Raw genomic sequence first — 115,343 nt, forward strand, 5'->3', positions numbered from 1 at the left:
TTTGGGGCTTTTTGTTTGACGAATCGTCAATATTATATATCTACGACCACATCCATTTTGAAGTCGTCATCTTTTAGATGGACAATTTCCGTGGCTTTTTCGTAGTTAGTTGATTTCTTGGAGAAGAAGTCATGTTGTGTCGTTTCAGTATTCAAACCATTCAATACGATTGGGTTGACTTGTTTTACTTCGAAGATCGGATCAAAGCCTAAATTCATCAATGCTTTGTTGGCATTGTAACGAACATATTCTTTTACCTCTGCAGTTAAGCCAACTTCAGTATAGATCTCTTCTGTATATTTCAGCTCATTTTCATACAAATTGTAAAGCAAGGCCAAGAAACGAGCTTTTACCTGATCTTGATTTTTTAATTTTTTGAATTGATCTTGGGCTATTAATCCAACGAATACACCGTGAATGGATTCGTCTGCGATAATTTTCTTAATGATATCGGCAGAAGCAACCATTTCACCTTGTCCACATAACCATAATGGCAAGAAGAATCCAGAATAAAATAAGAATGACTCCAATAATACAGATGCAGCCATCGCCATATAAATCTCCTCGTCCGAAGCATCTTCTTTATCGATTGCGCGGTAGTAACCATCAATCGTTTCTGCTTTGTATTGAAGATATTTATTTTGTTGAACCCATTCGAAAATGTCGTTTATTTCGGCGGTTGTAGAAACTGTCGTGAAAATAGTGGAATACGATTTTGCGTGGATAGCTTCCATCATACACATATAGGACAACACAGCTTTATTCTGTAATGTATCGATATGATCGATGATTTTAGGCATACCTGTGTGGCTTTGAAGAGTATCCAACAAGGTTAATCCACCTAAAGCTTTTTTATACGCATCTTTCATTTCTGGGCTGATACGTTTCCAGCTATCGATATCTTTTGAAGGAATGTATTCCGTATCGATCCAGAATTGACGGATATTTTGTTCCCAGAACATCAATACATAATCGTTCTCAGGGGTATTCCAGTTGACAGCTTTATATGTTTTACTCATTTTTAGTTTAAAGTATTAGGCATTTATTATCACGTATTTGGATTGTTGATTTTAGATAAGCCAAAAGCCGCCAATGGCGTAGGCAACTTTTGACTTTCTCCCATTATATATCCAAATACTAAAATCTCAAAATTAAGCTGAACAAGAGACACATTCGTCGATGGTCGATTTTCTTGTCCGTGTATAATAAAGGGATTTCAACCCCAATTTATGTGCATAGATATAATATCTAGACAAATCTCTTGTCGAATCCTTTGAGTTTGTATGCAAAATTGTAGATACACCCTGATCAATATGGCGTTGGATAACCGAGATCAATTTTAAGACCTTGAATTGATCCATATCATACGCCGATTTGAAATAGAAATAATTATCGTTTGTCAAGTATGGCATTGGATAGTAAGTTGTACTATCTCCATATTCACGTACTTCAATGATATCGACGATTGGCATAACTGATGCAGTTGCATTCATGATATACGAAGTCGATTGATTTGGAGCAATAGCCAAGCGGTAAGCATGATAAATACCATGTTCTTTGATTTTCGCTTTTAATTCCAACCAATCTTCTACTGTTGGAATATGTATTCCTTCAAATAACTCCGTTACCTTAGCTGTTTTAGGTATGTAATCGCGGTTTATGTAATTGTTGAAATACGTGCCATCGGCATAGGCTGATTTTTCAAATCCAACAAATGTTTTACCACGTTCTTTGGCAATTTCCATCGATGCTTCCAATGAATAATAGTTCATCATCATAAAGAAGGTATTGGCAAAATCCAGCGCCTCGTTAGATTCATACATGATGAAACTTTTTGCAAGGTAACCATGGAGGTTCATTGCACCTAGCCCTACAGAATGCAACTCGCGGTTTGCTTTTGCAATAGATGGAACCATATCGATATTGGTCACGTCTGTAACGACAGTCAAAGCGCGCATAGCCGTTTTTACGGTCTCTTTGATACGTTTGTTGTCCATTACAGTCGCGATATTTAAGGAGCCTAAGTTACAGGAGATACCATAACGGATCGTGTCCTGTTTGCCATAGATCTCAATATCGGATACTTGAGATACTTGCATGATTTCAGTACACAAGTTCGAGAATTTCACTTGACCGATTTCATTCAATGCATGGACACGGTTGGTGTTCTCTTTGAAGAAAATATAAGGATATCCTGATTCTTTTTGTGTCTGAGCAATTTTAACTAAAAGGTGACGAGCATTGATTTTTTTCTTTTTCACGTTTGGATTCGTGATCAATTCGTCGTACATCTTGTCCATATCCATCTCATCCAAGAATTGTCCATACTCTTGCATCACCGTATGTGGGTAGATCAAATAGCATGGTTCATCTTTTTCTGCCAATTCCATGAATTTATCAGGAACGATGATACCGATAGACAATGATTTGATACGTACTTTCTCGTCAACGTTGATTTTTTTACAATCTAAAAATTCTTCGATGTCGGAGTGGAAAATATTGAGGTATACTGCACCAGCGCCCGGACGTTGTCCCAACTGGTTAGCATATGAGAATGTATCTTCCATAATCTTCATGATTGGAAGTACACCGCCGGCACGGCCTTCAACACCTTTAATCGCTTCTCCGCGAGCACGGATTTTAGAGATATTGAAGGATACACCACCACCGATAGAAGACAGCTTCATTGCGGAATCAACAGCATAACCGATACCATTCAAGTTGTCGCCGATTTCATCCAAGAAACAAGATACCAATTCACCCGAGCGTTTCTTTCCTGCATTTAAGAATGTAGGGGTCGCTGGCTGATATTCTTGATTGATCATGATTTCTGCGTACTCAATTGCTTTTTGAACACCCTCTTCTCTTGCTAAGAACAAGGAAACAGCAACTACACGGTCTTCATAACGCTCTAAAAACTTCTCGCCAGAGTCATCACGTAAAGCGTAGCTCTGGAAGAATTTGAATGCCGCCATAAAAGATTCGAAACGGAATTTCTTCGCATAGACATAGTTGAATACCGTTTCCATCTCTTCAAATGTAAACCATTGGTAAAAGTCAATATAATAGTTGTTTTCTACCAAATAGTCTATTTTTTCTTTTAATGTATAAAAGAACACGGTGTTCTTATTTACATATTCCAAGAAATATGCACGAACCGCTTCCTTATCTTTATGTAAGCTGAATTCGTCATCATGCTTAATCATGATTTCATTATTAAGCAATATCCAGTTTTTTGCTACTTCGTTTGCTACCATCGCAAAAGTTCTTTAAGATGTCAATAAATTGATTAATATCTTCCATTGTTCCGGACAGTTCAAATTTGAACGCCAGTGGAATGTCGAAATCCTGTGAAATGCGATCAGCTGCTAGACCAAAATTCGGTCCCCAGTTGCGGTTGCCACTGGAAGTAACAGAATAGATATTTTTAGCTTCGCGTTTCATGAATTCTTTTGTGTTTTCGGGCACCTGTCCAAAATTTGTGGTGAAAGTGACCAAATGACCAGGGTCTTTTACCGTTAAATCGGCGGTAATCTTATGGATTTGCCAACCCGTTATCTGCGCTACTTTATCCATAAAACGTTGTACGTTGCCCGTTCTAGAATCATAATAAATGTGTATCATGTCACTGTTTCATTTTAATGATACGCTGAATTTATTAAAGTGCAATGGCAGCCAATTCCTCTGGTTTAAAGCCAATGATACGGTGTTGAATTTCTTCATTTTCCAACACAATTACCGTAGGAACTGTGCGGATTTTGAATCTTGCGGCCAAGTCTGGTTCATCAAAAGGATTAACCGTTTCATATTGGATACCTTTTTGATCCAAATAAGCCGATACTTGTGCACAAGGAGCACAATCGTTTTTCTCAAATTTGATAATTCTTGCCATGTTTACTTGTTTATTTTTTTATTCCAATCTTTATAGAAAAACTCGGTACGGAGTTAATGGTATCAATTTTAATCGGGGAGACCAGATTTAAGGTGCATCTGGCCATTTAAAATAGACAATCCATCAAAAAGAAAAGTCTGTGTTTCGATACTTAAAAACTTCGTTGAGTTGCCAATTCTTTCATTAGCTTAACAAATATCTTATATTTTCTTTCGATGCGGTAGTTTGACTTTTCCACATTTTGGGTAAAAGTTTGTCAGAGAATGCGTTTGCTGCAAATTAGTGTTTGTAAGTTGTTGATTATCTTACATTTGTAAATGTGGATAACTTTAAATTCGTAAATTTTACCCCTATTTTACAAATGATTTAAGTTTAATTTTACTGTCATAAAAAAGCTACAAAGCTTGCTTTTTTATGAAAATTTTATTATCTTATTTTGCCCTAATTTGAAAAATAAATTTATGAAGAAACTATTCTATGGTCTCTTGCTTCTAGCGTCGCTACAGACGCAAGCGCAGGAAAACATTACCTTTCAAAAACCCTCTACTGAAATTTTGGCCTTAGCCGATTATGTACGCCCCCCTCAGATAAAGATTTCAAGCGATAGAAATTGGATGTTATTTACATTCCGGCCTACATATAAAAGCCTGGCAGACTTAGGCCAAGAAGAAATGAAACTGGCTGGATTGCGGATTAATCCGAAGACGAACATGGAAAGTTCGACAATCTTTTTCGATAAGATTGCCTTGAAAAAAATAGGACAAAATATGGAATTTTCCGACTTCGCGGGGATGCCCGAAAAAGCGGCGATGGCCAATTTTGTGTTCTCTCCAGACAATAAGCGTTTGGCATTTAGCAATACAAATGAAAGTGGAACGGCCTTATTTGTCATTGATCTTGCAACGCGAAATGTCAAACAGTTGACAGCTTACAATTTGAATGGAACATTGACAGCACCATTTCAGTGGCTGAGAAATTCTTCCGGTTTAATAATAACAAGCCTGCCAAAGGATAGGGCTGCGCTGTTGGACCCCTCAAAAGATTTGCCGACAGGACCTATTGTCTCAACAAGTGATGGGAAGGTGTCCCAATTGAGGACATACCAAGACCTGCTTAAAAATCCGCAGGATGAAGTGAATTTTGAAACATTGGTGCAATCCAACCTTGAACTTGTAGATCTGGACGGCAAGATTTCTTCCTTTAAAGATAAAGCCATTTATACAGGGATCAGTTTCTCGCCGGATGGTGAGTATGTGATGATCACGACGATCACAAAACCTTATTCCTACGTAGTTCCGGTCTCGTCTTTTCCACAGCAGGTTCGAATTTATGACCGATTGGGCAAGGAAATAGCGCTTGTGAATGAGACAGCCTTGACAGAGGTAATGCCGAAAGGTTTTTCGTCGACACGATCGGGAAAACGTGCCTGGCATTGGCGGAGTGATCAGCCAGCTACGTTGGCTTATGTAGAAGCCTTGGATGGCGGGGATGCGAACAAACCTGCGGAGTTTCGTGATGCCTTATATACTTTATCGTACCCTTACGATGGTGCGGGAAAGCTTATTTTTAAAATCAAAGACCGTTATGCTGGTGTAACATGGGGGAATGATAAATATGCATTGATCAATTCGCAATGGTATGATACGAGAAACGCAAAAACTTTTGTGGTGAATCCTTCTTCGGGAGAATCCAAACTATTGCACGAGCGGAACAGTCAGAACGTCTATAATGATCCGGGAGATGTGTATATGGAAAAAAATAGTTTAGGCACTTATTCGATGTATATAGATAAGGATAAGGTGTTGTTTGTAGGTAAGGGTTTTACTAAAAATGGCGAGTTTCCTTTTGTGGATGAGCTTGATCTGCATTCATTGAAGAAAAAACGCATCTACACTGCTCCAGTATCTGAAATGCAAGAACGTATCGCCCAACTAGTGAACCCTAAAACTGGTGATCTGTTGATTTCGCTTCAGTCAGCATCCATTTATCCGAATTATTTCATGAAAAATATGAAATCGGGGAAACAGGTGACGCTCACCACGTTGGAAAACCCGTTTAAATCGTTGGAAAAAGTTCATAAAGAGATTTTAAAATACAAGCGCAAGGATGGAGTCGAACTTTCCGGAACATTATATTTACCAGCCGGTTATGATTTTACGAAGAAAGAGAAGTTGCCTCTGCTAATGTGGGCTTATCCACGGGAATATAAGGACAAGAATACAGCCGGACAAAGCACGGCCAATCCGAAGGAGTTTACCTTCCCAAGTTATGGCTCTTTTATCTACTGGGTATCGAAGGGCTATGCTGTATTGGATAATGCGGCCTTCCCTATTGTTGGAGAGGGAACAAAAGAACCGAATGATACCTTTATTGAGCAACTTGTGGCAAATGCCGAAGCTGCAATTGATGCGGTAGATCATTTGGGTTATATCGATCGGAAAAAAGTTGCTGTGGGTGGGCATTCCTATGGTGCGTTTATGACAGCACACCTGTTGTCCAATTCAAAATTGTTTGCCGCAGGAATAGCGCGTTCTGGAGCATACAATCGGACCTTAACACCATTTGGTTTTCAGAGTGAACAACGTAACTTCTGGGATGATCCAGCCTTGTATATGACCATGTCTCCATTTGTGAGTGCTGATCGGATGAAAACCCCACTTTTGTTGGTTCATGGCGGAGCCGATAATAATCCCGGAACATTCACCCTGCAGACGGAACGCTATTTCCAGGCCCTGAAAAATTTGGGAGCTCCCGTGCGTATGGTCATTTTACCACGCGAAGCTCATGGATATGTCGCCAAAGAAAATATCTTCCATTTACTTTGGGAGCAGGATCAATTTTTGGAAAAATACCTTAAAAAATAACCGGTCGATTAACCAGAAGCAATAGTGTTAAGGTGTACAAGGATTCAATGTAAAAGAAGGTGTCTAAAAAGTAAAAACAAACCCTCTGAGAATTGAATATTTGAAAAGTACCTGTATAGGGATTCGGTAAAAATTCAATATAAAAGGGGCTATCCAACCTGGACTGCCCCCAAAAGATTGGACAAATTTAGTTAATTAGATTTGTAATAATGAGCTCGATATTCTGTCGGGCTCATTCCATTTAAATTTAGTTTTATCCGTTGATTATTGTAATAGGATATATAATCTTCTATTTCGCTTTTTAACTTCTCTGTTGATTCATATTGTTTTAGATAGAACAGCTCTGATTTTAAAGTTCCAAAGAAATTTTCAATTACAGCATTATCAAGGCAATTTCCTTTTCTGGACATGCTTTGAGTGATTCCGTTTTCTTTGAGCCACTGTTGATACTTCTGCATTTGATATTGCCATCCCTGATCTGAATGTAAAATCAACTGTGAGGATACTTTTGCAAAAGGAAGTGATTTTTTCAACATGTCCATTACCGCCTTGAACACCGGTCTGTCAGTAAGCTCATAACTGATAATTTCCTGATTGAACAGATCAATGATCGGGGTAAGGTAGAGCTTTCTTCCCCTGACTTTGAACTCTGTAACATCAGTAGCCCATTTTTGGGCTGGGCTGTCAGCCTTGAATTCCCTGTTAAGGATATTGGGAGCTATCTTGCCCAGGTCACCCCGGTAGGACCGGTATTTTTTCACCCTGATCAGGCTCTTCAGCTTCATTTCTCCCATCAGCCTAAGCACGGTCTTATGGTTGATACCCTCTCCATGTCGTCTGAGCATCAGTACGATACGGCGATAGCCAAAGCGCCCCTTATGGTCATGGTATATCCTGCTGATCAGGTTCCTTACCCGTTCATACCTGTCCGGTTGTCCTGATTTCCCGGAGTAATAATAAAAAGTACTCCTTGCCATTTTAACACAGCTCAACATGGTATCCAGGTCGAATTGATGCCTTAGCTCCATTATGGCTTGCGCTTGTTTTCTTCTTGAGCTAAGGCTTGGAGCTTTTTTAGCAAAGCATTTTCCGCCCGTAAATACTCGTTCTCCTGCAAAAGTTCCTCTTCACGCGTGAGTGGTTTATTCGTTTTCCTGACCTTTCGCTTGATCTGTTGGTTTGATTTCTTAGTCATAGGTTGTCTTCCTTTAGCCCGCGGCTCCAATCCTGCCGGACCAAACTCATCCAGTCTTTTCTGCCAGTTGATAATGTGGTCATCCGAGGAAAGGTCGAAGCGCACGCGAGCCTCTTTCAAAGATAAACTTTCTTCACGGATTGCGTTAAGGACTGACAACTTAAAAGACGGGCTAAAGATCCTTTTCCCTTTTCTGGGAAGAAGTCCTGCAGATCCATGATACTTATATATCCTATACCAGGTATCAAGTAACGAATAGGCGATTCCTAATTCTCTGCCAAGAGATTTTGCAGAGCGATAATGCTCATCCATCTGTTTAACACAGCTCAGCTTAAATTCAAAGCTGTGCTTCTTTTTCTTATTCATAAAAAATGCCCCCAGAAAGTGTCTAACTTTTTGGGGGCACTGCAAACCTTGGACTGCCCCTTTTATATTGAATGAAGTATTTGTTTTATTGATTTGTGTTTTTTTACTAAAGTATCAATAGAATCAATCGTTTGGTTTATCGCGAAATGCAACGAGTTCATTGGTCTGAATAAACCTTGCGCTTCCATTTATACAATGGTAGACTTGCGTAATCATAAATAAGTTTTTTTGCTATTTACTCACTTTAACCGTAAATGGAACGACATACTGTCCCCACTCCAAAGAAATAGTTCCTTGCGGAGTAGCGTTGATCTTAAATTGTTCCTGTGAGGTACTTGCAGTAGCGTTGCTTACGGAAACGCGGAGGGCATCTTCGTTGGCATCATATTTTGTTCCCCACTGATTCCACACTTTATTGAACATAATCGTTGTTTCGTGTTCTCCAGGGATACTGTAAAGACCATATTTTCCAGCGGCTAATTTCTTGCCTTCAACCAATACATCTTTATTAAATTCGATGGTGGTCGCTTCATTCGCTCCAGTACGCCATACAATGCCGATAGGGGCGATATCAACACCAAGCTGACGGCCTTTCAATGAAGGGCGGCTATAATTAATGTCGATCGTGACACCATCGGTGGTGGTTACTTTGGTGTTGTCTGGAGGACTCGGGCGTTTACTTTTGTCTGTCTGAGCAAAGGTAAGTTGACCTATTAAGGTCAGGATTGTTAAAATTAGTACTCTCATTTTGCGTATATTATTGATTAAACAATTAAACTTAGATAAATTACTTTTTATATGCAATATGCCTTCGGTCAAATAAAAATAATTTATCGATCTATCCTCAGCTACTAAATAGCTTTTAATAAAGGAAATATAAGATTTTTCAAGTTATGGAATTGTTAGTTTTTTTTGAAGACTTCGGGCGAGGTCTTTTGGTTATATAAACGAGAAAAGCCAGGATACGAATCACTGGCTTTTTTCATTTATACCTATTATTTAAACAAGATATTCAAATAGTGTCTGGTCTTTGTTGATTTCAATGACATCAAACTTATATTCTTTCATGCGTTCAATCAATGTTTCGTAATCCTCAGGCTTGTTGAGCTCAATGCCGACTAGCGCTGGACCTCTTTCGCGTTCTGTTTTTTTGATAAACTCAAAACGGGTAATATCATCCTTAGGTCCCAATACTTCAGAAACGAAGAGTTTTAATGCACCTGGGCGTTGTGGGAAACGAACGATAAAATAATGTTTGTAGCCTTCGTAAAGTAGAGACAATTCTTTGATTTCACTCATGCGGTCGATATCGTTGTTTCCACCGGATATGATGCAGACGACCTTCTTGCCTTTAATTTCATCTTTGTGAAATTCAAGAGCAGCTACCGATAAAGCACCCGCGGGCTCAACGACAATTGCATCCTTATTATACAGCTCTAGGATACAGGTACAGATCTTTCCTTCAGGAATAGAGCGTGTATCATCCAACAATTGTTTGGCAATTTCAAATGTCGTTGCACCGATCTTTTTAACGGCGGCCCCATCAACAAATTTGTTGATATGCTCGAGCTCGATCGGTGCGCCATGTGTCAAAGCCGCTTGCATAGAAGGAGCTCCTTCGGGTTCAACACCATAACATTTGATCGCTTTGTTTTTACTCTTCAGGTAATAGCTCACTCCCGCGGCAAGTCCACCGCCACCAATTGGGATAAATATGGCATCCATATCGGGAAGATCTTGTAGAGCTTCAACGGCCACAGTACCCTGTCCTTCCACAACTTTGAGATCATCAAATGGCGGGATGAAAGTCATGCCATGCTCTGCTGTGTAAGCCAACGCCGCTTTTTGACAGTCATCAAAAGTGTCTCCGGTCAAGATAATCTCTACATTACCGTTACCCCACATTTCCGTTTGTGAGATCTTTTGGCGTGGTGTCGGTCCCGGCATAAATATCACACCTTTGATGTCGAGTTTATTGCAGGAGAAAGCAACGCCTTGGGCGTGGTTACCTGCACTCGCACATACAACGCCGCGTTGTCGCTCTTCCGCTGTTAAGGAGATAATTTTATTGTAGGCACCGCGTAATTTATAGGAACGTACGACTTGTAAATCCTCCCGTTTGAGATAGACTTCGGCACCGTATTTTTCGGACAGATGCCGATTATATTGAAGCGGTGTTCTGTTGACCACAGACTTGATGCGGTCAAGTGTAGCTTCTGAATTGATGTTTAAGGTTGATAGATTCATTGTTAGATGATTGCCTAGTTAAGGTAGCAAATAAAACGCAGATATTCGCTGTTATATGAGAGATTCTACCTATACAGTGTTTAAATTTAGTTGATTTTGAATGGAAGACCGTCTGAACACAGGCTAAAATAATAATCAGCTATGCGTCATATGGATCCTTTTAAAAAATGTACTTATGATAAAAAAAGGCTGCATCTGCAGCCTTCCTTTTTTTATATTTTTTCCTGGATGAGGCTTTTTAGGTCATCATCACAAATATTTTTCTTTTCGTCGGCTAAAACCAAGAAACGTTGATAGCAATCTGCTAAATCATCTTTTTCAAGATGGAAGCCTAAACGCTCCAAATGGTGTTTAAGGGCATGTCTTCCTGAACGTGCAGTTAAAATAATATCAGCTTCAATCAAACCAACATCTTCTGGTCTGATGATCTCATAGTTTTCGCGGTGTTTTAGGAAACCATCTTGGTGGATACCCGAGCTATGCGCGAAGGCATTACGGCCAACGATCGCTTTATTCGGTTGGACAGGCATGTTCATCATTTCACTTACCTTGCGCGATAAGTACGTAAACATGCGGCTATCGATGTTTGATGTTAAGCTTCCAAACGACTGGTTGTGTACTTTAAGGATCATAGCTACTTCTTCAAGCGACGTGTTTCCGGCACGTTCACCGATACCGTTGATCGTACATTCTACCTGGCGGGCTCCATTTTGAATGGCAGCGATAGAATTTGCTGTTGCAAGTCCTAGGTCATTGTGACAATGTGCGGAAATAATTGCCTGATCGATATTGCGTACATTCTCCTTTAGGTAGTTGATTTTTGAACCATATTGGTCTGGTAAACAATAACCGTTTGTATCAGGTATGTTGACCACCGTAGCACCAGCCGCAATCACCGACTCAACCATTTTAGCTAGAAATTCCAAGTCTGCGCGACCAGCATCTTCTGCATAAAACTCGACATCTTCCACATAGGATTTGGCATGTTTTACAGCCGCAACAGCACGTTCTAAAATTTCTTCTCTTGTGCTGTTGAATTTATATTTGATATGCATGTCCGAAGAACCAATACCGGTATGGATACGTGGGCGTTTGGCATATTTTAATGCCTCGGCAGCTACGTCAATATCGTTTTGATTGGCACGGGTCAATGCACATATAATAACATCGTTCACCGCTTTAGATAATTCTACCACCGATTGAAAATCACCAGGGCTAGACACTGGGAAACCGGCTTCGATAATATCTACCCCTAGTTTTTCCAAGTCTTTAGCAATCTCAATTTTCTCTGGAGTAGTTAATTGGCAGCCTGGTACCTGTTCGCCATCACGTAAGGTGGTGTCGAAAATGTAAAGATGATTAGGATCGTGTAACATAATTTCTTAATTCAAAAGATTTACAAATTAAAAAGGGTATACTATTTAATAAACTCCAATACTTTTTCACCCATTTCCTGAGTACCTAAGATTTTTGAAGATTCAGTGCTGCTGTTGGCAATATCACCGGTTCTCCAACCAGCTTTTAATGTTTCAGCAACAGCATTGGTAACAGCTTTAGCTTCGTCCTGTAGACCAAAGCTAATATCAAGCATCAAGGCTGCAGATAAAATTGAAGCAAGTGGATTTGCTTTATTTTGACCAGCGATATCGTGTGCTGAGCCGTGGATAGGTTCGAAGAAGCCTGTGCCATCACCTACGGAAGCAGAAGCCAACATACCCATTGAGCCTGCGATCTGTGACGCTTCGTCTGTCAAGATATCACCAAAAAGATTGGCCGTCAATACCACATCGAATTTCTTCGGATTTTTAACCAATTGCATGGCTGCATTATCGATAAACATGTGCTCAGTTTCAACATCCGGATATTCTTTTGCGATCTCCTGTACCACTTCTCTCCATAGGCGGGATGTTTCCAATACATTGGCTTTATCAACAGAGCATAATCTTTTGTTACGTGTGCGTGCTGCATCATAAGCTTTACGTGCGATACGTTCAACCTCGTAACGGTGGTAGTTCATCAGATCTGACGCAAAGGTGTTGTCCTCATTACGGTTTTTTTCACCAAAATACACATCACCTGTCAATTCACGGAAGAAAAGGATATCTGTACCTTGAAGAATTTCAGGTTTTAAACTCGAAGCATCCAATAACTCGTCGAATAAAAGGATTGGACGAAGATTTGCATAAAGACCTAGTTCTTTACGGATTTTCAACAAGCCTTGTTCAGGTCTTACTTTAGCAGAAGGATCATTATCATACTTGATATGGCCAATGGCGCCGAAAAGGATCGCATCAGAAGCTTTTGCTTTCGCTAATGTTTCATCAGGAAGAGGGTTGCCCGTAGCTTCAATTGCAGTATGGCCCATGATAGCTTCATCAAAGCTGAATTCATGACCATAATTTTCACCGATTTTTTCTAAAACTTTTTTACCCCAAGTTGTTACTTCTTGGCCGATGCCATCTCCAGGTATGATTAAAATATTTTTCTTCATTGTATTTTTAGTATTGAGCTATCAGCGATATGTATATTGAAACTTTGGAAGATAGGCCTAAGCCCTATTGTATTGTCTTTATTTTTGACTTTTGATTTCCAGTGTTTAGCCGATAGCTTGATTCTCTTTTTATTTTTTTGTTCTTGTTTTCGAATTAATTGAAGTTATCCACATTTTTCATGTGGATAAAGCTTCTTTTTTGTGGATAACTTCGGATACAGCCTTTACTTCTCCTTTTTCCAACACGATTTTATTGTCAATGCAGGTTGGTAGTTGTGTTTGGAAGTGCCCTACATAAATGAGCGTCTGGCCACTTTTACTGAGGTCATCAATGACATCGTTGAAATACTGAGTCTGCTCTTTATCTAAGCCCTGACATGGTTCGTCCAAAATCAGCAATTCTGGATGCTTCACGATCGTGCGAGCCAATAGGACCAAACGTTGTTGGCCTAATGGTAACGACCCCAAGGTTTTGTGTTTAACCTCTTTAAGGTCAAAAAAATGGAGAATTTGCTCGAGCTTTTGCTGTTGTTCAAATCCTAATCGCTGGTATAGGCTCATGGAATCAAAAAATCCAGAAGCAATAGTCTGCCCAACGTTGGCATTCATATCATAGTACCAATGCAATTCTGGCGATATAATACCCAAATGTTCTTTGATATCCCAAATGCTTTCTCCAGATCCTCTTTTTTTGCCAAAAAGATGGATGTCGTTGGCATAGGCCTGTGGATGATCGCCGTTGATTAAACTGAGCAACGTGGATTTTCCTGAACCATTATGCCCTTGTAGCAACCATTTTTCGCCGGCTTTTACTTCCCAGTCAATATTCTTTAAGACTTGTTTTTCGCCATAGGAGATATTGATCTTGTTCATTTTTACCATGATCGGAGAAGTTACTTCAGGGGCTCGTTGCAGAAAATAGGGGAGTGCCTTTCTTGTGCGGGGCAATCCTCTGGATAACGCATTGCTATTTTGGCGAATAACAATCTTACCATGCTGGATCTCCGCAAAACGATTGATACATTCCGGTTGTTCGTCATCATTACTTATCAACAACAAGGTAACTCCTTTATCCGCAAGCTGATCGAAAATCTGATTGAGATCTTCCCGAGACTGTGCATCTAGTCCTGTATAAGGCTGGTCGATAATGAGCACCTGAGGTTGAAGCCACAAGGCCTTGATCAATTGCAGTCTTTTGTGTTCGCCACTCGAAAGTTCAATCAACTGCTGGTCTTTGAAATTTTCGAATCCAAAAATGTTCAGGTAAGAACGTACGTTTTCAAAAGAAAGCTGTTCTTCTTGCGCAAAATGTTTCAACTCAGCAAAAACCGTTAATGTATCGTTTTTTGCAAATTTGTTGTAGCGCTGTTGGTAATAGAAATTGCGATCGCCTTCAAGATTGGTAAATTGAAACCAATTGGAAACGTAGTGAATTTTTGCCGGCAGTGGGCTTGTTGGATTAAGGTGGAATGTGATCTCGCCTTCATACTTCAATTGCCCGGCAATCGCTTTTGCAAGTGTGGTTTTTCCTGTACCGCTAGGACCGCCTAAGATCCATTGTTGGCCAGGAAAAATTTGCCAATTTAAGTCTTGCAGTACGGTATCTTTACCGTACTGAATGGTTAAATTGGCAATATGGACGACAGGATCTACCATTGTCTGTTTGCTTCAAATGCTTCGATTGAATCTTTCTGGTTAAGGATAAAATCAATGTCATCATATCCATTGATCAAACATGATTTTTTGTATGGATTGATTTCAAACTCAAATTGATCACCTGTCTCTGTCAACATGACTGTTTGTTTTTCAAGATCAACGATAATCGCTGTTGTCGGATTTTGGTGCACCAATTCGAAGATTTTTGCCAAAAACTCTTCGGGTACCTGAATCGGTAATACACCATTGTTAAGGGCATTTCCTTTGAATATATCGGCAAAGAATGAGCTGATGACCACATCAAAACCATAGTCTTGAATAGCCCATGCAGCATGCTCGCGGCTTGAACCACAACCAAAGTTTTTACCGGCAACCAATATTTTTCCTGTATAGGTTGGGTTGTTCAATACAAAGTCAGTTTTAGGCTGATTGTCTGTATCAAAACGCCAGTCGCGGAATAAATTATCACCAAAACCTTCGCGCGTAGTTGCTTTTAGAAAGCGTGCGGGTATAATTTGATCGGTATCAATATTTTCGATAGGTAGAGGGACTACCTGTGACGTTAAAGTTTCAAATTTTTTCATTTTTTTCTGCTTAGATCAACTCTCTTACATCTGTTACTTTACCTGTTACTGCCGCAGCTGCTGCTGTCAAAGGAGATACCAGCATGGTGCGGGCATTCGGTCCCTGACGCCCTTCGAAATTTCTATTTGAAGTCGAAACACAATATTTACCAGCAGGGATTTTATCTTCGTTCATACCTAAACATGCCGAGCATCCTGGTTCACGTAACTGGAATCCTGCCGCTTCAAATATTTTATCCAAGCCTTCTTCTTTAGCTTGTTTTTCTACTTGTTTTGAGCCCGGTACAATCCATACTTCAACGTCTTGTGCTTTTTGCTTGCCTTTAACGAATGAAGCTACTTCACGTAAATCTTCAATACGGGAATTGGTACAACTTCCGATGAACACATAATCAACACGGTTGCCTAAGACTGTTGAGTCATCTTTGAAGCCCATGTAATCCAATGCTTTTTGGTACGATGGTCTTTCTGATTCCGCTTGTGCGCTAGTTGCTGGAATATGCTCCGCAATACCCATACCCATGCCTGGATTGGTACCATAAGTAATCATTGGCGCAATGTCTGCAGCATCAAAAGTCAACACTTTATCAAAGATGGCATCTTCGTCAGAATACAATGTTTTCCAGTACGCTAGGGCTTTATCCCATTCTTCACCTTTCGGTGCGAATTCACGACCTTCTACATAGTCGAAAGTGATCTGATCCGGAGCAATTAAGCCTCCACGTGCACCCATTTCGATACTCATGTTACAAATGGTCATACGTGCTTCCATGCTTAATGAACGGATTGCTGATCCAGCATATTCAATAAAGTAACCTGTACCGCCCGCAGCAGAGATTTTGGAGATGATATATAGGATGATATCTTTTGCCCCAACTCCTTTTTGAAGGGTACCGTTGACTTCAATTTTCATTGTTTTTGGCTTCGACTGCAATAAACATTGCGTTGCGAAGACCTGTTCAACTTGAGAGGTTCCAATACCAAAAGCAATAGCTCCAAAAGCACCATGTGTTGAGGTATGACTATCGCCACAGACCATCGTTTTACCTGGTAGGGTAATACCCAGCTCCGGACCAATAACGTGTACAATCCCTTGGTATGGATGCCCCAAACCATATAATTCAATACCAAATTCAGCGCAATTTTTGGTGAGCATATCAACTTGATAACGGGATAGCTCTTCTTTGATCGGTAAATGTTGATTGAGTGTCGGTACGTTGTGGTCGGCAGTAGCTACCGTTTGCTTTGGACGAAAAACTGGGATTCCTCTTTTACGCAAACCATCGAAAGCTTGAGGTGAAGTAACTTCATGAATCAAGTGGGTGTCGATATAAATAATATCCGGAAACCCTTCTTCACGCTTGACGACGTGAGCATCCCAAATCTTTTCTACTAATGTTTTTGACATTTTTTAATCTCTCTTATGTTATTTTTATATGAATCAAGGTGATATTGTAAATGTCTCAATATCACCTTGATTTCAATATACTAAATTACGAAATATTCATGATTTTTGGAGCATGTATAATTTCGTATGGACTTTTAAACAGTTTTGATCGCTTTCATTGCAGTCATCGCTTTACGCAATTTGCGACCAACGATTTCTACAGGGTGATCACGCAAAATTTCATTGATGACAACCAATTGTGCGTTATCAACTGCAGCATCTTTGTTGTCGTTAAAGTTTTTACCGACTAAATCCGTATCAACAGTTTTCATGAAGTCTGCCAACAAAGGTTTACAAGCTTGGTCGAATAGGTAACAACCGTATTCTGCTGTATCAGAGATAACACGGTTCATTTCGAACAACTTCTTGCGAGCGATTGTGTTAGCGATCAATGGTGTTTCGTGCAATGATTCGTAGTATGCTGATTCTGGTTTGATACCTGCTTCAACCATTGTTTCGAATGCCAATTCAACACCTGCACGGATGAAAGCAACCATTAGCGTATAGTTGTCGAAGTATTCTTGTTCGTTGATTTTAACATCACCAGCAGGTGTTTTTTCGAATGCAGTTTCACCTGTTTCGGCTCTCCATTTCAATAAATTTGCATCACCATTTGCCCAATCTTCCATCATGGTCTTGCTAAAGTGACCTGACATGATATCATCTTGGTGTTTTTGGAATAAAGGACGCATGATATCCTTCAATTCTTCTGAGATCTCAAATGCTTTTACTTTTGCAGGGTTGCTCAAACGGTCCATCATTCCGCTTACACCACCATGTTTCAAGGCTTCCGTAATCACTTCTACACCGTATTGTACCAATTTCGATGCGTAACCAGCTTCGATACCTTTCTCGATCATTTTGTCGAAAGACAAGATCGATCCTGTTTGCAACAATCCACAAAGAATTGTTTGCTCACCCATCAAATCTGATTTTACCTCAGCTACGAATGAAGATTTCAATACACCAGCCTTGTGTCCACCTGTCCCTACACAGTACGCTTTTGCTTCAGCCCAGCCTTTTCCTTGTGGATCATTTTCCGGGTGAACAGCGATTAAAGTAGGAACACCAAAACCACGAAGGTACTCTGCACGAACCTCAGAACCTGGACATTTTGGAGCAACCATGATGACAGTAATATCTTTACGGATTTGCATACCTTCTTCAACGATGTTGAAACCGTGTGAATACGATAACGTGGCGCCTTCTTTCATCAAGGGCATTACAGCGTTGATTACTGAAGTATGTTGTTTATCTGGAGTCAAGTTGATAACTAAATCCGCAGATGGGATCAATTCTTCGTAAGTGCCTACGTTAAAGTTGTTGTCCGTAGCGTTTTTCCAAGAATCTCTTTTTTGTTCAATAGCTTCTTTACGCAAAGCATAAGAAACGTCCAGTCCGCTATCTCTTAAGTTTAAACCTTGGTTCAAGCCTTGCGCACCACATCCTACGATTACGATTTTTTTACCTTTTAAAGCGTTTACACCATCCGTGAATTCGGTGTTGTCCATGAATTCAGCGTGACTTAATTGTTCTAACTGCTCTCTAAGCGGTAAGGTGTTGAAATAATTTGCCATTGTTTTACTTTCTTTCTGTTATGGGTTGTTGATTATTTATTTTAATTATTGTACTAATCTGCGTTGAGCCATTGCGTAACCGAAATGAACGTTATCGTGTCCTGATGTCAGGGCTATAACTTCTTCAATGGTATCCATTGGATAGCCATAGGTTGCTGTTGAAAAAGAGGTGATTTCTCCGAAAACACCGTTTTCATAGTCAGCAGCAATTTGCTCAATACTGCGGATTGCGATTTCTTTCAATTCATCAACCTCTGCTTGTTCAACAAAGCGGGTTGGCTTGGTGTCTTTTTTATAATCTTCGTTATAGTTCACCCAAGTCGTATCGGCCTTGATTCCTGTACGGACATAAACCAAAGTCTGTGTGCTGACGACAATGTGGGCAAAATTCCAGATGATATTGTTGTTAAATCCCGCGGGAATTTTGTTAAGCTGTTCAATGGAAAGACCGTCAAGTAATTCAATGAATTTTTGACGTGACTTTAAGATAAATTTAAATGTCTCTTGCATAATACTATTAAAGCTTACATCGTAAATACGTCATCTCTTTTGTCGAGATACTCGTTTTCTACAATTTCTATCGATGGTTCCTTGGCTTCAAACTGAACCAATTTGGAATGGAAACCTGCACTATCTTTAATGATGGCGATACGTGCGCCACGGACAAATTCGATCAAACCATATTTGGTCAGTTCTTCTGTCAACTTATCGATCTCCTCGCGGTGACCTGCAGTTTCAAAGACGATGTAGTCGTTGCGGATCACAACAACATTGGCACCATATTGACGTAATAAACGTTCTACATATACTTTTTCATTGACAACATCGGCAGGTACTTTATACAACGCCTGTTCTTGCCAGATCACTTCATCATTGGTGTTGTAATAGGCCTTGAGGATATCAATCTGTTTTTCCAGTTGACGACAAAGCTTACGCAGAACATCTTCAGCCTCCGTAATTACGATGGTAAAACGATGTATTCCTTCTACTTCAGAAGGAGAAGTATTCAAGCTTTCAATATTGATTTTTCTTCTTGAAAAAATTGTTGAGATCCGACCGATAAGACCGATTGAATTCTCTGTATATAGGGTGATGGTATATTCTTGTTTTTCCATGTTAAATTCTACTTTAAACGTATCTCAGATACCGATGTTCCTTGTGCAACCATTGGAAATACATTGTTTTCCTTACCTACCATCACTTCCAATAGATATGCTCCGTCGTGATCAATCATGGTTTTCAGGGCATTACGTAGGTCTTTACGTTCCGAAATCTTCTGACCGTCGATGTAATAGCCTTTCGCTACAGCAACAAAGTCAGGACTCGTGATATTCACGAATGAATAACGTCTGTCGTGGAACAATTGCTGCCACTGACGTACCATGCCCAAGAATTCATTATTGAGGATCATGATTTTGACTTTTGCGCCAAATTGCATAATCGTTCCTAGCTCCTGGATCGTCATTTGTATACCACCATCACCGATGATTGCTACGACAGTTTTCTCTGGAGCGCCGTACCAGGCACCGATGGCTGCCGGAAGACCAAAGCCCATCGTTCCTAAGCCTCCTGAGGTTACATTCGATTTGCTGTTGTTGAATTTAGCATAGCGACAAGTTACCATTTGGTGTTGACCGACGTCCGTTGTAATGATCGCATCACCGCCTGTCAATTCATTCAACACATTGATGACCTCACCCATGGTCATAATATCTGTTTGTGGGTGAAGTTCATTTTGGATGACTTCTTTGATTTCTTCTTTTTCAAGTTCACGGAATTGTGCAAGCCAGGCGGAATGATCTGTAGCGTTTACCAATTCCGTCAGCATTGGAAGTGACTCTTTACAGTCGCCCCATACAGGTACGGTTGTCTGTACGTTTTTGTCAATCTCTGCTGGGTCTATATCCAAATGGATTACTTTTGCTTGTTTGGCATATTTGTCCAAACGACCTGTTACACGGTCATCGAAACGCATACCAATGGCTATTAAAACATCACATTCATTGGTCATGACATTTGGCGCATAGTTACCATGCATACCCAACATCCCTACGTGAAGTTTATGATCCGTTGGAAGTGCACTTAAGCCCATGACAGTCGATGCCGATGGAATTCCTGTCTTCTCGATAAAAGCTTTGAACTCTTCCTCTGCTTTTCCAAGAATGATGCCTTGTCCAAAAAGAACAAATGGTTTTTTTGCTTTGTTGATTAACTCGGCTGCCTGCTCAACATATTCTTTACGAACTTGTGGTGCAGGTCTATAGCTACGTACGTGGTTGCATTTTTCGTAACCGAAGTAATCGAACAATTGTAGCTGTGCATTTTTAGTGATATCGATCAATACCGGTCCTGGACGACCTGTGCTGGCAATATAAAATGCTTTTGCGAGTGCAGCTGGAATTTCAGTTGCGTCGGTGACTTGGTAGTTCCATTTTGTGACTGGTGCCGTGATATTGATGACATCTGTTTCCTGAAAAGCATCTGTTCCCAAGAGTGAAGCAAAGACCTGACCTGTGACACAGACGATAGGGTTACTATCGATCATGGCATCAGCCAGTCCAGTAACTAGGTTTGTTGCTCCAGGACCACTTGTCGCAAAGACGACGCCTGTACGACCTGAAGTTCTTGCATAACCTTGCGCCGCGTGGATTCCACCTTGTTCATGGCGCACTAAAATATGCTTCAGACGATCCGTATAATCATAAAGGGCATCATAGATCGGCATAATTGCGCCTCCAGGATAACCAAATACGGTATCAACTCCTTCGCTCAATAAGGCCTCCAATACAGCTTTCGATCCCGAAATTTGTGTCGGAGTTTGCTGCGCTGTAGCGGCCTTATTTTCTGTTATTTCCAGTGTACTCATTACGTTGATTTTTTTATTGTTGATTATTCAGTCTTTTTAGTATTTAGATATAAGATCTGAGACATTAAGCATCGATTGTTTAGGTCTCTATTTGCTTAATGTCTCTGTTTTTATTTTCTACTGATCCGTTACACAGCCTTCTGAGGCATCGGCAACAGTTTTAGCGTATTTGTATAAAACTCCTTTGTTAACTTTTAACGCTGGTTGTACCCAAGCGGCACGGCGTTGCGCGATCTCTTCATCGGAAAGTAGCACATTGATGCTATTATTTACTGCATCGATCTCGATAATGTCATCATCATGTACAAGACCGATTAATCCGCCTTTGTAAGATTCCGGTGTGATATGCCCTACGACAAAACCATGTGTTCCACCTGAGAAACGTCCATCGGTAATTAAAGCAACAGATTTACCAAGACCGGCACCAATAATCAAGGAGGTTGGTTTAAGCATTTCAGGCATGCCTGGTGCTCCAACAGGACCTTCATTTTTGATCACGACAACATCTCCTGGTTTGATTCTACCAGATGCAATACCGGCCACTAGATCATGCTCTCCATCGAATACGCGTGCAGGACCAGTGAATTTTTCACCTTCTTTACCGGAGATCTTGGCAACAGAACCTTTCTCTGCTAAGTTCCCATAAAGAATCTGTAAGTGTCCTGTAGCCTTGATTGGATCGCTCAATGGTTTGATAATCGGTTGGTCATATTCCATGATTGATTTAACATCAGCCAAGTTCTCAGCGACCGTTTTTCCTGTTACCGTAATACAGTCGCCATGAAGTAAACCTTCATTTAAAAGATATTTCATGACAGCAGGAGTTCCACCAAATTGCTGAAGATCTTGCATCAAGTATTTACCGGATGGTTTGAAGTCAGCTAATACAGGGGTTTCGTCACTCATGCGTTGGAAGTCATCTTGCGTGATGTCTACGCCTACGGCTTTGCCTATTGCAATAAAGTGAAGTACAGCATTGGTACTACCACCCAAGATAACAATGGTACGTAGTGCGTTCTCAAATGCTTTACGTGTCATGATATCAGAGGGCTTGATATCTTTCTCAAGCAGCGTGCGGATATGTTGACCTGCCTCTAAACATTCATTTTTCTTTTCTTCCGAGATCGCTGGATTGGAAGATGAGTATGGTAAGCTCATTCCCAAGGCTTCAATTGCCGAAGCCATGGTATTTGCTGTATACATTCCGCCACAAGCACCAGCACCAGGGCAGGTATGTTTGATAATGCCTTCATAGTCTTCATCCGAAAGATTTCCGCAGATGCGTTGTCCCAATGCTTCAAATGCAGACACAATGTTTAATTCTTCACCTTTATAGTGGCCTGGAGCGATAGTACCGCCATACACCATTAAAGAAGGACGGTCCAAACGGGCCATTGCCATAATTGCACCGGGCATGTTTTTGTCACAGCCAGGAATAGAGATCAAGCCATCATAATACTGTCCACCACAGATCGTTTCGATACTATCAGCGATCACATCACGACTTACCAACGAATAACGCATCCCATCGGTACCATTGCTCATACCGTCACTGACGCCAATGGTTCCAAAGGTCAAACCTACTAAATCATTGTTCCAAACGCCCTTCTTGACAATTTGTGCCAAATCATTTAAGTGCATATTACACGTATTACCATCATATCCCATGCTGGCAATACCGACCTGTGCTTTGTCCATGTCGGCATCCGTAAGACCGATACCATAAAGCATTGCTTTTGCAGCAGGTTGCGTTTCGTCTTGTGTAAATGTACGGCTGTATTTGTTCATTGCGTTTTCGCCGTTAGATGATGACTTCATAATTTTCGTTCTCTAATACTAAATTTTTATATCTTCTTTGGATTGATGCACCTATGCTGTGTTCCCAGGCTTCTTTGTAGATGACATCATCGACTTGTTTGATTCCGATAATTTCTGCCGCAGTCCCGCATAAAAAAGCGCTGTCAGCAGTGTAAATATCTTCTACCGTCAATTGCTTTTCAATGACTTCAAAGTTTAATTTTTTACAGATGTTTTTTACAGTCTGACGTGTAATGCCCGGGAAAATATTCTTCACTGGCGGCGTATAGATTTTGAAATCCTTTTCGATGAAAATATTTTCACTGGATGCTTGGGCGACGTAGCCTTCGTGGTCGAGCATTAACGCTTCGTCGTAACCCTTCCTGATGGCTTCTGTTGTCGCAAGGATGGAGTTTACATATTGCCCAGAGATCTTCGAGTCAATTTTAAACGACTTTGGATTAGGTCTTTTGATATCAGAGATACATACCTTTAATAGGTTTTGACCAAGATATGGCCCCCATTCCCATGCTGCCATCATGATGGTTGCTTCGGTTGATGAGGTTAGGTGCATATTTGAACCGGTCAATACCAATGGACGTATATAAGCTTCTCTTAGGTTGTTGTTGGCCAAGAGCTCATAACAGATGTCGATCAGCTCTCGGTTGCTCCAACGATAGGGAATATTAACGGCTTCACACGATCTCTTTAAGCGATCGAAATGCATGTCAGCTTTAAAGATACGTGGCCCATTGTGGGTATTATACGCACGTAAACCATCGAACACCGCATACCCATAATGCAGTGACTGTGCAAAGGGATCCAATGCAGCTTCGGAAGCTTTTACAAAAGCTCCATCTAAATAGATCAACGTGTTTTTATCGTAATATTTCATAACCCAAAATTTACCTAAGTATAATAGTTCCCCTTGTTGTAATATTGGTGGTAAATCATGCTATCTCAAGCTTCTATAAAAACTTTCGATTTTCATTTCCTCAAGGTAGCAGGAATTACAATAATTGGCAATAGGCAAAGTGCTAATTTTGTATTTAGAATAAAATTTTATTAAATATGTTTTTGTAAAATTTTATTTTTCAATAATTCATTTTATTCGGTTTTATATTTTGTTAGTCGTATACCATATTTAAAATTGGTCTACAGGTGTAAAAAATTATTTTTTGTTACAATGGCCAATTTTCTTCCTAAAATGAAGAAAATGTCAAAAAAACTTTAAAAAAAAAGCTTCCGATATTTCTATCGGAAGCTTTTTAGATTTTATAAAATCGAGTTGATTTAATCTCCGATAATTCCTTCAGCAAGCACGGTAATGACATTGTCTTTTGCTTCCACAACACCACCTTTAATGAACACTTCTTGTCCACCGTTACCTTGTTGAATAATTACTTTTCCATCTTCCAAAGTAGAAACGATGGCAGCGTGGTCTTTCAAAATTTGAAAAGAACCCGCAGTGCCCGGTACAGTAACGGATGTTACTTCGCCTTCGAATGCTAATTTGTCTGGAGTGATAATTGTTAATTTCATTATTCTTAGATATAATCTAGATTAAACTGCTTCTGCTAATAATTTTTTACCTTTTTCGATAGCATCATCGATGTTACCTACTAAGTTGAAGGCAGCTTCAGGGTACTCATCTACTTCACCGTCAATGATCATATTGAAACCTTTGATCGTATCTTTGATGTCTACCAATACACCTTTTAAACCTGTAAATTGTTCTGCAACGTGGAAAGGTTGTGATAAGAAACGTTGAACACGACGTGCGCGGTGTACTGTCAATTTATCTTCTTCAGATAATTCGTCCATACCTAAGATGGCGATGATATCTTGCAATTCTTTATAACGTTGAAGAATTTCTTTTACACGTTGTGCAGTATTATAGTGTTCGTTACCTAAAACGGCAGGAGAAAGGATACGTGATGTAGAATCCAAAGGATCCACAGCAGGGTAGATACCTAGCTCAGCGATTTTACGAGACAATACTGTAGTTGCGTCCAAGTGAGCGAAAGTTGTCGCTGGCGCAGGGTCAGTTAAGTCATCGGCAGGTACATAGACTGCTTGTACTGAAGTGATAGAACCGTTTTTAGTTGATGTAATACGCTCTTGCATTAAACCCATCTCAGTTGCCAATGTTGGTTGGTAACCTACGGCTGAAGGCATACGACCCAAAAGGGCAGATACTTCAGAACCTGCTTGTGTAAAACGGAAGATATTATCGATGAAGAATAATACGTCACGGCCTTGACCTTCGCCATCACCGTCACGGAAGTATTCCGCAATTGTCAAACCTGATAAAGCAACACGCGCACGTGCACCAGGAGGCTCGTTCATTTGACCGAATACGAAAGTACATTTAGAATCTTTCATCAACTCGTGGTCAACAGTATCCAAAGGCCATTCGCCTTTTTCCATGCCTTCCATAAAGTGCTCACCATATTTGATGATACCAGACTCCAACATCTCGCGCAATAAGTCATTACCTTCACGTGTACGTTCACCTACACCGGCAAATACAGAAAGACCACCGTGGCCTTTTGCGATATTGTTGATTAATTCTTGGATTAATACAGTTTTACCTACACCGGCACCACCGAATAAACCAATTTTACCACCTTTAGCATATGGCTCTAAAAGGTCAATAACTTTGATACCAGTAAAAAGTACTTCGGATTCAGTTGACAAATCTTCGAATTTAGGAGGTACGTTGTGGATAGGACGACCATTCTCTTTATTCAAATTTTGGATCCCGTCTATGGCATCACCAACTACATTGAATACACGACCTTTGATTTCTTCACCAACAGGCATTTTGATAGGAGCACCAGTATCGACAACTTCCATTCCGCGAACTAAACCTTCAGTTGCGTCCATGGCAATTGTACGTACACGATCCTGACCTAAGTGTTGTTGAACTTCTAATACAACACGTTGTCCATTTTCTTTTTGAATGTACAATGCATCGTAAATTTTAGGTAGATTTTCACTGTCGGCGAAGTTGACGTCAACAACTGGGCCGATAATCTGCGCTATTTTACCAATCTTGGGCATATTATAGGGACTAAATATTTATTAATCAATTTTATATAAGAGACATAAAAGGCCTCTTTTTTGGTCAGCAAAAATAAGGTTATTCGTTTTTAAAAACAAATAGAATTTGCAATTAAATTACAATTTTATTAATGTAGGTCAAAATGTTATCGATTGTAATTCTGTATGTTTCGATTTCTATACCTGCAAATATAGTTTTTCTCTTTTATCCGGCTAGGTATTTTTGAAGTTTACAGCTTTACTTCACTGAATCTTTTGTTCGTATTTAGGAGTGAAACCTGATTAAATAAAACCGACCTGTAACGGAGTGTCTCTAGGATTCGTTACAGGTCGGTCACAATAAAGCTGCTATTTTATGAAAAGCAGGACTAGATTTTTTTGTTTAGTTCGTCCTGCAACTGGCGCTTGAGCAGTTGTTCCTTTTCCATCGATTTTTTGCGGAAAGTAGCGAATTCCTCTTGCGATTGCTCGGCTGTTTTTTGGAATTCCACAGTGTCCACTTTCGCTTTCCGGTAAGAAAATAAAAAGATAAATGCTGCTACTGCCAATACCGCAATGATCGTCCAAACAACAGTATTGTAAAAAGTTTTGGATGTATTGATTCCCAAGAAAGAGAAACTTTCTGTTTTTTCCTTCTCCTGTGCCAACTGATCCTTTAAAACCTGAATTGAATCTTGTAAAGTTTTGGTATTGGACGTATAGTTGCTTGAAGATGATTTTAAAGAGCTGATTTCCTTGTGGAGTTTTGCTACGGTATCAATTACATTGCGTTTCACAATATCAAGGTTGGTTTTTCGTACCATCTTGAAATCATAGTTGTTTTTCGAAATATAATTCAGGTGGTCAAATTGATTCGCCAAACTTCCTTTTTTTAATCCATCCGGACTGTACTTGAAGGCATTATCCTGTTGTGCTGCTGTAGTGGCGGGAGCCGCAGCAGGAGTTTGTGCCTTCAATAGCGTATGTGATGAAATAAATAAAATCGTAAAGAATATAAATGCTAATCTCAATTTGCTCATGTTGTTTATTTTATAAAATGCGTTAATCTAGCTTATCCTAATTGTAAAACTAGGATATACCTTTGATAAATATAAGGAATTATTGAAAAAACGAAAATGTTAAGTGGAATATATTCCAATTCCCATTGGTCATTTCCCGTTACTTTATCATGATTCGATAGACCAACTTGGCAAATACCGTAAAAAGGACATGATCTTTTCCTTATAAATTGCCGTATTTAGTTTGAAATAGTATGCTCCTTTTTTTGAGTTTTCCTTATCCTTTTCCTCCAGTTTGATTATAAGGTCTGAGGAAAGCAGTTTTCGGCTGAAATTGCGCTTATCCAATTCGATATTATAAACACCCTCATAGAGTGCTGCAATCTGGGGAATCGTGAATTTCTCAGGCAGCAGTTCAAATAATATCGGATACAAAGCTGCTTTCATGCGTAGACGGTGCTGTGCAGAAGCGATCATCTGATCATGATCGAAGATCAGTGTTGGGTGCTCCTGTAATGGAAACCATTGGGCTTCGTAATCGTCACTGAGGATATGTTGATATTGCTGCGTATCAATCAGCGCAAAATAACAGATACTGACAACCCGGTCGCTAGGTTCACGCTTAGGTTCACCGAATACACTACATTGCTCCATGTATACATTTTCAAGCCCTGTTAACTGTTTGAGCACCCGGCTCGCCGCCTCTTCCGGACTTTCGTCAGATTGAACGAAACCACCCATCAGACTCCATTTATTTCGTTCGGGTTCGAAATCACGTTTAATTAAAAGTACTTCAAGGGATTCCCCGTTAAATCCAAATATGATACAGTCTACTGCCAAAAGGATCCCTGAATCTTTTTTATAATATTCCATCGTCTATCGTTTTATCTTTTTTTATCTGACATCACCCCATTTATTCCACGAGCAAAACTATGTAAAAAAGTAAATAGCTAAAAATAAGTATAATAATTGTCTGATACATCCCTTTAAAAGGCTTTTATACGCCTATGTCAGGAATTCGGGTTAACCATAATTTGCTGCCATGAAGTTAGCTCTATTTTTTAAATATGAAAATTTTCTTTCATATTTAAAAAAATAAATGTTTATTTGACACTAATTATTTTTTCAAGGCGAACTTTAGAAAGGGGGGGATTGAAAAATAAGGCGTTAGAGACAATTATAAGTTATAAACCAAATTCAGCAAAAATGAATAAATCGTATGTCATTGGGGTGGACTATGGAAGTGATTCGGTCCGTTCGGTATTGGTTGATGCTAACAATGGCGAGGAGATAGCTTCTTCTGTATTTTACTACCCGCGTTGGAAAAGAGGGGAGTATTGTGATGCTGCTTTAAGTCAGTTTAGGCAGCACCCGTTGGATTATATCGAAGGCTTGGAAGCAACAATAAAAGATTGTTTGCTCAAATCGGAAATCGACAATATTGGCGCAGCTGTAAAAGCAATTTCCGTGGATACAACGGGATCTACTCCAGTTGCCGTAAACGCAGCCGGGGTTCCATTGGCGTTGTTGGACGAGTTTAAAGACAACCCCAATGCCATGTTTGTTTTATGGAAAGATCATACAGCTGTTGGAGAGGCCAAAGAAATTAACCTGCACAATCAAAATAGTTCGGTGGATTATTTGAAGTATGTGGGTGGAGTATACTCTTCGGAATGGTTCTGGGCCAAATTGCTTCATGTTTTTAGGGCTGATGAAAAGGTCCGTGCCGCCACATATAGCTGGGTTGAGCATTGCGATTATATTCCTTTTCTATTGACCGGGGGAACACAGGTGTCTGCGATGAAGCGTGGAGTTTGTTCAGCGGGGCATAAATCGCTTTGGGCCGAAGAATTTGATGGCCTACCTCCAAATTCTTTCTTTTCAACACTTGATCCATTGCTGGATGGTTTGGTTGATCGTTTGTTTTCCGAAACATACACTGCTGATCAATCTGCTGGTCAGCTTTCGGAAGAATGGGCGCAACAATTAGGTCTTACAACATCAGTCGTAGTTGGTGTAGGTGCATTTGACTGTCATATGGGGGCTGTCGGAGGACAAATTGAGCCATATTATCTGAGTAAGGTAATGGGGACATCGACCTGCGATATGCTAGTTGCCCCGAAGGAGGAGGTTCAGCATACGTTGGTCAGGGGAATCTGTGGTCAGGTAGACGGTTCAATTATACCGGGAATGATCGGTATGGAAGCTGGGCAATCGGCATTTGGAGATGCTTACGCTTGGCTGAAACAGGTGTTACTGTGGCCAACGAAAAATTTGATACAAGATGTTGAAGAGATCGAAGCGCATACGCGTGAACAGTTGATAGCAACCCTGGAAGAGAAACTCTTGTTCAGTCTAAGTGAGCAGGCTGCGTTACTTCCCGTAACGACAACATCTGAATTAGCTTTGGACTGGCTCAATGGTCGTCGAACTCCGGATGCGGATCAATCCTTGAAAGGAGCGATTACAGGTTTGCACCTCGGAACAGATGCCCCTCGGATCTTCAGAGCAATTGTCGAAGCAACTTGTTTTGGCGCAAAGGCTATTGTTGACCGTTTTGTGGAGCAGGGTATTCCGGTAAAAGGCTTGATCGGTTTAGGCGGAGTTGCAAAGAAATCACCCTTTATTATGCAAATGATGGCCAATGTGATGAATATGCCTATTCGTATTCATAAAAGTGAACAAACTTGTGCCATTGGCGCAGCAATGTTCGCCGCAACAGCGGCTGGTTTATATAACCGGGTCGAGGATGCCATGAAGGCAATGGGGCAAGGTTTTGAACGAACTTACATACCTGAGGAAAAATGGGTAACCATCTACGCCGAACGCTATGAGCATTACAAGGCTTTGGGAGCTTTCATCGAAGGAAAGGAATCGCTCGCCATTACTGTTTAACCTTTCAAATTTTAATCATGTATAATTCAATTAAAGAAGAAGCCTACCATTGCAATATGCAATTGCCCCAGCTGGGATTGGTGCTTTTTACATTTGGAAATGTGAGTGTTGTCGATCGCCGTAAGGAAGTTTTTGCGATTAAACCAAGTGGGGTTCCATATGAAGAGCTTTCACCGGAACATATGGTGATTGTAGACTTCGATGGTCAGGTGGTTGAGGGAAATCTTCGGCCATCATCAGATACGAAAACTCATGCGCTATTGTATAAACATTGGAAGGAAATCGGTGGGATCACCCACACGCACTCCACCTATGCGACAGCATGGGCACAGGCGCAACGGGATATTCCCATTTTCGGAACGACACATGCCGATCATTTGACGGTCGATATTCCCTGTGCTCCACCAATGCACGATGAGATGATCGCCGGAAACTACGAGCATGAAACGGGGTTTCAGATTATCAATCACTTTGCCGAAAATAAGCTGGATTATAAAGAGGTGGAAATGATTCTGGTTGGTAACCACGCGCCGTTTGCCTGGGGTAAAACTGGAACAAAGTCTGTTTATAACAGTGCAGTATTGGAACAGGTTGCTAAAATGGCTTGGTTGACAGAACAGATCAATCCGAATGCACCTCGATTAAAGCCTGCACTTATCAAAAAGCATTACGAACGGAAGCATGGGGCCAACGCCTATTATGGTCAATAATTTTTAGTAATAAAAAATCTATAGCAAAAACTACAATTTAACATGAATATCAATTTAAAAGAGCTTGAGGTCTGGTTTGTCGTGGGAAGCCAAGACCTATATGGTGAAGAAACTTTGCGACAAGTTGCCCTACATGCTGAGGAAATAGCCAATTATTTACATACCCAGACAGCAATTCCAGTAGCAGTAAAATATAAACCAATCGTAAAAAATACGGACGAGATTTATGCAACATTGGCAGCCGCCAACAATGAAAAAAACTGTATTGGGGTTATTACCTGGATGCATACATTTTCACCTGCAAAGATGTGGATCAGAGGATTAAAAGCCCTGCAAAAGCCATTGTTGCATCTGCATACACAGTATAACCAGGATATCCCATGGAATAGTATCGATATGGATTTTATGAATCTCAACCAAAGTGCGCATGGGGATCGCGAATTTGGACATATCGTTAGCCGCTTAAAAATAGGTCGTAAAGTCGTAACAGGGCATTGGCAAGATGCGGAAGTGCTGGAACGGATTAATGTTTGGGCGCGTGCAGCTGCGGGATGGCACGACTGGCAAGGTGCTAAATTTGCACGATTTGGCGATAACATGCGTTATGTGGCTGTTACGGACGGCGATAAAGTAGAGGCAGAGTCGCAATTTGGTTTCGCTGTAAACACCTATGCTATTGGTGATCTTGTATCGGTTATCAATGCGAGCACGGAAGCGGAAATTGCGGCATTATTAGCGGAGTACGAAGCGACTTATGAACTTGCCGAAAATGTGAAAGCTGGCGGTGAATATCATACTAACCTCATCGAAGCTGCTAAAATAGAAATTGGCCTACGGAAATTTTTGGAACAAGGAAACTTTAAAGGCTTTACGGATACTTTTGAGGATCTGCATGGGATGGTACAACTTCCGGGCTTGGCGGTACAGCGTTTAATGGCTGAGGGTTACGGTTTTGCCGGTGAAGGGGATTGGAAGACTCCGGCTTTGGTGCGCGCTTGCAAAGTAATGGGTGCAGGATTAGCTGGAACAACCGCATTTATGGAGGACTACACTTACCATTTTGATCCGCAGAATCCCATGGTACTTGGCTCACACATGTTAGAAGTAGATCCCGCTTTAGCAACTGGAAAACCACGTATAGAAGTACATCCGCTAGGAATTGGCGGCAAGGCGGATCCTGCCCGTTTGGTTTTCAATGGCCAGAGCGGAGATGCATTGAATGCCTCTTTGGTCGATATGGGAACGCGTTTTCGTTTGATCGTGAATAAAGTACAAGGTGTTGCTGTGGAAGAAGAGCTACCTAAGCTTCCTGTTGCGCGTGTGTTATGGAAACCGCTGCCAGATATGAAAACAGGCTGTAGTGCCTGGATTGTGGCAGGGGGGGCGCACCATACAGCCTACAGCTTGAGCTTAACACCCGAATACCTGGAAGATTTTGCACGTATTGCCGGACTGGAATATGTATTGATTGACGAGGATACTACGGTAGCGAAACTCGAAGATCAATTGAAATGGAATGAACTATATTATTTACTGAGTAAATAATAACCTAAGCCATTTATACCTGCTCTTCGGGTATAGATGGCTTATTGATAATAACCAATTTGGGAAATATGGAAAAATTTGCAACGGTAGATTACATCATCTTCGTAATTTACTTCTTTATTGTAGCCGGTTATGGCTACTGGATTTATCGTAAAAAGACGAATAGTTTAAGCAGCAGCAAGGACTACTTTCTGGCAGAAGGATCACTGACCTGGTGGGCCATAGGCTCTTCGTTGATCGCATCGAATATTTCTGCTGAGCAGTTTATTGGTATGAGCGGTAATGGATTTGAGGTCGGTATTGCTGTAGCCGCTTATGAGCTCATTGCTGCGGTAGCGCTAATTATTGTTGCGGTTTGGTTTATTCCGGTCTATCTGAAAAACAAGATTTTCACGATGCCTCAGTTTTTGAACAACCGATACAATGAAACGACGAGTCTTATTATGGCAATCTTCTGGTTGTTTTTGTACGTTTTTGTCAATCTGACATCTATCCTGTATCTCGGGGCAATCGCTATTTCGAGTATGGCCGGAGGTGGCGACAGTTTCCACACCATTACAGTTGCTTTAGCTGTATTTGCCGTTATCATTACGCTGGGTGGAATGCGTGTTATTGGTTTTACAGATGTTATTCAGGTTGTTGTATTAATTATTGGTGGTATAGCGACAACCTATGTGGCATTGACTTTGGTCAGTGAACATTTTGGTTTGGGGCAAGATGCCTTAGCGGGATTCAATAAACTAATGGAAGATTCGCCGGAGCATTTCAACCTATTTGTCGATAAACCTGGACCGGGTGCCAGTCAGGAAGATATCAATAAATATCTGATGCTGCCTGGAATAGGGATGTACCTTGCCGGGATCTGGATTGTCAACCTAAATTACTGGGGCTGTAACCAATACATCACACAACGCGCTTTGGGAGCAGATTTAAAGACGGCACGTACAGGGATTCTTTTTGCGGGGTTTCTAAAATTGTTTATGCCGATTATCGTCATGCTTCCAGGAATAGCTGCTTATGTGCTTTATAAAAATGGCGCGTTACAGCACGAAATGGCTCCTGGAGGGGTGTTTCATGCCGATAATGCCTACTCGGCAATACTGGGCTATCTGCCAAATGGAATGAAAGGACTTGCGCTTGCGGCGCTTACAGCAGCTATTGTGGCCGGATTGGCCGGAAAGGCGAATAGTATCGCAACGATCTTTACACTGGATATCTTTAAAAAATACATCAATAAAGATGCGAGCGAAGCAAAAATGGTCTGGGTTGGAAAGATAACAATTGTGATCTCTATCCTACTTTCTGTTTTATTTACCTGGAATGATGCGCTGGGCATCGGTGGTGCCGGAGGATTTACTTTTATCCAAAAATATACAGGCTTTATCAGTCCGGGTGTTTTTGCGATGTTTTTGCTCGGTATGTTCTGGAAAAGGACTACGGGTGCAGCTGCCATTACAGGCCTGGTTACGGGATTTGCATTGTCGGTATTTTTCAACGAGTTTGCAACAAAAGTTTTCGGGCCAGAAACATGGATCTATACGGCATATCTTAACAAGGCGGGTGTTTATGAAATTCCATTTCAGATATGTATGGGGCTAGCATTTGTGTTTACGATGATCGCTATGATTGCTGTCAGCTTATTTGGACCAAAAGTTAATCCAAAAGCTTTTGTATTGGATCGATCAATGTTTAAAGTGGAACCGTCCGTATTGGCATTAATTGTTGTGACTTTATTGTTGGTGACTGCTATCTATGTGCGTTTTTGGTAGAAATGTTGCCATTTGAATAATTAACTAATTATGAACCATTCCTAATTAAAATTAGGAAGCCTCCATCAGATCGATGGGGTAAAACTTAATTGCAGATGAATAAGAAAATTATTATTGGTTTGTTGACTTGTGCTTCATTGGCTTATGGCTGCCAGTCTTCATCAACTCAAAGTAAGCAAGCAGCGACCTTGGCTGACTCTACCTCCAACCAAGCTTTTGATAGCCAGATTGATGGTAAAGAAGTTAAACTATTCCAGCTCAAGAATGACAAACTCGCTATTACATTGACAAATTATGGCGCACGCCTGGTAAGTTTAAAAGTGCCAGATAAAGACGGTAAATTGACTGATGTGATTTTGGGCTATGATTCGGCCAAAGAATACAAGGATAACTATAATAATTTTTACGGCGCAATTGTAGGGCGTTACGGGAATCGGATTGGCAAAGCATCATTTAAACTGAATGGAGAGGTTTATTCTTTAGAAAAGAATGATGGCGAGAATTCACTTCATGGCGGTACCAATGGCGTTTACAATAAAGTGTGGGATGTAGTCAGTAGCACTTCGACATCAATCACATTAGCCTATACCTCACCTGATAAAGAAGCGGGTTACCCGGGAACGGTCAAGATGGAAGTTACCTATACCCTGGAGGACAACGGCACTTTGGCCATCGCCTATCAGGCGACAACAGATAAAGAGACGGTCTTAAATCTGACCAACCATGCTTATTTTAACCTCAATGGGGCAGGAGATTCTTCTATTCTGGATCATGAACTTCAGATTGATGCAAAGGCAATTACCGAAGTTGACAATACCTTGATTCCAACTGGAAAGAGTTTGCCTGTAGCGGGCACAGCATTCGATTTTACAAAACCTACACGTATTGGTGCTCGTATTGAAGATGAAAATGCACAGCTGAAGATCGGAAAAGGCTATGACCATAATTTTGAACTAAACAAGAAGGATGGTTTCCAGAAGGTCGCACAGGTGTATGCCGCGAAAACGGGTATTGAAATGGACATCTACACAACCGAACCTGGTTTACAGTTTTACAGTGGTAATTTTATGAAAGATTCTGACCCTAAAGGGAAAGAGGGAAAAGTGTATCCATTCCGTTCTGCTTTCTGTTTGGAGACACAACATTTTCCAGATGCACCAAATCACCCCAATTTTGCATCAACGGTGTTAAAACCTGGAGAAAAATATAGTTCAAAAACAACCTACCAGTTCAGTGTGAAATAATAAAATCTATATGATGAAGCTAAGATTAAAATTAGGCGTTGTTTGTACGCTGGCCACTGGATTACTGTATGGACAGAGTAGTGTAAAATTAGAAACGCCGCAGCAGGAGCAGATTATAAGTCGACATATCTATGGACATTTCGCCGAGCACTTGGGACGCTGTATTTATGATGGATTTTATGTCGGTGAGAAAAATGACTCAATTCCGCATGCTGATGGCGTCCGGAAAGATGTTATCGAAGCCCTTAAGAATTTGAACATTCCGAATTTACGTTGGCCGGGTGGATGTTTTGCCGATACCTATCATTGGAAGGACGGAGTTGGGCCCAAAGCGCAACGGCCTGCTATCGTAAACAACTGGTGGGGTGGCGTGACAGAGGATAATTCTTTTGGCACACACGATTTTCTCAATATGTGTGAATTGCTTGGTGCGGAACCTTATCTGGCGGGTAATGTGGGTAGCGGCGAGGTACAGGAGCTTGCCGACTGGGTCCAATATGTGAATTTTAAAGGAGAAAGCCCCATGTCGGATTGGCGACGAAAAAATGGTCGGCAGGAACCTTGGAAGGTAAAATTCTGGGGCGTAGGAAATGAAGCCTGGGGATGTGGTGGAAATATGACCGCGGATTACTATACCGATATTTATCGCAAATACGCCACTTTTATGTCGGATTGGACAAATGGAAGTGGTTTGTATCGGATAGCATCAGGAGCTAATAGTGCAGATTATAATTGGACGGAGACACTCATGAAGAAAATTCCGAGTGGTTTGATGAAAGGTATGGGACTTCATCACTATGCAGTGATCAACTGGGATAACAAAGGCTCAGCAACTCAATATTCGGAAGAGGAATATTTTAGAACCATGAAATCAGCTTGGTTTATGAATGAGCTGGTGGAGAAGAATATCGCCATTATGGACAAATACGATCCGAAAGGACTTGTGGATCTGATTGTAGACGAATGGGGTGGCTGGTATGCTGTAGAACCTGGTACGAACCCTGGTTTTCTCTACCAACAAAATACCATGCGTGATGCCATGATTGCAGGAATGACGCTCAATATCTTTAACAATCATGCTCGTCGGGTGAAGATGGCCAATCTAGCGCAGGCTGTGAATGTATTGCAGGCGGTTATTCTTACAGAAGGAAAGAATATGATTTTGACGCCGACTTATCATGTGATGGAAATGTATAAGGTACATCAGGATGCTAAGTTAATTCCTATTTCCCTTCAATCAACGGATTTTGAATTTAACCAGGAAAAAATTCCGGCCGTTTCGGTTTCAGCGTCACAAGACAAGCAGGGCCGTACTCATATCTCCTTGGTAAATATTGATCCGAAAAAGAATAATAAGGTACGTGTGGATCTCGGTTCAGTGAAAGCTGCAAAAATTTCAGGCCGAATCCTTACCGCGGAGAATCTACGCGATTATAATTCCTTCAAGAAACCCACAACAATTAAACCTGTTGTGTACAATAAGGCAAAGGCAGTGAATGGTACCATTGAAGTGGACATTCCGGCATTTTCAGTTATTGTATTGGAATTAATATAACAGCCAATTTTGATAGGGTTGTCATGTCGTGCTACCCTATTTATGCTGTTAGAGTTGGTGTAAAAACCTGAAATAATAAATTATTGATGAACAAATACATATAGGGATGAAAAGAGTAGTGTCAATACTGTTACTGTTAGCGAGCTTGAGCTCTTCAGCAATGGCACAGTCACCGATAACATTAAATATAGCGTTGGATAAACCTACAGGCAAAATATCGCCACATATGTGGGGTGTCTTTTTTGAAGATATCAATCTTGGTGCCGATGGGGGAATTTACGCTGAATTAGTAAAGAATAGATCATTTGAGTTTGATCAGCCTTGGATGGGCTGGAAAAAGCTCGAAAATGGTCCTGAGGGAACCTACCTGCTGCTAAACGATAGCAAACGTAAAGGGAACAAACGTTATTTAAGGATAAACAATGCGGCTAATCTGAAATTAGGACTACAAAATGAAGGCTTTAGAGGAATGGGGGTGAAAGCGGGGGCAGCATATGAGTTCTCTGTACAATACCAAAGTGCAGCTAAGGGGATGAAAATCCATGTTGAGCTGCTCGATCAACAGAATAAAGTTATTGGCGCAGCTGAGCTTCCTCTTGAACCCGTCGGATCATGGTCTGAAGCTGCAGTCAAATTTCCTGTCAACCAAACGACAGATAAAGCCAAATTAAATGTTTGGTTTACAGGGGCGGGTACGTTAGACGTGGATATGCTTTCGTTATTTCCAGTAGACACCTGGAAAGGAAGACCGAAGGGTTTACGTAAAGATATGGTTCAGATGCTTGCCGATATGAAACCCGGCTTTATCCGTTTTCCTGGAGGCTGTATTGTTGAAGGGAAAGATTTGGCTAATCGCTTTCAATGGAAAAAAACTGTTGGACCAATAACGGAAAGGGAATTGATTATCAACCGGTGGAATACCGAATTCAGCCATCGGCTTACACCTGATTATTTTCAGACCTTTGGTTTAGGATTTTATGAATACTTTTTACTGGCAGAAGATATTGGAGCCTCCCCAGTTCCCATTCTCAATTGCGGTATGGCCTGCCAATTTAATACCGGAGAACTTGTCCCATTGGACGAACTTGATACCTATGTGCAAGACGCTTTGGATCTGATTGAATTTGCTAATGGTACAACAGATACAAAATGGGGGAAATTACGGGCGGATATGGGGCACCCTGAGCCTTTTCACCTTAAAATGATGGGGGTTGGCAATGAAAATTGGGGCCCGCAATATATCGAACGGTTGGCCGTCTTCAAGAAAGCATTAAACGAAAAGCATCCAGAGATCAAAATTATTGCCAGTTCGGGCACTGATCCCGAAGGAGATCGTTTTGACTTCTTAAATGATCAACTGCGGGCGATGAATATCAATATCATTGATGAACATTATTACCGTCCACCATCCTGGTTTCTTTCGAGCGCCAATCGCTATGATAATTACGCTAGAAATGGGGTGAAAATTTTCGCTGGGGAATACGCTTCGCATACGACCCGACCAAATGGTCCAGGGAAAAGTACCTGGGAGGCGGCCCTCTCGGAAGCCGCTTTCATGACAGGCCTCGAACGAAATGGCGATGTGGTGGAGATGGCATCTTATGCGCCATTATTCGGCCATGTCGATGGATGGCAGTGGTCACCGGATTTAATTTGGGTGGATAACTTGCAGGTATATGGAACACCGAGCTACCACGTGCAAAAATTATATGCTACCAATAAAGGGACAAGCATTGTTCCGATCAAACGGGATGGTGAATTCGTTGCTGGCAAAGATAGCCTATATGCTTCTGCAGTATTTGATGCAGCTGCGCAACAGCTTATCGTGAAAGTCGTCAATTACAACAGTAAACCGATGAAAGTGAACCTTGATGTAGATTCGAAGAAAAAGCCTGCTGCGACAGCAGAGAAAATCACGTTGGCCAACGCCAATCTAAACCTGAGTAACAGTATCGAGGAACCATTGAACATCCGTCCAAAACAAAATACAGTAACTTATAAGGGAAAGACAATTGTTGAAACATTTGAACCTTATTCCTTGACCTTGATAAAATTGGCCGTGAAATAAGATGAACATCCGCACACTCCTTTTTACTATCCTGATCCTATTTGCACATAACGTGTTTGCACAGGTAAAAAAAACAGAATGGGAGCGTGACGGTCGCATTTGGGTGGGGTAACAACCGCGGTATAGTAATGTGCTATTTACAAATGAAATAACCGTTTTATGAATAAAAGAAAGTTGATATCCCTCATGGGAGTTGTTGGTTTGATGATGGCTGCCTTGTGTTCCGTATCGGCACAGGAATATAAAGCTGGACCATCGGAAAAAGATTTCGCGGGTTATCTATTTACCTATTTTAAAGGTAATGCAATTGCGGATGAGGCCGTATGTTTTGCGATTAGTACTGACGGTTATACATTCAGGGCACTGAACAATAATCAGCCCATATTGGATTCTAAACGCATCAGCAGTACAGGTGGCGTAAGGGATCCACATATTTTACGGGCCGAGGACGGCAAATCATTTTATATGGTGCTAACGGATATGACGGCATCCAAAGGATGGGATTCTAACCGAGCCATGGTTTTGTTAAAATCTACAGATTTGATCCACTGGGAGCATCATGTGATTAACATCCAACAACGTTATCAAGGGCAGAAAGACTTAAAAAGGGTTTGGGCACCCCAGACTATATTTGATCCAAGTGTCGGTAAATATATGGTTTACTGGTCCATGAAATATGGAGATCAGCCTGACGTGATTTATTATGCTTATGCTAATCGTGATTTTACGGATCTGGAGGGCGAACCTAAGGTGTTGTTTTTGCCTAAAAATGGTCAATCCTGTATAGATGGGGATATTATTGTTAAAAACGGCGTATTCCATTTGTTTTATAAAACTGAGGGGAATGGGAAAGGGATAAAACAGGCGATCACAGATTCATTGACTTCGGGGAAATGGGTTGAACAACCTGGTTATAAACAGGCAACAGCAGACGATGTGGAAGGATCTGGGATTTTTAAACGCAATCAATCCGATACTTATATCTTGATGTATGACGTTTATAAAAAGGGGAAGTACCAGTTTTGTGAATCTCAGGATCTAGATCATTTTAAAGCAATAGATCAACAGATTGATATGGATTTTCATCCTAGACATGGCACTATTTTACCGCTTTCAAGAAATGAGTTGAATAAATTGATTCAACATTGGGGAAAACCAGCTGATATCACATTGAACAATGTGAAAAATCCTATATTGGAGGGATTTTATGCGGATCCAGATGTATTGTACTCTAATAAGACAAAGAAATATTATATCTATCCAACGAGTGATGGCTTTGACGGTTGGGGGGGATATTACTTCAAAACCTTTTCTTCTACTGATTTGATAGCATGGAAAGATGAGGGAGTAATATTAGATTTAAAAAAAGATGTCCTATGGGGCAACCACCATGCCTGGGCGCCGACGATCACAGAGAAGAAAGTCAAGGGTGTGTATAAATATTATTATTATTTTACAGCAGCTCAGAAAATCGGTGTTGCAGTAGCAGACTCGCCAATCGGGCCTTTTAAGGATTCCGGTAAACCTCTGATAGACTTCAAACCAAATGGCGTAAAGGGAGGTCAAGAGATCGATCCGGCTGTTTTCACTGATCCCAAAACCAATAAGAGTTATCTTTATTGGGGAAATGGTCATCTTGCTGTAGCCGAACTTAATAAGGACATGGTGACAATCAAGGAAAATACGATCAAATTATTGACCCCCGATAGAACATTCCGTGAAGGAACTTATGTCTTTTTCCGGAAAGGGATTTATTATTTCCTATGGTCGGAAAATGATACACGTAGCGAAAATTATCGGGTTCGTTATGGAACTTCGACTTCTCCTTGGGACCCATTCAAATCCCCGAAGATAATCTTATTTTGCAGAAAGATGTTGCTCTTGGAATTTATGGCACGGGGCACAATTCGGTATTGCAGCTGTCAGGAAAAGACGAATGGTACATTGTTTATCATCGATTTAACTATCCCAAGGGAATTACGATGGGCGAAGCTGCTGGGTATAACCGGGAAGTTTGTATGGACAAATTGCTGTTTGGTACAGATGGGAAAATTCTTCCAGTCGTACCGAGTCATTAAAATGGGCCATTACCCAAAGAGGTTACTGGTGAATTTTACTTTAATCCCCAGCTGAAAGTTATTGATCGTTTTAAATATTTCCTTAATGGTTGCCTTTTCAATATTTGTCAAGCTGTCCATCGGTACATAATTGTTTGGGCTAAGTTTGGCTATCCGAATCTGATTTGCTTGATTTTTCAGGCGAATCGACATCAGATAGTAGTAAGATTGATGTAATTCTTCATATTGTTCCTGTGTGAAAATCCCCAATTCGAGTAACTGCTTGAGTCTTCCACCAGTATTTTCTTCATAAATTCGGTTTTTCAGGGCATATACACGAACCAAATCGACAATAGGTGTCATAGCTTTTTTGATGTTGAAGACTTCAGAGGATCCGATGGTTTGCGTTTTGATCGCCTTAAAAAATGTCAAGGGAGGTTCATACTGTAGAGCATTTTTTGCGATAAATGTAAAAAAACGCTCATTAGGTTTTTGTAATTCGACATTGAGGAACTCTTTAAGCTGATCTATAATATCTTGGTCGCCATATAATCGTCGGCAGTCAAAGAATGTAGAGAACTTAATTGCATTTTCGGGAATACTTTCCTCGATCCATTTTTTATAATTGTTTTTCCAATGTGATAGTGAATGTGTCCATTCAGGATTGCTGGCCATATATCCTCCTGTACAATAACTGAAACCTATTGTATTTAAATGATCAGATACACGACTTGCAAAATTCAAAAAATACGCTCGGACGAGCTCGCGTTGTTCATTGGCTTTATCTTCATAAATAATCGCATTATCCTGATCTGTCATCAGCGTTTGTTCTTTTCTTCCTTCACTACCAGTCACCATGAAGACAAACTTTGCCGGCGGTTCGCCCATCTCTTCGATTACTTTTTCGATTACTTTCAGTGCAATACTGTCCGCTACAGTTGTAATCACCTGATTGGCAATTTCGGCATTTACTCCTCTGCCGAGCAGTTGATGGATAATTTCTGGAACGTTGTTCCACTTTTCACGCAATTCGTCAAAAGTTTCTGCTAGTTTGACCGATTGAATAAATACGAGTGGCGATTGCCCTTGCTCACTCAATAATCTGTTACGGCTTAGGAATCCAACGTAATTTCCTTCTTTTTCAACGAGCAGGTATCTTGATTTCGTTCGGAACATTTTTAGTACAGCCTCATACAGGTAAGCTTGATCAGAGATACTAACAATTGGGTTGTCCATCACTTCGATAATCGCGCGGTCGACAGCGATTTGTTGCGCCACGACATTATCCCGCAAGGTCATATCAGTAGCATAGCCGATGATACCATTTTTGTCTTTGATAAACACACAACTTACCTTTTGTTTGGCCATCATCTTTGCAACCTCAAAAATGGGGGTTTCAGCGGTACAGGCAACAATATCTTTGTAAGTGATATGTTCTATCTTTCGCGAGTACAATTGATCCGCAGCAAAGTAGCTTTCCTCAAAAGAAGCTGGGGATTTTACAAAGTGTGAAAACTCCTCATCTAACATCCTTTTTCCAAAAGAATTGGTGAAAAAATGAAAGAACTCTTCATTGGCATTACAAAGCTCAATAAAATTTTTCCGCGGTAATCGATAGATGATTGTACCTTTTTTAGCGATGACAGATTTTAACGCTTTTGTTCGATTCAATAAGACTGAAATACCGCCAAAGCAATAAGGCATATGATGGATTTCGACTAATCGTTTATTATCTGAAGCATCTAAGAAAAATGTTTCGTATTCTCCTTCGAAGATTAAGTCTACTCCATCCATATCGGTAATATTCTGTCGATAGACCAAGGTGTCTTTGGAGAAACGATGTTCATAGAGTATATCGACAATACTTAGCTGAAGGGTTTCGGGCAATACCTGAAATGGTTGGGTCGATTTCAGTAAGGATAGGAGGGATTCGTTTTTTTCCATGAATACGGCATTAAAAAAGATTATCGAACTCAGTTTGTTGGTTTAGAATTTCTTGATCGGAGAGATCCTTTCGTTGGATCATTTCAAAATAACATTTCGCTGTGATCTCAGCATCTTTCTCCGCATCGTGTATATTTTCGGGAAGAGCCAGGAAAAGCGATTCATGTAATAATGAAAGCGGAAGATGGACCATATGTGGGTTTCTAACATACCTTTTGCTATGCAGCAAGGTGCAAAAGTATTTTAAGTCGCAAAATGGGAGCGGAAGATTGGAACGATAGAATTCAGCAGATAATACCTGCAAATCAAATGAAAGAAAATGCCCAACGATTTGCGGTTTATATTTTTTGATGTCATGACTCAGTTTACGCAACACCTCTTTTTTCTTTTCGCCGTGCTTCATTAAAAAAGGGGGAGTCAATCCGTGTATTTGCTCTGAAGCGGGACTGATTGGTATTAGCGGTTCATAAATATATTTATTTGTACGTTTAACTTCATTGCGTTCTTCGTCAAAAATAATCCAAGCCAATTGCAATATATGCGGCCAGTTGTCGCTGTCGGTGTACTTTTTATTCCATTTTTTCGGCAGCCCGGATGTTTCGGTATCTATGAATAACAAATATTTTTTCAAGGAAGTATTTATAATAAGTAACTAAAAGTAATCAAAATTTGCTGTAAGCATGTAGATGCCGCTTAAATAAATTATCTTGTATAGGGCAACTGTCTTGGTTATGTGGCATAACAGTGCATAACAGTTCCTCCCATCAAATCATTTAATTTAGTTTTTGTAATACCTAAAAAGATACACAATGAATGCTGTTTTCGGAGTTATATTCCATTTTATAGGCGGTTTCGCGTCTGGTAGTTTTTATGTGCCGTATAAGAAAGTGAAAGGCTGGTCCTGGGAATCCATGTGGATATTAGGGGGACTTTTTTCATGGGTGATCGTTCCGCCGATAGCGGCAATGTTGACGATCCCAAATTTTGTAGAAATTATCCAAGATACGAATAGTTCCATTGTAGGCTACACTTTTTTATTTGGATTACTCTGGGGGATTGGGGGACTGACCTATGGACTTGGTGTACGTTACCTCGGGGTATCTTTGGGAAGTAGTATCATTTTGGGACTTAGCATGGTGTTTGGATCCTTGATGCCAAGTATTTATTATTTTTTCAATAAGACTGCAGGCAAACATGGTATAGACTATTTTTTTACAACACATTCCGGTATTTGTATTCTCATAGGACTTTTGGTGTGTGTGCTTGGTGTGTTTTTATGTGGGAAGGCTGGAGTGTCAAAGGAGAAGCATTTATCTGCATTATCATCTGAAAGCAAGTCTGATTACAATTTTGGATTGGGTATCGTTGTGGCTATTATATCGGGGATATTAAGTGCTTGTTTCAATTTTGGAATAGAGGCTGGAAAGCCGATGGCTGATGTGGCTAACAACTTATGGAAGGCTACTCATCCAAATCAAGGAGAATTTCTCTATCAAAATAACGTCACCTATATTGTAATCCTTTGGGGTGGCTTTGTGACGAACTTTCTTTGGTGCCTTTACTTATTGTTTAAGAATAGAACTTTTGGGGATTATACAAAGTCCGATGTGCCAAAAGGCAAAAATTTCCTTTTATGTGCGATAGCGGGAATGACTTGGTATCTGCAGTTTTTCTTTTATGGTATGGGCGAAAGCCGTTTAGGAAATGGAGCCAGCTCCTGGATCTTGCATATGGCATTTATCATTCTCATTTCAAATGCTTGGGGTGTTGCACTCAAGGAATGGAAAGGTGTGGATCGTGCGACTTATCGTTCTATAATCGGAGGAATTGTAACCATTATCATCTCTATTTGCATTGTAGGGTTTGCAAAGACATTAGAAAATTAATATTTAAATAAATATAGAAGAAGTGAAAACGTACAAACATGTCAATTACTTATGGGACGATGAGAAAGCTCAGGCACTAAGCGGTGATGAAGTAGCTTTACTGTTATATCGTTCGAATATTTTAGGTGCAGATTTAAGGATCACAAATTATGGCGGGGGAAATACCTCGTGCAAAGTTTCTGAAAAAGATCCTTTGACAGGTGAAGAAGTGGAGGTGATGTGGATCAAAGGCTCAGGAGGTGATATCGGAACTTTGAAAAAATCCGGTTTGGCGGCTTTGTATCTCCAACGTCTACGTAATTTGGAAAATGTCTATCGTGGATTAGATCACGAAGATGAAATGGTTGAATTATTTAACCACTGTATCTATGATCTAGCATCTAAAGCTCCATCTATTGATACACCATTGCATGGATTCCTGCCATTCAAACATATAGACCACTTACATCCCGATGCGGCAATTGCCATTGCCGCGGCCAAAGATGGAAAGACAATCACGCAAGAGCTTTTTAATGGGACCATCGGCTGGGTAGACTGGCAACGACCGGGATTTGATTTAGGCCTGCAGTTAAGAGCTTGTTTGGAGGAGAATCCAGGAATCCGAGGTATTATGTTAGGCTCTCATGGTTTGTTTACCTGGGGCGATACAGCATACGAATGTTATGTTAATTCGTTGGATGTCATTGAAGCCTGTGCAGAATATCTTGAGCAGAATTATGGTAAAAAAGCACCTGTCTTTGGTGGACAAAAAGTGATTAGCTTGGGCAAGGAAGAAAGAACTGCACAAGCGGCTAAACTGGCGCCGGTTTTAAGAGGTTTCTGTTCCAGTGAGCGCCATATGATAGGGCATTTCACAGACGATGAACGCGTATTGGAATTTATCAATTCCAATGATTTAGGTCGTTTGGCTCCGCTAGGTACCAGTTGTCCGGACCACTTCTTAAGGACTAAAATCCAACCATTGGTATTGAATTTGGATAAATCCGAAGATTTAGACAACGTTGAGGAGCTCAAAGCGAAATTGACGCCATTATTTGAAGATTACCGTGACATGTATGCGCAATATTATGAAAACTGCAAACATGAAAACAGTCCAGCGGTCCGAGATAAAAACCCGGTAATTGTACTGTATCCAGGTGTAGGTATGTTCGCATTTGCGAAAGACAAACAAACGGCACGTGTGGCAGCAGAATTCTATACCAATGCGATCAATGTAATGAAAGGCGCTGAGGCTGTAAGCGAATATACCGCATTACCTCGTCAAGAGGCATTTGATATTGAGTATTGGTTGCTAGAAGAAGCAAAGCTGCAGCGCATGCCAAAACCCAAGGCACTTTCTGGAAAAATTGCTTTGGTTACTGGCAGTGGTGGTGGTATTGGAAAAGCAATCGCTAAAAAGATGGCTCAAGAAGGCGCTGTGATTGTCTTAAATGATATTAACACAGAACGGTTGGAATCGAGTAAGGCCGAATTTGTAGGCGAATTTGGAACAGACTCGGTCATCGCTACAATTCTTGATGTAACCAATGCAGATTCTATCAAAGGTGCTTTGAAAGATGCGGCTTTAGCATTCGGTGGTATTGATATCGTCGTTAATAATGCTGGATTATCGATTTCAAAAACAATCGAAGACCACACGGAGAAAGATTGGGATTTATTGTACGATGTATTGGTAAAGGGCCAGTTCTTGGTTACGCAAGGAGTGACGTCAATATTAAAAGGGCAGGCAATCGGTGGCGATATCATCAATATTGTCAGTAAAAATGCTTTGGTTAGCGGACCAAACAATACGGGGTATGGAAGCGCAAAAGGTGCCCAGTTGCATTTGAGCCGTTTATGTGCAGCAGAATTGGGTCCTGTGGGAGTGCGTGTAAACGTTGTCAATCCCGATGCGGTTATTTCAGATAGCAATATCTGGGCTGGGGGTTGGGCAGAAGGTCGTGCTAAAGCCTATGGCATTACTGTTGCGGAACTTCCTGCATACTATGCAAAGAGAACCTTGTTAAATGAGATTATCCTTCCACAAGATATTGCGAATGCATGTTTTGCTTTTGTGGGTGGATTGCTGAGCAAGTCTACTGGGAATGTGTTAAACGTTGACGGAGGCGTTGCAATGGCGTTTGTACGCTAATTTTTATATCTTTAGGTGTCGTGTTCAGAAAGGGAAAAATTAAGACGGCACCTAAAGAATTTTTAGACGATAACCAATAATATTATGATTCTTGATAAACAAATTATAGATCAGCACAATAACCAATTAGCGGAGAAACATAAAAGAGCATTTGACTATGTGTCGGCAGATATTTCAGACACAGAGGAAATCTTGGACAAACTCCAGAAATTTCAAATTGCCATCCCAAGCTGGGCATTGGGAACAGGTGGTACTCGATTTGGACGGTTTTCCGGAGCGGGTGAGCCCGGAACTTTGGAACAAAAGTTAGCGGATGTAGGCTTATTACACGCGCTCAACAAATCAAGCGGTGCTATTTCCTTACATATACCTTGGGATATTCCTTCGGATGCAGAAAAAATCAAATCATTGGCGTCTAAACTCGGTATTGCATTTGACGCAGTGAATTCCAATACATTTCAAGATCAGACTGGACAAGAATACAGCTATAAATTTGGTTCGCTTCACCATGTCAATCCTAAAGTACGTGAACAGGCTATTGCCCACAATATTGAAGTTATCAATTATGGAAAAGCTTTGGGATCTAAATCTCTTACAGTTTGGCTCGCTGATGGTTCATCTTTTCCAGGACAGTTGAGTTTTAGAGAGGCATTTCAAAATACATTGTCTAGCTTAAGTGAAATTTATAAGCACCTACCAGACGATTGGAAATTGTTTGTAGAATACAAAGCTTTTGAACCATATTTCTATTCTACAACTATTGGAGATTGGGGGCAATCCTTACTATTGGCCAATAAATTAGGCCCTAAAGCTTATACTTTGGTTGATTTGGGACACCATTTACCCAATGCTAACATTGAACAAATTGTTTCTCTATTGCTTATGGAGGGCAAGCTTGGTGGTTTTCATTTTAACGATAGTAAGTACGCTGACGACGATCTAACAGCGGGCAGCATTAAGCCATATCAGTTATTTTTGATATTCAACGAATTGGTCGATGGAATGGATTTGAATGGGATAGACCATGCGACAGGTTTGGGTTGGATGATTGACGCTTCTCATAACCTGAAAGATCCCTTGGTCGATTTGTTACAATCAGTTGAAGCGATTAAGATCGCCTATGCTCAGGCTTTGTTAGTTGATCGAAAAGCATTGAAACAGGCACAGCAGACAAATGATATCGTGAAAGCACAGGAAATCTTGCAAGATGCGTTTCGAACTGATGTCAGACCTCTTGTTGCAGAAGCAAGGTTAAGAAGTGGTGCTGCACTAAATCCAGTTCGATTATTCAACGAAGAAAATTTACGAAGTAAACTTATCGAAGAACGCGGAATAAATTCTGTAGCTACCGGTTTGTAACAAGGGAAAAGAATGAAGGGGAAACCAATACCAGTAGTTGCAATATTCGACGTCGGGAAGACGAATAAGAAATTATTTCTCTTTAATGAGCATTACCAGATTGTTTTTGAGAGGTCGGCTCGTTTTTTAGAAACTACCGATGAAGATGGTGATAGCTGTGAAAATCTAGAAAGTTTACGTTTGTCTGTTTTTGACTCCTTACATGAAGTCTTTCGGAAAGGTGAGTTTGAGATTAAGGCGATTAATTTTACTTCATATGGTGCGAGTTTTGTCTACATTGATAAAGATGGGCGGCCTTTAACACCATTATATAACTATTTAAAGGAATATCCCAAAAAACTGCTGGAGTCTTTCTATGTACAATATGGTGGAAAAGATAGATTCGCATTGGAAACTTCGTCTCCGAGTTTGGGAAGTCTTAATTCTGGGCTACAGATCTATCGTTTGTTTAAATTAAAGCCAGCGCTGTTTAAGGAAGTCAAATGGGCGTTACATCTTCCACAATATTTGAGTTATTTAATTTCAGGACAACCCTATGCCGATATGACAAGTATAGGTTGCCATACAGCATTGTGGGATTTTAAGAAAAATAATTACCATCAGTGGGTTTTTGATACAGGCATTCTGCAAAAAATGGCTCCTATCGTTCAAGGAGATCAGCTCTTCAGGGCAACGTTTCCAGGAAGTGGATATCTGGTTGGAAGTGGACTGCACGATAGTTCTTCGGCTTTGATTCCTTACCTGCTCAATTTTCATGAACCTTTTGTATTGATTTCAACGGGGACTTGGTGCATTTCATTCAATCCATTTAATACAGAATCTTTGACAAAAGATGAATTGAATCAAGATTGCTTGATGTATATGACCTATACAGGTCGGTCTGTAAAAGCATCGCGGTTATTTGCCGGTTATGAGCATGAAGAGCAAGTCAAACGTATTGCTCAATTTTTTCAAGTGTCAACTGGAAAATTCAAACAGATTGGACTCGATTGGGAAATTATTGAAAAATATCAAGTGATGGAGGTATCGGACCAATTGGATGCATTTGCTTCGATAGATTTGACACATTTCAATAATCATATTGAGGCGTATCATGTTTTGATGATGCATCTCGTAAAGGCTCAGATAAAAGCGACATCTTTGATTCTTCAAAAGAATGGTGTACAACGGATATTTGTAGATGGTGGATTTAGCCGTAATGTAATTTATATGACGTTATTAGCGCAAGCTTTTCCAAATAGTGAAGTTTTTGGTGCATCAATGGCACAAGCTACGGCACTTGGAGCAGCTCTGGTTATTCACGATCATTGGAATAAGCAGCCTATTCCAAATGACATTATTGAACTCCGTTATTTTAGGGCAGGCAGAAAAATACATTAATTTCAATAATAGGGATAAGAATTTAGTTTTTTTATTAGTTATCGTGAGAGGTCAGGCGATTTTTGCCTGGCCTATTTTTTTTGAAAGTGTCTGATGTTATTGGTTAGAAAGAACCTTCTGTTCGCTTTCATTGCTGTTGGTATCTGTGGAGTCATTTTCTAATATATTGGTAGGAGTGTATTTATATGGTTACGACCTGTGTTAAAAAATAAAAAGTTTCCAAACGGGCGTGAGGAAACCTTTTATTAAAAACCTAAAATTAAGAATAATTATACCAATTATTATATGATGATTAAAGGTGCGGAAAATTGGGCGATTAGCTGTCCTGAACTGTTGGCGAAAGGGAGGCACAGGTAAGCGCAGGGTGGTCTGACCAATTGGAAAAATTATATTTGAGTCTCCTAAATTAATAAAACTTAGAGATGAAGAGATTAATCTTAACGATCACATTTTTTATACAGGTCTGTTGCCATGTTTTATTTGCCGAACAGATTGTCAGAGAATTTCGCTTTGGTGGTACTAAGAAAAACCAGACTGTAATTTCTTTAAGGGAAGCACAAGCCTATAAGGATAAGCAAGGGTATGGTTTTGAATTTTCAACAGAACAAGATGTCAGGATGGTTTCAAAGAATAAAAGCCTTTTCAGCGAAAAGCCATTTTATTTTTCGGTAAGGGTTCCTGAAGGCAATTATAAAATTACGATTACCTATCAGGGTTTGAACGATAAGCCTTACCGCAGTACTGTACGGTCTGAATCCCGGAGGCTGCAGATTGAAAACCAAGAGGTATTACCTAATAAATCTTTCGATAGGACCTTTATTGTACATATCAAAGATCCAAAGATTGCTTCTGGCGAAACTGTAGCATTGAAGAAGCCAAGGGAGCTGCAAAAACTCGACTGGGATAATAAGTTGACTTTGGAGTTCCAGCAAACAAATTGTATTTCGACCATTCGAATCGAGTCGGTAAGCAATGTCCCGACTGTATTTTTAGCGGGGAACTCGACGGTAGTTAATCAAGAGGATGAGCCCTGGGCGTCTTGGGGACAAATGATTCCTCGATTTTTTGATGCAGGTGTGGCCATTGCTAATCATGCGGAATCTGGACTAGCACTAAGTTCGTTTTTGTCCTCAAAAAGATTGGAAAAAATTCTCTCTGTTGCCAAGCCTGGAGATTATTTATTTATTGAATTTGGGCACAATGATCAAAAGGAAAAAGGAGAAAATGCAGGTGCTTATAAGGGCTATAGTGATCGTTTACGTTATTTTGTACGTGAATTTCGGGCAAAAGGTGGCCTGCCAGTTATCTTAACCTCCACAGCACGACGAGCATTTGATGGACAAGGAAAACTGTTGCAGACATTAGGTGATTTTCCCGATGCGGCTCGGAAGGTCGCAGCAGAACTTCAGGTGCCTTTGATAGATCTTAATCAGAAAACGAGTTTGTTTTACGAGGCATTAGGAGTAGAGCAGTCTAAACAAGCATTTGTTCACTATCCAGCGCATACTTTTCCAAATCAAAAAAATGATTTGGCCGATAATACCCATTTCAATCCCTATGGTGCCTATGAGATCGCTAAAATGGTGCTCACAGGAATTAAAGAAAACAACTTGAAGATAGCAGACCATATCGTCGATTTTCAGGACTTTGATCCGCAGCAACCAGATGATTTTAAAACTTGGTATTGGCCGCCAAGTTTGATCAATAGTGTTATCAAACCAGATGGCAATTAATTTGTATTGATATAATGTTACGGTCGGGCAGTATTTGTCCGACCTTTTTTATGTTCTATTTGCTCATTTAGACAGGATAGTGCAGGTTGGTGCAAATGTCTTTTAGACATATATTTGTCACACCAATTATGAACCGCAAAAGGACAAACTTTCGCTTCATAAAACGTATTATTTGAAGTATCTCAACGAGCACTTGCCGTAATTTATTATTAACCAAATTATTGACCTAATACATTTACTATGTTATCATCCAAATTTAACCTATTTTGGATTGCACTATTGATTACGGTAGTGTCATGTAGGAAGGAAGCCTTTGACGCCTACTATGGTAGACCCGATTGGCTTGCAAGCCCAATTTACCAGCAGCTCGATTCAATGGGCGACTTTAAGAAGTACCTGAGCTGCATTGAATTGTCTGGCTATAAAAATACACTCGGGACTGCGGGTTCTTGGACGGTATTTGCACCCACTGATCAGGCCTTTGATCAATTTATGAAGGAAAATGGTATTAGTGATGTAGCAAAGATCGATGCGAAACTGGCCGAGAAGATTGTGCGTTCTTCGATGATTTATGACGGTGAGCGACTTGAAAAGCTGAACGATTATTTTTCAGCAAAAGGTTGGCAGCAAGGTTTTGCTTCTCGGCGTCGATCTGTATACTATGACTTTGTTGAAAAAGAGGATTTAGGGAATGGCAAGATTAGACGGTTTGTCTCAACAAATCGCGGCCCTAATGTAGCTTATGCAGCTACGGATAACAATAATAAACACATTAGCTATTTTTTTGATGCTTACATGAACCAGCGTGGTTTGGGTGCTATAGATTATCAGTCATTTTATCCTAACAGCAGCTATACGGGGTTGAACGTTGGATCAGCTGAAATTGATCCTGCAAGAAGCAATATCTCCGCAGAGAATGGCTATATCCATGTTGTGAATAAAGTTTTGATTGCGGAGAAGAGTATCGATCAATACCTCCGCGATAATACGAGTTACTCCACATTCAAATCAATTCTGGATTTTTTTGCCTCTTATACATATAATGCGGAGATAACACGGAAGAATGAGGTGCTTACCGGGGAAAAGGATTCTGTATTTGTTAAAGGATATGCAGGGATTGGTTTGGCGCTCAACAATGAAAATTATGCAAAGGAAGATCCCAACGATGCCCAAACCAATAATTTTTCGGTCACGGTACCTACCAATGAGGCTGTAAGTAATTACGCTAAACGTGTATTGTTGAAGTATTATCCCCAAGGCACCACGTTAAAAGATCTTTTTTATACAAATCCTGCTGTCTTAACAGAATTTGTAAATTCTCATCTGTATAATACACAGGTGTGGCCATCCCAGTTCTCCCAAGCGCAAAACTTTGTCGGTGAACTACCTAAGGTGACAAAGGCCAATATCAAAGAGACAAAATTATTGAGCAATGGTGCATTTTATGGTATAGACGCGTGTCAACAGGCCAATGTCTTCCACTCCGTCTATGGCAATGTTTTATTGGATCCTAAATATAGCTTCATGCGTCGCGCATTGGAACGCATGAGCATGAATTTGACCTTAAAGATTCCAACCATTCGTTATATGTTGATCCTTGTATCGGATCAGAAGTTATATGAAATGGGCTTTGACTATGATGCCTATAATACCTCAGACCCGATCCGTTTTAATGGCGGAAATGGCACCCCGGAAATGCGAGAGGTGCTGATGGCTCATATTATTCCATTAGGAAACGATCCCTTGCCTGATTTAACGGGAAAGGGAATATTGGAAAGCTATGCAGGTGAGTATGTAAAGTTTAACCAGATGAAAATGTCTTCTAGCGGAACTTTGGATGGACCAACGGAAACACAGCAAATCCGTATTGATTCAATCAGCATTGGAAATAACCTTTCGGGGCCATTAAATGGAGTTGCGGTCTACCTTAACGGAGGATTGACTTCATCGAATACCAATATTGGATTTTATCTTAAAAATATTGGAGCGGATCAGACCTCCTCTCCATTCAATTCATTTTATAAATATCTCATTGCAAGCACACTTTATTCGGCTACAGATGGAGTTGTCAAAGGAATAGAACTTGGATTGAATTATACTTTGTTGATTCCTAATAATGAGGCAATCGCTAATGCAGTTGCAAACGGTGATTTGCCAACCGCTACAGCTCCTACGGCGCAAGCGGATATTGATAAGGTAACACGATTTATCCAATACCATATTGCGCGCAATTCATTTGCAATCGATGGAAAGAAGACGGGGTTCTTTCAGTCGCTTTGTAAAAATGTAGACGGGGATGCCCAATCAATACAGGTTGCTGTCAACCTGGTTAATAAGTTGCAGGTGATGGATAATCTTAACCGAACCGTTGAAGCTGATGTCGTGCAGAGTAATCAACTTGGACAGCGCGTATTGATACATTCTCTCAAAGGATATTTAAAGCATGGCCTGTAATCTAACCGAAAACATGATGAAACAGATAAACTATTTGATTTTAATAGGGTGCATCGTATGGATGACTTTCTGGGGAGGAGGAGTTTACGCGCAAAATAATGCGGCTTTGCTCACTGGAAAGGTAACAGAAAAGGGAACAAAACAACCCATCGCCGGAGCAACAGTTGTCTTAAAAGATAATGACAACCGCACAATTGTCGGAACGACTACAGATGTTGAGGGGAACTATAGTCTTAGAGCTCGAATGCAAGGCTTGAAACTAGCGGTCTCCTACACGGGTTATAAATCTTCGGGTGCGATTGCTGTAGGGGATAGAAAAACAATCAATGTACAGATTGAATCGACAAATAATGTGATTGATGAGGTTGTTATCTCAAAGTCAAAACCTATCAATGACGGTACGGGTATGGGGATTTCGAAAGAACGCAATACAGCAGCGATCTCAACGATTAGCATGGATGAGCTGTCCGAAATGCAATCAGTGTCTGTCGATCAAGCGTTGCAGGGAAGGTTGCCAGGAGTTGATATCACGACGGTATCAGGCGATCCGGGGGCTGGAATGCAGATCCGGATTCGTGGTACATCGTCTCTAAATGGAGCAACTGACCCGCTTATTGTAGTTGACGGAATGCCTTATGATATTACCATTCCGGACGATTTCAACTTTGCAACTTCTGATGATAATGCGTATGGGCAGCTTTTAAATATTGCGCCATCTGATATTCAGGATATCTCGGTATTGAAAGATGCTGCTGCAACTGCTGTTTGGGGATCGCGTGGAGCAAATGGGGTGTTGGTTATCACAACGAAACGCGGAACTGTTAGTGCTCCCACGTTGGGGTACACTTTCAAAGGATCTATTTCAAAGCAACCTGAATCTATTCCACTATTGAATGGCGATCAGTACTCGACCTTGTTGTCTGAAGAATTCTATAATGCGGGTAGGGTCTTTTCAACGACAGACAATGCGCAGCAGTTCCAGTACGACCCGAATAATACCTATATATATCACAACTATAGTAACAATTCCAACTGGGTAGATGCCATTACACAGTTGGGGTATTTTCAAGATCATAATCTCCAGGTACGTGGTGGCGGTGAAAAAGCACGCTATCTGGCCTCAATAGGTTATTTTAATCAAGAAGGAACAACTATTGGAACAGGGCTAAATCGCCTATCTGCTCGTATCAATCTAGATTATGTAGTTTCTGAGCGCATCGGCTTTCAGTCGGACGTTTCATATACCCACGTCGACAATGATAATCTTTATCATGCTAATGTACGGGATATTGCTTATCGAAAGATGCCCAATCAGGCCATTTGGGAATACGATGAATATGGGAACCTAACAGGTAATCTATTTAATCCTGCTTCTTCGGCGCAAGGATTTTATCCAGGGACATATAATCCGCTCTCTATGGTTCAAAATGCGATTGGTAAACAGTTGGGTGATATTTTGGGAACCCGTTTTAATGTGGATTATAAATTGATACCCAATACCTTGCGATTTGTAAGTACACTGGCGTTAAATATTAGAAACAACAAAACCAAACTCTTTTTACCTCAGTTGGCAACAGGTCGGCCTTTTACGGAAAATACGGTGAATAAAGCATCTGATTCCGATTTGGATGAATTTTCACTGAGTACCAATACCCGGCTTTTGTTTACCCCTGCATTGGGCGACAATCATCAACTGACGGCCAATCTATCCTTTTTAACATCAGATTATCGGTATACGATCCAAGGGCTCAGTTCAACAAATACAGCGTCATCCTATCTGCAGGATCCAAGTGTTGCGTCGCGCACATTGACCGGCGACGCTAAATCTGTAACGACACAATCGCGATCAATCGGAGCCTTAATCCAGGCAAATTATATGCTCAACAAAAAGTATGTTTTTGCCGCAAGTCTGCGTGGTGATGGCAACTCAAAATTTGGTCCTGATAATCGTTATGGATTATTTCCTGCTTTCTCCGCCGCTTGGCAGATCGGAAGGGAAAATTTCTTGAAAGATATTAACGCCATAAAAGATATTAAGCTAAGAGCAAGCTGGGGACGCAGTGGTAATGCTCCCCGACGTGATTATACTTATATCAATGTATATAGCACCAATGATTATGCTTATTTGGATGAAAACGGTGTCTATTCAAAAAATATAGAGTTGTCCGACTTAAAATGGGAAACGGTGACACAGCAGAATTTGGGTATGGATGTAGAGATGTTCGACTACCGTTTGATGTTTGGTGGAGAGATTTATAAAAATAGAACAACGGATTTGATGATGGACAATATTCAGATTCCGACCTATACTGGATATAGTGGACTGGCTATGAATGTTGGTACAATGGATAATGACGGCTGGGAAGCAAATTTTACCGTGGTGCCCATTCGTAATAAAAAATGGGATGTCAGTTTTACGTTCAATATTGCACACAATCAAAATGTGATCCGCGAGATATCACCGCTTTATCCGCGCGAAAATGCTAGATCATCATTAAAGAATAAAACATTCTTTACCTATTTCCAGGAAAATAATCCGTATGGATCTTTCTATGGATTTCGCTATTTGGGCGTTTACAAAGATCAGGAAGCTACCATAGCAAAAGATGCACAGGGAAATGCCATCGTGAGCCCAGACGGCGAGACGATTTATATGCGTTTTAATTATCCTACGGTAGATTATGTATTCCAGGCGGGCGATGCGATGTATGAAGATATCAACCACGACGGTGTGATTGATCAAAAGGATATTGTGTATTTGGGCAATAGTAATCCGAAGCTTACGGGTGGGTTTGGATTTAATGTGGGATATAATAAACGTTTGAAATTAAGCGCCTTCTTTAACTACAGACAAGGATCTCAAATTATTAATGGAACCAAAATGAATACAACTGATATGCTTGGGTATAACAATCAAAGCACGGCCGTGTTGCGCAGATGGCGTAAGGATGGTGACATTACAGATATCCCGCGTGCATTGTTTGGAACCGGATATAATTCTTTGGGATCCAGCCGCTATGTCGAGGACGCTTCTTTTTTACGTTTGCGTACAGTCACCTTAAAGTATGACTTTGCGAAAGAGTTCTTGCAGCGGTTTCACATCGAGGGGCTTGGCGCTTATTTGACCGTAGAAAACATATTTACGCTGACGAAGTATACCGGTCAAGACCCTGATGTTGCCGTAAAGTTAAAGGATGCATTTACGGTGTTAATGGATAATTCAATGACACCGCCATTAAAAACAGTTACACTAGGTATTACAGCACGTTTTTAAAACAAGGTTATGAAAAGAACAATTTTATGGAGTTTAGTTGCTGCGGGAAGCATTTTACTCAATTCTTGTAATAAATGGCTGGATTTACAGCCGCAGGATGGAATAACCCGTGCAGAATTTTGGAAAACAAAGGAGGATGTCCATGCCGCCTTAATCGGTATCTATTCTTCCCTTAATTCAGGACCTGTTGAACAGCAATTGTTCACGTGGGGCGAACTTAGGGCCGATCTAGTTGGGTTGACAAGTTATGCGACAGACGACAATCGCCTGGTAAAAAATTACAATATTTTAAGCACAAATGTAATTGCGGACTGGAGTGCTATTTATACCGCGATAAATAATTGTAATCTGCTGATTGATTATGCAGGTCAGGCAAAGCAGGCCGATCCTACCTTTACAGAGGCCGAATACAATACAGATTTGGGGGAAGCTTTAGCTGTCCGCAGCTTTTTGTATTTCTATTTAGTTCGCACTTTTCGGGATATCCCTTTAAAATTAAAAGGCACCTCCAAAGACACCGATATTGTTTCTGTAGGGCAGTCCAATGGCGATGAAGTGCTCAAGCAAATCGAGAAAGATCTCTTGCAGGCTTTGGATTGGATACCCGAATACCATGTCAATACTTCGGGTTACAATGCGACAAATACCGGTCGGGTGACAAGACCCGCGGTACGGGCGATGTTGGCCGATGTATATCTATGGCTGGAACAATACGATAAAGTGGAAGAGCAGACCACAAAAATTTTAGAAACTGGACGATATAGTTTAATTGGCGCAGCACTACCCGAAATTTTTGATGGTGGCACGATGGAAACGATTTGGGAGTTGAGCCATAAAAACTCCAGTGAAAATCCGATTTATAATATTGGCGTGACTGCACGTAGACCATTCACAGCCAATGTGGATATCTTGAATAATGAGATTTTTCCCTCCAACGAAGGGACAGATATAGATTTATTCGATAGTCGTGGAGAAGGAATCCTGTATGGTATGTCGGGAGATCTGAGAAAATACGGTACGGAATCACCCGACTACTACAATTTTCAGCTCTACCGCATATCTGACGTCATGTTGATGCGTGCTGAAGCTCTGGCAGAGCTCGGGCGAGGGACGGAAGCATTGGCACTTCTGGAGGATTTGCGAACCAAGCGTAAAGCCATAAGAGCTACGGATCCGAATATTGAAGCGACAGATTTAGAAGGAATCATCCTATTCGTCTTCGCTGAGCGTGCACGTGAACTTACTTTTGAAGGTAAACGTTGGTTTGACCTTTTGCGCTTGGCAAGGAAAGATAATTATGCGAACATCAATGTGCTAGTAGATCTTGTAACGAAAGTTGTAGACGCTAATGTACGCCAATCGGCAATTAATAAAGTGCGCGATGTGGACAGCCATTATCTTCCCATTTTGGAAACGGAACTCTTCAAAGACAAACAGTTGAAGCAAAACCCATTTTACCTAAAATAGATCGTTATGAAAAGAAATTTTAGAAAACAATATTGGCTGATAGGGACATGGTTTGTCCTATCCGTTGCGCTTATATTTTCCTGTCAAAAAGAGAAATATCGAATTTCAACTTCAGATGAAATGAATATTACAGGTTATTTGGAAGCACATGAAACTGATTATTCCTTATTGACCGAAATCTTATACCGCTCGAAAACGGCGGGCTATCTAGGTGCTTATGGTACCTACACATTGTTTGCTCCCAATAATGAGAGTATTAATGCCTGGATCGAAGATAATGGAAAAACAGGATTGAATGATTTTACAGATGCGCAGCTATTGGATTTTGTCAAATATCACGTGGTGAGAGATACGGTAGGCAGCACACGTTTTACAGATGGGAAAATCAAAACAGCGAGCTTATTAGGTGAATATTTATACACAGATGTGCAAAATGGGATTTACCGAATTAATAAATCGGCAAAAATTATTAGATCCAATATTAGCTGTGGTAACGGCATTATTCACTCCATAAATAAAGTATTAGTTCCACCAGCACATAGTCTTGCTGAATTGATAGGCAATAATCCTCGTTATTCCATTTTTGCCGAGGCTTTAAAAGAGACTGGGTTTTATGATACTTTATATTATCAACGCGGTGTAGCTGTGGCGGATGCTAAACGTTTTCAGACCGCTATTGTTGAGTCAGACTCCGTTTTGCAGCTACAGGGAATCAAAAGTTATGCGGATATGAAAGCAGCCTATTCACAGACTGGTGATGTAAAAAGCCATAAGGATAGTTTGTGGTTATATATGGCCTACCATTTAAGTAACGATATCAAATTCTTGGAAGACATCGTTGCCGCAAATACGATCTATACTTTGGCTCCAAAAGAGATTATTTCAACCAAATTATTAGGTGCGCAGATCTTATTGAATGATGACGTGTTTAATGGGGTTCATGAAGCGGGTGCTGAAATCAACAGATCACAAAGCGATGTATTGGCGTCCAATGGTGTGCTGCATGAAGCGAAACAGCCATTTAAGATTAAGGTCCGCCAGCAGGTGCCCGTGTATTTTGATATAGCGACCTCTCCCGAATTAGTCAATGCACTGGGAAGCGCCTATTTTAATAGTTCCAAGGCATTGGTGGCAAATGGTGCGACCATTGCCAATTCTTTTGCCTTTAATAGTTTGACGGTTTCGACCATTGGTACGAACGGATATTACTATTATAAAGCCTTAGAAACGAAGCGCCCTTATGCAAATGGAGACCTCTTAAGTCTGTCGCTTTGCGCGAACAATAGTGCGCGGGCAAAATGGATTGAATTTAAGACGCCATATCTCGTAAAAGGACGGTATAAAGTCTGGATCTGTTATGCCCAGCATGGCGATGCCCCAGAGATTCAGGCGACGTTTAATCCTGGAAAAGGGGATGAACAAATCCTGCCCAATACGATCATATTGAATCAAAGTCTGACCGCTTCGGGCGTTAGCGACCTCGCGAATGCAAATGCGGATAATCTGATGCTGGCACAGGGTTACAAACGTTACATGGCAACAGTAGGCGATTACAATGCAAATAATATTACCGGTGGACTCAAGGCAAAATCGGGTAGTGAAGCGCCATTGAATGTTGGCCGTTTGGCCGGTATTATCAATGTCGAGACGACTGATCGACATGTCATCCGTTTTGAAGCGATCAAAGATAAGAAGTGTGGTAGCAATACCGTCTATCTGGATATGATCCAATTTATCCCCGCAGATGATCTTGAGCAGAACTACCCTAGATTTCATCAGATTTCAGGTGAACTTTTTTATAGACCAAAATAACAGGATACACAATTATGAAAGCTATAATTTATAAAATTTACCTAGTCGTATTGGGCATGTGTTTATTGTCTGCTTGTTCCAAAAATTGGGAGGATCATTTTGGAGGAGGTGATGCCGATGCTCAAAAAAACTTGTACACCATTATTTCCGAGCATGCTGAGTTTTCAACTTTTATGGACCTACTCAATAAATCGGGCTATGGTGAATCGTTGAAAGCATCGAAAAATTATACCTTGATTGTACCAACTAATGATGCCATTGCTGCTGTACAGGAACAATATAATTTTTCCGATACTGCGGTGATCAAGAGTTTTGTAGGCTACCATATTATCAATTCGGTCTATAATGTGAATTCAGGAGCTGATACCGTAAAGGCATTAAACTTTCGCAATAAATATGTGGAGTTTACGCATGGCGCATTTGACGGTGTTGAACCTCTTCAGGGGAATCTGGTGGCGAGCAATGGACTGTACCATGTGGTAGGTCGTCCCCTAAAGCCTCTTCAGAATATATTTAATCTAGTACGCACCTTTTTTGCCGACACCAAGCAAATTGAGGCTGTAAATTCCTTTGATACAGTGTCCACAGAGGGTGATATTATATATTACAGGTATAGTCCGGTATGGTATACGGAAGTACGTCGCAATATGACGACTGAAAATAAGAAACATACCTATTTCGTCGTAGACGACGAAAATTTTGAGACCGAGTATGCTAAGTTAAGACCTTTCTATGCGACAGCCTATGAGGAAGGGAATACGCTCCGTCCCGACAGTACGACTACGTTTTTTGCTAAAAAGGCTTTGTTGCGCGATTTTATTGTAGAGGGGGAATTGGCAACGGATCAACTTACAAATAATCTGATTTCAATAGCGGGAACAAAATTTAGTCTTGACCCCACAAATATTATCTCGCGGACAAAGGCCAGTAATGGAGTTGTTTATCGTGTGAAGCGACTTGAGTTTGCACTAGCGGATCAGATCAAGGAAATCAAGGTATTGGGGGCAAGGCCCATCGGTTACAAGCAAACGGATAAGCGATCAAATACCTTTTTCAGGGAAAAGCGAGATAATGAAGGAAATTTATACAATGACATTGAAGTATATGATCATAAAGTTACTTCCTTTTATGTAAAGTATCGCGCTACAGGTATGAACGTCGCTAAATATAAAGTATACGGACGAGCAATTATGGGATTGGCTGGTGATCCGCAAACAGCAGCGTTTATCCAATATGTCTACTTTTTTGATCCGAAACTTATCTCGGTGAATGAGGTGGATTTATACAAACGTTCAGTCGTCAATAACTTGGGTGCAAACGATACGCGAATGATATTTGATGTACAGCCGCTCAATCACGGAGAAGTTTATTTAGGTGAGGTGACGCAAGACCAATATGGGAATCTGCCTTTGCTTGTTATGAGCAATGGTACTGGTCCTATTATTTTAGAATATCTCCGATTCGTCCCGATTATTCAATAACTAAGCAAAACGAAATGAGTTCGATCAACATAAATTATAAATTGGGTATTATCTTGTTTATTTCCACTTTGGGAGCGCACAGCAGTTGGGCGCAACAAGATACTGTCGCCCGTAATATACAAAAACAAGGACAAGTTACTTCTGCTTATTCGGTTAAAGGTACTGTCTATGACAGCCAAACCAATAAACCCATCGCAGGTGCTCGTATAACTTACGGCAGTAACGTTGCAAAATTGACGGATAGTAAAGGAAATTTCCGCTTGGAGCTACCGGTTTCCAATGCAATTGTTGAAGTTTCTTTGGATGGATATATAGCTAAGCAGGTACCAGTACTGCTGGATAAATCAATGAAAGTGGTCCTGTACCCTGACGGGTATCGTTCTTTCTATAAAAAAACAGAGACAGTATTTGGTGATAATGGAGTTTTAAACAATACTGGCGCAGTCGATAAATTGGAACTCAATGCCTGGGAACAGAATTCTGAGACGGTCGTTAGCTATCTACAGGGCAAGCTAGCCGGAGTACAAGTAACCCGCCATTCAGGAACACCTTCTATTGGCGGAAATCTCAATATTCGCGGCTTGCAATCGCTGTATTCCAATAATCAGCCCTTATATATTGTAGACGGTATTGTGTATAATGCGGAGCATTTGAGTCCTTCTATAACGACAGGACATCTCAATAATGCATTGCAGCATATTGATGTGCGCGACATTCAAGATATTACGGTATTGAAAGATGCTGTATCTGCTAATATTTATGGAGCCAAATCCTCCAATGGAGTCGTGGTCATTAATACAAACCATTCAAAAGAGTTGGCTACACAGATCGATTTGCAGGCAACAACAGGATATAATTTCCGTCCGCAACGTATTCCCGTCATGAAGTCTTATGCTTACCGAAGTTATTTGAATGATTTGTTAGCAACGAGTACGTACAGTGGTGAGGAAATTGCGAATATGCCTTTCAATAATGATAATTCAAAATTCGAAGAATATGCGAAATATCATAATGAAACGGATTGGCAGAAAGATGTGCTTAATAATACGGTCGACCAGAATTATTTTCTTCGGGTTACAGGGGGAGATAATATAGCACGGTATGCCTTGTCGGTAGGTTATAACAATGAACAGGGGGTTTTGGATAACACGAAGCAAAATCGCTATACGGCACGTTTTAACGGCGACATGAACCTGACCAAAAAATTAACTGCTCAGACCAATATCTCCATGGGTTATGGACAGCAAAGCTTGAAGGATCAGGGCTTATCACCAAAGACCAACCCTTTGTTTCTTTCGCTGATTAAGTCTCCATTTTTAAATACGCATGATATTGCTCCAGACGGCAGCATTTCACCGAATTATGCTGAAGCTGATTATTTCGGCTATTCCAATCCGATGCAAATCACACAAAATGGGATTAATAATAAAAAGGCCTATCGGTTTTTAGGTTCTTTGGTGTTCAACTATGCATTCAATACAAATTTTAAGTTAAGTAACCTGTCTACCGTAACCTATGATAAAGCGCAAGAGGATTTCTTTATTCCTAAAAAAGGAGTCGCAAAGGACACGGTAAATAATATGGAAGTTTATAGTCGTCTCGGTACGCAGGTGGCACGTTATTATTCGATTTCAAATGATTTGCGCCTGCAATATAATCAGGATCTAGGAACTCAGGGCCGAGTGGAAGCTATTGGTGGAGTCCGGTACCACAAGCATGATTCGGAACAAGATTATGCACTAGGCTATAATTCGGCGACCGATCAGCTGGTCAGTATTGGTAACTCAACACCGGCATCTCGGGTTTATGGAGGGCATATCGGTAAATGGGCAAATATGACGGCCTATGCTATGGGTAATTTTAGCTGGAAGAATACTTATATCTTAAATGCATCCATATCGATGGATGGATCTTCCCGTTTTGGAGAAAAAGCAAAAGGAGGCTTAAAGCTTGCAGATAAGGTATATGCCGTATTCCCGGCAGTTGGAGCTGCATGGTTATTGTCCAATGAGGATTTTTTAAAAGGAAATAGTACGATCTCATTATGGAAACTTCGGGCGAGTTATGGAATTACAGGCAATGATGATATTGGAAATTATGATGCGCGGCAGAATTATATCTCCCAGAACTTCTTAGGTGTCCAGGGACTTGTGCGCGATGGTGTTGCCAATCCTTATCTAAAATGGGAGAAAGTAGAAAAAATAAACGTTGGGACAGATCTTTCGTTGTTGAATGAACGCATCAATTTAGGCGTTGATATCTATCAAAATAGGACAAGTGATATGCTGGCTTATAATTCGGGGAATACTGTTTCGGGAATTAGTTACTACCTCTATAATAATGGTTCAATGCGTACACGCGGTATTGACTTCTCCTTGTTTGGACGTATTCTGACCGGTCCGGTCAAATGGGATGCCTCATTGACACTAAGTCACTATAAAAGCACGATCACTGATCTTCCCGAAACATCCTATACACAATATGCCGGTGGAACTTTTGTGAGCGAGAAAGGTGGCGCACCCAATGCCTTTTATGGGTACCAGTTCAACGGTGTCTATCGTACCAGTGCCGAAGCCGCCACTTCTGGACTAGCAATTTTAGATGCAACAGGTCATAAAATACCTTTTCAGGCAGGAGATGGGAAGTTTACAGACCGTAACGGCGACAAGATCATTGATGATCGTGATCGAATGATCATAGGTGATCCCAATCCAGATTTAGTGGGCGGATTGAATAACAGCCTGACCTATAAAAATTGGAAATTCGGTGCATTGGTGACATTCAGCGTAGGCAATGACATTTATAACTATACACGGGCACAACTAGAGTTGGGAAGTACATTTTATAACCAGACAGAACTATTACAAAATAGATGGCGGGCGGAAGGCCAGGAAACTGATGTGCCTCGCGTTGCACTCAACGATCCAATGGGAAATAGTCGATTTTCAAATCGCTGGATAGAAGATGGTTCATATGTTCGGCTTCGTCAGCTTTCCGTTGAGTACGGTATTCCAGTAAATAAACGTATCATCAAATATGTCCGTCTATATGGTACTGCCAATAACGTGTTGACTTTTAGTAAGTATTTAGGTTATGATCCTGAATTTGCACAGTCTGCTGATGTTTTTCATCAGGGGATTGATGTGACGTTGGAACCCATTGTTCGCTCTGTGCAGCTGGGATTGAGGATCGGTTTATAAAAATTTAATATACTATGTTTATCACATACAGAAAATATTCGAAATATTCACTCTGGGCCTTATTGGCCTGTAGCCTCTCTTTTACATCTTGTAAGAAAGCGTTGGATTTCTCGCCCGAGGATAAATTGGACAGTTCAAAAATGTACAATACGCTTGCCGATGCTGATGCGGTAGTGCTTGGGATTTATGGACAAGTAGCTGGGCTAGGTGAACGTTATATTGTCCTGAACGAATTAAGGGCCGATCTCATGGACGTCACACAAAATGCAAATCCCTATTTGCAGCAAGTTTCCAATCATGAAGTAGCAGAAGATAATCCTTATGCAGATCCATCTGCTTTTTATAAAATTATCTTCAATTGTAATGATGCCTTGAAGAACTTCAAGGTGATGGAGCGGCAGGGGAAGCTGAGCAATACCGAATTCAATCAGCGTTATTCTGACCTCGCTATGCTACGTGCATGGTTGTATTTACAATTAGGGATTCACTTTGGAAATGTCCCCTATGTGAAAAATACCATTGAAAGTGTTGACGAGATTAAAAGTTTGGAGAACTATCCGAAAACAACTTTCGATAATTTGGTTGATTCTCTCATTAGTGACACAAAAGACCTGCCTTATCAGGATCCGTATGCCTACCCAACAGGTAGCACATTGGTTTTTACGACAGATGGCGCGAGCACACAGAAGGTGTTTATCAGCAAGGCTCATGTCCTGGGCGAACTTTATCTTTGGAAAGGAAATTACTATGAAGCGGCAAAGAGTTATAAGGGATTGCTGTCTGCCGAAGACAATAATAGTGATATTAATTATCTGTTCAATTTCAACCGTATTGGCTGGAGCTACTTTAATGTGAGTTTTGCAAGAGCCCAGGAGGGGTCATCTTTGGTAAATTCTTTAACAGCAGGGTGGCGAAGTATGTTTGCGCTATCGAACACGGTACGGGAATGGAATTCCGAATGGAACTGGTCTATTCCATACCATAACTCTTTTGCTCCTGGAAATCCTTTTATAGATCTATTTTCTAAGTCAGGTAACTATGCACTTAAGCCCTCTCAAAAGGTGATTGATTTATGGAATTCACAGACCAATAATGCGGGTATTCCCTGGGATCCCCGGAGTAAGCTATCTTATGAAGTTGCTGCAAATGGTGATCCTGTGATTACAAAATTTACGGATAATTCAGGGGATTTATTGAGCTTGTTAAATAAAGGCGGTCGTTGGAATATCAATCGAGCCGCAGGGGCGCATCTTCGCTTTGCAGAGGCCGCCAATCGAGATGGTCAGGGCCGTTTGGCCTATGCATTGGCAAACTGGGGGCTAATCAGTACCTTCTATTATGGCGCTTTTACGAAAGACGGTGGTATTATACCTGGCAATTTTTTTGAATTGGAATCCGAAATAACTTATGAAGGATTTGGGACGAATAGGACCACTTTTGCCGAATCCTCGCCCTATTATTTTGATGCACGCGACAATGCGAGTATCGTACGTGGGGTTTGGTATCGGAATTCGGGAATCCGTGGACGGGCTACCATGCCGCGTTGGCAATTCGCAGGCATTGAATATGGTCCGGGTACAGTAAGTGGTTACGGAAGCATGATGACCGCTTTTAATGTACCGCAAGCTGATCTGGAGGATAAGATCGTAGAAGAATCTGCTCTTGAGTTAGCCTTCGAAGGCGAACGTTGGTCAGATCTGATGCGTATAGCAAAACGCCGTCATGACCCCGCTTTCCTAGCCGATAAAGTCTATGAGAAATTGCTGAAAGCAAATAACCCGAAAGCTGGAGCAGTACGTAGCAAGTTAATGGATATGAACAATTGGTATTTACCTTTTAAATTGCGGTAAACCTGATATACGTTTGGATTATTGATTTAATGGTTAAAGGTCTGCTTTGTGCAGGCCTTTTTCTTTGATGTTGACCATGAGACAGCAGGATAGTGAATTCGAAACTCTTTAATATCATTGTGTGGAGATATTGCTCGTTAGCGGTAATCGATACTTACTGGGCTCTATCAACAGCTCATTCAAATCGTGTGTTTATCGTGAGACGAGTATGTAATCGTAACATGTCAATGACAGTGCAATCTTTTGATAATGCCATTTGCGTTTTATAAATGTAATTTTTACATTTATAGGTATTTCTGATTAATTATAACCAATGGAACGAGTTTCTTTAAAATTTAGAGTCTGCTATTTATTTCTTACAAAAGCGATTTGCTTTTTTTGTCTATCTTGGATTTTCAATACACCTGTATATGCTTATAGCTGCAGGAGCTCAGAACCGGATTCGGCTTATTTCTTTGCTTATGCAAAAGAAAAGAATGCTGGAAGGGAAGGGTTATTATATGCCTGGAGTTTGGATGGTAAGCAATGGAACTCTATAGGAACAGAACTTGCCTTTGTAAAATCAGATTATGGCCGCTGGGGGTCAGAAAAACGGATGATAAATCCTGTATTGTTTCCTCGAACTGGAGGCGGCTGGTCCTGTGCGTGGCAATTAAGTCCTGAAAGTGACGGTCCTTATGCATATACTTTTACATCCGATTTTTTCAATTGGGGCAGACAAGATTATTTTGTTGCTTTAAATGATTTGGATAAATCAGTGGTATCTTTTGTAAAAAACAGTTTATTGACTCGTGATAATATCTCCATAAATGGCGAAAGTTTACGTGGAACCAAGTTGAAAGTTTCATGGTCTGTTATCAAAGAATTAATCAAGCATTATGATCTCGCGCTGCTTAAGCAAAAACAATGGTCCGAACGAAGCGTTGACGATGACGCCCGCTTCCCTGGCCTAAAGCCATTGGATGTCAAATTAACGCCGAAGGTAGGGCAAACCAAGTCCATCAGTGATATGTTGGTGGGTGTTTTTTTTGAAGATATTAATTATGCCGCAGACGGAGGTCTTTATGCAGAATTGATTCAAAATAGAGACTTTGAATATAAATTGAGCGATAAACAAGGCCGTGATAAAAATTGGAACGCGAAAACTGCTTGGCGTATGGATGGCTCGGGACAATTTCATATTGACAGCATCAATCCAATTCATCCTAATAATAAACATTATGCGAGATTGCAGGGTGAAGGCATCCTCAGAAATATAGGCTACGATGGCATTGCCTTGAATAAGAACGAACGCTATGATCTTTCGTTTTTCGGAAGGGGCACTGTTGGTAAAGTACCTAAACTAAAGATCCGGATAAGTACAAAAGACGGAAAAATCCTCGATGAGAAATCCGTAATTGTTGACGGTAAAAACTGGAAAAAATATCAATTGGTATTGACATCTAATGCCACTTGTAAGGATGCCGTATTGGAATTTGTATTTACAGACCGACAACAATTGGATCTGGATCTGATTTCTTTATTCCCTCAGCATACATTTAAAGGACGAAAAAATGGATTACGGAAGGATCTGGCCGAGGCTATAGCTGCATTGAATCCCCGTTTTGTCCGTTTTCCGGGTGGCTGTTTAGCACATGGGGATGGAATTGAAAATATCTACAATTGGTCTAATACTGTAGGACCGTTGGAAAGCCGTATGCCACAGCGTAACATGTGGGGATATCATCAAACCGTGGGCTTGGGGTATTACGAGTATTTTCAATTTTGTGAAGACATGGGTGCCTATGCTGTTCCAGTAGTGGCGGCCGGTGTACCCTGCCAAAATTCGGGTGCTCATGATCATCCATTGGGTGGACAACAATGTGGTATCCCAATGGAAGATATGGATGACTATATCCAGGAAGTACTGAATCTGATTGAATGGGCCAATGGCGATAAAAATAGTACCTGGGGAAAGGTACGAGCTGCCGCGGGGCACCCCGAGCCATTTCATCTAAAATACATTGGTGTTGGTAACGAAGATTTAATATCGAATGTTTTTGAGGAGCGTTTTACCATGATCTATAACGCTATAAGTGCAAAATATCCCGAAATACAGGTCATTGGAACGGCAGGGCCATTTTTTGAGGGAACAGACTATGTAGAAGGTTGGAAAATTGCCGATAAATTGAATGTACCCATTATGGATGAACACTATTATCAGACACCGGGCTGGTTTATTCATAATCAAGACTTCTATGATAAATATGATCGCAGCAAATCACAGGTGTATTTGGGCGAATACGCTGCCCATATTCATGGACGGGCGAGTACCTTGGAAGTTGCATTGGCTGAAGCGGCATATCTCACGGCATTGGAAAGAAATGGTGACGTTGTTAAGATGGCTTCTTATGCGCCATTGTTAGCCAAAGATGGCTATACGCAATGGCGCCCCGATCTTATTTATTTCTCCAATACCGATATAAATTTAACACCATCCTATTATGTACAGCAATTATTTGGGCGTAATAACGGAACCGAATATATTCCAGTAGAAGCAGTTTATGCCAATGCTGACGTTGAGGTACATAGGCGTATGGCATTTTCTATTGTTAAAGATCCTAAAGATCAATCGCTCATTGTAAAACTGGTTAATATTTTGCCAGTTGCGGTCAATATACAATTGGAATTGGATCAACTCCATTTGAAGGGTGATACAGCTCTTGTCGCTCAGTTGACAGGGAAATTGGACAGTAAAACGGCAAAACCCGAAGAAAAGACCGTGTCCGTTGGCAAGCTTAAAAACCAACAATTACCGCCTTATTCGTTAACTGTGATCCGAATTCAGTCGGGTGCAAAATAGCCTCATTCAATTCATATGATATATCCAGCTTTGCAGAAGAGTTCTATTTTAGTTTTTATAAACCTCTGTTTGACAATTGGGCCCTTGTTTGCCGGCTCAGGCTTCAGTCTGATCAAAAATAATCGGGCTGCGGATGTTTATTATGGTGGAAGAAATCCTATCATTGAAACCGCTTTGGAACTTTTGGATGCAGATGCACAACAAGTTGGTCAATCTGCATTTAAACGAATCGACAATGCTGATCCTGGGGCGATTATCGTTGGAGAATTGCATGATCCAATAATTGGCAAATTGATAAAAGATTATCATATCCGTCTTCCTGAAATGGAAGGTCAATGGGAAATGTTTTGTTTGAAGGTGATTCCGATAGAAAAAGTGCCGACACTTTTAGTGATAGGATCTGATGCTAGAGGTACGGCATATGGAGTGATGGAAATTTCTAGAAAATTGGGCGTTTCTCCATGGAGTTGGTGGGCAGATGTGGTTCCTCTTAAAAAATCAACAATTTCTCTGCCCGTCGATTTTGAAGACAAGCAATTTCCTAAAGTGCAATTCCGGGGGATTTTTTTAAATGATGAGGACTGGGGATTGACACCTTGGAGCAGCAAAACCTATGAACCCGAAGCAAAGTTAGATGCAGGAATTGATCCAGCCAAAACAAAAAAAATGGCGACGATAGGGCCTAAGACCTATGCACGTATTTTTGAGCTGTTATTAAGGCTGCGGGCTAATTCAATTTGGCCAGCAATGCATGAAGTAACTGTTCCTTTCTATTTTGTCCAGGGAAATCGCGAAATGGCCGAAAAATATGGAATATATATCGGCTCATCTCATTGTGAACCCCTCGCTCGAAACAGTGCGACGGAATGGGATATCGTAGGTCGGGGGCCCTATAATTATTTGACAAATAAAAATGAGATTGTTGATTATTGGTCCAATCGACTCAAAACACTGGGGCAATCCCATAACATATTTACACTGGGTATGCGTGGGAAACACGATGGAGCAATGGAAGGCGTCAAAACAACTGCAGCTTATAAAGATGCGATCAATAAGGTCATTAAAGATCAAACGGATCTGTTGAAAAAATATGTCAATGCAGACCCCGCGCAGATTCCTCAGGTTGTTATACCTTATAAAGAGGTATTGGACGTGTATAGGGCCGGTATGGATCTTCCTGACTATACAACACTGATGTGGTGTGACGATAATTATGGTTATATCACCCACTTCCCAAATCCGATAGAAAGAAAAAGATCGGGTGGTAATGGACTGTATTATCATGTTTCCTATTGGGGACGACCACATGATTATCTTTGGTTGTCGACCATGAGTCCGGCGCTGATTTACCAGCAGCTTAATACAGCTTATCAACATGATGTTAAAAAAATGTGGATTGTCAATGTTGGGGATATTAAGCCTGCTGAATATCAGATTGAACTCCTGATGGACATGGCCTGGGATATGGACCGGGTAAAAAAAATAGGCATCTACCAGCATCTGAATCAATTTTTGCAACGGGAATTTGGACATCGTTTGGCGAAGAAGATCGTGCCGATTATGCAGGAACATTATCGGTTGGCTCATATTCGAAAACCTGAGTTTATGGGAAATACACGTACGGAAGAAAAAGATCCAGCCTATAAAATTGTGAAAGACCTACCTTGGTCCGAACAGCAGATTAAAAAGCGATTGGTGCAGTATAAACATATTCAAGATGCAGCCACCGCAATTGAGGCTTCAGTCCCGTTGGATCGCAAGGATGCATATTTTGAATTAGTGCTGTATCCGGTTGTTGCAGCGGCAAAGATGAATGAAAAGCACCTTTATGCGCAGTTGGCACGTCATGGCAAAGCTGAATGGCAAAAAAGCCACGATGCATATGATAAAATCGTTTCCTTAACTGCGCAATACAATGCCTTGAATAAAGGAAAGTGGAAGGGGATAATGGATTATAAACCCAGAAACCTTGCCGTTTTCGATAAGATTATAGAAGAGAAAGCTGTTGCTCCACTGGCCAATAATGATCAGCCCGTCAAGCGGATTCCTGGTAGAGATCTAAAAGGCTCAATAGGATATGAAGGTTTGGGGTATGAAGGGCAGGCCGGAGCTATCCCATTGGATGTAGAAGCCAGTTATCCGCTCAAAGGGCTCAAGGGCGATTCTGTTACCGTTGTCATCCACTTACTGCCTACACACCCGGTCTCTTCAGATGATTTGCGTTTTGAAGTTTCTTTGGGGCAACAGCGTTCGCCTGCCATTTCTTATAAAACAATTGGACGAAGTGAGGAGTGGAAAGAGAATGTCTTGCGCAACCAGGCCATTCGAACGATTAAATTTAAGATAGCTTCATTGCAACAGGACATATTGCGTATCAAAGCGCTTGATGAGGGCGTAGTGGTCGATGAAGTAACACTATATTTGGATTAAAGTATTCGTTTCCTGCTCTATAATGGAAACTCGTTATAGACTTATTCATAAGATTATAAAAATGAAAAAACAATTTCTAGTCACGCTCCTCGTTATTTTAACTTGCCTCGTTAAGGCACAATCTTCTGTCTACCTTTTCTCTTATTTTATAGGTAATGGTGCTGACGGACTGCATCTTGCTTATAGTTTGGATGGTCTGAAATGGGAACCCTTGAATCAGGGAAAACCTTTCTTAATACCAACGGTGGGAAAAGATAGGCTGATGCGTGATCCCAGTATTTGCCAAGGCCCTGATGGCACCTTTCACCTTGTATGGACAACGGGTTGGTGGGATAAAATTATCGGATATTCTTCTTCCAAAGATCTTGTACATTGGACCGAACAAAAAGAAATTCCAGTCATGGTAGATGAACCTGATGCGAAAAATGCATGGGCTCCAGAGCTTTTTTACGACAAGGCGACGAAGGAATATTATATCATTTGGGCCACGACGATCCCTGGTCGACATAAAGAGGTACAGACCAGCGACAGTGAGAAAGGCTTAAACCATCGGATGTATAACGTCACGACAAAGGATTTTAAACGTTTTTCAAAAACCAAGTTATATTTTGATCCCGAATTTAGTGTCATCGATGCGGCTATTATACAAAAAGGCAATAAGGAATACATGATGGTGTTGAAAAATGAAAATTCTAACCCACCTGAGAAAAATATTCGGATCACAACAACAAAGCGTTTAGCGAAAGGATTTCCGACGACTGTCTCTAAGCCGATTACAGGAAATTATTGGGCGGAGGGGCCTGCTCCGCTGCAGGTTGGGGAGTATATCTATGTATATTTTGATAAATACCGCGACCACAAATATGGAGCTGTACGAAGCAAAGACGGCATCAACTGGGAAGATGTCTCCGATCGGGTGAGCTTTCCGAAGGGAGTACGTCATGGAACTGCTTTTACGATAAATCAAACGGTTTTATCAAATCTGTTAAAAGCAAACTGATAGCCTTGTTAATTATTGACAGGCTATCGTATTATGCTATAGGGTGAAACAGTGAAGTACAGGTTGCATATCGATAAATAGATGCTTAATTTCATTGCATGAGTTCGGCACTGAATCCGAATATATGCAGACATAGATAAATATTATTTAAGGGATAGTCATGACGGTTTTTCTATGCCAAGCCGCTGATTGAACGTTCCTCTTGGTTTTAAGAATAGACAATTCAATAAAAATAGCATGAAGAAAATCCTCTTTTCCTTTATTTTGGCAGGTATTGCGTTCAGCACACAAGCTAAAGTCACATTACCACATGTTTTTGGGTCGAATATGGTCCTTCAGCAAGGAAAACCAGTGGTGGTATGGGGGCATGCGGATCCTCAAGAGAAGATTGAAGTCAGATTGAAAGGTTTGATAAGGAAAACAGTGGCCGATCAAAAAGGAGCATGGAGTGTTACCTTTACTGCTCAAAAAGCAAGTTTTGATGCATTTACTATGGAAGTAAAGGGAGATAATACCATTTTGCTGAAAAATGTTGTTGTGGGTGAAGTTTGGCTATGTTCGGGGCAGTCTAATATGGAGTATACGATGCAGTTACATAAGGGTTATAAGAAGCCTGCTGTTGGAGTTGATCGGGCTGAGGAAGAATTGCGACAACCTGGAAATCCGAAAATTCGGTTATTCCTTGTTGCCAAAAAGAAAGGGCAGCAGGACGATGTGGAAACTAAAGGGTGGGAAGTAGCGGATCCGAATTCACTCGCGCAATTTTCGGCTCCGGGTTATTTCTTTGGAAAGACCCTGCAACAACAGCTGAACGTTCCCGTGGGATTGATCAGTTCATCTTGGGGAGGTAGTAGGATAGAGCCCTGGACACCCTTGGAAGCCTATCAAAACTCCAGCACTTTTAAACAGGAAACCCGAAATGGGGAAACGAAAATTGAGCATGCTGTTGCCGGAGAAATGTATGAAGCGATGATCCGTCCACTGGCGCCTTTTGCGATGAAAGGATTTATCTGGTATCAAGGTGAAAGCAATCTGATGTTTGAGGATGCTCGTTACTATGCAAAACAAAAATTGCTGATCGATACCTGGCGTAAAAACTGGAAGGACAAAAATATGCCTTTTTACTATGTTCAGATTGCCCCTTATTATTATAGTAAAAGAAAGGATAAAACACAGCATAATGTAGAGGCGTTGCCTTGGTTTTGGGAGATTCAGACAAAATGCATGGACATTAAAAATTCGGGAATGGCTGTAGTCACTGATTTGGTCGACGACCTTTCTGACATACACCCCTCCTATAAATGGGAAGTAGGACGTCGCTTGGCATTATGGCCACTGGCATTTGACTATGGTCAAAAGAATATTGTTTTTTCAGGACCACAATATAAAAGTAAAAAGATAGTCGGAAATAACGTAATCCTGAACTTTAAGCATGTTGGCAGCGGATTGCAATGTAAAGGCGATCAATTGACCTGGTTTGAGGTTGCTGGAGCAGATGGTAAATTTGTACCTGCAGAAGCAAAAATTGAAGGTGATCATGTCGTTGTATCCGCTGCTTCGGTAAGATCACCAAAACAGGTTCGCTTTGGTTGGCATGAAACAGCGCGTCCCAATTTTTTTAATAAGGAAGGATTGCCTACTTTACCTTTTAGAACGGAGTAGTGTATTTCTGAGATCTTTCTTTCGAAATATTCACGCTTTTATAATGATCAAATTGTAATGCTGTTGCCATCTTAATAAAAGTGATTGTTATAAAAAAAGGTTTTCAAACGGGGAGAATGAAAACCTTTAAAATAACCAATTAATCCTAAATTTATGATAAAAAATATGATACTATTTTACTGGCTTTCCTTTGCTATAATAGCTTTTTTTATCTAAATCATACCAAAAGTAGGCACCGTCTAAATTGGGAAATAACCAATTTAATACAGCAAGTTTAGGTATACCGAATGAATTTGTCATCCTGTGCTGTTCTGTCTCAACAGTATCGCAGGGGGTGAATGCCAATATTGGCAACATAACCATACAGGTAAGTTCAGGATACTTAAGTGTCCTGAACTTTTTATTTTAGAGGTTTGCTAATTCAATGAATAAACCTATGCTTAAAATTCGAATTGTCTTCTTTGCTTTGATATACGTTATGATGGCACATAGTGCCTCAGCACAAACGATGAAGCAAATACACTATCTCTCAGGAACAGACAACGTTCATACGGTCAATTGGGACTTCTGGGTAACTGGGGGACGTAAGGCTGGAAAATGGGATAAGATTGCGGTTCCCAGTCATTGGGAACAACAGGGATTTGGGGCTTATAACTATGGTCGGGACTATGTGACCTATGGCAAGAATTTCATCTTTCACGATGAGAAAGGTTTGTATCGGCATCAATTTACTGTTCCAAAAAACTGGAAAGGTAAAAAAATAAGCCTTGTGTTTGAAGGTTCGATGACAGATACCGAAGTTAAGATCAACGGTAAGCTGGCTGGAGATATCCACCAAGGTGCTTTCTATCAGTTTAAGTACGATGTCACCGACAAGATCAGCTTTGACAAGGCCAATATATTGGAAGCGACTGTATCAAAAATGTCTTCTGATAAATCTGTTAACAATGCGGAGCGCCTTGCAGATTATTGGATTTTAGGCGGTATTTATAGACCTGTATACCTCGAGGCGACACCACAAGAGCATATCAGTTGGACAGCTATCGACGCCAAAGCAGATGGAACTTTTCGAAGCAACGTGCATTTAGAAAGTTTGTCTAAAGCCACAAATCTACAGGTGGAGATCAAAGATCTGAAGGGCAACCTGATCGCAAATCAGAAGTTCCCGATTATGGCGAAAGATTCGGTAAAATTGATCGAAATGAAAGTGGAAAAACCGTTATTGTGGACAGCGGAGACGCCAAACTTGTATCAGGTCACGTACACCCTATGGGATGGGAAGAATAAAGGGTATCAATCTCAAGATCGTTTTGGTTTCAGGACGATCGAAGTTCGAGAAGGAGATGGTATTTATGTCAATGGTGTAAAAGTGAAGATGAAAGGTGTCAACCGTCATGTATGGTGGCCCGAAACTGGACGATCTGTGAACGCACAATTGGATCTGAATGATGTTAAACTGATCAAAGAAATGAACATGAATGCGGTACGCTGTTCACATTATCCGCCAGATAGATCATTTTTGGCCTATTGCGATTCATTGGGCTTATATGTTTTGGATGAATTGGCCGGATGGCAGAAGGCATATAGCACCGTTGTGGGTAAAAAGCTAGTGCGAGAAATGGTTATTCGAGATGCCAATCATCCTTCCATTATACTTTGGAGCAATGGCAATGAAGGCGGGCATAATAAAGAACTTGTTGATGAGTATAAAAAATATGATCTTTCGGCAAGAACGGTAATCCATGCACATCATAGACCTGGGAACGCCATCAATGGAATCGATTGCAACCATTATGAAGACTTTTATTCAACAAAAAAAATTCTGGAAGGGCCAAACATTTACATGCCGACTGAATTTCTCCATGCACAGGACGATGGCGGCGCCGCAGCAGGATTAGCAGATATATGGGAGTTGCACTGGAATGCCAAATTAGGTGCAGGCGGATTTATTTGGGATTTTGCAGATGAAGGTATCGTGCGTACAGATTTCAACAATGTGATTGATGTCAACCGCGTAAATGCCCCCGATGGAATCCTTGGGCCACATCGCGAAAAAGAGGGAAGTTTCTATGCTATTCGGGAAATCTATTCACCTGTACATATTACGATGAAGAAATTACCTGCCGACTTCAATGGAACTATTCCGGTGGAAAATCGTTATCACTTTACCAACCTAAAAGATTGTAGGTTTGAGGGTAAATTGATTACTTATAAACAGCCCTATGCCGAAGAAGCGGGGGTGGACTCGGTGTTGAATCTAAAGATAAATAGTCCTGTATTGGCTCCGACTCAAAAAGGAAACGTGCAGTTGAATTTACCGAGCGATTGGAAACAATATGATGCACTAATATTGATGGCAACTGACTCACATGGGGAGGAAATTTATACTTGGACATGGCGTATAAAATCCAATCAGGCTCTTACAGCTGAAATTCTACCTTTAAAATCTTCTACCGATGTTGAAGCGAAAGAGGACAGTGTGAATTATATCCTCAAGGCAAACGGAATAACAACCTTTATCTCCAAAAAAACAGGATTATTGGTTGATCTGGCCAATGATTATAGCATGAAATTAGCTTTTAATAATGGCCCGGTGCTTATTGATGGACAGTCGGAGCTGAAAAGTGCTAAACGTTGGCAGGATGGAAAAAATGAAGTTGTTGAGTTTATGTTTGATGGCAATCTAAGTTTTATCCGTTGGACGATGCGGCCAGACGGCTGGTTGAAACTTGATTATGCTTACAATATGAAAAAAACGGTGCCTTATGCCGGAGTAAGCTTCAACTTTCCTGAAAACTATATTATTGGGGCCAAATGGCTCGGTAATGGGCCGTATCGCGTATGGAAGAATAGGATGCAAGGTGTCACCCTAAATACATGGGAAAAAATGTACAATGATGGAAAAGCCGGTATTGGTCCATGGGCATTTCCTGAATTTAAAGGCTACTTCTCCGATGTTAGCTGGGTACAATTCAATACAGTGCAAGGCAAGTTTTTGGTCGCAACAGATCAGGACGATTTATTTGTGCGATTGTTCGAGTTTTACGGAATTTCCGGTCCTAAAGGATATCCGCAATTGCCGTCTGGAGATATTTCCTTTTTAGATGCTATTCCCCCTATTGGAACAAAACTGGCATTGGGAATTAATGGAAATGCTGCCGTGAATGGACCCGCGGGTGAGCTTAATCAAATGGATAAAAGGATTAACCGGACACTCTATTTTTACTTTGGAACCCCAAAAGGCGAAAAAGAAAATACACAATTTGTGATGCCTAAGGTTAATGTGTTGACTGATTAAAAGAATAATGCATAAAAAAGGGCTTTTCTATGTTAATAGAAAAGCCCTTTTTTATGGTATAACCCTAATAGTATGTATTCTTTTCAATAATGCTTATTTAGGTTTCTTGAACCCAAAAAGGTTGTGCTTTATTCACTTTTATCGCTATTCGTGTAGGAAAAATCATTGACGTATTTATTTTGAATAGCAGTTGATGTTGTTTTTTTAAGATGTACATCCTTCAATTGTACGGTCTGAATTGGAAGTTCGGGATTACCATTGATCTTCGAGACAAACTGCCCTTCTTCAGCTTTAATGTGGGAAAGATAGACATTCGTTATTGGAGTCAGTTTTTTTACTTTGGTTGGTACCAGGTTGCGCCATTGATAGAGCACATCCGTATCTATTCCAAGTATACCTTCCTTTACGTTTTGGGCTTTGATATTTGAAAAATAAATGTTTTTAACGTAACCGCCCATACGTTCATTGGTTTTGATGAAAAGTAGATGCATGAGCTTCTCATTCGGCAGTACCGTGCAATTGTTTACGTAAATATTTTCAATCCCTCCCGAGAGTTCACTTCCAACGGCAAGGAGCTGGTGACCGTCACGGATCTCGCAATTACGGATCACAATATTCTTTGTTGGCGTTTTCAACCGCCAGCCTTCGGGATTTCTACCGGACTTCAAGGCAATAGCATCATCCCCCTGGTCAAATATACAATTTTCAATCAATACATTCTGACTCATTTCTGGGTCAATTCCATCATTGTTATGCCCATGGGCGTAGATGTCGATGCCACGGATAAGCGCATCTTTCGTTAGGTAGAGATGCAAGGTCCAAAAAGGACTGTTTCGGATCTTGATATCTTCGACCCTAACATGTTGGCAACGGTTAAATTGAATAAACTGAGGTCTAAGGTTAGATGTGTCGTTGACCATGATACGCTGTTCCACAGGCCTCCCTTCTTGTGCCCAATTATAGAGATTTTTGATGCTTTCCATGTGCGGCTTTGGTCTCGGAAACCATTTCTCCCAAACAGTCAGATCTGCTTTTATGGTTCCCTTACCGGTAATGGCAACATTTGTCGCTTCGTATGCATAGATCAATGGCGAATAATTATAGCACTCAAGCCCTTCCCAACTACTGTGAACAGCAGGCAAATAGTCTTTCGGGTCGCCCGAAAATAATAAGGTTGCCCCTGCACTGACATGTAAGTTGACATTGCTCTTTAAGTGGATTGCCTTTGTTGACCATTCACCTGGAGGAATAATGATATTGCCCCCCGATGTTGTCGCTAGCGCAATTGCCTTCGCGATTGCTGCGGTAGTACTTTCCTTATCACCCTGACGTGCACCAAAATCGCGGATATCGTAGTTTTTACAATGCTCGAAATTTGGGACCTTAAATACTGGGATTTCAAAAGGAGCTTTGATTTTAATATCGTCTTGGTTGATCTTGCTGATCTGCGCGACGCTCAATCGAGTAAAAGCGATCGATAGTAAAATAAGGGTGAAGATTGATTTATATTTCATGTTAATAATTATTTCATGAGCACGCAAGCTCGGTTTGTGTTTTTTAAGGCCATATGGAATATCCAGTTTATTTTTCATCAGGAGGTCCTAAGCAATTGGTTAAAAACAATAAAGACTAAAAATAAGGAACAATCAAGGGGGAACCTAATTTTACCAAGCAGGACAGTACAAGGTGGTTTGGATATATTTTCTTAAGGATAAGGTATCACCAAATCCATATCAACTCCTGACTGCAAGCGGATTGTTAAAAAGGTGAGAGCATGGTGAATCAACCTCTAAAAGGTGGACTCAACGTGGACTCACTGTGCACTCAACGTGGTTACAGTGAGGAGTTGGTCATAAGTTGGTGTGGGGTTGGAGTTGAGAATTCTATAACAAATATATTACGAATGACGTTGAATCCCTGTTTTTAACCTTATTATACATGAAAACAAGCACTTTCTGACTGTATTGTCTGGTTTGTTCAGGATACTACAGGACGGCTCTTGTTAAAAATGTTGATACTTTTAAAACTAGCTACTTATTTAAGTATCCTTAAATACGCTAATCAATTCGAAGGCATTGTCTACACTTTTTAATTAAGCTGTAGACAAGCGGGGAAACAAGACTTAATAAAACTAAATATGATGAAAAAATTCTTTCGATTTTTACTCCTGCTTACATCAATTGCGATCTTGTCCAATGCACATGCGCAAGGAAAGTTTCCGGACGGAACAGCAATCTCAAAATGGTTCGAGACTGTAAAATCGACTGAGATCGGAACGCTCGGAAAGAAATTTCTCATCACCGATTTTGGTGTGGTCGCAGATAGCACCATCGTGCAAACTGCCAAAATCCAACAAGCAATTGATAAAGCATATGAAAGTGGAGGCGGTGTTGTCGTCGTACCTAAAGGGATCTATCTGAGTGGTTCATTATTTTTTAAACCAAAGACACACTTGCACTTGGAAGAAGGGGCTGTGTTAAAAGGAAGTGATGATATCGCAGATTTTGCGCTAGCTGAGACTCGAATGGAAGGTCAGACAGTGAAATATTTTTTGGCGCTTGTCAATGCGGATCAGGTGGATGGATTTACAATTTCGGGCAAAGGTACACTCGATGGAAACGGGTTGCGCTACTGGCGATCCTTTTGGCTTCGAAGACAGTTTAATCCACAATGCACAAATATGGACGAGATGCGCCCACGCTTACTTTATGTTTCCAATAGCAAGGGCGTACAAATATCGGGCATTCGTTTGATCAATTCACCGTTTTGGACCTCACATTATTATAAATGTGAAAATCTAAAATTGATCGGTTTGCACATTTCGGCGCCCAAGGAACCTGTGAAAGCGCCTAGTTCAGATGCGATTGATTTGGATGTCTGCCGCAATGTATTGATTAAGGATTGTTACTTATCCGTTAATGATGATGCGATCGCATTAAAAGGAGGTAAAGGGCCTAAGTCCGACAAAGATCCTAATAATGGACCTAATTCAAATATTATTATTGAGAACTGTTTCTTTGGATTTTGTCATAGTGCACTGACTTGTGGTAGTGAATCTATTCATAGCTATAATGTGATTTTTAGGAACAATACCTTAGATAAAGCACGCAAGCTGTTGCAGTTAAAGATGCGGCCAGATACGCCACAAGAATATGAAAACATTTTGATCGAAAATGTAAAGGGAAATGTCAATAGCATGTTGTTTATTAAACCTTGGACCCAATTTTTTGATTTGAAGGGCGAGAAAGATATTAAAATGTCCTATGCAAGAAATATTGTCCTACGCAATATAGATCTGGATTGCGACATCGTATTCGATGTCCTCAATTCGGAACAATATGTGCTGTCGGATTTTACATTTCAAAATATGCACGTCCGTGCAGCAAAAGATCCAGCGATTCACAGGGAATATATTAAAAACTTTGTCCTAAATAATGTAACTGTTAATAATAAAAAGCAATAATAATATGTACCAGCATTTTGCTGTGGCTTAGACCTTGAATTATGAAGACAAAACTTATTCTTTTGACTGGGGCGCTGATCGGTTCCCTAGCCGTTTCAGGCCAACGTAAAATGGAGTTTTTGGATCGGGGGATGGTGGGTGTAAAAACGGCGGACAACGCTGTTTTTTTAAGCTGGCGTTTGCTTGGCACTGACGATTTTGATACGGCTTTTGCAATTTATAGAAAGGAAGGGAATGGCAAGCAGAAAAAACTAAATACTTCACCTTTGACCAAAGGGACTAATTTTTTGGACGATCATGTCGATTTGAATCAAGATGTTACTTACATTTTGGATATAGTAGCCGGAGGTAAAGAAAAAGAAGTCGCTAAATTGACCTTATCGAAAGATCAAAAAGTACAGCAATACTTAAATATTCCCTTACGTACTCCCAAAGGGTACACTCCTGGTGATATTTCTGTAGGTGATTTGGATGGAGACGGGACTTACGAACTGATTGTTCATCAGACGGGTGTTGGACATGACAATGCACACAATGGGATTACTTCGGAACCTATTTTTCAGGCATATAAACTAGATGGTACTTTTCTTTGGGAAATCAATTTGGGTAAAAATATCCGGGAAGGAGCACATTATACCCAATTTATGGTATACGACCTCGATAGTGACGGCCGTGCGGAGCTGGTCTGCAAAACGGCCGACGGTACGAAAGATGGACTGGGAAATGTCATTGGTGATGCCCAGGCCGATTGGCGTGATACTGTATTAAATTCGCGGACTGTTGGTCGCATATTGAAAGGACCTGAATATTTAACCGTATTTGATGGATTGACGGGCAAAGCCCTAAGCTCTGTAGATTATTTACCAGAACGTGGAGAGCTAAATTCATGGGGAGATTCAAATGCTAATCGCAGCGATCGATTTTTAGCTTGTGTAGCCTATTTGGATGGTGTACATCCAAGTGTTGTGATGACGCGGGGATATTATGAACGGACAGCTCTGGCAGCGTGGGACTTTAAAGATAAAAAATTAGTGAACCGCTGGGTATTTGATAGCAAAGTTCGTAAAGATCCTTATTCCGGACAGGGATATCATAATCTTACGGTCGCGGATGTTGACCAGGATGGCAAAGATGAAATTGTGTTTGGTTCGATGGTTATTGATGATAATGGCAAAGGTCTATACAGTACAGGACTGGGACATGGCGATGCGCTGCATGTCGGCGACCTAGATCCTGAAAGACCCGGCCTGGAGATCTTTGGAATCCATGAACTGAAAGGAGGGCGGAAAGGGACCGGCGTGGCTTTATTGGATGCCAAAACTGGCGCAATATTGTTTAAAAGTGCAATAGACCAAGATATTCCCCGCGGTGTTGCTGCAAATATAGATCCCGATCATAAAGGGGCGTATCTGTGGTGGCTGGGATCTAGCGATATGTACGATACCAAAGGTAATCGTGTCGGGCCGGCTCCGAGATCGACCAATTTTCTGATTTGGTGGGATGCCGATTTGAGCCGGGAACTTTTAAACAGTAACTATATTGAAAAATATAAAAATGGGAAAATAGAACGCATCTTTACGGGGATTGGAGCATCATCGATCAATGGAACTAAAAGTACACCTAACCTGAGCGCGGATATCTTTGGCGATTGGCGTGAAGAATTGATCCTACGTGCAGACGACAACCAAAGCCTACGTATCTATACAACAACGATCCCTACAACGCAAAGGGTATATACGTTGATGCATGATCCACAGTATCGCTTGAGCATAGCATGGCAGAATGTGGCTTACAATCAACCGCCACATACGGGGTATTATCTCGGTGCAGGTATGGATCGTCCAGTCAAGCCGAACATTCAGCTGGTTAAGTATGCCCATAAAAAATAGAAATTCGGAAGCGCGATTTGGATTTTTTGACTAAAAGAAATAGATAAGATAGCAAATGAAGCATACAATAAAATGGATAGGGATGGCACTGACAGCCGTTCTTTTGATATCCTTTGCAAAACAGCAAGATAGACCTACGATTTATCTTATCGGTGATTCGACCGTTAAGAACAGCAATAAGGAATATTGGGGCTGGGGTACCCTGATTCCTGAATTATTGGATACGACACGAATCCGTGTAGATAACCATGCAATGGCGGGGCGTAGTACACGAACATTTGTCAAAGAAGGAAGATGGGCAAAAGTTGATTCGTTGTTCAAGCCGGGAGATTTTTTATTGATTCAGTTTGGCCATAACGAGGGCAGTAAGCCCGATACCAGCAAACAAGGCTATCGGGGTGTGCTGCGGGGCATCGGTCAGGACTCCGTTGTGTTGGATTGGGGAAATGGAAAGAAGGAGACCGTGCACACTTACGGTGAAAACCTGCGTCGTTTTGTGATTGAAGCAAAGAAAAAGGGGGTAACACCAATTTTGTTATCCATGATTCCGCGCAACCAATGGGATAATCAAGGTAAGGTGAAACGAGCCGACAACGACTTTGGCTTGTGGGCTAGGCAGATTGCAGAAGAACAGGGCGTTCCCTTTTTGGATCTGAATAGTATTACCGCAGATAAATATGATCAGCTTGGTGCTGAACGGGTAAAATCCAATTATTTTCCAGGTGACCATACGCATACGAATAAAGCTGGAGCAAGAGAAAATGCATTGTCTGTTATCGAAGGATTTCGGAGGATTAAAAGCCAATTAGTACAATACATTAAATAAAAATGAAGATGAAATTGAAATTGTTGCCTTGGGCTGCGGTCCTTTTCGCTGTAATCAGTATGTCTTTTTTGGAAAAACAGCATAAACCGACCTTATTTATTATTGGTGATTCCACCGTAAAAAACGGACAGGGAAATGGGGCCAATGGACAGTGGGGCTGGGGAAGTTTGATCGGTCAGTATTTTAAATTAGATAAGATCAATGTCAAGAATCGTGCTTTGGGGGGAACAAGTACCCGGACATTTTATAACAATCCAAAGCTTTGGCAGAGGGTACTGGATAGCATACAGCCGGGCGATTTTGTCCTTATGCAATTTGGACATAATGATTCAAGTCCTATTGTGGATACGTTACGTGCTCGTGGAACGATAAAAGGAAATGGCGACGATTACCAAGAAGTGTATAATCCATTGCTGAAGCAACATGAAGTTGTCTATAGTTATGGTTTTTACTTACGTCGATTTGTGAAAAATATTCAAGACAAAGGAGCCACAGCAATTATTTGTTCACCTATTCCGCGCAATGCTTGGGAAGGAAACCAAGTGCGTAAATCGGATTATGCAACATGGGCAAAAGAAGCTGCACAACAGGCTAATGCGTTTTTTATCCCCTTGCAGGATCAAGTGATAGCCCAGTATGAAACATTGGGGAAAAAGAAAGTAGAAACAGAATTTTTTGATCCTAAAGATGCGACCCATACAATTAAAGCAGGTGCTTTGCTAAATGCTAAACTCGTTGCTGAACAATTGAAAGCACAAACCAAAATCGGTCTAAAGAAATTTATGTAGTATGATAAAATCTACTTTTCCGCTGGCGATCTTCTTTCTGCTCACAGTATTTACAGTCCGTGCACAGCAACGGCCCAATATTGTGTTGATTCTGGCCGATGACATGGGCTATGCCGATTTAGGTTGTTTTGGTTCCGAAATTCAGACCCCACATTTGGATAAAATGGCAAAGGAAGGTATTAAGATGACTAACTTTTATAATGCTTCGCGTTGTTGTCCATCACGTGCTTCTCTATTGACCGGATTGTATCCGCATCAGGCAGGTGTGGGCGATATGATGAACAAGCGTCCTTTTCCTGCCTATCAGGGCTATTTAAATCGAAACTCGGTCACATTGGCCGAACTATTGAAAAGCGCAGGTTATGGAACTTATATGGCTGGGAAATGGCATGTTGGACAGGAAAAAGAAAATTGGCCTCGGCAGCGTGGATTTCAGCGCTACTATGGGCTAATTGATGGAGCAAACAGCTACTTTGAAAACCGGCCTTATCGTCCCAAACAAACATTGACGATAGCTTTGGACAATGAGACGATCGTTCCGCCAAAAGATTACTATAGCTCGGATGCCTATACGGATTATGCGATGGCTTTCATTGGTGAGCATTTGGAAACGAAAAAAGAGGATCCTTTTTTTCTATACCTCGCTTTTCAGGCGCCCCACTGGCCTATACATGCCAAACCGCAGGATATTGCAAAGTATCGGGGTAAATATATGGAAGGCTGGGAGGCTATCCGTGAAAAGCGTTTTCAAAAACAGCAGCAGTTAGGGATAGTGCCACCAACGACCAAATTGTCTCCAATGGATACCACCTTGCGAAATTGGAATGATTGCAGCTGGGAAGAAAAAGTAAAATGGGATGAAAAGATGGCTGTCTACGCGGCGATGGTAGACGAATTGGATCAGAATGTTGGCCGACTGGTTGATTATCTCCAATCAAAAGGGCAATTGGACAACACTGTTTTTATTTTTCTCTCTGATAACGGGGCGAGCAATGAGACAATAACCAATGCGGGATTTACAGCAGAAATTAGAGCTGCGAATGAATTTCCTGCTAGTCATCCACGTTCTTTTACAGCTTATGGAATCGAAGGCGCTGCAGTGAGCAATACGCCTTTCAAAAAGTTCAAGCATTGGGAGTTTGAGGGTGGCAATGCAACCAGTTTTATCGCATATGGCCCCAAGTTTCTGCCTCAAGGAAAACAGTTTGATAGGCCAGCCCATTTGATCGATATCATGCCAACCTTAGCACAATGGTCGGGAGCAAACTATCCTAAAAATTATGCCGGTAATACGATTAAACCGATGGAAGGGGCCTCCTTGCTTCCGCTATGGAATGAGCAACAGAAGGATATGGATAGGGAAATTTGTTTTGAGCACGAAGGTAACAAAGCTGTGCGCAAAGGAAAATGGAAATTGGTCTCTTCCTATCCTGAAAATAGGTGGTATTTATATGATATAGAAAAAGATAGAAGTGAAACAGTAGACTTATCAGCCTCTTTTCCGAAAATATACCGAGAAATGGTTCAGATCTATGAAAACTGGGCGAAAAGGGTTGGTGTGATACCCTACGAGCAGCTCGCTCAAAAACCTTCATGATTTCGCAGACACCAACAGCAATGAAAGCAAAAGAAGGTTCTCTCTGGCCAATAAGATCAGACACTTTCAGAAAAAAAAGGAATTCCCGTTATGAATAATTATATAAAGAAAAACATGAAAATATTTAATACTTATACGACCACTTTATTGATTGCATTTTTCCTTTCAGCATGTTCATCGACGAAGAAAGTTGTCGAACAGAAGCCGGAATTATCTGCTGTAGATGTACTCCAATCGTTGCAGTTGACCAATCGTTATTTCATGAACAAATGGACAGATACAGGGAAACCGATCTACACCAACCGTTGGCGGCCGAGCAACATCTGGACCCGGGCTGTTTATTACGAAGGGCTCATGGCACTTTATCAGATTGATAAAAACAACGAATACTACAATTATGCAGTGGATTGGGGAAATAAACATGACTGGGGGATGCGCAACGGTTTAGAAACTCGAAATGCCGATGACCAGGCTTGTGGGCAAACCTACTTGGATCTCTATGAGATTGAAGCAAAGCCTGAGCGTATCCAAAAGATTAAAGCCAATATAGATTATATTATCAAATCTGGAAAAGTAGACGATTGGACTTGGATTGATGCCATACAAATGGCCATGCCAATTTATGCCAAACTGGGTGTAATGACGAAGGATCAAACTTACTTTGATTACATGTATAAAATGTATCATCATTCAAAAACACAGGAAGGTGGAGGCCTATATAATCAGACCGATAAACTTTGGTGGCGCGATAAAGATTTTGTTCCTCCCTACAAAGAACCAAATGGTGAGGACTGTTATTGGTCACGCGGTAATGGATGGGTGGTAGCAGCTTTAGTGAGGGTACTATCTTTAATTCCGGAAAACGAAGTACATCGAGCAGAATATGTAGCGGATTATAAGGCATTGATGGAAGCACTTGTTCCTATCCAAAGACCAGATGGATTTTGGAATGTCAGCCTGCATGATCCCAATAATTTTGGCGGACGGGAAACCTCAGGGACAGCATTATTTGTCTATGGTATGGCCTGGGGTATCAATAATGGTTTTCTAGATGCTAAAATATATCGCCCTGTTGTAGAAAAGGCATGGAAAGCAATGCTAGCAGAAGCGGTACACCCTTCTGGGTTTTTGGGCTATTTACAAGGAACAGGGAAAGAACCTAAGGATGGTCAGCCCGTCAGTTTTTCAAGTCAACCGGATTTTGAAGATTACGGTTTGGGTTGTTTTTTATTGGGAGGGACAGAGGTTTATAAAATGTTGTCAAGATAAGATGAAAAGGTTCCTGTTTATTTTTTGTTGCCTGCTGCTTTCATTCGGTACATATGCTCAAGCGGGGAGGAGGACTTTTAGTTTTAACGCTGACTGGCGTTACCATATTGGCGATGTTAGTGATGCTTCTGCTGAAGACTTCGATGATCGCGCATGGAAACAGGTTGCTCTGCCCCAAGCATGGAACGAAGATGAAGCTTTCACAAAAGCGATACATGACCTTTCGACAACTATTGTTTGGTATCGAAAAAAGTTTAGTATTCCCAAGGGAATTACTTCCGATAAGGTCTTTTTGGAATTTGAAGGGATTCGCTTTGGCGGAGAATTTTATCTCAATGGAAAATTTATTGGTCGTCATGAAAATGGCGTTATGGCAGCAGGACTTGATATTTCGGACCTGATTGATCGCGATCACGAAAATATCTTGGCCATACGTATAGACAATAGTTGGAGCTATCGTGAAAAGGCAACAAATAGCACGTATCAATGGAACGATAAAAACTTTAATGCAAACTATGGTGGAATTCCAAAAAATGTGTGGATCCACTTTACTTCCAAAATTTATCAGACTTTACCATTGTATTCCAATTTGAAGACTACAGGTGTTTATGTGTATGCGAAAAACATAAATATCCCTGAAAAGACAATGGATCTTTTTGTTTCTTCGGAGGTAAAGAATGAAACCCTGCAATCGCGTCTGGTCAACTTTGTTGCCGAAGTACATAATGCCGAAGGAAAATTAGTGAAAACATTTTCAAAAAAGTTCAACCTTCCTGCCAATCAAACACAACAATTGACCATGAACTCAGCCATGAATCAGGTTAATTTTTGGAGCTGGGGTTATGGCTATCTCTATACGGTTACGACAAAAATTGTACAGGACAACAAAACTATAGACGCTGTACAGACGAAAACAGGATTTCGAAAAACGGCTTTTAAAGATGGCATGGTCTATCTGAATGATCAGGTTTTGATGATGAAGGGCTATGCACAGCGTACAAGTAATGAATGGCCTGCTGTTGGTTTGTCTGTAGCACCTTGGTTAAGTGATTTTAGCAATGGACTCATGGTCAAGAGCAATGCCAATTTGGTTCGTTGGATGCACGTAACACCTTGGAAACAGGATGTTGAATCCTGCGACCGCGTGGGACTGATGCAAATGCTACCCGCAGGAGATGCCGAAAAAGATGTCCAAGGTAGACGTTGGGAACAGCGAACAGAGCTTATGCGTGATGCGATTATTTATTACCGCAATAATCCAAGTGTCTTGTTTTATGAGTGTGGAAACGAGTCTATTTCGGAAGAGCATATGGCAGAGATGAAAGCCATTCGTGATCAATACGATCCAGCTGGCGGACGGGCAATTGGCTCACGTGAAATGCTGGATAGTAAGCTAGCTGAGTATGGTGGTGAAATGTTGTATATCAATAAAAGTGCGCGTCATCCCATGATCGCAACCGAATATATGCGGGATGAGGCCTTACGTAAATATTGGGACGAATTGAGTTATCCATTTCATAAGGATGGTGAAGGGCCGCTTTATAAAGGCGTAGATGCTAGTGATTATAACAGAAACCAAGATAGTTATGTTGTTGAAGCGGTACATCGTTGGTGGGAATATTGGAAGATGCGTCCGGGCACTGGTGATCGCGTAAATTCGGGCGGTGTCAATATTATTTTCTCGGATTCCAATACCCATTTTAGGGGAAAAGAGAATTACAGAAGAAGTGGCGAAGTAGACGCCATGCGTATTCCCAAAGATGCTTACTTTGCCCACCAGGTGATGTGGGATGGCTGGATCGCTCCTGATCCAAAAGGCTTGTACCTTGTAGGACACTGGAACTATGCTCCCGGAACGAAAAAAGATGTATTGGTCGTTTCGGCCGCTGACCGGGTAGAATTAGCTGTGAACGGAAAAGTACAGAAAGAAGCGGAAAAGCTATACGACTTCCTATACCGTTTTCCAGCCATTGATTTTGAGGCCGGCGTATTGACGGCAAAATCATTCACAAAAGATGGAAAGTTGTTAAATAAGAAAGAACTAAAAACAACAGGTGAGCCTTACAAAATCCGTTTGACGGCGCAACATGGTAAAAATGGCTTATTTGCTGATGGTAACGATATGGTATTGGCAGAAGTCGAAGTGCTTGACAAAAACGGATTACGTTGCCCATTGGCTTCTAATACGATTGACTTTAAGTTGGATGGACCGATGGATTGGCGCGGGGGGATCGCCCAGGGGCCTGATAACTATATTTTAGCTACCTCACTTCCTGTGGAGGCTGGTGTAAATCGTGTATTACTTCGCACAAAGTACGATAAATCGGGGCGTGTGATGTTGAAGGCGACATCAAGTGGTCTGCTGTCAGATTCAACCGTCTGGACGGTGCAACCGCTCAAAACCATGGCGGATTATTTCGTCAAGGAATCCAACGAAAATTTGCCTTCATTTTTAGCGCGTGGACCAAGTCCTGCGAACCCCACATTGGTGCAACTGAAAAAAAGTCTCAAAATCCGTGCAGTTGCTGCTGGCGCCAATCAAGAGAAAGCATCACACTCTTACGACGACAATGAACTGTCGGATTGGGTCAATGACGGACAACTAGGTACCGCCTGGATTACATATACTTTGCAGGAAAAATCCGATATTGATGAAGTTGACCTGAAACTGAATAATTTTAGATCAAGATCTTATCCATTGCAGATTTTTGTGGACGAAAAACTTGTTTTTGATGGAAATACAGCTGTTACATTAGGCTACTGCACTCTTTCATTTCCGCGTACTAAGGGCGGAAAGGTAACCATAAAACTTAAAAACGCAGCTTTTACAGCAGAGGAAAACAATCAGGTGGAAATGGGTGGTAAGAAACTTGATGATGGGGTGGCCCGTAACGACGCCAATGCCAAAGGTACCTTGAGTATTATTGAAGCCGATATCCATCAGGTATTAGCCAATTAAGAATATGGTAATGATAAAACAGTTCAATATATAAACGAGATGGAGAAAATAGCATTTAAGATGAAACTGAAACCAGGTATGTCCGGGGAATACAAGCGCAGGCATGACACGATCTGGCCAGAATTAATCACCTTATTGCGCGAAAATGGCGTGTCTGATTATTCCATTTTTTTGGATGAGGAGACGGATACTTTATTTGCTGTTCAATATTTGGCAGGACATTCGTCGCAAGAATTGGGCAAGGAAGCCATTGTGCAGCAATGGTGGGATTATATGCATGATATCATGGACGTAAATCCGGACCGCTCCCCAGTGTCGATAAATTTAAAAAAGGTGTTTCACATGGATTAGGTGAATTTTAACATGAAAAAAATTTATATATCATTAGTGCTTGCCTGTAATCTGTTGGCTGTCGGTCGAACGATGGCGCAGGATTTATGGCCAGCAGTTACCAAAGAAATGAGACCTTGGACGCGTTGGTGGTGGCTCGGTTCGGCTGTGGACCGACCTAATCTCGAACGCGAATTAACCTTATTTGAAAAAAGTGGTTTTGGTGGAGTTGAGGTAACACCTATTTATGGCGCTAAGGGATTTGAATCCAGCTACCTGAACTTTCTTTCACCACAATGGATGAATATATTGGGGGTAACGACGGATAAAGCCAATGCCTTGGACATGGGAGTGGACATCAATTTGGGAACTGGTTGGCCATTTGGAGGACCTCAAATCAAAGAAAAGAATGCCGCTACCAAATTGATCCTAGATGAATTTGAATTGAAAAAAGGTGAAAAAGTCACGTTTCCCCTAAAACCTAAGGATCCTAAACAACATTATTTCTTTCTGCAGGCTTTACGGGCATTTAGATCCGACAATAGTGAGATTAATCTGGATGATCATATTTCGAAGACTGCTGGAACATGGGAAGCGCCTGCCGATATTCGTCTATTAGCTGTATTTTCTGGTAGAACGGGGCAGAAAGTCAAACGTGCCGCACCGGGGGGAGCAGGGTATACGCTCGATCACCTTGGGCAGCAATCTGTCGCATCTTATTTCAATAGATTTACCGAAGCTTTTAAGGATAAACCATTGCATGTGCGTGCTTTTTTTAACGATAGCTACGAAGTATACGGCGCGAATTGGACGGATGAGTTTTTGCATTCATTCGAACGGATAAAGGGATATAGGTTACAGGATCATCTCCTGGATTTTGCAGGTAAGGGCAAGAATGAAGCTAAAACAGCAGGCCTTAAATCGGATTATCGTGAAGTTGTGGATATACTACTTGCCCAGAATTTTTTGACCCCATTTACGGATTTTGCCCATCGCTTTAGTGCAGTCTCAAAAAATCAAGCCCATGGATCTCCAGGAAATCTGATTGATTTGTATGCGGATACAGATATTGCGGAGTGTGAAACCTTTGGATCCAGTAGTTTTGATATTCCCGGATTAAGACGGGATACTGCTGATATCCGTAATGTGGATCCAGACCCCATGATGGCGAAATTTGCGACGTCGGCGACAAATGTATATGGTAAAAAATATACTTCTTCGGAAACATTCACCTGGCTGACGGAACATTTTAAAACTTCTTTGTCACAAACGAAACCAGAAGTCGAACAACTATTCCTTGCTGGAGTGAATCATGTATTCTATCATGGGACAACCTATTCGCCGAAAAATGTACCTTTTCCAGGATGGTTGTTCTATGCTTCCGTTAATTTTGTTCCACAAAATTCGTTCTGGGACCACCTTACCGGTTTGAATCAATATATTACACGTGTGCAATCTATCTTGCAATCTACGCGTGCTGACAACGAACTGCTGGTATATTGGCCCATTTATGATATTTGGAATAATGCAAAGGGAATGGATAAGGCATTAAAGGTTCATGATGTTGACGAGTGGTTACATCCGACGCAATTTTATAAACAAAGTGTTCAGCTGCAGAAACGGGGCTATAGCTTTGATTTTGCAACAGATAAAATTCTGGCAGGAACTACAGTAAACGACGGGAAATTACAAACCTCAAAGGATGCGATCCCTTATCGGGCAATTTATATACCTGCCTGTCATTATTTTTCTGAAGTGACACTGCAGAAAATCCTGGAAATGGCCAACCAAGGCGCAACTGTCATCTTCCAGCAATTACCGCAAGAGATTCCTGGATATAGCCAATTAGAGGAACGCCGTACACTGTTCAATAAATTAATTGCATCGCTAGGTTTCGAAAAGGATAAAGCGAATCAGTATACAGCTTTTGGAAGAGGCAAAATCTATCTTACGACAGATGTCAATTCGGCACTCGAAACAGAAGAGATCGCACCAGAACGGATTAACCAAACAGGGTTGAAGTTTTCACGCAGAGCCGCTGGTAAGGACAGGTATTATTATTTGGTCAATCATAGTGGGCAGACCGTTGATCGTAACATTACACTAAATGTACAGGCTTCACATTATTCGCTGTTGGATCCTCAAACTGGGCAGACATATCAGTTGCCATCAGCTAACGGCAAAATACGGGTGCAGATTCCATCTGGCTATTCCTGGATAGTCCTTGCCTCAGCGCAACAGGCCGGAGAACCCTTTCGTTATCAGGACGAGTTAAACCAAGTGGCGCAATTGGATCGCAATTGGAAAGTGAGTTTTATTGCTGGTGGATCTGTTTTACCAAAGGCGAAAAAGCTCGATCAACTCTCCTCCTGGACAGATTGGGGAGACCAAGATGCTGTCAATTTTTCCGGAACAGGGGTTTATGAAACAACAATTTCGATCAATAAGGATCAATCAAAATCCTATCTACTGAAATTGGGTCGTGTTGCTGAAAGTGCAAAGGTCTATGTCAATGGAAAGGAGGCCGGTGTGTTATGGTCTATTCCGTTTCAGCTAGATATTACAACCATGTTGGTAAATGGTGAAAACAAGATTCGCATAGAGGTTGCCAATTTAATGGCAAACCGTATCAGCTATTTAGACCGTAAAAAAGTTGCCTGGCGAAATTATCATGAAATCAATTTTGTCAATATCAATTATAAAGATTTTGATGCAAGCGGCTGGAAACCCATGGAAAGCGGTCTGATTGGACCTGTTACCATTTGGAGTTATTAAAAGCAGTAAGCACTATTGAAAGCCTCGTATAAAACGAGGCTTTTTTTTGGACATTACTTTTTACAATTTTGATGGTTAAAATATACAAAACAGAGTGCGTTTTAAGTTTTTAAAATTTGCAATTGTCTGGTTATCATGTAAGTTCAGGACAGTTAATCAAATGAGTTCTTTTAAATTGATTTACCAATATAAATCAGATTAATAATTAAAAAACTCAGCCCATGAAAAACATAATGCGATATGGGGCCATTGTTGTGGCTCAAATGGCTTTTACACATGTATTGTACGCACAGGGGACACTGACGGGAAAAGTTGTTGATAATAAAAATCAGCCGATCAGTGGTGTTACAATCCAGGTAAATGGCAAAAATGAAGGGGCAAGCAGTCAAAATGGTAATTTCAGTATTCATGCAAAATCTGGTGACAATATTGTATTTCGTTCTGTGGAATACCAGCAGAAAGAAGTCCGCGTATCAACATTAGCATTTCTACGTGTTGAGTTGTTGCCGAAACAAGAAGCATTGGATGAGGTTGTCGTCATTGGCTATGGATCCCAAAAACGAACTAACCTTATAGCTCCAGTTTCAAAGTTTAATGCTGAGAATCTCGATGAGCGCCCTATTGCACGGGTTGATCAAGCCCTGATCGGACAGATGTCCGGTGTACGGGTTAAGCAATCTACAGGTGTTCCCGGAAAAGGGTTAAGTGTTCAGGTCAGGGGATCGGGCTCTATTACCGCTGGGAGTGAACCCTTGTATGTCATTGACGGTTTCCCACTGTCAACGGCCTCGCAAAACGGCTCGGGAAACTATGCCTCAGGAAATCCGCTGGATAATATGAACCCAAACGATATTGAATCTGTGGAAGTCCTAAAAGATGCATCTGCAGCTGCAATTTATGGATCCCGGGCAGCAAACGGAGTTGTTTTGATCACCACAAAACGCGGGAAGAGCGGCCAGGCTAAAGTAAGTCTCAATTCATACGTAGGCATGTCCGAGGCTTATAAAAAATTGGATATGTTAAATGGTGAAGAGTGGATAGATAGAGCGGTGGAGATGATCAATGCACAATGGGAAGCCTCAGGTACCGGAAGGCTGGCAAGCCAAAGCAATGCCGAACGACGGAAAATATTGGGACTCGCCGACGGGACATATAATACATCTTATATGTATGATGACCGTTGGTTGGAACCCGGACGTCCCGGGCTTTACCTTATCAATTGGCAAGACGAAGCGTATCGAAAAGGAGTGATCCAAAACTATCAGGTTGCGGCTTCGGGAGCGACAGAATTTGTCAATTATTATGTCTCGGGGAATTACCTCAATCAACAAGGTATTGTGAAAGGCTTGGATTATAAAAACTATACTGCCAGAGCTAACGTTGAAGTCAAACCGAATAAAAAAATCGCATTTGGTTTAAACCTAGCACCTACCTATTCTATCGGAAATGACCCCGGAGTGGAAGGAAAGGATAATATCATGCATCAGATTTATTCGATGTCACCTGTTCAGGACCATCCTGCTGGAACAGTAAACGTTTTTGACAATGAAAAATATCCCTGGAGTACTTCAACAAATGATCCCATTGCCAAATTGAATTATTATATCGGGGAAAACAAAATTTCACGTTTACTGGGGACAGTTTACGGACAGTACAATATTCTTGATAACTTCAATTTTAAGACTACAGTTAATTTGGATCAAACCGATAGCAGAAGTAATAGATTTCAGCCCTACACTGTAGGCGGAACTTTGGCTAACCGAACCAACAACCCGAATCAGGCTACCTATGGCTCCAACAGTGTGTATCGAAAGCAAACTTTTGTAAACGAGAATACGTTAAATTATCATCTCAATTTTGACAAACATGATATTACCGCTTTGCTGGGGCAAGCCTATAATTTTGATAAACTTGAAACTTCTTCCATCACCTCGCAGGGAGGTTATACCAATAGTTCTATAACAACTTTGAACGGTGCAGTTGCTACAGTTGCCTCAACAGGCGCAACACAAAGTGTCTTGCTTTCTTATTTTGGGCGTGTCCAATATGCCTATGACGGTAAGTATTTGCTTTCTGGAAGTATTCGTCGGGACGGCTCATCGCGTTTTGGATCCAATACAAAATGGGGTTGGTTCCCATCGTTGTCCATGGGCTGGCGTCTGTCACAGGAGAGTTTCATGAAACCAGTTACCTTTATCAATGAGCTGAAATTACGCGGAAGCTATGGTGAATCAGGGAATAACAATATAGGTGATTACAGTAGCATTGCCTTGTTGGGCTTTTATAATTATTCTTCAAATGGCCTTTCCGTTTCTGGACAGGCGCCAAGCAATATCATTAATCCGGATCTAAGATGGGAAAAATCGCGGACTTATGATGTGGGATTGGATTTTGGCCTTTTGGGTTCCCGCATTACAGGATCATTTGACTGGTATACCCGGAAGAGCAGTGATTTATTGCTAAATGTTCCTTCCATGCTTTCGACAGGTTTTTCTTCCTATTTGGATAATGCAGGAGAGGTGAAAAGTAAAGGCTGGGATTTAGAGATCACTTCCCATCAGGTCAGAAAAGCAGATTTTTCATGGTCTACCTCTTTTAATATTAGTCATAATTCCAATAAAGTAACAAAACTTGATGGTGAGCAAAAGGAGATTTTAATACCGTCCTCATTTGATATCCAGCATAGTCTTCTACGGATTGGCGAGCCGATGTATAGCATTTATGTCGTTAAACAAGACGGCATATTGACTCAAGCAGACATTGATGCTGGAGCTGCGTTGTATGGCAGCCAAAAGGCAGGTGATCCAAAGTATGTGGATGCCAATGGAGACGGTGTGATTGATGCGAATGACCGTGTGATTGTGGGGCATCCAAACCCGAGCTATGTATGGGGGATAACCAACAACTTTAAGTATAAAAATTTTGATTTGAGTTTTATGTTCCAAGGCCAGAATGGTGGTCATATCTATTCTTTATTAGGACGTGCCTTGGGACGCACCGGTCAAGGATCATCAGACAATGCGCTTGGATTTTATCGGGATAGATGGCGTTCAGAAGAGGATCCTGGAGAAGGTCGTGTTGGAAAAGCTTATTCAACTTTTGGACGGATTAAAAATACAGATTGGCTGTATTCGTCAGATTATTGGCGTTTACGCAACGTCACTCTTGGTTATAATATCAAAGACCTGAAATTGGGGAGTCAGTCAAAGCTTAGTTTAGTCCGTTTATTCGTGACATTGGAGAATTTTTGGGGAAAGGACAAATATGACGGGGGGGTAAATCCGGAATCTTCAAACACAAATCTAAGCGGAAGCTCTGATTATCCCGAGGCGGGTGATTATGGAGGCCTGGCAATTCCAAAGACAGTGACATTTGGTTTAAACGTAAATTTTTAGAACGATGAAAAAATTGAGTCTATTTTTTTTGATAGCAGGTCTATTGGGATCTTGCAAAATGGATCTGAACCAGCAACCAATTTCGAGTGCTACTTCAGATACCTACTTTAAGACAGCAAATGATTTTATTCAAGGATTGAACGCTATATATAACAGTACACGAGGATATCCTGATCGCCTGATGAATCTCTCGGAAACACGGTCGGATAATTTGTACGCAGTGTCGGACGGCGGAGTGCGTGATTGGGAAGGGATCAACAGTTTTCATAAAACGATTGCCAGTAACCCCTATGTGATAGAAGCTTGGCAAACAAATTTTAACGGCATCTTTCGTGTAAACAATTATTTGGAACAACTTGCTGCGAATGGTTCCACGGCTATTATCGATGAAAGCCTTCGCAATAGAATGGAAGGCGAAGCCCGGTTCTTACGTGCATTTTTTTATTTTGATTTGATTCGGTACTTTGGCAAAGTGCCACGGATAGACAAGGTGGTATCCGCCAGCCAAGCTAAAAGCATTGGTCGGAGTAACGTGGAGGAGTTGTATGCGTTGATTATTGAAGATCTGAACAAAGCAATTAATGCGCTACCTGCACCCAGTGCGTACGCTGCAGCAGATAAAGGCCGTGTCAATAAATACGCTGCAAGAATGTTGCTTGGCTTGGTCTACATGACACGATCGGGGCCCACATTGGGTGTTGAAGGTGCGGGTTTGAACAGCAACGAATGGGGGAAAGCGGTGGAGCAGTTCAACGAGGTGATCAACAGCAATGAATTTAGTTTGCTGACCAGCTATAATAGCATTTTTGATTACGGTAATGAGCGCAACAAGGAAGTGATTTTTAATATTGAATATTCAAGCGGCGCTAATCCTGTTGTTGGGGCAACATTTCCTTGGGTGCTTGTACCTGATAATTGGTTCAATTCACTCGGGCTAGCCACGCAAGGAGGCTTAACAATCAGGCCAGTATCTGATGACCTGCTTAAGCTGTATGATACTGGTGACAGCAGAAAGACGTTCAGTATTCAGCAAGGCTATATTTATGGCAATGTTGCTGAAACAAGATCATTTGTTAAGAAGTTTGTAGACCTTACCAAAGTGCCTGCAAACCGAATGGATTGGCCGATCAATTATATTGTATTTCGTTATAGCGATTTGCTGTTGTTAAAGGCGGAGTGCATATTGAATGGCACTTCTGGGAACATTCAAACGGATGTAGACGCGGTCGTCAATCAAATTAGAAAACGCGCCGGATTGACAACTGAGCTGACGAATGTCACTAAATCACAGTTGATGGATGAACGCAGAAGGGAGTTTATTGGCGAAGGGGTGCGATGGTTTGATCTTATCCGCAGTGGCAGTGTCGAATCGGTCATGAAAGCTTGGATCAGGAAAGAGGACGTCGCAAAGCAGATGTTAGATTTTCAAGTCAATTATGTCCTATATCCGGTACCACAGTCAGAACTAGACAATAGTCCCGGCTTGTATACACAGAATCCCGGATATTAATATCTTAATTTATTTAATCGCCTTTAGCATTTAAGGGCGATTTTTTTATTTTTGGCGCCAGCTAATGACAGGATTGAACAGGATGGTTATTACAAATCATCCTGTTACTTTTAACCAACATTATAAGCCTAAGGGGAAATCTGATTATTTTTTTAAGCCAGTCGTCCTATAAAGCAATAAGTAAAGATCATACAACATTTTCATTATCTCGTATAATGAAAACCGATTTTCACTACCGAAGATCAACAAGGGAAAGAATAAAATAATACCTAAATAATACTTTAATGATAAACTATTTAACAATTAGGTTTGATCATCATGTAAAGAAGTACACTTTTTTGCTATTTATGGCGATGCTGTGCACCTTGAATTTATTTGCTCAAACCACTAGGACTGGAAAAGTAAACGATGAAAAAGGTTTGCCTATCCAAGGTGTAACTGTACAGGTAAAAGGCAAAACTATGACGGCAAAGACCAATGCCGATGGGTCATTTACCATCAATGCACTGCCATCTGATGTATTGGCGTTTAGAAGCCTTGGTTTCGAATCCCAAGAAATTTCTGTGGGTAATCAAAATAACTTGAATGTAGTTCTAGCACAAAAGGTCGATGTCATGGAAGAGGTCGTGGTAGTTGGTTATGGCACGATGAAAAAGAAGGATGTGACGGGGTCAATTGCCAGTGTGGGTGAGAAAGAACTGAAGGCAATGCCTGTGAAAGATGCATTGCAGGCAATGCAGGGTAAGGTGGCTGGTGTTGATATCACTTCGAACCAACGTCCGGGAACAACAGGTAGTATAACGATAAGAGGTGTGCGATCGATCACTGCAGATCAGGGACCACTGTATGTAGTCGATGGGATGGTATTACAGGCCGGTGGCATTGACAATATTAATCCGAGTGATATAGAGACCATTGATGTCTTAAAAGATGCTTCTGCAACAGCTGTCTATGGTTCACGTGGTGCAAACGGCGTTGTTTTGGTGACGACCAAGCAGGGAAAAAAGGGACGTTTAATGTTGAATTATGCTGGTACGGCAACTTTTGAGAAAATGTATGATGTCACAGAGTACATGGATGCTGCGGAATGGTTGGATTATGCGCGTTTGGCGAAATTCGGAACGACGACACCTGATTATGCAAAGGATTTTTCTAGATGGGGATCTGTAGCTGCCTCATGGGCAAATATTGCTAAAGGTTGGACTAATAACAATACCGTATGGGATCCAAGCTTAGTCGGTAATTACGATTGGGCAGATCTTGGACGTAAAAATGCCTTATCTACCGAACATACTTTAAGCGTCTCAGGTGGAGGGGAAAACTCCAAAGGTTATGGTTCTTTTGGTTATCTCAAGCAAGATGCTACACAACCCGGTCAGAAATTTAATCGCTATACTTCAAAAGTAAGTTTTGAAGCTACACCAACAAAATGGTTTACCATGGGAGCTTCAATAAACACATTCTTCTCCGATCAAGATTATGGCTATAATTTCTCTAAATCTGTAACAGGTGCAGGTGACTATTACAGTGCTTTACGAGGTATGTTACCTTGGACAGTTCCTTATGATGACAACGGAAACTATCTGAGAAATCCTGCTGCGGGTGATATCAATATCATCAATCCAATTAATGAATTGGAATATAATACCAATCAACGTCAGACTTTTGGTGCGAATGGTAGTTTCTTTAGCCAATTGGATTTTGGGCAGATTTATGAACCATTGAAAGGTTTAAAATATCGGGTGCAATTTGGACCTGAATTTAGATATTACCGGTTGGGTTTAGCAAATGCAGCGGAGGGAATAAATGGTGATGGAAATAATGCGGTGACTTATTCAACAAACCGCAATTTAGCTTGGACTTTAGACAATTTGATCTATTACGACCGCGATTTTGGAACGGATCACCATCTTGGTATAACCTTGTTGCAGAGTTCTTCCAAGTATAATTCTGAATCAAGTAATATGAAAGCTACGGATGTGTATAGCGCAGAAGAATTATGGTATAATATAAATTCAGGAGGTTTTATCGGCAGTTGGGGAACAGGCTTATCTGAGCGACAAATGGAATCCTATATGGCTCGTGTAAATTATAGCTATAAGGACCGTTATATGTTAACTGCTTTTGTGCGTTGGGATGGATCTTCGGTATTGGCACCGGGGCATCAATGGAGCTCATTTCCTTCCGTAGCTGCATCATGGCGCATTGACCAAGAAAATTTTATGAAGGACGCTCGCTTTGTCAATACACTAAAATTGCGTTTGGGAGCTGGTATTGTTGGTAATGCCGCAATTGGACCTTATCAAACGAAAGGATTATTGACGCAAAATTTTTACAACTGGAGCGCGACGAATTCAACACCAGGATATGTTGCTTCAGATCCTTCTGCTGCTAATCCGCAAAAAATGGCCAATCCCGAATTGGGCTGGGAACGTACGACCCAATATAATTTGGGTATAGATTATGGCTTTCTAAATAACCGAATCAGCGGTGCTTTAGACATGTATAAAACGAAGACGAATGATCTGTTATTGGCCATGACGCTAAACTCTGTTTTAGGCTATGGGGCCACAATGGCAAATGTTGGTAAGACTTCAGGCTGGGGGATTGACCTTCAGATCAATACTGTCAATGTTAAGAATGATAACTTTCAGTGGAATACGACTTTAACTTGGTCCAAAGACAAGAATAAAATACTCGAATTGAATAACGGACGAAAAGAAGATTTAACCAATAACTGGATTGTTGGTCAGGAGATTCAAGTCCCTTATGATGTGGTTTACGATGGTATTTGGAAAACCTCAGAAGCAGAGGAGGCTAAAAAATATGGCGCTAAACCGGGACAGATCCGTGTGAAGGATATTAGTGGTCCAGATGGTGTGCCTGATGGCAAAGTAGATCGCAATTATGATCGACAAGTGTTGGGATCCTATCGTCCAAAATGGTCTGGCGGGATTATGAATACATTCACCTACAAAAACTTTGACTTATCTTTCTTTATTTTCTCGCGTTGGGGACAGACCATAAACGCTGGAGCTGCAACGTTGGATGGGCGTTATATGCAACGCAAATTGGACTACTTTATTCCGGGCGTTCATGAAGATGCTGAATATTATCAGCCAGGCTCAAATGGTGAAGCGGCAGATCCTTGGAACTCTTCCATGAATTACCGTGACGGATCATTTATCAAGCTAAGAAATGTAAGTTTAGGTTATAATTTTCCGAAAACAAAATTACAAAAACTTGGCATCAGTAATTTTAAGGTTTATGCACAGATTATGAACCCGGCGATGTTGTATTCAAAAGTGGATTTTCTGGATCCAGACTTAGCAAGTTATAATAATAATACAACGCAAGCCGGCTCCGCCATCACCACAAGAGGAGCAGTGATCGGCGTGAACATAGGATTTTAAGCAGCAAAAGGATTTAAAAAATTGACTCTCATGAAAAATTATAAAATATTAGTTGCTTCAATGTTAGGTGCGGCAGGATTATTAGTATTGAACGCCTGTAGTAAAGACTTTTTGAAAGAGGAGCAGATTACCATACCGGATACAGACTATTTTAAAACTCAGGCAGGGCTAGATGATTTAGCAACAGGTGTTTACTCCAAATTGAAATTTAAATATAATTATACCTGGGGGATGGCCCTGTTCAATCTAGGTGTAGATGAGTTTACAGATGCAAATAATGCTTCCCCAAGCTTTAATAGTTATAGTATGGATCTTAATCCTGCTGAATCAACTTATGGTGGTGGAAATATTCAGCCGGTGTTTGATAATATGTATAGCGGTATCGAATCGGCCAATACCCTGATTCAAAACGTACCCTTATATTATGATAAATCCAATGCCAATTATAATACACGTCTTGGCGAGGGATACTTTATGCGGGGATATTTCTACTTACAGCTGATTGTACAGTTTGGAGGTGTCCCCCTGAAATTGACCCCGACCGAAAAGGTTGAATCCTATTTTACTAGAGCTTCCGAAGATGCTTGTTTTGCACAGGCCATAGCGGATCTTGAGCAGGCTTATACGTTGTTGCCGGCTTCGGCGACAGAATTTGGGCGTGTAACAAAGTCAGCTGCAGCACACTATATTGCTAAAGCACGATTGACTCGATCGAGTGAGTTATATGCCGCTTGGAATTCAAAATATACCGCGGAAGACTTAGATGCTGTCATCAAATATGGAACGGAGGTCGCGGCGGCACATCCCCTGGTAGATGATTACGTAAAACTATGGGATTATCAAAAGGCCAATAGTGCTAACGAAAAAGTCTCGGAGGTTGTTCTGTCGGCACAGTTTTCGGACGACCAGGCAACATGGGGACGTTATGGAAATCAGATTCATCTTTACTACCCTGCTGTTTATCAAGATTTAGGAGGAACAAGCCGCGATATCTCCGGCGACCGTGAATTTTCTTATGCCCGTACCACAAATTATACGCTGGATGTATTTGACAGGGTGAATGATTCACGTTTCTGGAAATCCTTTATTACGATGTATGGCGCCAATAATACCGCTAATGCCCCTGTCTGGACTGCAGCTAATGCATCGCTTGGGCCTGAAGGAAGTGTTGTTGGAACGAAGCGATTTAAAGGTGGAGAGCTGGGTATTAAATACATTGTCAACAACGCTGGCGATACACGCTACAAAGCAGTGGCCGGTGATGCAACAGGAGTTCTTAAAAATGGCGTGATGCAGAACCCGCATACTTTTGTACGTTACTTTCAGGGAGAACCTCAAGCTTGGGTGGGTCAACATGGAAATAACGGATACTTTGGTGTTCAATCACGTTATGTGGCGCTTTCGAAGTTCAGAGATGGCTATCGGGTTAGTATAGCGTCTGCCAATGGTACGCGAGATGTTATTATGGCGCGCTCGGCGGAAGATGTCTTAATGGTAGCCGAAGCCTATATCCGTAAAGGTGAAGGTCAGTACGCGAATGCAATCCAGTGGATCAATAAATTGCGCAGTCGTGCTGGCTATAAAAACGGTGAAGACCGAGCGAAGAATGTCGACGGCGGGCAAGCCTACAAGAATAATTCCTATGCTGTTGGAAAGGGCGGCGGCTTTTCTGCGGAAGGAGCAATCTATTGGGAAGGAAATTCATACTACGAATCCAATAATGATATTGCGAAAACTACGGCCTCTTCCGAAACACAGATGCTGATCAATTCTGTCGCTGACATTTATAATTCAGCAGTTGATGCGCCAATCTACGAGAAATTGGGCGCAACAAGCAATGCACAGAAAATGATGGCATTTTTGTTGAATGAACGCACACGTGAATTGTGCGGTGAACTTTACAGATGGGAAGATTTGGCGCGCACCAAAACATTGGAAGCGAGATGGAAAGCCTTTAATGATGGTTATGTACGCGGGAATACAGTATTTAGTCCAAATACACATTACTATCGACCGATTCCGCAATCTTTCTTGGATGCAACAACCAATGAAAGTGGTGCCGCATTGACGCCTGCAGAAAAACAGGCTATGCAAAATCCAGGCTATTAATTTTTGATGGTAATAAACGTGAACCTGACCTACCTGTTCTGAATGGAATGGGTAGGTTTTTTTTTATCAAAATGTAAGCGATTGCAGGATAGCGCAGGATAGGGACTATTGCTAGTTTTGGTATCTTTCGGTTTGATTCTCATTACATTGGGAATCGGAATAAACCAAATTATAGATCAACGGAAGGGAAATGTTCACATGGATAGAAGAGTCTTCTTAAAATCAAATGCATTTTTGTGGGCGATGATGGTGTTACCTTTAGATACGACAGCTAAAAAGGGTATACTGGAGTCTCCTTATTTCAAATTGAAACCGATTGGAAGATCCTTACAATTGGTAGATTACTTTATTTGGTGCTCATCTCCGATTTGGGGCGACGATGGTAAGGTTCATCTTTTTTATTCACGTTGGCGAAAGGAAAAAGGGATGGGTGGCTGGATCAAAGGTTCCGAGATAGCGCACGCAGTTGCTGATTCTCCCTATGGAACATTCCAACATAAGGATGTTGTTATACAACCTCGAGAAGGGTTTTGGGATAGTACAACCTGTCATAATCCACTGATAAAAAAGATAGCGGATACGTATTATCTTTTTTATATGGGAAATTCCAACGGAAAGACAGATACCAAAAGGATAGGCGTAGCAACGGCGAAAAACCTGGATGGACCATGGAAACGGCAGGATAATCCAATCTTATTGCCTGGCGTGGAGGGGGCATGGGATGATCATTGTACCACAAATCCTGCATTTCTAAAAGGTAACGATGGTAAATTTTGGTTGTATTATAAATCTTGGAATACTGCTGAATATCTGCGGGATAAAGGTCCTGTCAGAGGAAATCGAAAGTATGGATTGGCCAAAGCTGAACATCCCTTGGGACCATATGTGAAAGAATCAGAGCATCCGGTCATTGATTTTTCTGATCGTCCGCATAATGCACAGCTTGAAGATGCTTTCGTATGGAAACAGGATGAACAGTATTGTTTATTAGCAAGGGATATGGGGTTTTACAATCACGAAGATGGATTGATCTTAAAATCATCAGATGGCGTTAAATGGTCTGAACCGCAAGTGGCTTATCTAGGTTTATCGACCTATATTCAGGAACCGCCCCCACCAGCCAACTTGAAGCGCTTTGGCAGGCTTGAAAGACCTATGATCCTGATGGATAAAATAACGGATAAACCGCGTTTCCTTTTTGGAGCCACCCAAGGCGGAATAGCAGAAACTTCGACAGCCTTTGTATTTGAGATCGTGTGAAGAGTCTGCGATAATCGTGTTTAATTCGAGAAAATAACTGCAAAGTTTTGCTTCTGTATGTTGAAGATCGATACAAGTGAGCCGAATTTGACAGCTGATATAAACAAGTACAACCAGAAACAATTATAAGCCAATGAAAAAGATTTTTAGTATGCTCCTCGTAATTTTTGCATGCGTAGCAAGTCAAGCGCAACAAACATCCTGGACCAGTGCAAAGCAACCCTTAAAGGAAATTGAACAGCTTAAAAAGATCATTGTTGCTCCTACATTTGAAAAGAAAGATTATTCCATCGACGATTTCGGTGCTATTGGAGATGGCAGGACAAAAAATACTGTAGCCTTTAGAAAAGCAATTGAAACGTGCAATAAGCAGGGTGGAGGGCGTGTAATAGTCCCGAAGGGAGTCTATCTGACCGGTGCAATCTATTTGAAAAGCAACGTCAACCTTCATGTCAGCGAAGGGGCAACCGTACTCTTTAGTCGTGATAGTGCTGATTATCCGATGGTATTCACGCGTTGGGAGGGCATGGAATGCATCAATTTTTCTCCTTTCATCTATGCGTACAAAGAAGAGAATATTGCCATCACAGGAAAAGGATTGCTGGATGGAAATGCCGATAATGATCATTGGTGGTATTGGTGTGGTGCCCGAAAATATGGATGGCACGAAGGACGCCCTGGAGAACAAAAGCCTGCCCGGGCAATTTTGCATCAGCAGATGGCTGAAGAGATGGACCCGTATAAAAGAGTATTTGGCGAGGGCAATTTTCTTCGCCCCAATTTTGTGCAGCCTTATTTATGCAAAAATGTCTGGATTGCTGACGTCAAGCTGATTAATTCTCCGATGTGGAATCTTAATCCTGTCCTATGTGAGAATGTATTGATTGAAGGTGTGAAAGTGGTAAGTCATGGACCTAATAATGACGGCTGCGATCCTGAAGCAAGTAAAAATGTATGGATCAGAAATTGTTATTTTGATACCGGCGATGACTGTATTGCTATTAAATCGGGAAGAGATGAAGATGGCCGTACTATTGGTCGACCTGCGGAGAATCATATCATCGAAAATTGTGAAATGAAAGATGGTCATGGCGGCGTCGTTATCGGTAGCGAAATTGCAGGCGGAGCCAGAAATATCTATGCACTCAACAATGTCATGGACAGTCCAAATTTGGATCGGGCGCTACGGATAAAAACCAGTTCCAGCCGAGGTGGGATCATTGAGAACGTTTTTTTTTATAACACGGAAGTGGGGCAATATAAGGAAGCAGCTGTACGATTTAATATGTTTTATGAAAAACCCGGAAAACATATTCCAACGATTCGCAATATCTGGGTCGAAAACCTCCATGTTAAAGGTGGCGGAAAGTATGCTGTGCTCTCCACAGCATACGAATCTTCACCTATAACCGATTTTACGATGGTCAATTGTAAAATTGATGGTGTAAAAGAAGCGTTTAAAGTTGATTACCTCAAGAATGTCTTGCTAAAAAATGTCATTGTCAATGGAAAAGAAATCAAGTCTTTCGATTAACGTAACATAACCATCGACGGAAAGTATAAACTCCAGCGACTAAGAAGTAGCTACCGGTCATTAAAAAGATTTGCACATAGCTAATTCATGAAATAATTATTGATATGATACGAAAGTATTTGATTTTTTGCGGCTTGCTAGTTGGGACTATCCTGGAGATAGCTGTTGCCCAGTCAAAACATTGGCAAGATAACGACCGTGTACTGCATTATACCGAGGATAAAGGAGATTTCTTACTGGTGAATGGAAGATATCGATTTAATCGTGCTCTTTATGGTAATAACCTGGCATCCCGTGTAGAAGTAGGCGATTTACCTGAATTTGCACTGTACATGCCGGGGATGGCAGGGAACTTACAGTTTGTTCTCAGCAATAAACAGCAGCGAAAAAAAGTGATTGATGCCGATCATATTGAGACAAGGTATCGACCCGGAGCTATGTATTATCGCATCAAAGATGCTTTACTTGGAAATGGTTATATCGATATCGTTGTGATGGCGCAGGCCGATGCCGAAGGGATGATCGTAAAATTACAGGCGGCGAATATTAAACCGGATGCACATCTTTACGCTGTCTATGGGGGAGCTAGCGGAAAAACATTCAGTAGAAATGGCGACATAGGCGCAGATCCAGAATCGGGGTTTTATCTTCTTCCTGGATATTGTGAACATAATCAATATACACTGGAAAAAAATAGTTTTGGACTTAAGTATCAAAATAAGAAAAATGAGCCCCAATTTATTCAGGGTAGTTTTTCAGGACTCTCAGCACTGCGGATGTCAGATGCTACCGTTTTGGATGATCTCTCTAATCTGACGAAAACGGAGAATAAGGGTAGTCCTATCCTTGTCGGGAAATTTATGCTGACTAAAAAATCAAGTTATATTCAAATCGCTAAAGGGAAGCGTTCTGCTGCGGAATTTTCTGAAGGCTCATTAGAAAAGATTTATGAGCTGGCGGATCAGAAAAGGGTTTCGCTGGCTAGTCGGGTTAAAATAAACACACCGGATCGATACATCAATAATTTGGGGGCAGCGCTTTCGACAGCCGCTGATGGAATTTGGGAATCGCCTACTTTCTTGCATGGAGCTGTGGCATGGCGTATGCGTTTGAATGCTTGGCGGGGAGCTTACACCGCAGATGTATTGGGATGGTATGACAGAGCGAAAGAACATTTTTCGAGTTATGCGAATTCGCAGGTTAGCGAACCCGCTGCTGGACGGGTGGTGATGGATACAACTTTGCACTTAGCTCGACATTTGGAAAAAATGGGTACTTCTATGTTTTCAAGCGGCTACATTTCTCGGAATCCAAATAATAATACGGTACCCCATCACTACGATATGAACTTGGTCTTTATCGATCAATTGTTGTCACATTTTAATTATACAGGGGATGTTGCTTATATCAAAGAGATGTGGCCAACGCTGACTCGGCATCTCAACTGGGAAAAGCGAAATTTCGATCAGGACAATGATGGCTTATACGATGCCTATTGTGCAATATGGGCAAGTGATGGTTTACAATATTCCGGTGGCGCGGTCACGCACACAACCGCCTATATGTACCGTGCCAATCAAATAATAGCCAAACTCGCAAAGGTAATAGGTGAGGATGCGACGCCCTACCAACAAGAAGCAAATAAGATTCAAAAAGCGCTAAAAGATCGACTTTGGTTGCAAAAGAAAGGTCATTTTGCCGAGTTCCAGGATGCGCTTGGCAATCAGCTTATACACGAAAATGCGGGTTTGTGGACCATTTATCATACCGCAGACGCTGCTATTCTAGATGATTTTGAAAGCTACCAAAATCTCCAATATGTAACTAATTATTTGCCAAAGATTCCTATTCATATCAAAGGACAGGAACAGCACGACCTGTATACATTGCCGACGACGACATGGCAGCCTTACACTTGGTCGGTCAATAATGTTGCTTTGGCAGAGAATCTACAGACAGCATTGGCCTATTGGCAATCTGGTCGGGCGGATGATGCCTATCAGCTCTGGAAAAGTAACCTTATGGAAAGTATGTATCATGGGATCAGTCCCGCCAACTTTCAGCAGCTTTCCCACTATGATGCATTTAGAGGCGAATTATACCGTGATTTTGCCGACCCAATTGGTGTAGCATCTCGTACATTAGTCGAAGGATTATTTGGCGTGCATCCACGTCTACTGGACAAACAATTGTTTCTTAAACCTGGTTTCCCATCGACATGGAATTTTGCACAGATTGAAATGCCGGAATGGAGTTATACGTATAAGAAAACTAAAACTGCTATTACATTTCAGATTAACACGCGTTATGCGATGCCCGTAAAACTTGCTTTGGAAGTTCCCGTAGATTTTACCCAGGTGAGTGCTGTTAAAGTCAATGGAAAAGAAGTCAAGTGGTCATTAAAATCTTCCGCTATAAATGGGGCATGTATTGTTGTTGAATCTGAAGCTGAGCGGAATTTCGACATCACGATAATGGGGGATGGTAAACTCGAAAAGATGGATACCAAAAATGTGGAGCAAGTATTCACCGATCAATGGGCTTTTCCATTACCTGCTAACACCCAATTGTTGGAAAGCTACGATCCTCAAGGAATTATCCAAAAGAAAGCCGGTCACAAATTTTCTTTTGTCCAGCATGAGCGGGTAGGAACCTTTTTCGTGAAGCTTCAGCAGGGAGTTATGGTTTGGTGGCAGGCAGTTGATATTCGGCTATTACCGCCTGTAAATTCAACTATTCTGCGTAAAGAGCGAAACTATTTTTTGACGATGGAAAACCGTTCTGCTCAGCCACAACAACTGGTAATTGATCATCAGGATTTTCAAACAGCCTTCAGCTTGAGATCAGGAGAAATAAAGAAATTGGAACTTCCCATCAATAGCTTTTCAAAGGGAACAAATAGCGTTAATCTGGTTGTGGGAACTTATCGCCAAACAGTAGATTATATCGATTGGAATATCGATGATAAACCTGATTTTTTAGCGGAAAATTTATCGAGTTATTACAACGCGCGTTTGACGGATATCTTCAAACAGAAATACCTTTCGCCAAGATCGGAAGGGCCAACCTTGCAGTTGCCTTGGCAGGGAATAGGCAATTGGTGTTATCCATTGACGACGGCAAATATTGACGACAGGGGAATCATGAAAAAAGGCAAGCAAGGGGATCTAATATACCTAGGTATTCCGTTTCAGCTAAAAAATGACTCCAAAAATGTGGTCTTTGTCAGTCAGTGGGATAATTATCCAAAAAGCGTCAAAATACCTTTAGCCGGCCAGGCCAGCAAAATGTATCTCTTGGTCGCCGGTTCAACAAATCCGATGCAATCCCAGCTTATCAACGCCAAGATTAAGGTCAATTATACTGATGGAATTTTTGATACGTTAGATCTCATCAACCCTATCAACTGGTGGCCTATCGAACAGGGTTACCTCGATGATAATCACGCTTTTGAACTCCCCGATGAACGAATTCCTTACCGAATCAGTCTGAAGTCTGGAGAGCTTTATAAGGGCGGAACCTGGAGTCATTATACCGATATCAAGGGGTATAGCAATCGTGCCATTGATGGTGGAGCAGCTTCATTATTGGACTTGCCTCTAAACAATAAAAAGAAACTTCAATCAGTAGAGCTTATCGCCGTCGCAAACGATGCGGTCATCGGTCTGATAGGTCTCACTTTAATGCGATAGATAAATTGAGAATGTACTCCGGAATTTCCGGAGGAATCTTGAACACGAATATAGTATGCATAAAAATCCAATATAGATGAAAAAGAAGTTTAGTATTATTTTCACTTTCCTTGTAAGTGTTCTAAGCCCTATGTTAGTCCTAGCTCAACAAGGAACCAAAATTAATCGGGAAAATGTCGTTAAAAGGCACAATGTCTCCAATCATACCATGGATACATTAGCTTCGCTCACAGTCGGTAATGGGACCTTTGCCTATACGGTCGATGCTACAGGAATGCAGTCTTTTCCCATTTATTATAAAAATGGGGTTTCCTTGGGAACACAGTCCGAGTGGGGATGGGATTCTTTCCCCAATACAAAGAACTATAAATTCGAAGAAACATTAAAATCCTACGACTTTAACAGCGAAGGGCGGAACGCGCAATATAGTATCCAATTGAAAGAACCGGAACGCAATGCAGAAGCTGTAAACTATTTTAGGGAAAATAAACACCGTCTGCAATTGGGTAATGTGGGCTTGGAACTTTATTTGAAAAACGGGCAACGGGCAACTGCACAACATATCCAGGCTATTCGACAGGAGCTGAACCTTTGGACGGGTATTATCACAAGTGAATTTCAAATTGAAGGAGAACCTGTCTCTGTAAAAACGACATCGTATCAAAGCAGTGACCGCGTTGCAGTACATGTCGCTTCACCATTGATTGCACAGCAAAGACTGAAAATATTTGTACACTATCCTTACCCAAGCGGAAAATTTTTGGATGAAGGTACCAACTATGATCAGGTGAATGATCATAAAACAACGATCGTAGCTCAATCTGCACATGTTGCAGTAATAAATCATCAGTTGCAGGGAGCCAGTTACTTTACACAATTGAATTACTCACAGGGAACTTTAAAAAATACGGCTTCACACTATTTTGTGTACCAACCGGCTGCTACGCTTGGAGAATTTGATTTTTCATTTGCATTTGCGCCCACAAACAATTTTGATAAAAAGAGCGTAGGATATATTGATGCGGTAGGTGAAAGTGTAAGGTCCTGGAAGCATTTTTGGGAAAGTGGTGCTGCGGTTGACTTTGCGGGTAGCACAGATCCGAGAGCCAATGAGTTGGAAAGAAGAGTTGTACTCTCTCAATATCTGACAAAAGTACAATGCGGAGGAAGTAATCCGCCTCAAGAAACAGGCCTCACTTTTAATAGTTGGTATGGAAAGCCACACACGGAAATGCATTGGTGGCATGCTGTGCATTTTGCATTATGGGGACGTCCTGAAATCATGGAAAAAACATTGGATTATTATTTTAGAACCTTTGAAAAAGCGAGAGAACTCGCAAAACGACAGGGCTATCAAGGGGTTAGATGGATCAAAATGTCCGATAACGAAGGGAATGAAAGCCCCTCATCGGTAGCTGCATTTTTAGTTTGGCAACAGCCACATATTATCTATATGACCGAATTGGCCTATCGGGACAAAAAGGATCTCGCTGTCCTAAAAAAATATAAGGATCTCGTATTTGCCACAGCTGATTTCATGGCCGACTTTGCAGATTATGATCAGGAAACGGGTCGCTATAATGTAGGCAAGGGAGTTATTCCTGCACAAGAAGTTTTCAAAGCTTCCGAGACGATGAACCCGACGTATGAGGTCGCCTATTGGGATTGGGCACTTCGTATAGCGCAACAATGGAAGGAGCGTCTGGGAGAACTAAGAGTGACCAAATGGGATCAAGTTATTGAAAAACTGGCCCCCTTACCAAGTAAGGACAACGTCTACTTGGCTACTGAAACTGCTCCCGATTCTTATACGTACGATCGTTGGATGACGGACCATCCCGCGGTACTCGGTGCATTAGGGATGGTTCCTGAATCACCGAAGCTAAATAAAACGGTGATGAAAAACACACTGGATGTCGTTTGGGAGAAATGGCATTGGGAAAAGACCTGGGGGTGGGATTTTCCCATGACGGCCATGAATGCTGCTCGTCTGAATCTTCCCAATAAAGCGCTGGATGCATTATTTATGAATGTCCAAACCAATACCTATCTCAAAAATGGACATAATTATCAAGATGGACGCCTGCGGATCTATTTACCAGGTAATGGTGGGGTGCTCGCGACCGTAGCGATGATGCTTGAAGGATGGGACGCTTCCAACAGTGATTTACCAGGGTTCCCAAAAGATGGCTCATGGGTTATAAAGAAAGAAGGATTTAAAAAAATGCCCTAATATGATGAAGAAAATAATATTACTATTGCTTTTGGGTTGTGGAACAGTATCGACGAAGGCTCAGGAGTTGCCCGTTAAGTCAACGATCGTACGTTCTTTAAGCAGTGTAACCATAACTTGTACAATCTTAAATATACACCTTCGTCCGAAACAAAAGAGGAATATTAAACTGTTCATTGAAAAACAGTAGTATGGTGTAGAATAATGAAATCGGACAGACTCTATACTATTGCAATAAATAATTTAGCTTACTACGTTGGAGAATGTATCCGTGAAAATGATGCTAAGGCGACAGGTCCTTTTATTATGGGCTGTGTAGAGGCTGGGTTTTGAAAAGCGAGTTTTAAGTATTTTTTCTAAATATTTATAAACAAATCGTTAATTTTATAATTAATAAAATCTAACAATGACCAATTCCGTAAATCAATTTTTAAAAACTTTAGAAATTAGCGATTTTTCTGCCACACCTAAGTATTTGCAATTGGCAAATACAATTATCGATGCTGTTAAAAATGAAACATTGGTCAGAGATGATATGCTCCCTTCTATTAATGAGCTCAGTGCATATCTGGAAATATCACGTGACACTGTAGAAAAAGCATACCGCTATCTTAAGAAAAATGAAATTATAGCATCTAATCCCGGAAAGGGGTATTATGTAAATAAAACGGATGTAGAATCCAAACTTAAGATAGCACTCTTTCTAAATAAACTAAGTGCCCATAAAAAGATAGTATACGATTCCTTTGCAAAAGAGCTGAGTGATTATGCCAACTTGGATCTATTTGTATACAATTCAGACCTATCGTATCTGAATACATTGTTGGGAAGCTTAACGAAAACATATGACCACTATGTTTTATTCCCCCATTTCAAAGAGGGAAGGGACAAAGCGCCGGATATCATTCGTAAGATTCCGGCAGAGAAACTAATGTTATTGGGTAAGTTTATCGAAGATGTGCCCGGAGATTTTCCTGCAGTCTACGAAAATTACGAACATGATATTTACTCCGCATTGGAGGAAGCTAATGAAGTGCTGAGTAAGTACAAAAACTTAAAACTTGTATTTCCTGACTATAGTGATTTTCCAAAAGCTATTATTAAGGGCTTTTATAAGTTTTGTCAACAATATGCTTTTGAACACGAGCTCGTATCCGACATTGATGAAGAGAAAGTAGAGAAAGGAACATGTTACATTAATATTATTGAAGATGATCTGGTGAAATTGTTGAACAAGGTTATTCAGAAAAAACTGGTTATAGGAAAAGATGTTGGTATCATTTCCTATAATGAAACTCCATTGAAAAAGTTTATCCTGAATGGTATTACAACAATATCAACTGATTTTGAAATGATGGGGCGATTGGCTGCCGAATTGATCAGAAGTAAATCAAAGGATCGTGTTGAAGTCCCATTCTATTTAAAGCTTAGGCCTTCTGTATAGACAAAAAAAACAGGCTAATCGTGCTGATTAGCCTGTTTTTTTTGATAAATATTTTCTAGCTCTTTGCGTATTATGATGCAATAATCAAAAAAGCAGCTAGTTGATTTTTATTTCTTTAACGTCTTCACAGGGAACAAATCAATAACACCTTTTGCAACCTTGCTGATGTTATTAATTGCTTTTTCTGGATTGTCAACATCGCCAGAACCACGTGCCTGCCAGATCACTGCGTTTGTTTTACGATCGATGGCTTCGATAATCAAATGGCCATAACGATAGCGTTCTTTTGCAACTGGGTAATAACCGCCGCCATAGTAATATGGTGAAAACCATGGACGGTACCAGCCCCAGGGGCCCCCCCAGCCGTAATAACCGCCGCCACCATAGACCAAACGGCTTTTATTGTTGACAATGGTAATATACCGAAATAGTAAATCAGGATTATCTTTAGAATATTGTAGGCCCTTTGCCTCCAGCGCGGTATTCGCGGCATCCAGGATATTGGCTTTGGCGATATCGTTGTCAAAATAAGACTTCGAAAGCGAGTCTACCGGAGGTAACCAGGCATAGGTCTTGAAAGGAGTAAAATCCATCTTTTCTACCCGAGTGGTATTGTATTGATAAGACGAACATGATGCGAGTGCGACGCAAAGCACCAAAAATAATAGAATCTTTTTCATCGTAGTAATTTATTTATCAACTGTGATGAATCTACCATGAGTATTTTGTCGCTGCATTGGACAACCACACTCATGATGGTTCATG

At 41.0% G+C, this 115,343-nt stretch carries 71 protein-coding genes; 45 read left to right on the top strand and 26 right to left on the bottom strand.

All coding sequences use genetic code 11. From position 1 onward, the window contains the following. Positions 1-32: 32 nt before the first annotated feature. The 4 genes from nrdF to B4N43_RS10265 form a co-directional block, all read right to left on the bottom strand. The gene (gene nrdF, locus B4N43_RS10250; RefSeq protein ID WP_070570180.1) at positions 33-1,019 is read right to left on the bottom strand and encodes a class 1b ribonucleoside-diphosphate reductase subunit beta; all 987 of its coding nucleotides are present in this window, start codon (positions 1,017-1,019) and stop codon (positions 33-35) included. A 132-nt stretch (positions 1,020-1,151) separates the two neighbouring features. Further along, a complete protein-coding gene (gene nrdE, locus B4N43_RS10255) occupies positions 1,152-3,257 on the bottom strand; it encodes a class 1b ribonucleoside-diphosphate reductase subunit alpha (protein ID WP_120335019.1) in 2,106 nt (701 codons plus the stop codon). Then, a complete protein-coding gene (gene nrdI / locus B4N43_RS10260) occupies positions 3,217-3,624 on the bottom strand; it encodes a class Ib ribonucleoside-diphosphate reductase assembly flavoprotein NrdI (RefSeq protein ID WP_053003630.1) in 408 nt (135 codons plus the stop codon). The genes nrdE and nrdI overlap by 41 nt, the downstream gene beginning before the upstream one ends. 34 nt (positions 3,625-3,658) lie before the next feature. Beyond that, positions 3,659-3,892: a thioredoxin family protein gene (locus B4N43_RS10265; RefSeq protein WP_046673718.1), complete on the bottom strand. Its 234-nt coding sequence runs from the start codon at positions 3,890-3,892 to the stop codon at positions 3,659-3,661. Positions 3,893-4,353: 461 nt separating this feature from the next. Here B4N43_RS10265 and B4N43_RS10270 point away from each other — a divergent pair, with 461 nt between their 5' ends. Further along, complete coding sequence (locus tag B4N43_RS10270) at positions 4,354-6,756, top strand: S9 family peptidase (RefSeq protein WP_286734517.1); 2,403 nt, start codon at positions 4,354-4,356, stop codon at positions 6,754-6,756. 191 nt (positions 6,757-6,947) lie between these two features. Here B4N43_RS10270 and B4N43_RS25500 read toward each other — a convergent pair. From B4N43_RS25500 to B4N43_RS10365, 18 genes are all read right to left on the bottom strand, one after another. Beyond that, positions 6,948-8,317 (bottom strand): IS3 family transposase gene (locus B4N43_RS25500; protein ID WP_376749009.1). Its coding sequence is split into 2 segments (ribosomal slippage): positions 6,948-7,822 and positions 7,822-8,317, totalling 1,371 coding nucleotides; the frame shifts between segments, so codons are not numbered across the junction. Positions 8,318-8,548: 231 nt separating this feature from the next. Beyond that, positions 8,549-9,064, bottom strand: a complete 516-nt coding sequence (locus B4N43_RS10285) for a DUF2911 domain-containing protein (RefSeq protein WP_070570172.1) — start codon at positions 9,062-9,064, stop codon at positions 8,549-8,551. A gap of 252 nt (positions 9,065-9,316) precedes the next feature. Then, on the bottom strand, positions 9,317-10,564 hold the full coding sequence (gene ilvA, locus B4N43_RS10290) for a threonine ammonia-lyase IlvA (RefSeq protein WP_286734522.1): 1,248 nt from the start codon (positions 10,562-10,564) through the stop codon (positions 9,317-9,319). Positions 10,565-10,776: 212 nt separating this feature from the next. After that, a complete protein-coding gene (locus B4N43_RS10295) occupies positions 10,777-11,940 on the bottom strand; it encodes a 2-isopropylmalate synthase (protein WP_120335010.1) in 1,164 nt (387 codons plus the stop codon). 41 nt (positions 11,941-11,981) lie between these two features. Then, on the bottom strand, positions 11,982-13,055 hold the full coding sequence (gene leuB, locus B4N43_RS10300) for a 3-isopropylmalate dehydrogenase (protein ID WP_120335009.1): 1,074 nt from the start codon (positions 13,053-13,055) through the stop codon (positions 11,982-11,984). 177 nt (positions 13,056-13,232) lie between these two features. Continuing rightward, a complete protein-coding gene (locus tag B4N43_RS10305) occupies positions 13,233-14,711 on the bottom strand; it encodes an ATP-binding cassette domain-containing protein (RefSeq protein ID WP_286734524.1) in 1,479 nt (492 codons plus the stop codon). Continuing rightward, complete coding sequence (gene leuD, locus B4N43_RS10310) at positions 14,705-15,295, bottom strand: 3-isopropylmalate dehydratase small subunit (protein ID WP_075994369.1); 591 nt, start codon at positions 15,293-15,295, stop codon at positions 14,705-14,707. The genes B4N43_RS10305 and leuD overlap by 7 nt, the downstream gene beginning before the upstream one ends. Positions 15,296-15,305: 10 nt before the next feature. After that, a complete protein-coding gene (gene leuC, locus B4N43_RS10315; protein WP_075994368.1) occupies positions 15,306-16,703 on the bottom strand; it encodes a 3-isopropylmalate dehydratase large subunit in 1,398 nt (465 codons plus the stop codon). Positions 16,704-16,837: 134 nt separating this feature from the next. After that, complete coding sequence (gene ilvC, locus B4N43_RS10320) at positions 16,838-18,319, bottom strand: ketol-acid reductoisomerase (RefSeq protein WP_088163107.1); 1,482 nt, start codon at positions 18,317-18,319, stop codon at positions 16,838-16,840. A 45-nt stretch (positions 18,320-18,364) separates the two neighbouring features. Continuing rightward, positions 18,365-18,829 (bottom strand): DinB family protein, encoded by a 465-nt coding sequence (locus B4N43_RS10325; RefSeq protein WP_220801573.1) that lies wholly within the window; start codon positions 18,827-18,829, stop codon positions 18,365-18,367. Between the two features lie 14 nt (positions 18,830-18,843). After that, a complete protein-coding gene (gene ilvN / locus B4N43_RS10330) occupies positions 18,844-19,434 on the bottom strand; it encodes an acetolactate synthase small subunit (RefSeq protein ID WP_070570155.1) in 591 nt (196 codons plus the stop codon). A gap of 8 nt (positions 19,435-19,442) precedes the next feature. Beyond that, positions 19,443-21,185, bottom strand: coding sequence for a biosynthetic-type acetolactate synthase large subunit (gene ilvB, locus B4N43_RS10335; RefSeq protein ID WP_286734527.1), 1,743 nt, complete (start codon positions 21,183-21,185; stop codon positions 19,443-19,445). A gap of 117 nt (positions 21,186-21,302) precedes the next feature. After that, entirely contained in the window at positions 21,303-23,003 is a 1,701-nt protein-coding gene (ilvD, locus tag B4N43_RS10340; protein WP_088163104.1) for a dihydroxy-acid dehydratase, read from the bottom strand. Then, positions 22,987-23,877 carry a branched-chain amino acid transaminase gene (locus tag B4N43_RS10345; RefSeq protein ID WP_286734529.1) on the bottom strand — a complete coding sequence of 297 codons (891 nt, stop codon included), beginning with the start codon at positions 23,875-23,877 and terminating at the stop codon, positions 22,987-22,989. The genes ilvD and B4N43_RS10345 overlap by 17 nt, the downstream gene beginning before the upstream one ends. 398 nt (positions 23,878-24,275) lie before the next feature. Further along, entirely contained in the window at positions 24,276-24,524 is a 249-nt protein-coding gene (atpC, locus tag B4N43_RS10350) for an ATP synthase F1 subunit epsilon (RefSeq protein WP_075994362.1), read from the bottom strand. 21 nt (positions 24,525-24,545) lie between these two features. Continuing rightward, positions 24,546-26,048 (bottom strand): F0F1 ATP synthase subunit beta, encoded by a 1,503-nt coding sequence (gene atpD / locus B4N43_RS10355; RefSeq protein ID WP_201669666.1) that lies wholly within the window; start codon positions 26,046-26,048, stop codon positions 24,546-24,548. A 368-nt stretch (positions 26,049-26,416) separates the two neighbouring features. Further along, positions 26,417-27,067, bottom strand: a complete 651-nt coding sequence (locus tag B4N43_RS10360) for a hypothetical protein (protein ID WP_088163102.1) — start codon at positions 27,065-27,067, stop codon at positions 26,417-26,419. Between the two features lie 147 nt (positions 27,068-27,214). Next, on the bottom strand, positions 27,215-27,919 hold the full coding sequence (locus B4N43_RS10365) for an NUDIX hydrolase (protein ID WP_201669665.1): 705 nt from the start codon (positions 27,917-27,919) through the stop codon (positions 27,215-27,217). A 333-nt stretch (positions 27,920-28,252) separates the two neighbouring features. Between B4N43_RS10365 and B4N43_RS10370 the strand changes: the two genes are divergently transcribed. From B4N43_RS10370 to B4N43_RS10405, 8 genes are all read left to right on the top strand, one after another. Continuing rightward, on the top strand, positions 28,253-29,941 hold the full coding sequence (locus tag B4N43_RS10370) for a ribulokinase (RefSeq protein WP_286734535.1): 1,689 nt from the start codon (positions 28,253-28,255) through the stop codon (positions 29,939-29,941). A gap of 17 nt (positions 29,942-29,958) precedes the next feature. Beyond that, complete coding sequence (locus B4N43_RS10375) at positions 29,959-30,651, top strand: L-ribulose-5-phosphate 4-epimerase (protein ID WP_286734537.1); 693 nt, start codon at positions 29,959-29,961, stop codon at positions 30,649-30,651. Between the two features lie 42 nt (positions 30,652-30,693). Beyond that, complete coding sequence (gene araA / locus B4N43_RS10380) at positions 30,694-32,196, top strand: L-arabinose isomerase (protein ID WP_286734539.1); 1,503 nt, start codon at positions 30,694-30,696, stop codon at positions 32,194-32,196. Positions 32,197-32,264: 68 nt separating this feature from the next. Continuing rightward, on the top strand, positions 32,265-33,965 hold the full coding sequence (locus B4N43_RS10385) for a sodium:solute symporter family transporter (protein WP_075994355.1): 1,701 nt from the start codon (positions 32,265-32,267) through the stop codon (positions 33,963-33,965). 95 nt (positions 33,966-34,060) lie between these two features. Next, positions 34,061-35,209, top strand: coding sequence for an aldose epimerase family protein (locus B4N43_RS10390; RefSeq protein ID WP_286734540.1), 1,149 nt, complete (start codon positions 34,061-34,063; stop codon positions 35,207-35,209). A gap of 10 nt (positions 35,210-35,219) precedes the next feature. Beyond that, positions 35,220-36,764 (top strand): alpha-N-arabinofuranosidase, encoded by a 1,545-nt coding sequence (locus B4N43_RS10395; RefSeq protein WP_286734541.1) that lies wholly within the window; start codon positions 35,220-35,222, stop codon positions 36,762-36,764. Between the two features lie 106 nt (positions 36,765-36,870). Continuing rightward, positions 36,871-38,832: an alpha-L-arabinofuranosidase C-terminal domain-containing protein gene (locus tag B4N43_RS10400; protein ID WP_286734542.1), complete on the top strand. Its 1,962-nt coding sequence runs from the start codon at positions 36,871-36,873 to the stop codon at positions 38,830-38,832. A 159-nt stretch (positions 38,833-38,991) separates the two neighbouring features. Next, complete coding sequence (locus tag B4N43_RS10405; RefSeq protein ID WP_422663605.1) at positions 38,992-40,965, top strand: family 43 glycosylhydrolase; 1,974 nt, start codon at positions 38,992-38,994, stop codon at positions 40,963-40,965. On the opposite strand, the gene B4N43_RS10410 is transcribed toward B4N43_RS10405, so the two are convergent. Further along, on the bottom strand, positions 40,920-42,833 hold the full coding sequence (locus tag B4N43_RS10410; RefSeq protein WP_088163093.1) for a DUF294 nucleotidyltransferase-like domain-containing protein: 1,914 nt from the start codon (positions 42,831-42,833) through the stop codon (positions 40,920-40,922). The genes B4N43_RS10405 and B4N43_RS10410 overlap by 46 nt on opposite strands. 10 nt (positions 42,834-42,843) lie before the next feature. After that, the gene (locus B4N43_RS10415; RefSeq protein ID WP_157698585.1) at positions 42,844-43,464 is read right to left on the bottom strand and encodes a 3'-5' exonuclease; all 621 of its coding nucleotides are present in this window, start codon (positions 43,462-43,464) and stop codon (positions 42,844-42,846) included. Positions 43,465-43,642: 178 nt separating this feature from the next. On the opposite strand from B4N43_RS10415, the gene rhaT reads away from it, so the two are divergent. The 17 genes from rhaT (at position 43,643) to B4N43_RS10500 (ending at position 78,092) form a co-directional block, all read left to right on the top strand. Continuing rightward, a complete protein-coding gene (rhaT, locus tag B4N43_RS10420) occupies positions 43,643-44,719 on the top strand; it encodes an L-rhamnose/proton symporter RhaT (protein ID WP_088163091.1) in 1,077 nt (358 codons plus the stop codon). A 22-nt stretch (positions 44,720-44,741) separates the two neighbouring features. Beyond that, positions 44,742-46,850 carry a bifunctional aldolase/short-chain dehydrogenase gene (locus B4N43_RS10425; RefSeq protein ID WP_286734543.1) on the top strand — a complete coding sequence of 703 codons (2,109 nt, stop codon included), beginning with the start codon at positions 44,742-44,744 and terminating at the stop codon, positions 46,848-46,850. A gap of 84 nt (positions 46,851-46,934) precedes the next feature. Further along, positions 46,935-48,209 carry a TIM barrel protein gene (locus B4N43_RS10430; protein WP_286734544.1) on the top strand — a complete coding sequence of 425 codons (1,275 nt, stop codon included), beginning with the start codon at positions 46,935-46,937 and terminating at the stop codon, positions 48,207-48,209. A gap of 12 nt (positions 48,210-48,221) precedes the next feature. After that, positions 48,222-49,589, top strand: a complete 1,368-nt coding sequence (locus B4N43_RS10435) for an FGGY-family carbohydrate kinase (protein ID WP_286734545.1) — start codon at positions 48,222-48,224, stop codon at positions 49,587-49,589. Positions 49,590-50,011: 422 nt separating this feature from the next. Continuing rightward, positions 50,012-51,322, top strand: coding sequence for a rhamnogalacturonan acetylesterase (locus B4N43_RS10440; protein ID WP_286734546.1), 1,311 nt, complete (start codon positions 50,012-50,014; stop codon positions 51,320-51,322). A 240-nt stretch (positions 51,323-51,562) separates the two neighbouring features. Next, complete coding sequence (locus tag B4N43_RS10445) at positions 51,563-53,776, top strand: fasciclin domain-containing protein (RefSeq protein ID WP_286734548.1); 2,214 nt, start codon at positions 51,563-51,565, stop codon at positions 53,774-53,776. A 13-nt stretch (positions 53,777-53,789) separates the two neighbouring features. Further along, complete coding sequence (locus tag B4N43_RS10450) at positions 53,790-57,050, top strand: SusC/RagA family TonB-linked outer membrane protein (protein WP_286734550.1); 3,261 nt, start codon at positions 53,790-53,792, stop codon at positions 57,048-57,050. Positions 57,051-57,059: 9 nt separating this feature from the next. After that, positions 57,060-58,517, top strand: a complete 1,458-nt coding sequence (locus tag B4N43_RS10455) for a RagB/SusD family nutrient uptake outer membrane protein (protein ID WP_286734553.1) — start codon at positions 57,060-57,062, stop codon at positions 58,515-58,517. Between the two features lie 6 nt (positions 58,518-58,523). Beyond that, complete coding sequence (locus B4N43_RS10460; protein ID WP_286734555.1) at positions 58,524-60,329, top strand: fasciclin domain-containing protein; 1,806 nt, start codon at positions 58,524-58,526, stop codon at positions 60,327-60,329. 14 nt (positions 60,330-60,343) lie between these two features. Continuing rightward, on the top strand, positions 60,344-61,810 hold the full coding sequence (locus B4N43_RS10465) for a fasciclin domain-containing protein (protein WP_286734557.1): 1,467 nt from the start codon (positions 60,344-60,346) through the stop codon (positions 61,808-61,810). A 14-nt stretch (positions 61,811-61,824) separates the two neighbouring features. Then, a complete protein-coding gene (locus B4N43_RS10470) occupies positions 61,825-65,010 on the top strand; it encodes a SusC/RagA family TonB-linked outer membrane protein (protein WP_286734559.1) in 3,186 nt (1,061 codons plus the stop codon). Positions 65,011-65,024: 14 nt separating this feature from the next. Then, on the top strand, positions 65,025-66,860 hold the full coding sequence (locus B4N43_RS10475; protein ID WP_286734560.1) for a RagB/SusD family nutrient uptake outer membrane protein: 1,836 nt from the start codon (positions 65,025-65,027) through the stop codon (positions 66,858-66,860). 313 nt (positions 66,861-67,173) lie between these two features. Continuing rightward, on the top strand, positions 67,174-69,702 hold the full coding sequence (locus tag B4N43_RS10480) for an alpha-L-arabinofuranosidase C-terminal domain-containing protein (protein ID WP_286734561.1): 2,529 nt from the start codon (positions 67,174-67,176) through the stop codon (positions 69,700-69,702). Positions 69,703-69,717: 15 nt separating this feature from the next. Further along, positions 69,718-72,132 (top strand): glycosyl hydrolase 115 family protein, encoded by a 2,415-nt coding sequence (locus tag B4N43_RS10485; RefSeq protein ID WP_286734563.1) that lies wholly within the window; start codon positions 69,718-69,720, stop codon positions 72,130-72,132. Positions 72,133-72,193: 61 nt separating this feature from the next. Beyond that, entirely contained in the window at positions 72,194-73,132 is a 939-nt protein-coding gene (locus B4N43_RS10490; RefSeq protein WP_088163783.1) for a glycoside hydrolase family 43 protein, read from the top strand. Positions 73,133-73,369: 237 nt separating this feature from the next. Continuing rightward, the gene (locus tag B4N43_RS10495) at positions 73,370-74,794 is read left to right on the top strand and encodes a sialate O-acetylesterase (protein ID WP_088163078.1); all 1,425 of its coding nucleotides are present in this window, start codon (positions 73,370-73,372) and stop codon (positions 74,792-74,794) included. A gap of 508 nt (positions 74,795-75,302) precedes the next feature. Then, on the top strand, positions 75,303-78,092 hold the full coding sequence (locus B4N43_RS10500; protein ID WP_286734566.1) for a glycoside hydrolase family 2 protein: 2,790 nt from the start codon (positions 75,303-75,305) through the stop codon (positions 78,090-78,092). Between the two features lie 128 nt (positions 78,093-78,220). Here the strand turns inward: B4N43_RS10500 and B4N43_RS10505 are convergent, their stop codons facing one another. After that, positions 78,221-79,606 (bottom strand): glycoside hydrolase family 28 protein, encoded by a 1,386-nt coding sequence (locus B4N43_RS10505; protein WP_286734567.1) that lies wholly within the window; start codon positions 79,604-79,606, stop codon positions 78,221-78,223. Between the two features lie 623 nt (positions 79,607-80,229). Between B4N43_RS10505 and B4N43_RS10510 the strand changes: the two genes are divergently transcribed. The 19 genes from B4N43_RS10510 (at position 80,230) to B4N43_RS10600 (ending at position 114,578) form a co-directional block, all read left to right on the top strand. Continuing rightward, on the top strand, positions 80,230-81,555 hold the full coding sequence (locus B4N43_RS10510; protein ID WP_286734568.1) for a rhamnogalacturonidase: 1,326 nt from the start codon (positions 80,230-80,232) through the stop codon (positions 81,553-81,555). 41 nt (positions 81,556-81,596) lie between these two features. Beyond that, on the top strand, positions 81,597-83,444 hold the full coding sequence (locus B4N43_RS10515) for a rhamnogalacturonan lyase (RefSeq protein WP_286734570.1): 1,848 nt from the start codon (positions 81,597-81,599) through the stop codon (positions 83,442-83,444). Positions 83,445-83,499: 55 nt separating this feature from the next. Further along, complete coding sequence (locus B4N43_RS10520; RefSeq protein WP_088163075.1) at positions 83,500-84,270, top strand: rhamnogalacturonan acetylesterase; 771 nt, start codon at positions 83,500-83,502, stop codon at positions 84,268-84,270. Positions 84,271-84,278: 8 nt separating this feature from the next. Then, entirely contained in the window at positions 84,279-85,058 is a 780-nt protein-coding gene (locus tag B4N43_RS10525) for a rhamnogalacturonan acetylesterase (RefSeq protein ID WP_088163777.1), read from the top strand. 1 nt (position 85,059) lies between these two features. After that, positions 85,060-86,655: an arylsulfatase gene (locus B4N43_RS10530; RefSeq protein ID WP_088163074.1), complete on the top strand. Its 1,596-nt coding sequence runs from the start codon at positions 85,060-85,062 to the stop codon at positions 86,653-86,655. A 114-nt stretch (positions 86,656-86,769) separates the two neighbouring features. Then, complete coding sequence (locus B4N43_RS10535) at positions 86,770-87,924, top strand: glycoside hydrolase family 88 protein (protein WP_088163073.1); 1,155 nt, start codon at positions 86,770-86,772, stop codon at positions 87,922-87,924. Position 87,925: 1 nt separating this feature from the next. Then, on the top strand, positions 87,926-90,883 hold the full coding sequence (locus B4N43_RS10540) for a glycoside hydrolase family 2 protein (protein ID WP_286734573.1): 2,958 nt from the start codon (positions 87,926-87,928) through the stop codon (positions 90,881-90,883). A 39-nt stretch (positions 90,884-90,922) separates the two neighbouring features. Beyond that, complete coding sequence (gene rhaM, locus B4N43_RS10545; RefSeq protein ID WP_286734574.1) at positions 90,923-91,234, top strand: L-rhamnose mutarotase; 312 nt, start codon at positions 90,923-90,925, stop codon at positions 91,232-91,234. A gap of 12 nt (positions 91,235-91,246) precedes the next feature. Next, entirely contained in the window at positions 91,247-93,988 is a 2,742-nt protein-coding gene (locus B4N43_RS10550; RefSeq protein ID WP_286734576.1) for a glycosyl hydrolase, read from the top strand. A gap of 221 nt (positions 93,989-94,209) precedes the next feature. Further along, a complete protein-coding gene (locus B4N43_RS10555) occupies positions 94,210-97,383 on the top strand; it encodes a SusC/RagA family TonB-linked outer membrane protein (RefSeq protein WP_286734577.1) in 3,174 nt (1,057 codons plus the stop codon). A gap of 4 nt (positions 97,384-97,387) precedes the next feature. Beyond that, positions 97,388-98,893: a RagB/SusD family nutrient uptake outer membrane protein gene (locus B4N43_RS10560; RefSeq protein WP_088163068.1), complete on the top strand. Its 1,506-nt coding sequence runs from the start codon at positions 97,388-97,390 to the stop codon at positions 98,891-98,893. A 284-nt stretch (positions 98,894-99,177) separates the two neighbouring features. Then, complete coding sequence (locus B4N43_RS10565; RefSeq protein ID WP_208734147.1) at positions 99,178-102,306, top strand: SusC/RagA family TonB-linked outer membrane protein; 3,129 nt, start codon at positions 99,178-99,180, stop codon at positions 102,304-102,306. 30 nt (positions 102,307-102,336) lie between these two features. Continuing rightward, on the top strand, positions 102,337-104,415 hold the full coding sequence (locus B4N43_RS10570; RefSeq protein WP_088163067.1) for a RagB/SusD family nutrient uptake outer membrane protein: 2,079 nt from the start codon (positions 102,337-102,339) through the stop codon (positions 104,413-104,415). A 198-nt stretch (positions 104,416-104,613) separates the two neighbouring features. Continuing rightward, positions 104,614-105,675 (top strand): glycoside hydrolase family protein, encoded by a 1,062-nt coding sequence (locus B4N43_RS10575; protein WP_145327551.1) that lies wholly within the window; start codon positions 104,614-104,616, stop codon positions 105,673-105,675. 133 nt (positions 105,676-105,808) lie between these two features. After that, positions 105,809-107,209, top strand: coding sequence for a glycoside hydrolase family 28 protein (locus tag B4N43_RS10580; protein ID WP_088163065.1), 1,401 nt, complete (start codon positions 105,809-105,811; stop codon positions 107,207-107,209). Between the two features lie 104 nt (positions 107,210-107,313). Continuing rightward, the gene (locus B4N43_RS10585) at positions 107,314-110,901 is read left to right on the top strand and encodes a DUF4450 domain-containing protein (RefSeq protein WP_286734581.1); all 3,588 of its coding nucleotides are present in this window, start codon (positions 107,314-107,316) and stop codon (positions 110,899-110,901) included. A 76-nt stretch (positions 110,902-110,977) separates the two neighbouring features. After that, positions 110,978-113,134 (top strand): hypothetical protein, encoded by a 2,157-nt coding sequence (locus B4N43_RS10590; RefSeq protein WP_088163063.1) that lies wholly within the window; start codon positions 110,978-110,980, stop codon positions 113,132-113,134. A 1-nt stretch (position 113,135) separates the two neighbouring features. Further along, a complete protein-coding gene (locus B4N43_RS10595; protein ID WP_088163062.1) occupies positions 113,136-113,324 on the top strand; it encodes a hypothetical protein in 189 nt (62 codons plus the stop codon). 216 nt (positions 113,325-113,540) lie between these two features. After that, positions 113,541-114,578, top strand: a complete 1,038-nt coding sequence (locus tag B4N43_RS10600; protein WP_088163061.1) for a GntR family transcriptional regulator — start codon at positions 113,541-113,543, stop codon at positions 114,576-114,578. A 107-nt stretch (positions 114,579-114,685) separates the two neighbouring features. On the opposite strand, the gene B4N43_RS10605 is transcribed toward B4N43_RS10600, so the two are convergent. Beyond that, positions 114,686-115,258 (bottom strand): DUF4136 domain-containing protein, encoded by a 573-nt coding sequence (locus B4N43_RS10605; RefSeq protein ID WP_075994305.1) that lies wholly within the window; start codon positions 115,256-115,258, stop codon positions 114,686-114,688. Positions 115,259-115,343 lie beyond the last annotated feature (85 nt).

It is taken from the genome of Sphingobacterium sp. UBA1897, from assembly GCF_002337775.1.
In the GTDB taxonomy this organism is placed as follows: domain Bacteria; phylum Bacteroidota; class Bacteroidia; order Sphingobacteriales; family Sphingobacteriaceae; genus Sphingobacterium; species Sphingobacterium siyangense.

Coding starts and splice junctions, on each gene's coding strand:
- nrdF (WP_070570180.1), bottom strand. CDS start 1,019: ATGAGTAAAACATATAAAGCTGTCAACTGGAATACCCCTGAGAACGAT.
- nrdE (WP_120335019.1), bottom strand. CDS start 3,257: ATGGTAGCAAACGAAGTAGCAAAAAACTGGATATTGCTTAATAATGAA.
- nrdI (WP_053003630.1), bottom strand. CDS start 3,624: ATGATACACATTTATTATGATTCTAGAACGGGCAACGTACAACGTTTT.
- B4N43_RS10265 (WP_046673718.1), bottom strand. CDS start 3,892: ATGGCAAGAATTATCAAATTTGAGAAAAACGATTGTGCTCCTTGTGCA.
- B4N43_RS10270 (WP_286734517.1), top strand. CDS start 4,354: ATGAAGAAACTATTCTATGGTCTCTTGCTTCTAGCGTCGCTACAGACG.
- B4N43_RS10285 (WP_070570172.1), bottom strand. CDS start 9,064: ATGAGAGTACTAATTTTAACAATCCTGACCTTAATAGGTCAACTTACC.
- ilvA (WP_286734522.1), bottom strand. CDS start 10,564: ATGAATCTATCAACCTTAAACATCAATTCAGAAGCTACACTTGACCGC.
- B4N43_RS10295 (WP_120335010.1), bottom strand. CDS start 11,940: ATGTTACACGATCCTAATCATCTTTACATTTTCGACACCACCTTACGT.
- leuB (WP_120335009.1), bottom strand. CDS start 13,055: ATGAAGAAAAATATTTTAATCATACCTGGAGATGGCATCGGCCAAGAA.
- B4N43_RS10305 (WP_286734524.1), bottom strand. CDS start 14,711: ATGGTAGATCCTGTCGTCCATATTGCCAATTTAACCATTCAGTACGGT.
- leuD (WP_075994369.1), bottom strand. CDS start 15,295: ATGAAAAAATTTGAAACTTTAACGTCACAGGTAGTCCCTCTACCTATC.
- leuC (WP_075994368.1), bottom strand. CDS start 16,703: ATGTCAAAAACATTAGTAGAAAAGATTTGGGATGCTCACGTCGTCAAG.
- ilvC (WP_088163107.1), bottom strand. CDS start 18,319: ATGGCAAATTATTTCAACACCTTACCGCTTAGAGAGCAGTTAGAACAA.
- B4N43_RS10325 (WP_220801573.1), bottom strand. CDS start 18,829: ATGCAAGAGACATTTAAATTTATCTTAAAGTCACGTCAAAAATTCATT.
- ilvN (WP_070570155.1), bottom strand. CDS start 19,434: ATGGAAAAACAAGAATATACCATCACCCTATATACAGAGAATTCAATC.
- ilvB (WP_286734527.1), bottom strand. CDS start 21,185: ATGAGTACACTGGAAATAACAGAAAATAAGGCCGCTACAGCGCAGCAA.
- ilvD (WP_088163104.1), bottom strand. CDS start 23,003: ATGAAGTCATCATCTAACGGCGAAAACGCAATGAACAAATACAGCCGT.
- B4N43_RS10345 (WP_286734529.1), bottom strand. CDS start 23,877: ATGAAATATTACGATAAAAACACGTTGATCTATTTAGATGGAGCTTTT.
- atpC (WP_075994362.1), bottom strand. CDS start 24,524: ATGAAATTAACAATTATCACTCCAGACAAATTAGCATTCGAAGGCGAA.
- atpD (WP_201669666.1), bottom strand. CDS start 26,048: ATGCCCAAGATTGGTAAAATAGCGCAGATTATCGGCCCAGTTGTTGAC.
- B4N43_RS10360 (WP_088163102.1), bottom strand. CDS start 27,067: ATGAGCAAATTGAGATTAGCATTTATATTCTTTACGATTTTATTTATT.
- B4N43_RS10365 (WP_201669665.1), bottom strand. CDS start 27,919: ATGGAATATTATAAAAAAGATTCAGGGATCCTTTTGGCAGTAGACTGT.
- B4N43_RS10370 (WP_286734535.1), top strand. CDS start 28,253: ATGAATAAATCGTATGTCATTGGGGTGGACTATGGAAGTGATTCGGTC.
- B4N43_RS10375 (WP_286734537.1), top strand. CDS start 29,959: ATGTATAATTCAATTAAAGAAGAAGCCTACCATTGCAATATGCAATTG.
- araA (WP_286734539.1), top strand. CDS start 30,694: ATGAATATCAATTTAAAAGAGCTTGAGGTCTGGTTTGTCGTGGGAAGC.
- B4N43_RS10385 (WP_075994355.1), top strand. CDS start 32,265: ATGGAAAAATTTGCAACGGTAGATTACATCATCTTCGTAATTTACTTC.
- B4N43_RS10390 (WP_286734540.1), top strand. CDS start 34,061: ATGAATAAGAAAATTATTATTGGTTTGTTGACTTGTGCTTCATTGGCT.
- B4N43_RS10395 (WP_286734541.1), top strand. CDS start 35,220: ATGATGAAGCTAAGATTAAAATTAGGCGTTGTTTGTACGCTGGCCACT.
- B4N43_RS10400 (WP_286734542.1), top strand. CDS start 36,871: ATGAAAAGAGTAGTGTCAATACTGTTACTGTTAGCGAGCTTGAGCTCT.
- B4N43_RS10405 (WP_422663605.1), top strand. CDS start 38,992: ATGAATAAAAGAAAGTTGATATCCCTCATGGGAGTTGTTGGTTTGATG.
- B4N43_RS10410 (WP_088163093.1), bottom strand. CDS start 42,833: ATGGAAAAAAACGAATCCCTCCTATCCTTACTGAAATCGACCCAACCA.
- rhaT (WP_088163091.1), top strand. CDS start 43,643: ATGAATGCTGTTTTCGGAGTTATATTCCATTTTATAGGCGGTTTCGCG.
- B4N43_RS10430 (WP_286734544.1), top strand. CDS start 46,935: ATGATTCTTGATAAACAAATTATAGATCAGCACAATAACCAATTAGCG.
- B4N43_RS10435 (WP_286734545.1), top strand. CDS start 48,222: ATGAAGGGGAAACCAATACCAGTAGTTGCAATATTCGACGTCGGGAAG.
- B4N43_RS10440 (WP_286734546.1), top strand. CDS start 50,012: ATGAAGAGATTAATCTTAACGATCACATTTTTTATACAGGTCTGTTGC.
- B4N43_RS10445 (WP_286734548.1), top strand. CDS start 51,563: ATGTTATCATCCAAATTTAACCTATTTTGGATTGCACTATTGATTACG.
- B4N43_RS10450 (WP_286734550.1), top strand. CDS start 53,790: ATGATGAAACAGATAAACTATTTGATTTTAATAGGGTGCATCGTATGG.
- B4N43_RS10455 (WP_286734553.1), top strand. CDS start 57,060: ATGAAAAGAACAATTTTATGGAGTTTAGTTGCTGCGGGAAGCATTTTA.
- B4N43_RS10460 (WP_286734555.1), top strand. CDS start 58,524: ATGAAAAGAAATTTTAGAAAACAATATTGGCTGATAGGGACATGGTTT.
- B4N43_RS10465 (WP_286734557.1), top strand. CDS start 60,344: ATGAAAGCTATAATTTATAAAATTTACCTAGTCGTATTGGGCATGTGT.
- B4N43_RS10470 (WP_286734559.1), top strand. CDS start 61,825: ATGAGTTCGATCAACATAAATTATAAATTGGGTATTATCTTGTTTATT.
- B4N43_RS10475 (WP_286734560.1), top strand. CDS start 65,025: ATGTTTATCACATACAGAAAATATTCGAAATATTCACTCTGGGCCTTA.
- B4N43_RS10480 (WP_286734561.1), top strand. CDS start 67,174: ATGGAACGAGTTTCTTTAAAATTTAGAGTCTGCTATTTATTTCTTACA.
- B4N43_RS10485 (WP_286734563.1), top strand. CDS start 69,718: ATGATATATCCAGCTTTGCAGAAGAGTTCTATTTTAGTTTTTATAAAC.
- B4N43_RS10490 (WP_088163783.1), top strand. CDS start 72,194: ATGAAAAAACAATTTCTAGTCACGCTCCTCGTTATTTTAACTTGCCTC.
- B4N43_RS10495 (WP_088163078.1), top strand. CDS start 73,370: ATGAAGAAAATCCTCTTTTCCTTTATTTTGGCAGGTATTGCGTTCAGC.
- B4N43_RS10500 (WP_286734566.1), top strand. CDS start 75,303: ATGAAGCAAATACACTATCTCTCAGGAACAGACAACGTTCATACGGTC.
- B4N43_RS10505 (WP_286734567.1), bottom strand. CDS start 79,606: ATGAAATATAAATCAATCTTCACCCTTATTTTACTATCGATCGCTTTT.
- B4N43_RS10510 (WP_286734568.1), top strand. CDS start 80,230: ATGATGAAAAAATTCTTTCGATTTTTACTCCTGCTTACATCAATTGCG.
- B4N43_RS10515 (WP_286734570.1), top strand. CDS start 81,597: ATGAAGACAAAACTTATTCTTTTGACTGGGGCGCTGATCGGTTCCCTA.
- B4N43_RS10520 (WP_088163075.1), top strand. CDS start 83,500: ATGAAGCATACAATAAAATGGATAGGGATGGCACTGACAGCCGTTCTT.
- B4N43_RS10525 (WP_088163777.1), top strand. CDS start 84,279: ATGAAATTGAAATTGTTGCCTTGGGCTGCGGTCCTTTTCGCTGTAATC.
- B4N43_RS10530 (WP_088163074.1), top strand. CDS start 85,060: ATGATAAAATCTACTTTTCCGCTGGCGATCTTCTTTCTGCTCACAGTA.
- B4N43_RS10535 (WP_088163073.1), top strand. CDS start 86,770: ATGAAAATATTTAATACTTATACGACCACTTTATTGATTGCATTTTTC.
- B4N43_RS10540 (WP_286734573.1), top strand. CDS start 87,926: ATGAAAAGGTTCCTGTTTATTTTTTGTTGCCTGCTGCTTTCATTCGGT.
- rhaM (WP_286734574.1), top strand. CDS start 90,923: ATGGAGAAAATAGCATTTAAGATGAAACTGAAACCAGGTATGTCCGGG.
- B4N43_RS10550 (WP_286734576.1), top strand. CDS start 91,247: ATGAAAAAAATTTATATATCATTAGTGCTTGCCTGTAATCTGTTGGCT.
- B4N43_RS10555 (WP_286734577.1), top strand. CDS start 94,210: ATGAAAAACATAATGCGATATGGGGCCATTGTTGTGGCTCAAATGGCT.
- B4N43_RS10560 (WP_088163068.1), top strand. CDS start 97,388: ATGAAAAAATTGAGTCTATTTTTTTTGATAGCAGGTCTATTGGGATCT.
- B4N43_RS10565 (WP_208734147.1), top strand. CDS start 99,178: ATGATAAACTATTTAACAATTAGGTTTGATCATCATGTAAAGAAGTAC.
- B4N43_RS10570 (WP_088163067.1), top strand. CDS start 102,337: ATGAAAAATTATAAAATATTAGTTGCTTCAATGTTAGGTGCGGCAGGA.
- B4N43_RS10575 (WP_145327551.1), top strand. CDS start 104,614: ATGGATAGAAGAGTCTTCTTAAAATCAAATGCATTTTTGTGGGCGATG.
- B4N43_RS10580 (WP_088163065.1), top strand. CDS start 105,809: ATGAAAAAGATTTTTAGTATGCTCCTCGTAATTTTTGCATGCGTAGCA.
- B4N43_RS10585 (WP_286734581.1), top strand. CDS start 107,314: ATGATACGAAAGTATTTGATTTTTTGCGGCTTGCTAGTTGGGACTATC.
- B4N43_RS10590 (WP_088163063.1), top strand. CDS start 110,978: ATGAAAAAGAAGTTTAGTATTATTTTCACTTTCCTTGTAAGTGTTCTA.
- B4N43_RS10595 (WP_088163062.1), top strand. CDS start 113,136: ATGATGAAGAAAATAATATTACTATTGCTTTTGGGTTGTGGAACAGTA.
- B4N43_RS10600 (WP_088163061.1), top strand. CDS start 113,541: ATGACCAATTCCGTAAATCAATTTTTAAAAACTTTAGAAATTAGCGAT.
- B4N43_RS10605 (WP_075994305.1), bottom strand. CDS start 115,258: ATGAAAAAGATTCTATTATTTTTGGTGCTTTGCGTCGCACTCGCATCA.